Source organism: Asticcacaulis aquihabitans (genome assembly GCF_032490435.1).
GTDB lineage: Bacteria > Pseudomonadota > Alphaproteobacteria > Caulobacterales > Caulobacteraceae > Asticcacaulis.
Map to the genome: position 1 here is coordinate 172,010 of NZ_JAVGWM010000005.1, position 111,695 is coordinate 283,704.

Annotated in this window: 85 protein-coding genes, 4 tRNA genes and 1 riboswitch (1 of these 90 cut by a window edge); of the genes, 49 read left to right on the forward strand and 40 right to left on the reverse strand. The window is 56.9% G+C overall.

The window, feature by feature from the left end; all coding sequences use genetic code 11:
- On the forward strand, positions 1–1,574 hold the 3' portion of the coding sequence (locus tag RCJ00_RS18595; RefSeq protein ID WP_316223820.1) for a TonB-dependent receptor domain-containing protein. Its footprint begins 1,450 nt before the window's first position; the window shows 1,574 of its 3,024 coding nt (coding positions 1,451–3,024); the start codon falls outside the window, past its left edge; the stop codon is at positions 1,572–1,574.
- Positions 1,575–1,926: 352 nt separating this feature from the next.
- On the opposite strand, the gene sppA is transcribed toward RCJ00_RS18595, so the two are convergent.
- The 4 genes from sppA to RCJ00_RS18615 all read right to left on the reverse strand — a co-directional run bounded on the left by sppA (position 1,927) and on the right by RCJ00_RS18615 (position 5,949).
- The gene (gene sppA, locus RCJ00_RS18600) at positions 1,927–3,711 is read right to left on the reverse strand and encodes a signal peptide peptidase SppA (RefSeq protein ID WP_316223821.1); all 1,785 of its coding nucleotides are present in this window, start codon (positions 3,709–3,711) and stop codon (positions 1,927–1,929) included.
- Positions 3,712–3,847: 136 nt separating this feature from the next.
- Positions 3,848–4,759 carry an oxygen-dependent tRNA uridine(34) hydroxylase TrhO gene (gene trhO, locus RCJ00_RS18605; RefSeq protein WP_316223822.1) on the reverse strand — a complete coding sequence of 304 codons (912 nt, stop codon included), beginning with the start codon at positions 4,757–4,759 and terminating at the stop codon, positions 3,848–3,850.
- 19 nt (positions 4,760–4,778) lie between these two features.
- Entirely contained in the window at positions 4,779–5,252 is a 474-nt protein-coding gene (locus RCJ00_RS18610; protein ID WP_316223823.1) for an MEKHLA domain-containing protein, read from the reverse strand.
- Complete coding sequence (locus RCJ00_RS18615) at positions 5,215–5,949, reverse strand: alpha/beta fold hydrolase (RefSeq protein WP_316223824.1); 735 nt, start codon at positions 5,947–5,949, stop codon at positions 5,215–5,217. The genes RCJ00_RS18610 and RCJ00_RS18615 overlap by 38 nt, the downstream gene beginning before the upstream one ends.
- A gap of 125 nt (positions 5,950–6,074) precedes the next feature.
- On the opposite strand from RCJ00_RS18615, the gene RCJ00_RS18620 reads away from it, so the two are divergent.
- Positions 6,075–6,148 (forward strand) — tRNA-Gln (locus tag RCJ00_RS18620).
- A 400-nt stretch (positions 6,149–6,548) separates the two neighbouring features.
- Here RCJ00_RS18620 and alr read toward each other — a convergent pair.
- The 3 genes from alr to RCJ00_RS18635 are packed head-to-tail and all read right to left on the reverse strand — an operon-like array spanning position 6,549 to position 10,530.
- On the reverse strand, positions 6,549–7,856 hold the full coding sequence (gene alr, locus RCJ00_RS18625; protein ID WP_316223825.1) for an alanine racemase: 1,308 nt from the start codon (positions 7,854–7,856) through the stop codon (positions 6,549–6,551).
- A complete protein-coding gene (locus RCJ00_RS18630) occupies positions 7,856–9,502 on the reverse strand; it encodes an N-acyl-D-amino-acid deacylase family protein (RefSeq protein ID WP_316223826.1) in 1,647 nt (548 codons plus the stop codon). The genes alr and RCJ00_RS18630 overlap by 1 nt, the downstream gene beginning before the upstream one ends.
- Positions 9,499–10,530, reverse strand: a complete 1,032-nt coding sequence (locus tag RCJ00_RS18635; protein ID WP_316223827.1) for a cyanophycinase — start codon at positions 10,528–10,530, stop codon at positions 9,499–9,501. Before RCJ00_RS18635 ends, RCJ00_RS18630 begins: the two co-directional genes overlap by 4 nt.
- A 329-nt stretch (positions 10,531–10,859) precedes the next feature.
- Between RCJ00_RS18635 and RCJ00_RS18640 the strand changes: the two genes are divergently transcribed.
- Positions 10,860–11,372 carry a sigma-70 family RNA polymerase sigma factor gene (locus RCJ00_RS18640; RefSeq protein WP_316223828.1) on the forward strand — a complete coding sequence of 171 codons (513 nt, stop codon included), beginning with the start codon at positions 10,860–10,862 and terminating at the stop codon, positions 11,370–11,372.
- The gene (locus tag RCJ00_RS18645; protein ID WP_316223829.1) at positions 11,365–12,027 is read left to right on the forward strand and encodes an NrsF family protein; all 663 of its coding nucleotides are present in this window, start codon (positions 11,365–11,367) and stop codon (positions 12,025–12,027) included. The genes RCJ00_RS18640 and RCJ00_RS18645 overlap by 8 nt, the downstream gene beginning before the upstream one ends.
- A 23-nt stretch (positions 12,028–12,050) precedes the next feature.
- On the opposite strand, the gene RCJ00_RS18650 is transcribed toward RCJ00_RS18645, so the two are convergent.
- From RCJ00_RS18650 to bufA2, 3 genes are all read right to left on the reverse strand, one after another.
- Entirely contained in the window at positions 12,051–12,776 is a 726-nt protein-coding gene (locus tag RCJ00_RS18650; RefSeq protein ID WP_316223831.1) for an HvfC/BufC family peptide modification chaperone, read from the reverse strand.
- A complete protein-coding gene (gene bufB, locus RCJ00_RS18655) occupies positions 12,773–13,633 on the reverse strand; it encodes an MNIO family bufferin maturase (RefSeq protein WP_316223833.1) in 861 nt (286 codons plus the stop codon). Before bufB (RCJ00_RS18655) ends, RCJ00_RS18650 begins: the two co-directional genes overlap by 4 nt.
- Positions 13,634–13,699: 66 nt before the next feature.
- On the reverse strand, positions 13,700–13,984 hold the full coding sequence (gene bufA2 / locus RCJ00_RS18660) for a BufA2 family periplasmic bufferin-type metallophore (RefSeq protein ID WP_316223834.1): 285 nt from the start codon (positions 13,982–13,984) through the stop codon (positions 13,700–13,702).
- 273 nt (positions 13,985–14,257) lie between these two features.
- Here bufA2 and RCJ00_RS18665 point away from each other — a divergent pair, with 273 nt between their 5' ends.
- The 5 genes from RCJ00_RS18665 (at position 14,258) to RCJ00_RS18685 (ending at position 16,976) form a co-directional block, all read left to right on the forward strand.
- Complete coding sequence (locus tag RCJ00_RS18665) at positions 14,258–14,530, forward strand: BufA1 family periplasmic bufferin-type metallophore (protein WP_316223835.1); 273 nt, start codon at positions 14,258–14,260, stop codon at positions 14,528–14,530.
- A 23-nt stretch (positions 14,531–14,553) separates the two neighbouring features.
- A complete protein-coding gene (bufB, locus tag RCJ00_RS18670; RefSeq protein WP_316223836.1) occupies positions 14,554–15,402 on the forward strand; it encodes an MNIO family bufferin maturase in 849 nt (282 codons plus the stop codon).
- The gene (locus RCJ00_RS18675; RefSeq protein ID WP_316223837.1) at positions 15,395–16,186 is read left to right on the forward strand and encodes an HvfC/BufC family peptide modification chaperone; all 792 of its coding nucleotides are present in this window, start codon (positions 15,395–15,397) and stop codon (positions 16,184–16,186) included. Before bufB (RCJ00_RS18670) ends, RCJ00_RS18675 begins: the two co-directional genes overlap by 8 nt.
- A gap of 47 nt (positions 16,187–16,233) precedes the next feature.
- A complete protein-coding gene (locus RCJ00_RS18680) occupies positions 16,234–16,644 on the forward strand; it encodes a DoxX family protein (RefSeq protein ID WP_316223919.1) in 411 nt (136 codons plus the stop codon).
- A 62-nt stretch (positions 16,645–16,706) separates the two neighbouring features.
- The gene (locus tag RCJ00_RS18685) at positions 16,707–16,976 is read left to right on the forward strand and encodes a hypothetical protein (protein WP_316223838.1); all 270 of its coding nucleotides are present in this window, start codon (positions 16,707–16,709) and stop codon (positions 16,974–16,976) included.
- A gap of 129 nt (positions 16,977–17,105) precedes the next feature.
- Here RCJ00_RS18685 and RCJ00_RS18690 read toward each other — a convergent pair whose 3' ends face one another.
- Positions 17,106–18,452 carry an ATP-binding protein gene (locus RCJ00_RS18690; RefSeq protein WP_316223839.1) on the reverse strand — a complete coding sequence of 449 codons (1,347 nt, stop codon included), beginning with the start codon at positions 18,450–18,452 and terminating at the stop codon, positions 17,106–17,108.
- Positions 18,449–19,159: a response regulator gene (locus RCJ00_RS18695; RefSeq protein WP_316223840.1), complete on the reverse strand. Its 711-nt coding sequence runs from the start codon at positions 19,157–19,159 to the stop codon at positions 18,449–18,451. Before RCJ00_RS18695 ends, RCJ00_RS18690 begins: the two co-directional genes overlap by 4 nt.
- 196 nt (positions 19,160–19,355) lie before the next feature.
- On the opposite strand from RCJ00_RS18695, the gene RCJ00_RS18700 reads away from it, so the two are divergent.
- The 6 genes from RCJ00_RS18700 (at position 19,356) to RCJ00_RS18725 (ending at position 23,900) form a co-directional block, all read left to right on the forward strand.
- Complete coding sequence (locus RCJ00_RS18700; RefSeq protein WP_316223841.1) at positions 19,356–19,865, forward strand: hypothetical protein; 510 nt, start codon at positions 19,356–19,358, stop codon at positions 19,863–19,865.
- Between the two features lie 66 nt (positions 19,866–19,931).
- On the forward strand, positions 19,932–20,345 hold the full coding sequence (locus RCJ00_RS18705) for an EF-hand domain-containing protein (protein ID WP_316223842.1): 414 nt from the start codon (positions 19,932–19,934) through the stop codon (positions 20,343–20,345).
- Positions 20,346–20,347: 2 nt separating this feature from the next.
- The gene (locus RCJ00_RS18710) at positions 20,348–21,166 is read left to right on the forward strand and encodes a sterol desaturase family protein (protein WP_316223843.1); all 819 of its coding nucleotides are present in this window, start codon (positions 20,348–20,350) and stop codon (positions 21,164–21,166) included.
- A 29-nt stretch (positions 21,167–21,195) separates the two neighbouring features.
- Positions 21,196–22,107 (forward strand): alpha/beta hydrolase, encoded by a 912-nt coding sequence (locus tag RCJ00_RS18715; RefSeq protein WP_316223844.1) that lies wholly within the window; start codon positions 21,196–21,198, stop codon positions 22,105–22,107.
- A gap of 168 nt (positions 22,108–22,275) precedes the next feature.
- The gene (locus RCJ00_RS18720) at positions 22,276–23,001 is read left to right on the forward strand and encodes a hypothetical protein (RefSeq protein WP_316223845.1); all 726 of its coding nucleotides are present in this window, start codon (positions 22,276–22,278) and stop codon (positions 22,999–23,001) included.
- Positions 23,001–23,900: a M23 family metallopeptidase gene (locus RCJ00_RS18725; RefSeq protein ID WP_316223846.1), complete on the forward strand. Its 900-nt coding sequence runs from the start codon at positions 23,001–23,003 to the stop codon at positions 23,898–23,900. Before RCJ00_RS18720 ends, RCJ00_RS18725 begins: the two co-directional genes overlap by 1 nt.
- A 53-nt stretch (positions 23,901–23,953) precedes the next feature.
- Here RCJ00_RS18725 and RCJ00_RS18730 read toward each other — a convergent pair whose 3' ends face one another.
- The 3 genes from RCJ00_RS18730 to RCJ00_RS18740 all read right to left on the reverse strand — a co-directional run bounded on the left by RCJ00_RS18730 (position 23,954) and on the right by RCJ00_RS18740 (position 27,827).
- The gene (locus RCJ00_RS18730) at positions 23,954–25,051 is read right to left on the reverse strand and encodes a carbohydrate porin (RefSeq protein WP_316223847.1); all 1,098 of its coding nucleotides are present in this window, start codon (positions 25,049–25,051) and stop codon (positions 23,954–23,956) included.
- Between the two features lie 126 nt (positions 25,052–25,177).
- Positions 25,178–25,744, reverse strand: coding sequence for a GNAT family N-acetyltransferase (locus RCJ00_RS18735; RefSeq protein ID WP_316223848.1), 567 nt, complete (start codon positions 25,742–25,744; stop codon positions 25,178–25,180).
- Positions 25,707–27,827 carry a S9 family peptidase gene (locus tag RCJ00_RS18740; RefSeq protein WP_316223849.1) on the reverse strand — a complete coding sequence of 707 codons (2,121 nt, stop codon included), beginning with the start codon at positions 27,825–27,827 and terminating at the stop codon, positions 25,707–25,709. The genes RCJ00_RS18735 and RCJ00_RS18740 overlap by 38 nt, the downstream gene beginning before the upstream one ends.
- A gap of 147 nt (positions 27,828–27,974) precedes the next feature.
- Here RCJ00_RS18740 and RCJ00_RS18745 point away from each other — a divergent pair, with 147 nt between their 5' ends.
- The gene (locus RCJ00_RS18745; RefSeq protein WP_316223920.1) at positions 27,975–28,853 is read left to right on the forward strand and encodes a S1 family peptidase; all 879 of its coding nucleotides are present in this window, start codon (positions 27,975–27,977) and stop codon (positions 28,851–28,853) included.
- A 9-nt stretch (positions 28,854–28,862) separates the two neighbouring features.
- Here RCJ00_RS18745 and RCJ00_RS18750 read toward each other — a convergent pair whose 3' ends face one another.
- Positions 28,863–30,623 carry an acyl-CoA dehydrogenase family protein gene (locus tag RCJ00_RS18750; RefSeq protein ID WP_316223851.1) on the reverse strand — a complete coding sequence of 587 codons (1,761 nt, stop codon included), beginning with the start codon at positions 30,621–30,623 and terminating at the stop codon, positions 28,863–28,865.
- Between the two features lie 197 nt (positions 30,624–30,820).
- Between RCJ00_RS18750 and RCJ00_RS18755 the strand changes: the two genes are divergently transcribed.
- Positions 30,821–32,092 (forward strand): bifunctional cytochrome b/YceI family protein, encoded by a 1,272-nt coding sequence (locus RCJ00_RS18755; protein ID WP_316223852.1) that lies wholly within the window; start codon positions 30,821–30,823, stop codon positions 32,090–32,092.
- Positions 32,089–33,006, forward strand: coding sequence for an L-threonylcarbamoyladenylate synthase (locus tag RCJ00_RS18760; protein WP_316223854.1), 918 nt, complete (start codon positions 32,089–32,091; stop codon positions 33,004–33,006). Before RCJ00_RS18755 ends, RCJ00_RS18760 begins: the two co-directional genes overlap by 4 nt.
- Here RCJ00_RS18760 and yaaA read toward each other — a convergent pair.
- The gene (gene yaaA, locus RCJ00_RS18765) at positions 33,003–33,788 is read right to left on the reverse strand and encodes a peroxide stress protein YaaA (RefSeq protein WP_316223855.1); all 786 of its coding nucleotides are present in this window, start codon (positions 33,786–33,788) and stop codon (positions 33,003–33,005) included. The genes RCJ00_RS18760 and yaaA overlap by 4 nt on opposite strands.
- Positions 33,789–34,124: 336 nt before the next feature.
- Between yaaA and RCJ00_RS18770 the strand changes: the two genes are divergently transcribed.
- Entirely contained in the window at positions 34,125–34,943 is an 819-nt protein-coding gene (locus tag RCJ00_RS18770; RefSeq protein ID WP_316223856.1) for a response regulator, read from the forward strand.
- Positions 34,944–34,958: 15 nt separating this feature from the next.
- On the opposite strand, the gene RCJ00_RS18775 is transcribed toward RCJ00_RS18770, so the two are convergent.
- On the reverse strand, positions 34,959–36,389 hold the full coding sequence (locus tag RCJ00_RS18775; protein WP_316223857.1) for an FAD-binding oxidoreductase: 1,431 nt from the start codon (positions 36,387–36,389) through the stop codon (positions 34,959–34,961).
- An 82-nt stretch (positions 36,390–36,471) separates the two neighbouring features.
- On the opposite strand from RCJ00_RS18775, the gene RCJ00_RS18780 reads away from it, so the two are divergent.
- From RCJ00_RS18780 to RCJ00_RS18800, 5 genes are all read left to right on the forward strand, one after another.
- The gene (locus RCJ00_RS18780) at positions 36,472–36,900 is read left to right on the forward strand and encodes an NUDIX hydrolase (RefSeq protein ID WP_316223858.1); all 429 of its coding nucleotides are present in this window, start codon (positions 36,472–36,474) and stop codon (positions 36,898–36,900) included.
- 541 nt (positions 36,901–37,441) lie between these two features.
- Positions 37,442–40,039 (forward strand): ATP-binding protein, encoded by a 2,598-nt coding sequence (locus tag RCJ00_RS18785; RefSeq protein WP_316223860.1) that lies wholly within the window; start codon positions 37,442–37,444, stop codon positions 40,037–40,039.
- A 116-nt stretch (positions 40,040–40,155) separates the two neighbouring features.
- Positions 40,156–41,094: an SPFH domain-containing protein gene (locus RCJ00_RS18790; protein ID WP_411267566.1), complete on the forward strand. Its 939-nt coding sequence runs from the start codon at positions 40,156–40,158 to the stop codon at positions 41,092–41,094.
- A gap of 4 nt (positions 41,095–41,098) precedes the next feature.
- Positions 41,099–41,587 (forward strand): NfeD family protein, encoded by a 489-nt coding sequence (locus RCJ00_RS18795; protein ID WP_316223861.1) that lies wholly within the window; start codon positions 41,099–41,101, stop codon positions 41,585–41,587.
- Positions 41,588–41,696: 109 nt separating this feature from the next.
- A complete protein-coding gene (locus RCJ00_RS18800; protein WP_316223863.1) occupies positions 41,697–42,506 on the forward strand; it encodes a class II aldolase/adducin family protein in 810 nt (269 codons plus the stop codon).
- Between the two features lie 3 nt (positions 42,507–42,509).
- On the opposite strand, the gene RCJ00_RS18805 is transcribed toward RCJ00_RS18800, so the two are convergent.
- Together RCJ00_RS18805 and RCJ00_RS18810 are read right to left on the reverse strand one after the other, a co-directional pair.
- Positions 42,510–43,040 carry a c-type cytochrome gene (locus tag RCJ00_RS18805; RefSeq protein WP_316223865.1) on the reverse strand — a complete coding sequence of 177 codons (531 nt, stop codon included), beginning with the start codon at positions 43,038–43,040 and terminating at the stop codon, positions 42,510–42,512.
- A gap of 150 nt (positions 43,041–43,190) precedes the next feature.
- Positions 43,191–43,682 (reverse strand): methylated-DNA--[protein]-cysteine S-methyltransferase, encoded by a 492-nt coding sequence (locus RCJ00_RS18810; RefSeq protein ID WP_316223866.1) that lies wholly within the window; start codon positions 43,680–43,682, stop codon positions 43,191–43,193.
- Positions 43,683–43,836: 154 nt separating this feature from the next.
- On the opposite strand from RCJ00_RS18810, the gene RCJ00_RS18815 reads away from it, so the two are divergent.
- The 3 genes from RCJ00_RS18815 to RCJ00_RS18820 all read left to right on the forward strand — a co-directional run bounded on the left by RCJ00_RS18815 (position 43,837) and on the right by RCJ00_RS18820 (position 47,386).
- Positions 43,837–45,597, forward strand: a complete 1,761-nt coding sequence (locus RCJ00_RS18815) for an ATP-binding protein (protein ID WP_316223868.1) — start codon at positions 43,837–43,839, stop codon at positions 45,595–45,597.
- A 101-nt stretch (positions 45,598–45,698) separates the two neighbouring features.
- Entirely contained in the window at positions 45,699–46,079 is a 381-nt protein-coding gene (locus RCJ00_RS20700; protein ID WP_524524941.1) for a four-helix bundle copper-binding protein, read from the forward strand.
- Positions 46,076–47,386, forward strand: coding sequence for a PQQ-dependent sugar dehydrogenase (locus tag RCJ00_RS18820; RefSeq protein WP_316223870.1), 1,311 nt, complete (start codon positions 46,076–46,078; stop codon positions 47,384–47,386). The genes RCJ00_RS20700 and RCJ00_RS18820 overlap by 4 nt, the downstream gene beginning before the upstream one ends.
- A 123-nt stretch (positions 47,387–47,509) precedes the next feature.
- Here the strand turns inward: RCJ00_RS18820 and RCJ00_RS18825 are convergent, their stop codons facing one another.
- Both RCJ00_RS18825 and RCJ00_RS18830 read right to left on the reverse strand, forming a co-directional pair.
- Positions 47,510–47,770, reverse strand: a complete 261-nt coding sequence (locus RCJ00_RS18825; RefSeq protein WP_316223871.1) for a hypothetical protein — start codon at positions 47,768–47,770, stop codon at positions 47,510–47,512.
- 156 nt (positions 47,771–47,926) lie between these two features.
- On the reverse strand, positions 47,927–49,177 hold the full coding sequence (locus RCJ00_RS18830) for a serine hydrolase domain-containing protein (protein ID WP_316223872.1): 1,251 nt from the start codon (positions 49,175–49,177) through the stop codon (positions 47,927–47,929).
- Positions 49,178–49,779: 602 nt separating this feature from the next.
- On the opposite strand from RCJ00_RS18830, the gene RCJ00_RS18835 reads away from it, so the two are divergent.
- A complete protein-coding gene (locus RCJ00_RS18835; protein ID WP_316223873.1) occupies positions 49,780–52,716 on the forward strand; it encodes a glycoside hydrolase family 31 protein in 2,937 nt (978 codons plus the stop codon).
- 206 nt (positions 52,717–52,922) lie between these two features.
- Positions 52,923–54,761 (forward strand): glycoside hydrolase family 97 protein, encoded by a 1,839-nt coding sequence (locus tag RCJ00_RS18840; RefSeq protein WP_316223875.1) that lies wholly within the window; start codon positions 52,923–52,925, stop codon positions 54,759–54,761.
- A 48-nt stretch (positions 54,762–54,809) separates the two neighbouring features.
- Here the strand turns inward: RCJ00_RS18840 and RCJ00_RS18845 are convergent, their stop codons facing one another.
- Positions 54,810–55,130 carry a hypothetical protein gene (locus tag RCJ00_RS18845; RefSeq protein ID WP_316223876.1) on the reverse strand — a complete coding sequence of 107 codons (321 nt, stop codon included), beginning with the start codon at positions 55,128–55,130 and terminating at the stop codon, positions 54,810–54,812.
- A 43-nt stretch (positions 55,131–55,173) separates the two neighbouring features.
- Positions 55,174–55,278, reverse strand: a riboswitch (SAM-I-IV-variant riboswitch).
- 247 nt (positions 55,279–55,525) lie between these two features.
- Between RCJ00_RS18845 and RCJ00_RS18850 the strand changes: the two genes are divergently transcribed.
- Positions 55,526–56,068: a DUF6438 domain-containing protein gene (locus RCJ00_RS18850; RefSeq protein ID WP_316223877.1), complete on the forward strand. Its 543-nt coding sequence runs from the start codon at positions 55,526–55,528 to the stop codon at positions 56,066–56,068.
- Between the two features lie 43 nt (positions 56,069–56,111).
- Here the strand turns inward: RCJ00_RS18850 and RCJ00_RS18855 are convergent, their stop codons facing one another.
- From RCJ00_RS18855 to RCJ00_RS18870, 4 genes are all read right to left on the reverse strand, one after another.
- Positions 56,112–58,511, reverse strand: coding sequence for an ABC transporter permease (locus tag RCJ00_RS18855; protein ID WP_316223878.1), 2,400 nt, complete (start codon positions 58,509–58,511; stop codon positions 56,112–56,114).
- Positions 58,508–59,137 (reverse strand): ABC transporter ATP-binding protein, encoded by a 630-nt coding sequence (locus tag RCJ00_RS18860; protein WP_316223880.1) that lies wholly within the window; start codon positions 59,135–59,137, stop codon positions 58,508–58,510. The genes RCJ00_RS18855 and RCJ00_RS18860 overlap by 4 nt, the downstream gene beginning before the upstream one ends.
- Before the next feature lie 65 nt (positions 59,138–59,202).
- On the reverse strand, positions 59,203–60,414 hold the full coding sequence (locus RCJ00_RS18865; protein WP_316223881.1) for a sensor histidine kinase: 1,212 nt from the start codon (positions 60,412–60,414) through the stop codon (positions 59,203–59,205).
- A complete protein-coding gene (locus tag RCJ00_RS18870) occupies positions 60,404–61,612 on the reverse strand; it encodes a sigma-54-dependent transcriptional regulator (RefSeq protein WP_316223882.1) in 1,209 nt (402 codons plus the stop codon). Before RCJ00_RS18870 ends, RCJ00_RS18865 begins: the two co-directional genes overlap by 11 nt.
- A gap of 297 nt (positions 61,613–61,909) precedes the next feature.
- On the opposite strand from RCJ00_RS18870, the gene RCJ00_RS18875 reads away from it, so the two are divergent.
- The 10 genes from RCJ00_RS18875 (at position 61,910) to RCJ00_RS18920 (ending at position 85,041) form a co-directional block, all read left to right on the forward strand.
- Entirely contained in the window at positions 61,910–64,948 is a 3,039-nt protein-coding gene (locus tag RCJ00_RS18875; protein ID WP_316223883.1) for a TonB-dependent receptor, read from the forward strand.
- 143 nt (positions 64,949–65,091) lie between these two features.
- Entirely contained in the window at positions 65,092–66,633 is a 1,542-nt protein-coding gene (locus RCJ00_RS18880) for a tryptophan halogenase family protein (protein ID WP_316223884.1), read from the forward strand.
- An 8-nt stretch (positions 66,634–66,641) separates the two neighbouring features.
- Positions 66,642–68,981, forward strand: a complete 2,340-nt coding sequence (locus tag RCJ00_RS18885; protein WP_316223885.1) for a glycoside hydrolase family 31 protein — start codon at positions 66,642–66,644, stop codon at positions 68,979–68,981.
- 157 nt (positions 68,982–69,138) lie between these two features.
- Entirely contained in the window at positions 69,139–70,728 is a 1,590-nt protein-coding gene (locus RCJ00_RS18890; RefSeq protein WP_316223887.1) for a GH39 family glycosyl hydrolase, read from the forward strand.
- Positions 70,729–70,807: 79 nt separating this feature from the next.
- Complete coding sequence (galA, locus tag RCJ00_RS18895) at positions 70,808–73,315, forward strand: beta-galactosidase GalA (RefSeq protein ID WP_316223888.1); 2,508 nt, start codon at positions 70,808–70,810, stop codon at positions 73,313–73,315.
- Positions 73,316–73,497: 182 nt separating this feature from the next.
- Positions 73,498–75,075: an alpha-L-fucosidase gene (locus RCJ00_RS18900; RefSeq protein WP_316223889.1), complete on the forward strand. Its 1,578-nt coding sequence runs from the start codon at positions 73,498–73,500 to the stop codon at positions 75,073–75,075.
- Between the two features lie 74 nt (positions 75,076–75,149).
- Positions 75,150–77,201, forward strand: coding sequence for a beta-galactosidase (locus RCJ00_RS18905; protein WP_316223890.1), 2,052 nt, complete (start codon positions 75,150–75,152; stop codon positions 77,199–77,201).
- 532 nt (positions 77,202–77,733) lie between these two features.
- Positions 77,734–80,676: a TonB-dependent receptor gene (locus RCJ00_RS18910; RefSeq protein WP_316223892.1), complete on the forward strand. Its 2,943-nt coding sequence runs from the start codon at positions 77,734–77,736 to the stop codon at positions 80,674–80,676.
- A gap of 296 nt (positions 80,677–80,972) precedes the next feature.
- Positions 80,973–81,716 (forward strand): FadR/GntR family transcriptional regulator, encoded by a 744-nt coding sequence (locus tag RCJ00_RS18915; protein ID WP_316223893.1) that lies wholly within the window; start codon positions 80,973–80,975, stop codon positions 81,714–81,716.
- A 454-nt stretch (positions 81,717–82,170) separates the two neighbouring features.
- Positions 82,171–85,041 (forward strand): glycosyl hydrolase 115 family protein, encoded by a 2,871-nt coding sequence (locus RCJ00_RS18920; RefSeq protein WP_316223894.1) that lies wholly within the window; start codon positions 82,171–82,173, stop codon positions 85,039–85,041.
- A gap of 513 nt (positions 85,042–85,554) precedes the next feature.
- Here RCJ00_RS18920 and RCJ00_RS18925 read toward each other — a convergent pair.
- From RCJ00_RS18925 to RCJ00_RS18960, 8 genes are all read right to left on the reverse strand, one after another.
- The gene (locus RCJ00_RS18925; protein ID WP_316223895.1) at positions 85,555–86,736 is read right to left on the reverse strand and encodes a pyridoxal phosphate-dependent aminotransferase; all 1,182 of its coding nucleotides are present in this window, start codon (positions 86,734–86,736) and stop codon (positions 85,555–85,557) included.
- 114 nt (positions 86,737–86,850) lie between these two features.
- Positions 86,851–88,182, reverse strand: a complete 1,332-nt coding sequence (locus RCJ00_RS18930; RefSeq protein WP_316223896.1) for an APC family permease — start codon at positions 88,180–88,182, stop codon at positions 86,851–86,853.
- A gap of 3 nt (positions 88,183–88,185) precedes the next feature.
- Entirely contained in the window at positions 88,186–89,670 is a 1,485-nt protein-coding gene (locus tag RCJ00_RS18935) for a S10 family peptidase (RefSeq protein ID WP_316223897.1), read from the reverse strand.
- 126 nt (positions 89,671–89,796) lie between these two features.
- Positions 89,797–91,812 (reverse strand): amidohydrolase family protein, encoded by a 2,016-nt coding sequence (locus RCJ00_RS18940; RefSeq protein WP_316223898.1) that lies wholly within the window; start codon positions 91,810–91,812, stop codon positions 89,797–89,799.
- A 65-nt stretch (positions 91,813–91,877) separates the two neighbouring features.
- Positions 91,878–92,846 carry an ornithine cyclodeaminase family protein gene (locus tag RCJ00_RS18945; RefSeq protein WP_316223899.1) on the reverse strand — a complete coding sequence of 323 codons (969 nt, stop codon included), beginning with the start codon at positions 92,844–92,846 and terminating at the stop codon, positions 91,878–91,880.
- On the reverse strand, positions 92,846–94,342 hold the full coding sequence (locus RCJ00_RS18950; RefSeq protein WP_316223900.1) for a S10 family peptidase: 1,497 nt from the start codon (positions 94,340–94,342) through the stop codon (positions 92,846–92,848). Before RCJ00_RS18950 ends, RCJ00_RS18945 begins: the two co-directional genes overlap by 1 nt.
- 165 nt (positions 94,343–94,507) lie before the next feature.
- On the reverse strand, positions 94,508–94,996 hold the full coding sequence (locus RCJ00_RS18955; RefSeq protein WP_316223901.1) for an Lrp/AsnC family transcriptional regulator: 489 nt from the start codon (positions 94,994–94,996) through the stop codon (positions 94,508–94,510).
- Between the two features lie 12 nt (positions 94,997–95,008).
- Positions 95,009–96,463, reverse strand: a complete 1,455-nt coding sequence (locus RCJ00_RS18960; protein ID WP_316223902.1) for a S10 family peptidase — start codon at positions 96,461–96,463, stop codon at positions 95,009–95,011.
- A gap of 296 nt (positions 96,464–96,759) precedes the next feature.
- Here RCJ00_RS18960 and RCJ00_RS18965 point away from each other — a divergent pair, with 296 nt between their 5' ends.
- The 4 genes from RCJ00_RS18965 to RCJ00_RS18980 all read left to right on the forward strand — a co-directional run bounded on the left by RCJ00_RS18965 (position 96,760) and on the right by RCJ00_RS18980 (position 104,184).
- Positions 96,760–98,022 (forward strand): aminotransferase class V-fold PLP-dependent enzyme, encoded by a 1,263-nt coding sequence (locus RCJ00_RS18965; protein ID WP_316223903.1) that lies wholly within the window; start codon positions 96,760–96,762, stop codon positions 98,020–98,022.
- A gap of 255 nt (positions 98,023–98,277) precedes the next feature.
- Positions 98,278–99,801 carry a M61 family metallopeptidase gene (locus tag RCJ00_RS18970; protein ID WP_316223904.1) on the forward strand — a complete coding sequence of 508 codons (1,524 nt, stop codon included), beginning with the start codon at positions 98,278–98,280 and terminating at the stop codon, positions 99,799–99,801.
- 307 nt (positions 99,802–100,108) lie between these two features.
- On the forward strand, positions 100,109–102,331 hold the full coding sequence (locus RCJ00_RS18975; protein ID WP_316223905.1) for a TonB-dependent receptor: 2,223 nt from the start codon (positions 100,109–100,111) through the stop codon (positions 102,329–102,331).
- Positions 102,332–102,468: 137 nt separating this feature from the next.
- Positions 102,469–104,184 carry a M61 family metallopeptidase gene (locus RCJ00_RS18980; RefSeq protein WP_316223906.1) on the forward strand — a complete coding sequence of 572 codons (1,716 nt, stop codon included), beginning with the start codon at positions 102,469–102,471 and terminating at the stop codon, positions 104,182–104,184.
- A gap of 239 nt (positions 104,185–104,423) precedes the next feature.
- Here the strand turns inward: RCJ00_RS18980 and RCJ00_RS18985 are convergent, their stop codons facing one another.
- Together RCJ00_RS18985 and RCJ00_RS18990 are read right to left on the reverse strand one after the other, a co-directional pair.
- A complete protein-coding gene (locus tag RCJ00_RS18985) occupies positions 104,424–104,828 on the reverse strand; it encodes a response regulator (protein ID WP_316223907.1) in 405 nt (134 codons plus the stop codon).
- 132 nt (positions 104,829–104,960) lie between these two features.
- Complete coding sequence (locus RCJ00_RS18990; RefSeq protein WP_316223908.1) at positions 104,961–106,103, reverse strand: sensor histidine kinase; 1,143 nt, start codon at positions 106,101–106,103, stop codon at positions 104,961–104,963.
- A 353-nt stretch (positions 106,104–106,456) separates the two neighbouring features.
- On the opposite strand from RCJ00_RS18990, the gene RCJ00_RS18995 reads away from it, so the two are divergent.
- Positions 106,457–106,666, forward strand: coding sequence for a cold-shock protein (locus RCJ00_RS18995; protein WP_316223909.1), 210 nt, complete (start codon positions 106,457–106,459; stop codon positions 106,664–106,666).
- 201 nt (positions 106,667–106,867) lie between these two features.
- Here the strand turns inward: RCJ00_RS18995 and RCJ00_RS19000 are convergent.
- A tRNA-Thr gene (locus tag RCJ00_RS19000) sits at positions 106,868–106,943 on the reverse strand.
- A 160-nt stretch (positions 106,944–107,103) separates the two neighbouring features.
- Between RCJ00_RS19000 and metG the strand changes: the two genes are divergently transcribed.
- Both metG and RCJ00_RS19010 read left to right on the forward strand, forming a co-directional pair.
- Positions 107,104–108,819 (forward strand): methionine--tRNA ligase, encoded by a 1,716-nt coding sequence (gene metG / locus RCJ00_RS19005; RefSeq protein WP_316223910.1) that lies wholly within the window; start codon positions 107,104–107,106, stop codon positions 108,817–108,819.
- 99 nt (positions 108,820–108,918) lie between these two features.
- Positions 108,919–109,341, forward strand: coding sequence for a DUF805 domain-containing protein (locus RCJ00_RS19010; protein ID WP_316223911.1), 423 nt, complete (start codon positions 108,919–108,921; stop codon positions 109,339–109,341).
- Here RCJ00_RS19010 and RCJ00_RS19015 read toward each other — a convergent pair.
- Both RCJ00_RS19015 and rlmB read right to left on the reverse strand, forming a co-directional pair.
- A complete protein-coding gene (locus tag RCJ00_RS19015) occupies positions 109,338–110,129 on the reverse strand; it encodes a YjbE family putative metal transport protein (RefSeq protein ID WP_316223912.1) in 792 nt (263 codons plus the stop codon). The two genes, RCJ00_RS19010 and RCJ00_RS19015, sit on opposite strands and share 4 nt — an antisense overlap.
- A gap of 84 nt (positions 110,130–110,213) precedes the next feature.
- Complete coding sequence (gene rlmB, locus RCJ00_RS19020; RefSeq protein WP_411267565.1) at positions 110,214–111,104, reverse strand: 23S rRNA (guanosine(2251)-2'-O)-methyltransferase RlmB; 891 nt, start codon at positions 111,102–111,104, stop codon at positions 110,214–110,216.
- 163 nt (positions 111,105–111,267) lie between these two features.
- Between rlmB and RCJ00_RS19025 the strand changes: the two genes are divergently transcribed.
- Positions 111,268–111,351: transfer RNA gene (locus RCJ00_RS19025), tRNA-Tyr, on the forward strand.
- Between the two features lie 87 nt (positions 111,352–111,438).
- Positions 111,439–111,512: transfer RNA gene (locus tag RCJ00_RS19030), tRNA-Gly, on the forward strand.
- Positions 111,513–111,695: the final 183 nt, after the last annotated feature.

Below are 111,695 nucleotides of genomic sequence, written 5' to 3' on the forward strand. Positions count from 1 at the left end.
GCTTCACGACCGGATTTAAGGGTACTGCGCTGGGATGGGATTACAATGTTGACCTGACCGCAATGCAGTCAGAACTGGAATATCAGCAACATGGTCGTCTTTATGCGAAACATCTGATCGATGTGGTTAAAGACGGGTCCTACAATTTTGTGAACCCTTCGCAAAATACTCAAGCTGTTCGCGACTATCTGGCGCCAACGGTTGTTCAGAATTCGAAATCTCAGTTGGCTCAACTTCAATTCACAGCGGCCCGTCCGCTGATGGATCTGGCGGGTGGTCCTCTGCAATTGGGCGTCGGTGCGTCCGTTCGTTATGAAATGGTTGACAACCCCTCCGCTAACCCAGATCCCGTCGGCGGCGATCCGCGCGAGCGTTATTTCACGGTCAATCCGTTCGGTGCCAAGGGGCAGCGCACTGTATCTGCCGCGTCTTTCGAACTTGATGCGCCGTTTACCGAGGCGTTGACCATGAACTTCAGTGGTCGGTATGACAGCTATTCCACCGGCTTCTCGTCTTTCTCGCCGAAAATTGCAGGAAGCTATAAGGCGACCGACAAGCTGACCTTCCGCGGTGCTATCTCGAAGGGCTTCCGTGCCCCGGCCATCGCAGAAACCAACGCTGATCCGTCGACGGGTTTCATCACGTTGACTGCTCCGGATTCTTTCTTGGCCGCTCATAATAACAACGGCTATGGCGAAGGGTATTCGGTCGGTCTGACCACGGTTTCTTCGTCTGATTTGAAGCCTGAAAAATCGGAAGGTCGCAGCTTGGGCTTCGTCTTCACGCCGACCCGTAACCTGGCCTTCACTCTGGATTATTACAAGATCCACAAGGACGGCATCATCCAGGGCGGCAACTACGCGCCCGCTCTGGACGCTTACTTCGCAGGTCAACCCATTCCGGCCGGTTTCAAAGTTGTCGCGGGCACGCCCGACCCGCAAAACCCGAACGCTTTGGCCACACCTGGCTTTATCCAGTATGGTTTGATCAACCTGTCGTCGCAAGACAACGAAGGGTTCGATGCTTCGGCGTCGGCACGCTTCAACCTGGGCCCGGTTCGCTGGACCTCGTCTGCCGAAGCGACCTACATCCAGTCGTTCACCCAAACCTATCCGGATGGCACCAAGCTCCGCTATGATGGCACGCTTGGCAACAACCAGATCACGTCTGGTTCGGGTACGCCGAAACTGCGTGGTAACTGGCAGAATACCTTCGACTACGGCAAGGCTTCGGTTTCGGCCACCGTCTATTACATCAGCGGTTACAAGTCGATTGCCGCCGATAACGGTGACGACTACTACGGCACCTGCGCTGACGGTAGCACTGCCGCCTTCTACCGCGACGGCGCCACTCCGGTTGTGTGTAACGTCGACTCCTTCACCTATGTCGACCTGCACGGTTCTTACCAGATCACGGATAACTACTCGATCCAGCTGGATATCCTGAATGCGTTCAACGCGAACGCGCCTCAGGACCCGAGCTCGACCTATGGCATTACCAACTACAACGTGGCTTTCCACAGCCCCGGCGTCATGGGCCGTTACTTCAAGCTGACCGGCAAGGTTAACTTCTAACCCTGTCCTGAGTACCTAAACGAAGAAGGCGGTGTCGAAAGGCACCGCCTTTTTTTGTGCGTAAAGTTCAGGGCAGTTTCGCATGTGCATTCGGCCGTAGTGGAGAACCGGCTTCCCAGCGGGGAGCGCAATAAGAGGGTCTGATTGGCAGGTAGCACGAGACGTGCAACGTGGCACTTAGACACGTGCCCTAAACGCGTACGAAATGACTTACCTCAGCGCTGTCAGGTTTCGATCTATTTGCGCGAGCGATATGGCGTCCCCTAGCGAGCCCCTGTACCCGCCTGCCTGTCGGTACAAAAAACGCCCGGATTGACCGGGCGTTTTCGAAGCTAAAAATTGTAAACCGCGATTAGCGCATAGACGGTTGATACGGCTCCGGGGCCAGAACATTGGCGCCACGTTCACGCAGGCGTTCATCGCTGGCCTGCTGTATCATCATTTCGGCCTTTGGGTCGCTCATGGCCCAACCTAGGAAGGAGAGGGCCTTCGCGCCGCTTATACCCATATGGACGCCCTGCTTGGCTGCGCCGAACAAGGTTGCGCGTTCGCCATAGTTGATGAGTCGCACGTCGGCCTTGGCATCGATCTTGGCCAAAGACTTAGCCACGTCAACAGCGTCATAAAAACCGCCGAGACGATCGACCAGATGGAGCCCCAGGGCCTGTTCACCCGTCCACACGCGTCCCTTGGCAATGTCCCGAACGGTCGCTTCCGGCAGCTTACGGCCGGTGGCGACGTGCTGGATGAAGCCATTGTAGATTTCATCGATCCAGCCAGACACCGCGGCGCGCTGCGCAGGCGTGAAGGCCTGGTTCTGGCTGAATGCCTGGGCATAGGTGCCGCCGACCGAGATATCGCGATCATCAATGCCGAAACGGCTTAGCGCGTCACCGATGGCGAACTTGCCACCGAACACGCCGATAGACCCTGTCAGGGTCGATGGATTAGCGACAATCGACGAAGCCCCCGAAGACACCCAATAGCCGCCCGACGCTGCATATTCGCCCATGGACACGACAACCGGCTTTCCGGCCGCTTTAGCCGCTTGCATGGCCTGAGCGATCTGTTCCGATGCGGTATCCGATCCACCCGGCGATGACACGCGGAAGACGACGGCCTTTACACTGCTATCCTTGGCGGCCTTGTAGAAGGCATTGGCGATCTCATCCGAAATCATGCCCTGGCTGCCGCCAAATGTACTGCGGCTGCCGGCGCGTCCTGTCATGATGGCGCCTTCGCCATCGATGACCGCGATAACATCGCCAGACATGCCGGGCGCCAAGGTGCGCTCATAGTCCCCGATATCCATGATCTTGGCGCCATCGCCCGCGCGTTGCAATGCGGCGTCTTCGGCTTCCTGAACCTGGCCCAGCTTGTCGACCAGGCCAAGCTTCAGCGCTTGCTCGGCGCCGTAAGGGCCGGCTTCCAGAGTGGATTTCAACTTGCCGGCGTCGGTGCGCCGGTCGGCGGCGGCGGCCTTTATCATGGAGCCGTAAATGCTGTTCATCCAGCCAAGCGTCGCCTCGCGGTGCGCTGGCGTGTAGTCGCTGTAGAGATATGGATTGACCGCGTTCTTGAACTCGTAGCGCTGCTCATATTCGGCCTTGATACCGTATTTGTCGAAAGCGCGCTTGAGGAACATGGTCGAGGTCGAAATGCCTGTTACCTGGAAAGACGCGTGCGGTTGCATCCACAGATTGCCCGACGACGCGCCCAGCATGTAGGAGGCCACGACCATGGTGTCGGGATAGAGGCCTTGGCTATGGGCCAGAACAGGTTTGTTGGCGCGCCGGACATAGACGATAGCGTTGCGGATTTCCTCGGCGGCGGCGGGCGACATGCCGCCTTCAGGCAGGCGAATGAAGACACCCTTGACCTTCGGATCGTCGGCGGCATGATGCAGGGTTGTTACCACGTCGATGGTCGACAGCTTTCCGCCCGTAAGGAAGTCGAGCGGTTGCTTGGAACTTTGATCCGTCATCGCTTGGCGCAGATCGAGCGACAGCACGACATTGCCAGCCACCTTGGGCTTCGATGCCGAAGCAATGCCAATGACCAATGCAATGGGGAGCACCACGAAGACGATCAGCAAGGCGGTGACAACCGCTGCCAGCGTAATAAAGAACTGTTTCATGCTTAACCCGGAGTCCCCGCGATATATTCAGCGGATACCATAACGTTTAATACTACAACGTCAAATGAAGTCGCTGTCATATAGGGGCATTACGGCGCGGCTGTGGCCCGAAAACAAACCCCGCGATGCAAGGCGATCAGAACTTGATTCGACCGGTGTGCTGGCGTGGTGTCTGCTTTTGTGTCGGTGGCCGATCATGGGCGTGGCGGGGTTGCCCCAGACAATGCGGACAGGAAGCGCCCTTGATATAGGTCGGCTGCGCCTGGTCTTCGGCGGTGAGGGCGTGATCGCAATGCAGGCATAAGACGGCGGTCTGTGACGGGTTGAGGTCGTGATCGACGGCTATGCGTTCATCGAACACGAAGCATTCGCCCGCCCATAATGATTCCTCGCGCGGCACATCTTCGAAATATTGCAGGATGCCACCCTTTAGGTGATAAACGTCCTCAATGCCTTGGTCGATCAGCCAGGAGGTATATTTTTCGCAACGGATGCCGCCGGTGCAGAAGGTCGCAACCTTCTTGCCTTTCAAGGCTTCGGCATTATCGCGCGTCCATTGCGGCAAATGCTTGAAGTTCGGAATATTCGGATCGATGGCGTTGCGGAAGGTGCCCAGATTCACTTCGTAATCGTTGCGCGTATCGATGATGACCACGTCGTTTCGGGAGATCAGAGCGTTCCAATCCTTCGGTTCGACATATTGGCCGAACCGCTTCATCGATACCGGCTCGCCCAAGCCGATGGTTTCCTTTTTCAACCGAACCCGTACCTTGCCGAAGGGCTGGTAGTCCGCATAGGACTCTTTCCATGTGATGGGGGCGCCGATCAATTCGCTTTGCAGATAGGCCAAAAAGTTGTCGATCGCCTCGCGTGTTCCCGCCATGGTCGAATTGACGCCCTCGGCCGTGATCAGCAGTGAGCCCTTGATGCCAAGGTGAGTCAGCCGCTCAAGCAGCGGCGCCTGCATTGCTTCGAAGTGGGGAAAGTCGAAGAAATGATAGAAGGCGGCGATGACGTAAGGGGGCGGGCTTTGTGGGCGATCAAACATGGCGCGCACCTATCACATTTTACAGAAAGCGCCAATCCCGGATAAAGGCGGCCTGACCGTAGCGGACACCCTGTGTGTCGACGACGTTCCACAGAACCGTGTCGCGTATCTCGAACCGCCGACCTTTGGCGGATATGCGTATGCCGGCATAATTGTCGATGCCGCCGGTTTCCAGGGCGGCTCTAAGCAGCGCGTCTCGATCCGACTGGATGCCGGGCGTCGCTTCGGCACTCAGGCGAGAGGGCAGGCGTGTAAAGGCCGCCCAATCCATTTCCCACAGATTCAAGGCCTGCGCATTGGCGTAGCGAAAGACGGGATCGGCCTCTATGCCGTGCGAGACTATGGCTTGCGGCGCGTCAAACAGCGCCTGCGCAAGCTCGTGATCCGGCAGGTCAGCCGCATCTGGCACTATGAATTGACCGGTAAAGCGATGAAAGCTTTGCGCCATCAACCGGTTATAGGCGGCGACCGCAGGGGTAAGAAAAGGTGGCATGGATAAAAGGCCAGATAACATCGGAGACGAGGTGGGAGGGATCGTCCTGCAAGACAAAGTGCGGCGCGTCAACCTCTACAACCGTTATGTGCCGATTGATGGCGGTCATGTCATCCGCGCATTTTTTGGGTATCAATCGGTCGCGCCTTCCACGAATGTACATTATGGGCATGTCCAGCGCCGCCAATTGTGGGCGAACATCACAATCAAGCACCGCGTTGAGGCGCGTTCTCAAGACATTGGGATCGATCGTTTGAAGAGATGAGAGAATGTCCTTGGCCATAAATTTCGTCTTCTGACTGAGCAGCATAATCGCGATTACCCAGGCTGGTACTTTCACGCGGCCCGTAAGGAACAGGCAAAGCCTGAGTAGAGGTGCCATTCGCGGCCAGGGCTTAACCGCGAACGTCGCCGTCAATATCAAAACATCTGGCGGATGGCTCGCCATCCCGGCCAGCAGAATTGCCAATGGTCCGGAAAAGGATTCGGCAATGAGGATATAATTGCGGTCTGCGGGTACGTCCGGAAGCAAATATTCGCACAATCTCGCATAATCCATTGCTTCGTTTGCCGGATAGCTCAGGATGCGAGTTTCCAGATGTGGGGACAAGGCCGCTGCGAAACGCGTTGAAAAATAGCCTGTCCCGTCCGTTCCGGGTAGCAGCAGACATACGGGTTTTCGATCGGAATGTGCCATATGCCTATGATAATAAAAAGATTGGGGAAAAATAACCTAAAGGGATTGCGTTCGTCAAAACCTTGCGCTATCTCCACGCCTCTCGCGGCGACAAGCTACTTGGTTACGCGGGACCGGCTATATGCTGGGGAATGGTGTAATGGTAACACTCCGGTTTTTGGTACCGTCATTCTAGGTTCGAGTCCTAGTTCCCCAGCCAGCTTTCTCCTCCTTCGTATTATACTGTTTCGCTCGTTTCCGACGCGCATTGGCTGAAACGTCTTTCAAACAAATTAGATGATTCACCTACGTCAGCGGACGGTACGCCTGCTTTGTCAGTGCTACTCGATAATACGAAGCTGAAAGCAGTCGGCGGCCAGGACCGTCATGCGCTTCCGACCTTTGTCGGAAGCAGCCAGAACCACGCGATGCCATCATCCATATAGATGTGACTGACGTCCTGAAAATGAATTGGCTCGGTGAGCGGGAGTCCGGCGCGCCAGGTGATCGGCTGTTATCCCATGACGTACAGATGCGTCACGACGTTCGAAATGACGAGTCACACGGCATAAACACTGCATCCCCAAGCCGAAATCTGTATGACGGTACGGTCGGGCCTGTCAGGAGACCGATCGTGTGCCATCTTTGGCAAACGCGCGCGGCTTAAGTACGCGGGGCAGGGCAGCGCCCAGCACACCCAGCATCTCCGGACCATAGGCGGAGCCGTTGGCTTCGAATTCGGCCTGGATGATGCGCTCGTTGCCCTGCGCGCCGAACAGAACGACTTCGTCATCCGGATGCACCAGGTTGGGACTATCGGTCACATCGACCATCAGGGTATTCATCGTCACCCGGCCAACGACGGGGAACCGCCGGCCGCGTATCAGCACTTCCGTATGGTTCTTACCCTCGGCAGGAAATTCGGGTCTGTTGGCATGGCTGAAGCCGCGCCGGTAGCCGTCCGAGTAACCGAGCGGAATATTGGCGAGCCAACTTTCCCGTTCCAGCCGATAGGTGCGGTCATAGTTGACCGTTTGGCCAGCCGGGTAATGATTGACCGCGGCGACCCTAGACTTGATCGTCTGGGTGGGAAGATAGGCGCTGGTGCTCACGGAACCGGGATCGCCATAGAGAAGGCCGCCCACGCGCACCATGTCCAGCCATGTGTCCTTGTGCCGCAAGGTCGCAAAGCTGTTCGCTGTGTGATGTGTCGGCGTGTCGGTATCAAACCCTTGAGCTTTTAGCCAGGCCAGATCTGACTGGTAATGGCGCAACTGGCCAAGAATGTCGGCGTCTTCTTCACTGGGATAGTGGGTCATCAGGCCTGTTATCCGGAGCCTGTCGAACGAGAGTATGGCGCGTGCATCCGCTTGACCATAGGCCGTGGAAAGCTCGACGCCGTTCCGCGACATGCCGCCGCTGTTGAGCGCGAGGTGTATGGGAAGGCTGGCTTGCCCGGCCTGCCGTTTCGCCAGGGACTGAAGGACAGCCGCCGAATCGGGATTGCCGACCAGCTCTTCTACGGCGAACGGCAGCGCATCTTCCATCTCCTCCGGTGTCGCTGTGCGCACCCGGATCAGGCGGCCGCGATAGCCAAGTTCGCGGGCGACCCGGGCCTCGTCATTGGAGGTGATGGCGACATCGCCGATCTGTTTGCTGATAATGGATGGCATCAATAGAGCGATACCGTTGCCATAGGCATCCGCCTTCATGACGGCGCAAAGGCGGACCGGTCCGAGCAGGGCACGGACCGTGTCGATATTGGCCTCGAATGCTTCGGCGTCAATTTCAATCCAGCCGTTGCGGCGTCTTGCCTGTTCCAAGGTCAGGCCAAAATTGTTGGCCGAGAGGACCGGGGCGGCAGCGGCGTGTATCGCTGTAAGCGCCGTAAGGCCTGTCGCCCCGGCAAGAAAGGTTCGTCTGCGCATTATTCCGTCTCCCGCGTCAGAAACGCGCCCGGATAGTTGCCCGTCGGCTGAGCCTTGCGGTAAACGAGCACGCCATTCACCATCACATCGGAAACACCGACGGCCAGCGCGCCTGGATTTTCCACTGTGGCCCGGTCTGCGATGCGATCGGGATCGAACAGCACCAGATCAGCCTTGTAGCCCACACGGATCAGGCCGCGTCCTTTTAGGCCTACATGCTCCGCCGCCAGCGATGTCATCTTGCGGATCGCCTCGGGCAGGGTGAGCCGGTGTTGCTCACGAACATAAACCCGCAGCATCTTGGCAAAGGCGCCGGCGCCGCGTGGATGGCGCGACCCGATCATCCCGTCCGAACAGAGATTGCTGTACGGCCAGGCGATGAAATCGGCGACGTCCTTTGGGTCCATCGCGGTGCCTATCACCGCTTCGACGGGTTCTATTCCCGGATGCGCCGATTTCCAGGCCTCAGCGGTCTGAATGAGCCAGAGGTAAGTGACAGCGGGCTCCTCGTGTCGCTGCGCGGCAATCTCGGCGATTGTATGCCCCACCAAAGACGGATCGGGTGCGTAGAGCCCCAGTCGCATGCCTTCAGGCGTTGTGAGGTGGGTCAGTGCAAAGCGCGCGGCTGAAAGATCAGTGAAATCGCGCTTGGGAAACAATACCGTCAATGTTGATTGCCAGTATTCGTAAGGGTAGACGTCGGCCGTTACCTTGATGCCACGCGCCCGAGCCGCGTCCAGCTTAGCCAGCACGGCCTTGGCGTCGCCCCAGCGATCGACGATGCCCAATTTGAGATGGGATATCTGGACCGGGATGCCCGTTTGCGCGCCTATGTCCAGCAACTCATCAAGGGCTGCGTCGAAACCCGTATCTTCGCTACGCATATGGCTGATGTAGCGTCCCCCGTCGGCCGCGGCCGTCCGGGCAAGTGCGACCACTTCGTCATGGTTGGAATAAATGCCGGGATCATATTCCAGACCTGTCGACAGGCCGAGCGACCCGGCCTTCATATCCACGTCCAGCAGGCGCTGCATGGCCTGTATTTCTGATAATGTCGCCACCCTTTTGAAATCCGCGCCCATCACCTGCGTGCGCAGATATCCATGGCCAGTATAGGCGGCTACGTTCACCGCTGCGGGGCGTGCCGTGAATTGCTTGGATATGTCGGCAAAAGTGCCCGAACTTTCACCATCTTGGCCGACGACGATCGTCGTGACACCTTCCGCCAACAATTGTGGCATGGCGCGATCCGCGTAAGCGCCGCGGTCATGGTGGCTGTGGCTATCGATGAAGCCGGGGGCCAGTGCCAGCCCATTCGCCTCAATCACGGTTTCCCCCTTATGGGGACGCAGCTTGCCGATGGCCGCAATCCGATCGTTCTCAACCCGCACAGATACCCGCTTGGCGGGGGCGCCGGAGCCATCATACACCACGGCGCCTGTAATCAAGGTAGACGCTGCCGCGCCGTTACTTGACAAGAGAAGGGTCGCTGCGGCGATGCTGGCGCCCATCAGCATGGCAAGACGCGAAAAGATGTGCGTGCGGAAAATGCCCGGCTCATTGGCGATGGGCGCGTTGATTTTCGGCGTATTGAACTGCGGCAGATGCCCAACACGACGGTTCAGGTTCAAAGTTAGGGCTTTCATGGCTTCACCGCCTCATCGCTGGCAATGGCCATTTTCCCGCCGCTGACAGAGTAGTAGCGATCAAAGGACGGGTTTTCCACTTTGCCATCGGGCAGATGGATTATTGACTGATGACCAATGCCGATAACGTGGATACGGGTCACTTCCAGCGGACCTGGTTTATTGGGGACGCGCAGGGATGACCCGTCAACCAGCCAGGCCCCGCCGTTGGCATCGGTTGCATAGATACGCCCCGATCCATCTGGTTCGACAGCGAGTGCTGCGCCTTCGTCGACGCCCAGGCCCAGGATTGGGGTGGCGTCGGCCGGACGACCAAGCTGCGCCTTCGCCACGAAGGCAAACAGCCGCCCCAGCCTGTCGCGTTCCTTGAAATGCGTGTCGGTCAGTATGCCCTTCAGCAGGGCGATGTGGAGGAAATCGCCTTCGATGGTGTTGCGAGGGCCAAAAGGATCGGCAAGGCCCTCATCTGAGGTCAGGCTTGTGCTATCCATGCAACCATAAAGGACTTCGCCCAGTATCGCGAGACCTGCGCTGGTGCCAGCAATAGGCTTTCCGCTCGCGACATGCGCGTCGATGAGCTCGGCGACCGGCGTGCCGCGCCAAAATTTGACGTAGTCCGACTGGTCACCGCCTGAGATAAAGATGCCGTCAGCGTGCTTCAGGGCCTCCAGAATCTTCGGATCGTAGGCGGCGGCGCGATCCGTGAACTCAAAGGTTTCGGCGGAGAGTATGCCACCAATTTTTTGTTTGAATTCCTTGCCGGCCGCCGAACCGTAGGCCGCGCTCAGGATAACGATGTGACCATGTCCGGCCTTGGCGAAAAACCATTTCATGGCATCGAGGTTTCGATCGCCACCGCCGATCAAAAGAAGACCGCCCGTTACCGGATCCGGCGTCTGCGCTCTCAAATCTCCCACGTCATAATGGTTATATCCCACCGGTCTTGCCTGTACCGCGAGCGTTCCGGCGAAACTGGCGGCGAAGCTGGCGACAATTGCGATTAATATCCGTGTGTGACGTTTTATCATGTCTCGGCGCCCTCAGATTTTATGAATGGTGCTATTTGCTTACACGTATCATTCCAACAGAAAACAAAATGTCGCAACAGAGAAGCATATTATTACGTTTTAGCGACAAAATGGATACAGAAATGTGCATTTTGATACTATCGACTTAAGGCTCTCCGCCTGTTGCGAATTGGCTCTGATTGATTGCGCTTGCTTTGAAAATTCACCTGTGAGAGTCAGTCAAGCGTGGGGCCGGAATGCCAGTCCAGAATACGTCCGCCCTTAGTTTAGGCCTTGGTGTAACTTTCGCGATCATGTCAACGTATAGATCAGATGAATGGCAGGCCTTGATGCTGAGTGCCCAAGGTGGAGATGCAAAGGCCTATCGTGCCTTGCTCCAGTCCTTGCGCCCGTGGCTCCTGTCCTATTTTAACCGTCGCCTGAGGGGCGGCGATGTCGAAGACCTGGTACAAATGACCCTGTTGAGTTTGCATGAAAAACGTCAAACCTATAATCCTCAGGCTGCTTTCCTGCCATGGATTGCCGCGGTCGCGCGGCATAAGTTGATCGACTATGTGCGTTGGTCAGGCCGGCGCGTGCATGTCGAATTGACCGAAGACCTCGGCCTTGAAGATGGCCTGTCGAACGATTTGGCCGAGCGCGATATCGCGGTGTTACTGGCGCAACTGCCTAAGGATCAAGCGCAATTGATTTCGCTGCATAAGCTTGAAGGTCTGACCTCCGAAGAAGTGGCGGCCAGGATCGGAAAGAACCCGTCCGCGGTGAAGGTGTCCATACATCGCGGCCTGAAGAAACTAAGGGCCCTGGTCGGCGTGAAAAGCGATGAGGTCTCCGATGACTGATCCTCGTGATGACCTCATTGATAGTCTGGCCGATAATTTAAAACCCGTCCGGCCGATGCGTGACAGCCTGCTATGGGCCGGCGCCGCAGGGGGGCTGCTATTGGCAGTCCTCTATATTTCGACCTTCTATGGTTTTCGCCCCGAAATCGTGAACCTGTCAAAAGGAACGATGCCGGCGCATTTCACGCCGGTTGGCAAGCCTCTGCTCTTTTTCGGCCTGGGCGTCACAGCCTTGTGGACAGTGTCCCGCTTGACCCGTCCGGAAGGTGAGATGAAGGCGATTTATCTTTTGCCGGTTCTCGCTGCTTTGGGCCTGACGCTGTTCAACATGGGTGTCGAACTGATAAGTGACGGCTGGGCCGCGTCGGCTGAGCGGTTGAATGGCGGGGTAGCGGTCTGTTTTACCACAATCCTGTGTGGCGGCATGGCGGGACTTCTTTTGCTTTGGCGCTTTTGGTTGCGCCGTTCGGCATCCTCGCATCCCACCGCGCTCGCGGCCATGAGCGGTCTGGCGACCGCCTCCTTGATGGCATCCGCCTATGCGCTCCACTGCAACATGGATGCGCCGGTTTACATGGTGTTGGTCTACGGCCTGGCCGTGGCCATATTCACCGGTCTTGCAACACTGCTTGGTCGCCGCCTTTTGAAATGGTGAAGTTATTTATATGCTTAGCCGTGTCAGTAAATGTCGCAAATGAGGCCGCCGGATATCCATTGCCCTAGCCATTTTGAGGCGGTGAGGGTGCTGTCCGTTTCGGGATAGGGTCCGTCTAGATCGGCGCAAACGCTGGCGAATGACGCGCCGTGCTCCAGCCTTACTATCGCCCCATACTCATCCGTCTCAAGGGTACGAAAGACAGGCTCAAGTCCGTTCCGCCAAACAATAAGCCCGGCAGCTTCGCGCAAGGTCTGAACCGGCGGTGGCGTCTCGCCACGAGACAGGGCCTGCCAGATGGCCACCGAATTGGTGGATAGCGGCCTATGGCGAAAACCTGACGCCAGCCGCAGCCGGGCGACCGACCAGTCCGCATTGGCGAGAGCGGCTGGGTCGATAACGGGTGTATCGGCGGCGGAGAAGGCCTGTCTAAGGGTCCAGTCAAGCCAGGCGAGTTCTGGCACTTCGGGGTCATCTGGATAGAGGGCCGCCAGAGTCGCATCGAAACCGAGACCAACCGCATCAAGTGTCCATGATGACGGTGGATGGGTGCGGATATATGTTCTTCCGGCGGCGTCAAAGGCGTCATCACCGAGCCAGGACCAGACACGGCCGTAGGTATCACGCAGGGCCTCCAGCAGGCGGCTGCGGTAAGCGAAATGATATACGGCTTCACCGGGTGTCAAAGGCGGCGGGGCGTCGTTGAGAATGAGGTCAAGGAACCGGGTTTGCGAGGTCGCTAAGGTCATTCGGCGGGCTCAGCTTGAGGGGCTAGGACGGCGCGGTTGACGATCGCGCGGGCATGATCGACTTCGGCGAGCAACTCGACCAGGGGCGGAATATTGTCGTCGCGCTCGATCATGATTGCGACCGTGTCCAGGCGCGGAGCCAGGCTTTCGAACAGATCCCACACACCGTCAGGAACAGGGTGATCGTGGGTGTCGATGAGCAGGTCATTATTCGTCGAATGTCCGGCCAGGTGTATCTGGCGAACGCGTTCAGCCGGAATGCCCCGAATATAGTCTGCGGCATTAAAGCCGTGGTTATGAGCGCTTACGTAAATATTATTAACGTCGAGCAGCAAGTCGCAACCGCTGCGTCTGCATACCTCCGACACGAAGTCCCATTCTGTGTAGCTATCGTCAGGAAAGGTCACATAGCTTGACGGGTTTTCAATCAACAGATTTCGGCCCAGCGCCGTTTGGGCCTGATCAATATTACGGCAGACGCGCTCAAGGGCTTCCTCGGTCATGGGCAGCGGCAGCAGGTCGTGACTGTTGGTGCCGCCGATACCTGTCCAGCATAAATGATCAGATACCCACAGGGGCTCAACCCTGTCGACCAGGATGCGTAGGCGTTGCAAATATTCGCTATTCAGACCGCCACTGGCGCCCAGAGACATGGATACCCCATGCATACAGACAGGATAGCTTTGCCGAATCTGGTCGAGAACCCACACAGGACGCCCGCCGGCGATCATAAAGTTCTCGGAAATGATCTCGACAAAATCGACCGGCTGAGGGGCGCTTAGGAAGTCCGAATAATGGGGCGTGCGTAGGCCGAGGCCGAAGCCGGAAAACGCAGGGATAGGTGACAAGGCGCGCATAGAGGAACCCAGTTTAGGAGAGGCGCCTGACGCAAACGCGGTCAGGCGCCAGAGTGGAGGGGTGGGTTACATGATGTCGCCGATGATGCCCTTCTTGGCCAGGCAGGCCTTGGCGGTGACAGCCTTGAAGCCTTGGCCCTTGCAGGCGTTCATGCCCTTGCAATCGTGAGCCGTGGTCTTGCAGTCTGACGTGCCTTTGCAGCTATTGATGCCGTAGCAGTGAACGGTGTCGGTCGCGGAAATAGCGGCGCCTGAGGCGCCTGCCGGGGCGGTGGCAGCCGTCGCGAAGGTTGACATCGCCAGGAAGGCCGAAGCGGAAGCAATGGCGGCGCCGGATTTCAAAGTGATCATGGGGGCAGTCCTCTCAGATGTGTGTTTTGCCGGAGTGGCAATGAGGATTACGCCGGTCTGTCGGTGAAAGTTACACGCCTCTGGAAATGTTTTGTAACCCTCGATGCGGGAGGAGGCAGCGTAATCACGTTCAGCCTTTCATTCTTAAAAGCTAGAATTTTTTTGTGACTGTAACCGGATGGTCCCTCGCGGCGTAATCCTCAGCATGGCCGACAACACGCCTGGCGAGTTCGAAACTTCAACCCGCCTTCAACACCTGCATGGAGCTTGATTATGACCTATATGAAGACCGGCATCGCCGCTGCCGCCATCCTCGCCCTCGTATCCGGCGCGGCACTCGCCGCTGACAAGAAGCCGGCAGAAACCGAAAAGTGCTACGGCGTCGCCAAGGCCGGCCAGAATGATTGCAAGGCCGGTGCAGGTACGACTTGTGCAGGCACGTCCAAGGTCAACTACGATGGCAAGGCCTTCAAGGAAGTACCCAAGGGCACCTGCGTGACCATCAAGACCCCCAAGGGCTACGGCTCCCTGACGCCTAAGGCCTAAGCGTTTACAGGGGGAGATAGGACATGAGCCACAGACCCACCGCCGGCGTTGGCTTGAAGCCCGAGCATTATGCTGAGGCCGCGGAAGACGTTCGCGATGGGCTGTGGTTCGAAGTCCACCCCGAAAACTATATGATTGATGGTGGACCCAGATTGGCCTGGCTTGAGAAGATAGCCGCCTCTCATCCGCTATCCCTGCATGGCGTCGGCATGTCGCTGGCTGCCGATGAACTGCCCGATGACCGTCATTTGCGGGCGTTGAAACAGTTGATCGACCGGTTTCGGCCGTTTGTTGTGTCGGAGCATCTGGCCTGGTCTAGGCGGCGAGGGGCCTATGCCCCAGATCTCCTGCCCTTTCCCCGAACCTCCCATGCCCTGGATCGTGTTGTCCGAAACATCGACCATGCTCAGTCGTATTTGGGCGTCAGGCTTCTGATCGAGAACCCGTCGCTCTATATGCCGCTGTCCGGACATGAGATGGACGAAAATGCGTTCCTTGGCGAACTTGTCCAAAGGACAGGCTGCGGGCTGTTGGTCGATATCAATAACGTCCACATCAGCGCGCACAATCTCGGCTACGACGCTGAGGCATATCTGGCCAGACTGCCTGCCGATGCCGTAGGCGAAATTCATCTGGCCGGGCATGAGCTCGATCCCGGGCCGCGCAGCCAGATGTTGATCGATACCCATGCGGCGCCCGTTTCCGAACAGGTCTGGCGCCTTTATGAACGCTTCGTCGCGCGCATAGGTCCGCGGCCAACCTTGATTGAACGCGACGATAATATCCCTACCTACAACGATTTGGTGCGGGAACGGGATCGCGCTCACAGGTGTCTCACAGCCTCAAACGTCAAGGATTTGGCGAATGTTTGAATATGGGGTTGAGCCGTTTTATGATGCCTTCTCCCGTGCGCTGGCAGGTGATGATGCCGCCCTGGCCCCGTGGTGGCCGGACGATGCGCACGGCATGGCGGGCCTGAGCATATACCGGAATACGGTTTATAAGGGGCTGGCGGATGCAATTGCCGCGTCCTATCCAACCGTTTTGAAAGTGGTCGGCGAGGATTGGCTGCGGGAGGCGGCCGTCCTGTTTGCACGCAGCTGTCCACCAGCGCATGCGACCCTAATTGACTATGGCGCGGGCTTTGCCGACTGGCTGGATGCGTTTGAGCCCGCCAGGGACATGCCTTTTTTGCCCGATTTGGCGCGCATGGATCATCTGTGGACCGAGGCGCATCTGGCAGCAGAGGCGGGCCCGTTTGACCCACAGTCCTTGGTGAGCTTGTTACCAGACGCATATGATCAGGTTACACTCCAACTCATCCCATCAGCGCGGCTGGCAAGCTTCGCGACGGGGATCCCAGCCCTATGGAAGACGTTGAGGTTGCCTGAGGGGGTTGACGCGCTTGATTTGGAAGACGAACCCCAGGCCGTATTGCTCTGGCGACCCTATGGCGAAGTCAATGCACGGTCCCTGACACCAGATGCCTATGCGTTCCTGGCCGCGTGCCGCGCGGGCAAAAGCCTGGCGTTCGCTGTCGCCGAGGCCTCCGCTCTGGCTGACATCACCGATTTGCCTGCGATGTTTGCCGATCTCATCTCAAGCGGCATTTTTGCCGCATTGGCCCCGTTTCCAATTGAAGGAGTTTCCCCATGAATGTGCCATCCACTGATAGCCCGGCGATCGTGCACCCCATTAACGCGATAGGTGACGCGTTGCAGAGATTGATCCCTGATGATTTGATCTTGCTCATTACTCGTCTGGGCGTCGCGGGCGTGTTTTTCCTGTCGGGGCGAAGCAAGGTCGATGGCGTCCTGCATATCACCGACGGCACCTATACGCTTTTCCGGGAAGACTATCATGTGCCACTGATTCCGCCTGACATTGCCGCTCACTTGGCGACCTACTCCGAACACCTCTTCTCGATACTGCTGGTGCTGGGATTGTTCACCCGCTTGTCGGCGCTGGCCTTCTTCGGTATGACGGCCGTTATTGAAATTTTCGTCTATCCAGACGCCTGGCCGACCCATTTGAGTTGGGCCGCCCTTCTGATCTTGCTCATTGCTCGCGGCAGCGGCGCATGGAGTCTGGATCGCGTGCTCAAAATCCGCTGACATATCAGGCAATGTCAGACCGTTCGCTGCGTAACATCTTCCAAACACAACAGGTGGACAGAATGTCAATCAATGGCGACTACCCGCATCCCGTTACGGTGAACGGCTTTAGCTGCAAGAATTGCACGGATGTTGATTATGCCAAAAAGCACATAGATCCGTCACATCCGAAGTCTGGCCCGTACAATATAAGTGCCGACAGCGATCCGTCACGGTCGCGGGCGGTGATCTTCGGCGGTGCGCTGGGTGACTTATCTGCAGCGCAATCGGGTGTATCGATGGCGGCAACAAAGACCTATGCTCCAGGGCAGGCCTTGAATATCCGCGTATAAGGCCTCAAAACTACACTTTCCTGCGGCGCCTGCCAGGCAACGCACTGAATGCGCCAGGTGTCCAGCAATCTAGGGGGCCGTGCAGGTCGACGGTCGGTATGGCTCGATTCACTCCGAAGCCCTAGGCGATCACATTCTGCCCATTGAAACGGCATCTTTCACGTTTTGAATTGCAAGCTCGACCTCAAAGCCATCCGTCAGGTTGCGCAAGGTGACGGCGCCGCCATGCAGCCGGGCGATCTGGTCGACCATTGCCAAGCCCAGGCCGGTACCGCTGGGAGCTAGGGCGGGTGCCGGTTGTCGGGCGCTATCCCCGCGTACAAATGGTTGGGTTAAGGCGGTGATCTGCATGTCGGGGACGCCATGACCGTGGTCACGCACACGGATTTGCCAACTCGATGTCCGCTGGCAGGTGAGCTCAACCGGCACAGCACCGTAATGCAGGGCGTTTTCGACGAGATTGATCAAGGCGCGTCTCAAGGCCTCTGGCCGGCCGTGCAAGGTTCCGTCCGGCACCGGCGCGGCCATCACCACGCCGGCCTTGCCATATTCGGCTAAAACTGATGCGAAAAGATCGGGCAAGCTGACTTTGACGATTGGTTCCGCTTCAAAGCCACGCGCGTACATCAAGAATTGCGACAGGATACTGTCGATGCGGTCGATCTGGCGCTGGGCGCTTGCTGTCAATGTCTCATCATCGCATGCCATCATCTCGAAGGCCAGTTTCAGCTTGGCCAGAGGTGTGCGGACATCATGCGAAATGCCGGCCAGAATTAGGTTGCGATCAGTCTCGGCTTTGCTTAGCCGGGCCGTCATATCATTGAAACTGCGCGCCAAATCTGCAATTTCCAGCGGTCCGTCTTCCCGTAAAGGCGCGACGGGCGCTGCCAGGCGATAGCCTTCAGTAGCATCGCGCAGCGCATTTAGCGGCCGCAGCAGTCGATTGCTGAGTAGCGCCGCCGCCAGCAGGGCCAGCCCGAAGGTCGATGCGGCTCCGGCCAGCAATAGGCCAGTCGGGCCGAGCAGAGGGGGGGATTTGACGCTGATCCAGTAGGGCGAACCACCCAGCCAAACATGTATCCACAGCTTGCGGCTATGGTCGGTTCGCCACGAAAGATCGGTTTTATCTCCCATGGCTTTCACAAGCGCTCGCATAAACACCCGCTCCACCAAGCGCGGTGGCGGACCGGTGTCGTCGGGCGGCCGTTCGCCGGTCCATAACTCGATATAAGAGGATTTTACCATGTGCGTCATCAGGCGCTGGCGGTCCGCTTCGGGCACCTCGGACAGGGTGTTCGACATAGAGGCCACGTTTTCGGCCATGACACCAGCCACGCGCTGCAACTCCGGCCGCAAAACCAACAAGGTGAAGAGCGCAATGCTGAGTATTTGCGCCATGGCAACGATTAGAGCGGTCAGCGCCACGGTCTGGCCCCACAGGCTATCGGGGCGAAGTTTTGACCACAGGTTTTTCATGCATTCGCCTTTGCAAACACATAGCCGTGGCCCCAGACGGTCTTAATCCATTCCGGATTGGCCGGATCGTTTTCGATCAGGCGTCGCAACCTCACGATCTGAACATCGACCGCGCGATCGGTCACGTCTGCGTCGCGGCCCATCGCCAGGTCAATAATCTGGGCGCGGGACAAGGGACGTCCGGCGTATTGCAGCAGCACCCTTAGCAATAGGAACTCACGTGTACTGAGCTCTATAACCTCACCGTTTCGGGTAAGTTGCATCCGGCCGAGATCCAGGACAAACGGTCCGAAAGTCACGCGGCCTTCGCCGGTGTCGAGATGCGCCATAGCCGGTCGCCGGCGCTGAATGGCGTTGATACGCGCCAGCAGTTCGCGCGGCACAAAAGGCTTGGGCAGATAGTCGTCGGCCCCCATCTCAAGTCCCAAAATACGGTCTATCGGATCGCCTTTCGCGGTTAGCATAATGATCGGTGTGTCAACGCCCGTCGCGCGCAAGCGGCGGCAAACGCTCAGTCCGTCCTCATCAGGCATCATCAGATCGAGGATCAGGACATCGGCCGGCTCACGGGCGAGCGCGCGATCAAGGCTTTTGCCGTCGGGAACAGTGCGGACATTGAAACCGTTCTCGCTCAGGTAACGCTGGAGCAATCCACGCATCTCCGCATCATCGTCAAGCACGATCAGGCGGGCAGGGGAGGTCGTCATGCTTAGGGTCCTTACGACGTGGCAGGCACAACTCTAGCTTAAGGGACAGCTTCGGACATTTGCGAAGATGTTACAAGACGTTACAGGTAGCCGATCTTGCACCATCCTGTAACACCTAAAGGATTTTACGTCGTTTTTGCGTAACTTGGGGACCCTAGCCTCCGTTGCGTCATCCATGACAAACAAGGAGAGAGTGATGAAAAAGACATTGATTGCCAGCGCTGCCGCCATTCTGGCCACGCTGATATTTGCCGACGCCGCTTCGGCGGCCACCGGTCACGTCCGTGCCCGAGGGGCCAATGGCGCCGTTGCCGCAGGTACGAAAAACGGTAACAGCTATGTCCGCGCCCGTGGTGCCACGACCAATGCTGACGGCAGCACAACGGCCGCCAGTGGCGGCGCCTTCAAGACTAACAGTGGCGCCTATGGGGCACGCGGCTCGACCACTACAGTCAATCCCGACGGCTCAGCCAGTCATTCCGAAAGCGCTTACGCTACAGGCGCCAGGGGCACGGCCAGCACGTCCGGTGGCTTCAACCGCAATGCCGACGGCACGGTTTCCGGCGCGCGCGGCACCCAAGTTACCAACGCCACCACCGGCAACAGCTATAGTGGCAACACCAGCTATGACAGCGCGAATGGCGTGAGCCATAGCGGCACCTGCACGGATGCCTCCGGCGCGACTATCGCCTGCCCGACGCGGTAGGCGCCTTGCCCCTTGCGTGTTGTCCCCTCACGCAAGGGGCTTACCTTTATTCTGGAGGTTTCCCCGATGAAGATCGTCATTTTCGCTCTTCCAGCCTTTTTTCTGGTTACAGGCGCCGTTGCCGCACCCGCCGCAACGCCTGCGCAGATCGAACAGGTGGTGAGCCGTGCCATGGAAGCGGACGCTAACCATGACGGCATGCTGACCCGCGCCGAGTGGCAAACCTGGCGCGCCACCCAATTCGCTCGCCTAGATCGCAACGGCGACGGCTATCTGACGGATGCCGATGTGCCGGCTATTGCCGCAGGACAGATGGTGCCCAAGATACAGGCGGCAAGAGCTGCGCTCGACGCCAATCATGACGGACGCATCAGCCGTGACGAGTTTGTCAACGGTCCGATGCTGGTGTTCGACCAGATTGACCTGGATCATAACGAGATCATAGACGGCCGCGAAATCGAACAGGCGAAGGGGCGTTGATTATGGAACACAATTTATATCACGGCGCCTTTATCTGGGTTGCTTTGGCCTTCGTTCTTCTGGAGGCGCTTTACATCGCCTTTGTACGCAAGGAAGCCTACGATGTGCGCCAGACCGCTGCGTCGCTGGGCGTTGCTGTTGGCAATACGCTGTTACGGCCGCTCACCGCGCTCATGGTCATGGCGGTGTTTCCTTTTGCCGCTCAGTTCGCCCCCTGGCATCTATCCATGACGGACCCGTGGGTTTGGATCTCGGGCTTTATCGTCTTCGAGTTCCTTTATTACTGGATGCACCGCGTCAGCCACACCATTCGCTGGTTGTGGGCCTCGCATGCCGTTCATCACTCGGCCAATAGTTTCAACCTGCCCGCGGCGGTGCGTCTTGGCTGGACCAACGCGCTCTCTGGCGAATGGATGATGTTCCTGCCTATGGTCCTGCTCGGCTTTTCGCCGCTGATGGTGGTCATTCTGCTGACAGGGAACCTCGTCTATCAGTTCTTCCTGCATACCGAGTTGTCGCCCAAATGGGGCGTGCTGGAGCATATTTTGAATACGCCGGCGCATCACCGTATCCACCACGCGTCCAATACGCGATATCTCGACCGCAATTTTGGTGGCGTGCTGATTGTCTTTGATAAGTGGTTCGGTACTTTTGCCGAGGATGACCATAGCGAGCCGGTCGTCTTTGGCCTGACGACACCGATTCACTCGTACAATCCATTCGTGATTTCTCTACGCGAATGGGGACGCATGTTTGGTGACGTCATGCGCTCGAAATCTTTGGGTGAAGCCGCAGGCAACTTGTTTGGCCGACCGAAATAAGTCTTAAAACCGAAGTAAAGGAAAATCCGATGAAACGTCTTTTCGTTGCCCTCGTCGTCGTGTCCTTGGCCGTCACATCCGGCGTCGCCACGGCGGGTCCGCTGCGTGATCGCTTGAAGGCGAAATTTCAGGATAGGCTAGAGGCCAAACAAGCAGAAGAAAGCCGGCCCGTCGATTTGCAGGCGATACTTCCGGGGGCGCGTAAACAGACCCTGTCCTATGGTCCGGATGCGCGTCAGGTGATCGATGTCTATACGCCGCCCAATACGCATGACGCGCCGGTTATCGTTATGGTGCACGGCGGGGCGTGGAAGGTGGGGGATAAGGCAAATTCCGGCGTCGTAGAAAACAAGCTCAAATACTGGCTCCCTAAGGGATATGTGCTTGTGAGCGTCAATTACCGAATGCTCCCGGATCTCATGGCCTATGAACAGGCCATGGATGTCGCTGCGGCCCTGCGCTATACGCAGTCCCACGCTGGCGGCTGGGGCGCCCGGTCGGACCGCCTCATTTTGATGGGGCACTCGGCCGGCGCTCATATCGTGGCGCTGCTGTCATCCAATCCCGCCCTGGTCGGGCAAAAATGGGCGGGCACGATTGTACTCGATTCCGCCGTAATGAGCGTGCCCGATCTGATGTCAAAACGTCATCTTGGCTTCTATGATGAGGCATTTGGTGCTGACAAGGCCTACTGGTTGAAGGCCTCACCCATGGATCAGTGGACGCCTGCGGCTGTGCCGATGCTGGTTGTGTGTTCGACGAAGCGCAAAGACAGACCCTGCGATCAGGCAAAGGCGTTTCAGACCAAGGTGACACAGGCGGGGCGGGCCATGCCGCTCCTGCCGCAGGACCTAACACATGAGGAAATCAATCGTACACTGGGCCTGCCTTCGGCCTATACATCGTCGGTCGATAGCTTCATCACGAGCCACGTCAGATAACAGCCTAGGGCAACCAGGGGTCCCAGGGGCACGGTGTGCGGCTTTTTCCGCATTCGCGTTTTATGGATTCTTACTGCGCGATATATTTTGACAGATAGCCCCTTCGATCCTTATAATTAACCATAATGCGGCTGGATTTTAGTCCTGACGTGGCGGGGGGCCATCTAAATGTTAAAGTGGAATCTTAGAGCCGTCGCGTTGAGCGTTTCGGTTGGTGTTGTCTTCCTGTTCGGTATTAACGCCGCGACGGAAACATATGCGCAAACCCAACCCGGCGCGACCGCCGCGAGAGGCGCTACAGCGCCGCGACTTTTACCGCCAGCACCTGTGCAATGGCAAAGCGTCCTTGACCAAATCGCCAGGGTGCGTGCCAGCCGCAAAGGGCCAGGCACCGTCGTGAGGCTGGTGGCATCTGAACTTGATAAAACCGAACTCCCGGTCATATTGCCGCGTGAAGGCATCGTCGACACGATCAAGGCGAAATTGATCAGCTTCGGAGATGCCTATGCGTTGGACCTTCCGCAAAAGAATGGCGTCCACATCACGATGTATGGCAACCGAAACTTTTTGCAGGTCGCCAAGGGCGCCATCTCCAATCGACCCGCGACGAAACTGAAGGGGTTAGCGGAGGACATCCGCGTCACACAGATGGAAGACGGCTGGACGGCCACATTCATGAGGTTTGGCGTCGTCTACAGTCTAGATGTGTCCTGCGATGATCCTGCGGCGCCGGAATGTAAATCCGACGGCTATTTAAAGAAGATACTGACCGAGTTTGACGATGTGGGTATCGGCTCAAAGGCGCGGGCGGCGGCGGCCCGTTTCAAACCGCCGGGTACTTTGATCAAAACGCCAACTGTTTTGACAGGTAATGACCAGAAGGGAGCCGGATAATGAGCCCCTTCATCTCGATCTCCCGTGTCTCGATTGTGGCTCTGCTTTTCGCGGTGGCCGCCTGCAGTCCACAGACGCAAACCGGCAGCCAGCCAAGCTCGCAAGCCGCGTCGGCTGTTTTAGAGGATGCGATTTCGAGCTTTGTTGACCCGTCTTCGGCCGAAGTGTTTGACAGCGCATCTGAGCCTGCGGCAGGCGCTTCAACCTCGGATTTCCCCCATGAGGCGCCCACTGCGCTTGTCGCCGGATCGGGCAGCGGCTACTCGGACCTCAGCAATTGGGCGCCGGGCATCTGCTTCCCGGTTCAGGGCGCTGCCTATGCAAATTCGCAGGTCTATAGCCCAGGCGGCGATCACTACCCCAGCCCATCGGCGACGAACCATGGCAGCCAGTGTGATAGCAAAAACTATGCTTTCCCATGGCACGATAACTTCTGTGAGGCCAGGAGTTGGACAAACCCGGTTTGTGCGAGCGGCAGTGGGCACCAGGGCCAGGATATTCGTCCGGCTAGTTGCAAGGCCAATCAATATTGGGCCGTCGCTGCCGAAGACGGTATTGTCACGCAGGTGGGCTCATATACGGTCGCGATCACTGGCAATGCCGTGCCGCACAGAATTTTCCGCTACCTGCATATGCAAAAGTCATCCGTTAAGGTCGCGGTTGGAGACAAGGTCCTGCGTGGTCAAAAGCTCGGCCTGATCTCGAACAATCTTGGCGTTTCGAACGGTGTGCAGCAATACACAACCATCCATTTGCATTTTGAGGTTCGTGTCGCGCAGGCCGAAACCATGAGTGATGGCAAAGCCTTGGCTGCAAACGCCTTTGTGCCGCCCTATACGGCGCTTGTGAATGCGTACCAACGCCGTATGGCGGGCGATTGCGATACGACGTCTAAATAGAGCGCGAATATCGGTGGTGATCGACTGACACGCCCGAACAGGCTCACGACCCTTCAGCGCAAGGCCGTCAGATCCGTTTTCAGGCGCAGATTGAATACGGTCGCGTCGTTGATATCGCTGCGGCCATAGGGATGCGATATATATTGCAGGTCAGGCTGGATCGATAGTCCGTCGCGAATATCCCAGCGGTAGGTCAGTTCATAGGTAATTTCGCCCTTTAACACGTCTCCTATCGCCGTTTGATAGGGCTTGCCGAAATGGGCAGCCGCGACGGCAAAACCCACCTGGTCGGTATCGCGTCCTTTGAACGGGGCGGTATAGACCAGGCCGCCGCCGGCATATTGGTCTATCGTCATCACCTGGGCATTGGCGATGCCGGTGCGGAGCCACCCCTTCAGTCCGCGGGTGTCATCGCCCGTCAATGTGACCGCGAGTTGAGCATAGGCGCCCGAATTACTGTCGGACCAGCCAGAGCCATCAAGGCGTTCCGCGGCGGCGCTATTGTGCCAAGCGGCCAGTTTCAGATAACCGCCGTCAAAATCGTACTGATATTCCCCGACGATATGGCTACCTTCGCGCCGCGACAGCCGGATATAGGCAAACGCCTTGTCATCGTTAGGATTGCCCGGCACGGCGTCGAAAATGCCCGCGCGAAAGCTGTTTCGGTCGTCGAAACGCCATTGGCCGACGATGCCCAGGCTGCTGGTCGGAAAAATCGACAGGCCGATCTGCGAATAGTCGACCCCAATACCATGCGAGGCATTCAAGAACAGCCCGCCGACCGTCTGAACGTCGAAGATGCCATTGAGATTGATCAGGCCCGCCATGACATAGCTGTCCTTGCGGAATGTTTTTTTGCCGTAGGCTTCGAACAATCGCCAACCTTCGACACTATCGATGTTGGACGTCGTCTGGATATCGCCGGCGTGCGCGCCTGAAAACGGCCCGCCGAAATCGCCCAGGATATACCCAAACGCTTCCCAGCCATTGTCACCTTGCCAATGCGCTGTGAGGTCAAGATTGCTGAGGCTGCGCGACCCGACGTCGAGGCCGCCGCTTAGCACGCTATCGACTTCCGTTGTCAGAACGGCGCCCGCCACCGCTTCAGCCTGACTGTGCGTGGCCACGGCTAAGCCGATGGCAAGCGTCACGATTGCGCCACAAATACTGAGACGGGAGGAAGGACGGTGGGTAACCAACGGAAACATGAATACTCTGGACTACAGGGAGGCAGACTATGTCAAAAATCGGCTACTATTTGATGAATGGATAGACTTCTAGTCTGCCCAGCCGTCCCCTTGTGGGACATCGTTGGGGGGTAAAAGGTCGCGGGTCATGAAAACCACGTCGAGCCAGCGGCCAAATTTGAAGCCTGCCCGTGGTAAATAGCCAGTGTGCGTGAAACCGCAGGCCGCGTGGACACCGATCGAGCCGCCGTTTTCTCGGTCGCCGATAACGGCGATCATGCTGTAAAGCCCACGCGCGGTGCACAGGTCTATCAATCGGTTGAGCAACTGTTTGCCTATCCCACGTCCTGTGGCGTCTTCGGCCAGATAAATGCTGTTCTCGACCACATAGCGATAGGCGGGACGTGTGCGGAAGGGCGCCGCATAGGCATAGCCGACGACACGGCCATTTTCGACCGCGACCAGATAAGGCAGGCGCAGATCGTGTACCGTCTGGAACCCTGACCGCATTTCCGCTTCGCCGGCCGGTTCCAGCGCGAAGGTGCCGGTGCCGTGCAAGACGTTATGGGCGTATATGGCCGTAATGGCAGCTAAGTCGCCGTCGACGGCGTCGCGGATATCAACCATGGCGATCGACCGCCCAGATGGCGAAAGCATAGTCAAAGGCGATTTCCTTCAGGAAGTCGAAGCGGCCCGACGCGCCGCCATGTCCGGCGTCCATGTTGATCTTGAGGAGCATGGGCGCATCCGATGTCGATTTTTCACGCAATTTCGCGATCCACTTCATCGGCTCCCAGTAGGTCACGCGCGTGTCCGACAGACCACCGGTTGCCAGCACCGGCGGATAAGCTTGCGGTGTGATGTTGTCGTAAGGCGAGTAGCTGGCTATGTAGTCATAGGCTTCCGTGTCTTCCAACGGGTTGCCCCATTCGGGCCATTCTGGCGGGGTGAGCGGCAGGGAGGTGTCGCTCATGGTGTTCAGCACATCGATAAATGGCACCGCACCGATGACCCCGGCCCACAGGTCCGGCCGCATATTGGCGACTGCCCCCATCAACATGCCGCCAGCCGATCCGCCATAGGCGACGATACGCCCGCGCGTGCCATAGCCGGCATCGCACAGACTTTCGGCACAGGCGATAAAGTCGGTGAAGGTGTTGACCTTCTTGAACTTGCGGCCATCCAGGAACCAGCCATAACCTTTTTCCGAGCCGCCGCGGATATGTGCGATGGCGTAGACCCAGCCGCGGTCAACCAGGCTGAGTGAGCGGATCGAAAACCCCGGGTCCATCGGTATGCCGTAAGAGCCATAGGCATAGAGCAGGAGCGGGGCCTTGCCATCGAGCGGCGTGCCGGCTTTCATGAGGACTGTAATCGGCACGTCCTGGCCGTCCGGGGCCGTGGCATAGAGGCGGCGTGCGACGTAGTCGGCCGGATTATGGCCCGAAGGGATAATCTGCGTCTTGCGCAGGACGCGGTCACGCGTCTCCATATTGTAGTCGAAGGTTTGGGCGGGCGTGGTCGGGGAGGTGTAGCTGTAACGAATGATGTCAGTATCATACTCATAGCCCCCCGACGCACCGAGGCTGTAGGCTTCCTCATCCACCGAGATGATGTGCTCGCTCATATCCGCCTTGCGGGTGATGACGATACGTGTATTGGCATTTTCACGCTCGACGCGAAGCATGTGGCGTTTATAGACGCCCGATCCGGTGATGTAGATACCGGGGCGATGGGGCACGAGGTCTCGCCACGTGTCGCGTGACGGACGTTCGGCCGTCGATACCATAAGCTTGAAATCGATGGCGCCGTCGGCATTGGTGCGAATGATGAAGCGGTCGTCCCAGTGATCGATATCATACTGGACGCCATCTTCACGCGGTTGCACGCAAAACGGCAGGTCCTCCGGCGTCGCGGCCGGAATTAGCCAGGTTTCGTTGGTTTCGTGATTGCCGCCGCCGATGCTGATAAAGGCGTCTGAACTCAGCGTGCCGACGTGCAGGAAAAAGCCTTCATCGGGTTCGTCATAGACCAGAACGTCTTCGCCGCCGCGCGCCGGACGGCGGTAGACCTTGGCTGGCCGCGAGTTTTCATCGCGCCATGTCCAGAAGATGTAGCGGGAGTCCGGCGAAAAGGTGAAGCCGCCATCGCAGCTTTTGATCGGGTCGGGCAGGACCTCGCCGGTCGTCAGATCCTTGACGTAGACGGTGTAGTACTCAGACCCTTGCGTATCTTCGCCCCAGGCGAACAGCCGGTGATCGGGGCTGTGCTGGGCGTCGGACGTTTCGTAGAATTCGGTGCCCTTGGCCCGCTCTTCCTCGTTGAGCAGTATCTCTTCGACGTCGCGAGTGGTGTCCGTCGCCGGGATGGCGGAATGGAAATCGCCACGCGTGCGCGGACGGCGCGCTACGATGGGGTGTTGAGCGCCGGTTTCGAAGCGCGAATAGTATTCCCACGCGCCATCGGGCGTAGGAACGCTGGCGTCATCTTCCTTTATGCGTCCCTTCATTTCGGCGAAAAGGGTGTCCTGTAAGAATTGCGTGCCGCCTAGGACAGCCGCGGAATACGCGTTTTCTTCGTCCAGCGCCGCCTTGATATCGGCGCGGATCGAACCTGGGGCGCGCAAAACCGCCTGCCAGTTGTCGTCCTTCATCCAATGGTAATTGTCTGTCCGTGTCCGGCCCAATTGCTCGATGGTAAAAGGCGTGCGGGCGGGAGAAGGGGCTTTGGGCAGGGTCACGGGCAATCAGACTTTCTAGTGTGGCGGTAAAACACCGAGGCCATTCAAAAGACAGCGAATGGTAAACAACGCTATGGGGTGCAGGATTGACCCAATCCGGAAATGCCGTCAAATGTCTATATCGTATTTGTGGGGGATAAGCGCGTGATGATGGACGTTGACTTGACCGTGGCCTTGATCAAGGCAACTGTCCAAATCGATCAGCCAATCAATGAAGCCAAACGCATGGTTGGCACGGGTTTTTTGATCTCCGTCCCCAAACCTGACGGCACCACCCAGATCGTGCTGGTCACCGCCGCCCACGTCTTCGAAAAGATGCCGGCGGCGGATGTGCGCATCGGCTGGCGCACGCAGGCCAAGGGGAACTGGAGTTACGTGCCGGCCAATATGACGATCCGTTCGGCTACGGGTCCGGTCTGGTATCAACACCCCAGCCAGGACATTGCGGTCATCCCCGTCAACGTACCCGATGCCCTCCGTGACTCCGCCATCCCGCAAAGCTGGCTGGCCGACGAAAACACCTTCGCCAATGAGAAGGTCAGCGCCGGCGACGAACTGATGACGCTTGGCTATCCGCACGGTCTGTCGGCGAACGTGTCCGGCTTCCCCATCCTGCGAGCCGGCCGCGTCGCTTCGTATCCAGTGTCGCCGCCGAGCGCCTATCCGACGTTCCTGATCGATCTGACGGCGGTGCCCGGTAATTCAGGCGGACCGGTATTTATGACGTCGCAGGCCGGCAAGGGCCACACCTTTATTGCCGGCGTCCTGATAAAGCAGGTTGAGGACGACAGTCAGCGTCTGGAATTGGGTGTCGTCACGGACGCGGTCTTTGTACGCCAGACCATAGACATCATGTTGAAGGCTGAGGCCAGCGGCGTTAATCCGTCTGCCAATCTGAAACCGGCGGCGCCGGCGCCGATGCGCACGCCCGGCGGACCGACGACCTCCAGTCCCGACATGACCCGCCGCACGACGGCGCGTCCGTCCGATAGCGTCGGTGGTGACCAGCAAACACCAAACCAGTAAGCCTTATGCCTAGTCCAGGCTGAGATGTAGCCCGTCCAGGGCGCCGTACCCCGAACGTATAGCGGCCAGGTGCGCCGGCGCGTGGCTTAAGGTATGGGCGTAGAAGAGGCGCATCAGTTTGATCCGGTCGTTTAACCACTCCGCGTCGCCGATTGCCAACAGGTCTTGTGCCGCCAGGGCGCCTTTCAGCAGAAGCCACCCGCCGATCAGGTCGCCGCACAGGGTCAGATAGGTGGTGGCCGCCGTGGCGACATCGAGCGGCGCGGTGGCTTTTTGCGCCAGCAGGTGATCGGTCGCGGCGGAAAACTGCGTCACCGCCGCCAGCAGATGTTCGGCCTCAGCGGCGAATTCATTCGCCAGCTCCAGCTTATTAACCTCCAGGAACGAGCGAATATCCGCCTCGATATCCCGCGCTGCGGCGCCATCATTACCCAGTTTTCGGCCGACCAGATCGGCAGCCTGAATACCATTGGTACCTTCGTAAATCGGGGCAATGCGGGCGTCGCGATAATATTGCGCCGCGCCGGTTTCTTCGATGAAGCCCATACCGCCATGGACTTGCACACCCAGGGAGGCCACCTCAACGGCGCGGTCGGTGGACCATGCCTTGGCGATTGGCACCAGAAAATCCTCGCGACGTTTGTGACGTGGATCCGGATCGCGCCGGCCGGCGTCGATCGCGGCGGCGGTGGCCATGCAGATGGCGCGTGCGGCTTCGGTCTTCGCTTTCATGAGGGCCAGCATCAGACGGACATCCGGGTGGTCGTAGATCGGGGCATAGTCCTGACCGGTAATGAGCGACTTGCCCTGACGGCGATCTCGCGCATAGGTCTGTGCCTTTTGCCAGGCGGCATCCGCCAGTCCTACGCCTTCGAAGCCTACAGCCAGGCGTGCGGCATTCATCATGGTGAACATGGCGGCCAGGCCGCCATTGGGCGGGCCAATCAGTTCGGCTTGCGCCCCTTCGAAGGACATGACGCAGGTCGGAGAGGCGTGGATGCCGAGCTTATGTTCCAGCCCGACGCAACTCACGCCGTTGTGCGCGCCAAGGTTTCCGTCGCTGTCGACCAGGAATTTCGGGCACAGGAACAGGGAAATGCCGCGGGTTCCCTTGGGCGCGTCGGGCAGCCGTGCCAGAACCAGGTGGATGATATTCTCCGCGCCGTCGTGTTCGCCCCAGGTGATGAAGATTTTCTGGCCGGTGATGCGGTAGGTGCCGTCGTCGGCAGGCTCGGCGCGGGTGGTCAGGGCCGCCAGATCCGAACCGGCGCCGGGTTCGGTCAGGTTCATGGTTCCACACCATTGCCCGGCTATAAGCTTGGGCAGGAAAAGATTCTTTTGTGCCTGAGAGCCATGGGCGTGGATTGCCTCTATGGCGCCCTGCGACAGAGTGGGCAGCAGGGTGAAGGCCATATTGGCCCCGTGGAACATGTCAAAACACGCCTGTTCCAGCATCTTGGGCATGCCCTGTCCGCCATAGGTCGGATCGGCCGCCAGACTATACCAGCCGCCGTCGGCATAGGCCTTAATGGCGTCGAGAAAGCCCGGCGCGACAATTACACGATCGCCTTCCAGCTTGGTCCCGCCCACGTCACCCGCCCGGTTGAGCGGCGCCAGTACATCACTGGCCAATTGCCCGGCGGCATCGAGTACGGCGTCGCGCAGGTCTGCATCAAAATCCGGGAAGGCCGAACTGTTGTAGCTGTCTGCCATGCCGATGACATGGTCGAGGCAGAAGGTAATATCTTTGACACTGGCGCGATAGGTCATTGGGAGTCCCTGTTTTTCTTTCAGTCTATGACGGAGCCTCGCCCCTCGCAAGTTCCTTTTACGTGAACGTCAACTTTTTAAATTCAGCTGTGATTTTCAACTGGCCGGTGCTTGAAATGAAATAGTATCTGTTACATATATTTTCGCATGACGCTCTTGGGCGTGTGGTGTATGCAAGCATATCCGAGGAGACGACTATGACTGAACCTGTGACCGGGCTGACGCCGACGAGCTATAACCGCTACAGCCGCTATCTTCACTGGCTGATGGCCTTTCTCATCCTGTTCATGGTTTTTCTCGGGTGGCGGTTCGATGACAAGGACAGCCTGATCTTCACACGCGCCAATCTGCATAAGTCGATCGGCATTCTAATAATCCTCCTGACACTTTTGCGTATAGCCTTGCGCCTGGCCTACAAGGCACCGCCGGAGCCTCCCATGCCGAAATGGCAGGCGTGGGCGGCCCAAGCCCTGCACGTCGGCTTTTACGTCGTGATGATTGGCTTGCCGCTGTCTGGCTGGCTGATGGTTTCGACCTCGACCCGTGAAATTCCGTTCTTTGGTCTGGCGTGGCCGCATTTGCCGGTGCCGCAGACCCACGATGCGCATGAGACGTTTGAAGCCGCGCACGGGCTGATCGCCAAGTTGTTGTTCTACGTCATGATCCCATTGCACGTCGTCGCCGCCCTGAAGCACCAGTTTATCGACAAGGATACGGTGGTGGAGCACATGGTGCCGGGCCTTAAGCCCAGGCCAATTCTGAATTATCGCTGGTTGCTGCCGATTGGCGTTGTTGGTCTGGCGGTGGTGCTGGGTTTCGGTGTGCTGCGCGGGAAGCCGCAGGCGCGTAACGATGCCCCGCCACCGGTGGCCTCAGTCGCCAGCAGTGAAGCGCCGGAGGTCTCCGCGTCGGTCAGCGAGGCTGCGTCGTCTGTGTCCGAAACCGCAAGTGCGTCGCAAGCCGCGGCGGTCACAAACTGGATCGTTGATAAGTCCGCAACCAAGATCGCGTTCAGCACCAGCTTGTCGGGGGAGGCGATCAATGGTGGATTCAGCAGCTATTCCGCCGCTATCGCCTTCGATCTGGAGCAACTGGACAAGTCGCATGTGAAGGTGACGATCGACCTGTCGTCGGTCAGCTCTGGCGACAATGATCGCGACGGTAGCCTGAAAAGCGATGCCTTCTTCAACGTCGCCGTGACGCCGAAAGCCGTGTTTGAAGCGACCAGCTTCACGAAAACGGACGCGACCCATTTTGTCGCCAAGGGGCGGTTGACCCTGCACGGTAAGAGTCAACCATTGACCTTGCCGTTCAGCCTGATCATCAAGAATGACACCGCCACCATGACGGGCAGCACCACAATCGACCGGACCGCTTTCGGGGTCGGGTCTGGCGAGTGGGCGGCAACCGACTCTCTCCCTGCCAAGGTAAAGGTTGATATCAACCTGAAAGCCAAAGCTGCGAAATGAGCCTGGTCGAGGCGGCTGTCGACGCCCTGAACGCCGGCAATCTGATCCATCTGCCCACTGAGACCGTCTACGGTTTGGGCGCTTCGGCGGCCAATCCCGAAGCGGTCATCAAGGTGTTCGAAGCCAAGGGGCGGCCGCGATTCAACCCGCTTATCGTCCATATCGGCGATCTGGCGCTGGCCGAGCGAATTGGCCTCTTCGATGATCGGGCGAGGGCGTTGGCCAAGGCGTTCTGGCCGGGCCCCCTGACCCTGGTCCTGCCGGTCCGCGATAGGGACCAAGCCTGCGATCTGGCGCGCGCTGGCCTGGACAGTGTTGCCTTGCGCATGCCGGCGCATCCCATGGCGCTGGACATCCTGAGGGCATTCGGTGGCGGCGTTGTGGCGCCGTCGGCCAACCGCTCTGGACGGCCGAGCCCGACCACGCAGGCTGATGCTTACGAAGAAACCGGGGCATCCGTCGCTGTATCGCCCGACGGTGGCGATTGCCCGGTCGGGGTGGAATCAACCGTGGTCAGTTTATTGGGAGAGGTCCGCTATTTGCGCGCAGGCGCCGTCACGCGCGCTCAGATCGAAGCCGTGGTCGGCCCCCTGGCCGCGGACACTGCGGAAGGGCACCGCTCTCCAGGCCGGCTCAGCACCCACTATGCGCCGGATGCGCCGGTGCGCATCAATATTGACACACCATCTGAAGGCGCGGTCTATTTGGCCTTTGGCGAAACGGATTATGCGGGGGTGGTCATTCAGCTCAGCGCCGGTCGCGACCTCCACGAAGCGGCGTCCAATCTCTTCCGCGCTCTACGCGACGCCGACCGCCTTATGCCAAAGGTTATCGAAATCGCCCCCATACCGGATCACGATATCGGCGAGGCGATCAATGACCGGATACGGCGCGCAGCCGGTTTTGTCGGTTAGGCGGCTTTTGCGTTTTTCAGTGCGGGTTGAGGGCGAGTGAAAACCCAGTCATCACCGGTCGTGAGGTCGGCGCGGAAGGTGTAGCCTTCGATGTTGAAATCCTTCAATCCGTCGACCCTGTCCACGCGATTGTCGATCATGAAGCGGGCCATCAGCCCGCGCGCCGTCTTGGCGAAAAAGGAGACGATCTTTGCCTGATTGCCCTTGATTTCAAGGAAGCGCGGATTGACGACCCTGGCTTTAAGCGCCTTGGTTAGCGCGGCGCGGGCGTATTCCTGGCTGGCCAGATTGACCACGATGCCCGGGTCATGATGCGTCAACTCTGTCGTGAGATAGCGGGCCAGGGTGTCGCCCCAGAATTCATACAGCGAATTGGCTCGGCCAGTTTTCAGATGCGACCCCATTTCCAGCCGATAGGGCCGGATCAGATCGAGCGGCCGCAGGATGCCGTAGAGGCCGGACAGTATGCGCAGGTGATCTTGCGCCCATTTAATGCCCGCCACGTCCAAAGTGCGCGCCTGCAACCCTGTATAGACATCGCCGTCGAACATGAAGGCGGCGGCACCCGGCATCTGATCCTCGAAGCCTTGGTAACGCGCATAGTTCAATTCACTGAGCGCTTGGGAGATGTCCATCAGCTCTGCGATCTGCTTTGGTTTGAGCCGCTTCGCGCTCTTTACCAGCTTCGCCGTTTCCTGCGGGAAAAGCGGCTCTGTCGGTGGAACGCCGGCGTCGAACGGTGAGAGATCGAGTGATTTGGCGGGAGATAACAGAGTGAGCATGAACCGATTTTTTTTAAGATTTGCGGGCTGAAGTGCTCTCGCAGCTTATAGGCAGGTTCGACATCGGTGACAATAGAACGGGCAACGCAGCGTTCTTTGCCGCCACACTGGGCAAAAATCTGTCAGCCTGACGAATTGAGGCAACCATAGTCTGTATTGTCGTTCTTATAGTAACGGCTCAAATATAAAAATCAGTTGGGATGCTTCCATTAAAATAATGCCGCATTCATTTTGAAAACTATCCTGGCGTGATATCTCAATTTGCGCGTTATGCAGTTTTTAAGGCTTTATTACTTATTTTCACTCGCTTGAGTAAGGCGTCTTGACGAGGGTCGAATGAGTTTAGGTAGCGTCCTTGTCATGGATCAGAACCGTGACCAGGCACAGCGTATTTCCTCTATGCTGCATGATCAGAAGTGGACGTCGGTTCTCAGCTTCGACCAAAAGATGGCCATGCGGCTGTTAAAGGGAAGTCGTTTTCATCTCCTGCTGTTTGATGCCTATGATGGCCAGGGCAGCACGATGCAGATCGTCGATCAAATCCGCGCGCATTCCCAGGAAGCCCCCCTCGCCATCATGTCCGATGCTTGGCGCGGACAGGCGCCCGGCGCAGGTAGCGGGGCAAGCACTGCGGGTGCGGATTTCGTCATTGCCAAACCGTTTGCGCCTGACAAGCTGAAGGCCCTTTTGGCCGACACCAATGCCTATCACCGCGCCCGATCAAAAGACCATCACGTTCTGGTCGTGGAAGACGACCAAGATATGCGTCTCGATATTTGCCGGGTCCTCAAGCAGGTCGGGTACAAGGTGTCCTTTGCCTCGAACATGGAAGACGTATTTTTCGATCACAATCTGGGCATGGTCGATGTCGTGCTTACGGCTGTGCTGATTCCGGGCATCGGCGGCATCGAAGGCACCTTCCAGATCAAGAAGGATTTTGCCCACTGCAAGGTCGTGGCCATGTCCCAGGGTGTCGACGACAAGATCACGGCCATCCACGTCCTGGCGGCGGCGAAGGCCGCCGGTGCCGATGCGCTGCTGCCCAAGCCCTTCAATATGCATGACCTTCTAAAATCGGTGCAGAGTGTTATTCGCGCCAAGGAGGGCCCGGAAGAATCGAATCAGGCGGCCATCGACGCCTTGTTTGACCCCTAATTTAAATCTGTCCGATCAGAATAAGACATGCGGATTCATGATCCGCTTCGGGTCCAGGGCTGATCTGAGGGCCTGCATGGTGGCGACGGCCACCGGGTCTTTGTACGCCAGCGCCTCGTTGGTTTTCATGCGGCCCAGGCCGTGTTCCGCCGAGATCGAACCTTCATAGGCATTGACCAGGTCGTGAACCACCTTGGCGCCTTCGTCGCGCAAAGCATTGAACTTGGCTGGGTCCATGCCTTCGGGCACGATGACGTTGAAGTGGACATTGCCGTCGCCGACGTGGCCGAACGCCACCAGCCGCGCGCCAGGAAGGAAGGCTTCAATCGCCGCCTTACCCTCTTCCATATATTCGGCCATGCGCGACAGCGGTACGGAAATGTCGTGCTTCCAGGCCGCCCCCTCGGCTTTTTCTGCGGCGGAGTGGTCCTCACGCAGGCGCCAGAATTCTGCGGCTTGTGTCTCGTTTTGGGCGATCACAGCGTCAAGCACCAACTCTTCTTCGAAGGCGGCCTCGAGCAGGCGTTCCATGGCGGCGGAAGCGCCCTGTGGATCCCCGGAAGCGACCTCTATTAGGGCATACCAGGGATACTCGCCCCCCAACGGTTCGCGCGTGTCCGGGATGTGTTTCAATACCAAAGACAGGCCATAACGCCCCATCAGTTCGAAGGCTTCGACCTGTCCCCCCGTTTCCTGCTTGGCGCGGACCAGAAGGTCTATGGCTTTCTGCGCGCTATCGAAGGCGACGATGGCCGTGGCGCGTGAGTTCATGATAGGGAAGAGTTTAAGCGAAGCGGCGGTGATGATGCCGAGCGTGCCTTCGGCGCCGATGAACATGTGTTTGATGTCGTAACCGGTATTGTCCTTGCGCAGGCGCTTGAGACCGTGAAAGACATCGCCGTTCGGCAGGACGACCTCAAGCCCGGACACGAGGTCGCGGGTGACGCCGTAACGCAGCACAGCCGTGCCGCCGGCATTGGTCGAGATGACACCGCCCACCGTTGCCGTACCTTCCGCCGCGAGCGACAAGGGAAAATAACGATCCGCCTTTTCCGCAATCTGCTGCGCGTCGAGGAGAGTAAGGCCGGCTTCCAGAACCATGGTGTCGTCGGTCGGCGCCACGTCACGGATTGCCTTCATGCGCTCAAGCGAAATCAGGACTTCACCGAAGGGAATTTGACCGCCAACCAGACCTGTATTGCCGCCCTGAGGGGTTATGGCCACGGCGTTGTCGAAACAGATTTTGACGACCTCGGAGACTTCCTGTGTCGATTTCGGCAAGACGAGGAGGGGGGTGTGACCTTTCCACTTCCCTCGCCATTCGGTCAGCTTTGGATCGACGCGCATCGGATCCTCGCTCCACCCGGCGTCGCCGACCACGGCCTTTATCTGGGCGATGACCTCTGGTGAAACGGACGGGGTTTCGGAGACGGCTGGCGTAGACATCGATCTGACCTTGATGGATATAGGATGAGCAGGGCGCGGCGAGCGCAATCTTACGCGCTGCGTTAAGGGAGAGAGGCCGGAAGTGCAAGACACAAAACCTAATGCTTCCGATGAGTTGCCCTTATATCCTGTTCCCGCCGTTGGGGTTGTGTGCTGGCGCGGCGATGACGTGCTGCTGATTCGCCGTGGGCGCGCGCCGCGTCAGGGCGAATGGTCGATTCCGGGTGGTAAAATAAATCGTGGCGAATCTCTTGCTGACGCGGCGTTAAGGGAACTGTTCGAAGAGACGCGTGTGACGGCTCAACTTAGTGAATTAATCAACGTTTACGAGATAATAGAGGCTGGTTTTCACTATATTCTTATCGACTATTCCGCGAACTGGGTGTCGGGAGAGCCGATTGCTGGCGATGACGCCGACCTGGCTGCTTTTATACCGTTAAGTGAAGCTATTGCATTGATAAAGCAGGAAGATATTCGCGACGTGATCTTGCGGTCGCGTAAAATCTATTAGTTTTTAAATACAACCTTGTGTGAGTGAAACTGTCTCGCATTTGCGACAACTGACGACGTTGCAATGAAAACTCTCTTTCTGGAGGGAATTGCATCTTGTGGTAATGATAAAAACATGGTTAAGTATTAATTAACGGCGGCAGAGTGTGACGCTCCTGTAATCCGTTACAGACAGGGATATTCTCCAAGCTTCTTCAGGGCAGGGACGAAATGCCTGGCTGGTCCATGGTTTTAGTTTGTTAGGAGTTTGCTATGAAGAAGTTTGCCGTTGCCCTTACCGTCCTGGCTATTGCCGCGGGCGCCACTTTCGTTGCCACTCAAGCCAGCGCCATCCCGCCGGTTTGCAATCCAGTCAAGGGCGATTGCTAAGACGGGCGACTGATCTGTTCTAAACAGACCTTTCGAATAATGTTAGGCGGGTAAAGCTCGGTGCTTTCCCCGCCTTTTTCATGCCTTGAATACTCATCAGGCGTCATTTTCCGGCTTAAGCGAATACTAAGGTCTTTGCGGTCTAATCGCCGGTAATGGTTACTGAAGCAGGCATGGGTTTCCCCCAAAGGGGCGCGATAAAAGCGGGACGTTGGCTGACAATTTGTCTGCTGAGCCTGTTCTGCTGCGCTTTACCGCCTATATCCAGGCAGGCGTCGGCGCGGGAAGTTGGCGCAAACAGTCCGCCATACCATGACAAACTGGCAAAGGTTTACGATACCGTTTCTGCCACGCCGTTTGTCTACACGCCCAATGAGATCGACAACTATGGCCAGGTGGCTATGGCGTTGTCCGGTGACGACCGCATATATGCGCTTTGGCGGGTCCTGTACGCTTACAAGACCAATCAGAATGAGGCCAAGCTTATGGCCTGGCATGATCGTATCATGCAACTGGCTCAAAGGGAGGACGATAGCAATCTCGACCTGCTCGCCCGTTTTATGCTTCAGGCCTATCAGAATGAAACCAACGGCTACGACACGCTGACTGAGCGGGAGTGGGCGACCTACATGGCGTCTCCCGATATCGCGCTACAAAATATCACAACTCTGGAACGCGTCAGGCAGTTGCAATACGGTTTCCAATGGGCCGAAGCCATCGATCTGGGCGAAAATCTGATCGTCCGCCTGCGCGCCCAGGGCAAGGCGGCCGAAGGGCTGCTTAGCGTGGCGCAGCAAAGCCTGGCCTATAACATGATGAAGGTTGGCGATTACAACGCCTATGCCGATCACATGCTTGCCTCGGCGCAGTTGTCGCAAACCAACGCCTTCTTTCTGCAAAAAATGGATATGCTGTATGATCTGGCGTATTTTGCTGCTCAGAATAACGATATCGACCTGGCGCAGAACCTCCAGAAGCTCTACGCGGGCTACGTCGCCAAGTATAATATTTCCGATTTGCGCACCTGGGATCGCGAACTGTGCGCCGTGGTCGGTGACAAGAGCGGCAATTATGCGTCGGTTATCCAATGTCTGGAGGGGTCTACGGCCATTCAGGGTGTGGTCAACGGTCCCCATGACGCCTACACGCTTCGCCTGATCACCAACGCCTATGCGCGGCTCTATAATGTCGATCGCACGCGTTTCTATTTAAGCAAACTTCAGGCTGTCCCTGAGACGATCTATCCACGTGATCGTCTGTTTGAAAAATACGTCGAAGCTTATCTCAAGGCGGGGGCAGGTCAGTACGAGCAGGCGTTCCGCAATCTGGGCGACTATGCGCTCGACGTGCATCGAGACGACCAGGACAAGCGGATTGCAGCCGTACAGGACATGTATAAGGCGCTCCGCAAGGAACTGGACAGCCAGACGGCCGAAAGTCGTCTTCTGGTCAAGCAGGTCCAGATGGGTAATCTTCTGCTTGGTGCCGCCGGGCTGATTGCCTTCCTTTTGCTGGTTATTGTGGTTGGCGGTGGTCTTTGGGTGTGGCGGATGCGGCGCATGCAATGGCATCTGCGCGATGCGCATGAACATGCCGAGGCGGCTAATGCCGCCAAGTCGCGCTTCCTGGCTGTCATGAGCCATGAACTGCGCACGCCACTCAACGGTGTTCTTGGCATGGCGCAAGCCTTGAAAAAGGATGAGCTCAACGACGTTCAGCGCGAACAAGTCGAAATACTGGTCGATTCCGGCCAAACCCTGCTCGTCCTTTTGAACGATGTACTGGACATGTCGCGCATCGAAGCCGGAAAGATCGAATTGGCGCCGACGCCGTCGACAATGAAGGACATGATCGAGCGCGTCATCAATACCTATAGCTCCTTGCTGGATGGCAAGGACATCATGCTGCGCTATGAAATCGCCGAAAATGCCTGCGGAGCAATGACGTTTGATGTTCTGCGTGTCTATCAGTGCCTCTCGAACCTGGTGTCCAATGCATTGAAATTCACTGAAAAGGGCACCGTGCGGATTTTGGCATCGGCCGAACATCACGAACAGGGTGGCTTCAAGGTCCGTGTCGAAGTGCGCGATACCGGCATCGGCATGTCCAAGGCGACGCTCGATAAGCTGTTTGAAGCCTACAGTCAGGCGGATGCCGGCACGACGCGGAAATACGGCGGCACCGGTCTCGGACTGAACATCAGTCGCCGCCTGGCGGAACTGATGGGTGGGTCACTCAGTGTCACGAGCGAAGAGGGAACCGGCTCCACATTCGTGATGACTTTCGAAGCCGGGGAGGTTGTCGCTTCGACCAAAAGCGCCGAAACGGAACCCGCTGCACCGGCCCACGACGAAAATGAGGACCTGCCTGGCATGAAAATCTTGCTTGTTGACGATCATCCGGTGAACCGCAAGGTGGCGCGCCTATTCCTGGAGCCGTTCGGCTTCGTTATTACAGAGGCTGTCGATGGCCAGGAAGCCCTGGATCTCGATATGTCGCGCTTTGACCTGATCCTTATGGATCTGAACATGCCGCGCCTAGGCGGGCTTGAAGCCACACGAACCTTCCGCGCGGGGGAAGCCGAGGGCAAGCACGTTCCGATCGTTGCCCTGACGGCCGATGCCATGCATGACCAGATCGAAGCCTGTATGGCCGCCGGTATGGACGCCCATATCTCCAAACCGATCATCATGGATACTCTGGTCGATACGGTGGCGCGTCTGTTGCGCCTGCAGGATGATACCGGCGCGGCGAAATCGGAAGTTGCCTGACCGTTCACGCCGATTTGGCTAGGGTTCGCATAAAACGGACTGTATACTTCCTGAAAGATCCCCATATCTGAGGGGCATCTGTTTTCGGGGAGGCCCAATTGCTGCAATCCATTTCCATTTTCGGACCGGTAACCCTGGTTATAGTCGTCCTCGGCATCATGCTGTTGTTCAGCATTATCAAGATCGTGCCGCAAGGGTATGAATTTACTATAGAGAACTTCGGTCGCTACACCCGTACCCTTAAGCCGGGTATTGCCTTTCTGACGCCGTTCGTTGAGGCTGTCGGTCGCCGGGTCAATATGATGGAACGTGTCTTCGATGTGCCTCAGCAAGATGTCATCACCAAGGACAATGTGAACGTTAAGGTAGATGGCATTGTCTTTACTCAGGTTATAGATGCAGCCCTGGCGGCCTATCGCGTCGATAATCTCGACAATGCCATTACGCAGCTTGCCATGACCAACCTGCGCACCGTGGTGGGCGCCATGGAACTGGATGAGGTTCTGTCTCAGCGCGATGCCATCAATTCCAGGCTGCTAAATGTTATCGACCATGCGACCTCGCCGTGGGGCGTGAAGGTCAACCGAATTGAAATCAAGGACCTCAAGCCGCCGCACGACATTACCGATTCGATGGCGCGCCAGATGAAGGCCGAGCGGGAGCGTCGTGCCCTGATCATCGAGGCAGACGGCGAGAAACAGGCGGCTGTGGCGCGCGCCGAAGGCCAGAAGCAGGCCGCGGTCCTTGAAGCCGAAGGCCGGAAAGAGGCTGCCTTCCGCGACGCTGAGGCGCGCGAGCGATCCGCTGAAGCCGAAGCCAGGGCTACCGACATGGTGTCCCAGGCCATTTCCAAGGGAGATGTGAACGCCATCAACTACTTCGTGGCGCAAAAATATGTCGAAGCGTTTGGCAAGTTCGCCGAGTCGAACAACACCAAAACTCTTATCCTCCCAGCCGACATGTCGTCGCTGGCCGGCACGATCGGCGGCATTTCCGAATTGATCAAATCCGTCGCCACCGATCCCGTCAAACCGGCGCCCGCCAGGAAGGCGTAAGGCTATGGATCTGAATAACATTTTGCTGATAGGGCCGGTAGGGATTAACGCCTTTTGGGTGTGGTTCGTCTTCGGTTTGCTGTTGCTTGGTGTCGAGGTGTTTCTTGGCACGCAATGGCTGCTATGGGCGGCGGCGTCGGCCGGTGTGGTGGCTGTCGTCTGTCTGACGGGGTTACCGTTCGGCTTTTTCTTCCAGGCGTTGACGTTTGCGCTTCTCAGCCTGGCCATGGGTATCCTGACGCCGAAATTCATGAAGGTCGCTTCGCACAGCGCCGATATCAACGACCCCCACCGTCGGATGGTGGGCAAACAGGCGCACGTCCTGAGCGGGTTTGAGTTGGTTGCCGGCGGCGAACGGACCGGTCGTGTCAGCTTCGATGGCGTCGAATGGCCCGCGGTGTTGGACGAAACAACGGACACGGCCCTGGCAGCGAACGATCGCGTCGTCATCGAACGCATTCACGAAGGTCGCGTGTTTGTTCGTCGCACATAATCGGGACAGACAGATTTCCCTTACGGCAATTGGGTTTGCGGATAAGAATTGATTTGCCAGAGCCAAAAATCGGGTTTCCTATGTCGCAAAAGATAAGAGGAAACCCGAAATGGCTCACGATGATCAAGGCCCGTTGCGCGCCCATATTTCCGACGCAGAATGGAAGACGCGTTGCGAGTTGGCGGCGCTATACCGTCTCGCCGCTCTGTTCGGTTGGGATGATCTGATTTTTACGCACATTTCAGCACGGGTTGCGGGCCGGGACTCGTTGGTAAGACAGGCGGACGGAACCTACGCGGCCTCTGATACCGATCACTTCCTGATCAATCCCTATGGCACCTTTTTCAGCGAGATGAAGGCCTCGGACCTGATCAAGGTCGATATCGAGGGGCGCATGGTCACGGAGGTGCCCGTCATGATCAATCCGGCCGGCTTCACCATCCACAGTGCTATTCACGGCGCCCTGGCCGATGCCCATTTCGTCATGCACCTGCATACGGATCACATGACCGCCGTATCGGCGCAGGCCGAGGGGCTGTTGCCCCTGACGCAAAATGCCCTGTTGTTGCGCCCCCAACTCGCCTATCACGATTACGAAGGCGTGGCGCTGGATCTAGAAGAGCGGGGCCGGCTGGTCGCCGATATAGGCCAGAAAAGCATTCTCATTCTGCGCAATCATGGCACCCTGACCTGGGGCACGACGGCGGCGGAAGCCTTTGTCATTATGTACTTCCTTGAACAGGCCTGTCGGCAACAGGTCATGGCGCTTAGCGCCGGGCGCGGTGGTGTTCTGGAAGTGGGACAGGCCGTACAGGATAAGGTTTCGCCCCTGTCGGGCGGTATCGGTTTTGTCGGCGGCCTGGTCTGGCCAGGCCTAATGCGCAAGCTGGCACGGGAAGCGCCAGGTTATGATTCATAGGATCTATTGGCTTGAAGCGGTTTCCGACGCCCCGGCGGAGGCTGCTGCTGGCGGAACATAGGGTGTTGTTTCCAGCTTGAGGTAGGCAATCAGGTTGTGCCGGTCTGTCTCATTCTTGACGCCGGCATAGCTCATCTTTGTGCCCTTCACGACGGCTTGCGGTGCGGCGAGATATGTATCCAGCGTGTCGAAGTCCCAGACGACATTGTGCTGGGTCATCGCCTCGCTGAAGGTGTAGCCAGGCTCGGTTCCCGATTTGCGGCCGAATACGCCGTACAGGTGTGGCCCCACCATATTCATCTTGTCAGCCGAAATCGTATGGCACGAGCGGCACTTTCCGAACTGAACCTGTCCCGCGTTTAGGTCGGCTGTGTTGTATGGGGCGGGGAATGTGGCTTGAATCGCGGTCTTTTCGGCGTCGGTGTAGATATGCGGGGGTGCCACAGCGATGTCTTGGCCGTTGTCATTGTCAGCCGTACGTTGGCAGGCGCTCAAGGCCATGGCCGCCAATATGAGAAATACCGCCTGTTTCATCGTCTTGCCCCAAACATCCGTACATAGATCGGAACTCTTACGTCAGTCCGTCTGTTTTGGCGATATGGGAATTGCATGTGATGCATGCGGGCGCAGCGATGAAAAGTCGCAGGTTGCTCCGTCACGCCAATTGGGCGCCGTCTTGGCGCGCTAGAACAGTAATGGAGTTTCGAAATCGAGTAGTTTCTGCTTTAGCGGCAGCCCGCCGCCATAGCCGGTGAGGGCGCCGCTCTTGCCGATGACGCGATGGCACGGAATTATCAATGCGATGGGGTTCTTGTTGTTGGCGCCGCCGACCGCCTGGGTCGCCTTGATATCGCCAACTGCCTTAGCAATTTGTTGATATGACCAGGTTTCGCCGAACGGTATATCGCACAGCGCTTGCCAGACCTTCTGCTGAAAGGGCGTGCCTTGCGGCCTCAGAACCAGGGTGAAGTCGGTTCGCTTTCGCTCAAAAAAATCATGGACTTGAGTGGTCACATGCCTGAGACGGTTGGGCGCATGTTCCGCCCTGTCCTTGTGAGCCAGGTGGGTGGCCATCTCACCGTTCAGAAAGGTAAATTCCAGAACGGCGCCGTCTTCGTCCACGGCGGCCGCAGCCATGCCAAACGGTGTTTCAATGTGCGAGAAATACTGGGCCATGGCCGACGGTCTCACGGAAAATGGCGATGTTCAAATCACCATTTGGCTATCCTCACGCGTGTTCATAGCTGAGCCCGCTCCCGAAGACGTGTCTTTAGTAAAACCGAAACACTTGTTACTGTACATTTAATTTCATTGAAATTTGAGTATTTGCATGGCCGAAATCCCAATTGAAAGCATGCCGGAAATTGACAGTCCATCACTTACCTATACCCGGGCAATGGAGCATCTGGTTGGTGTGGTTCAGGCACTGTCTCAAGCCCGTGACGTCGGCGAAGTTGCGGCCATCGTCCGAAATGCAGCGCGGAGTTTGACCGGTGCCGATGGGGCGACCTTTGTCCTGCGTGACGGAAATACCTGCTACTATGCCGATGAGAGTGCCATCGCCCCCTTGTGGAAGGGGAAGCGGTTTCCAATGGAAATGTGCGTCAGCGGATGGGTTATGCTCAACCAGCAGGCGGTGACGATTCCCGACATTTACCAGGATGCGCGCGTTCCAGCGGAAGCCTACCGGCCGACTTTCGTGAAAAGTCTGGCGATGGTACCCATCCGCCGTGCCGCGCCCATTGGCGCTATCGGCAATTACTGGGCGGTAAACCGAACGCCGACAGACGAGGAAATAGCTATCCTGCAGGCCTTGGCCGACACCACTTCGGTGGCTCTGGAAAATATACAGCTTTACGAAACGCTGCGCGAGAAGGTGAGAACCCTGGAGGCGCAGCAGGCCCGTATTCAAGCTCAGCATGAATCGCTTGAGGTATTCACCCGGGCTTTGGCACACGATCTGCGCGAGCCTGTACGGACGGTCCGTTCCTTTTCCGATCTGATTGTCGAAGGCGGGGGCACGCCCGAGACCCGCCCCGACTATTTCGACTTTATTCGAAAGGCCGCCGACCGGATGGCGATGCTGGTCGATACTGTTTTTCTCTATACGCAGCTTGACGATCCGTCGCGTCTGGTGCGCCAGCCGTGCGACATGAATGACATGGTTCAGGCGGCCAAGGAAAATTTGGCGCAGCTAATTATCGAACGCGGTGTCGCTGTGACGTCCGATCCTCTTCCAAAAGTGGCCGCGCATCCGACCCATATGATGCAGGTCTTGCAAAACCTGATTGCCAATGCCATTCACCACGGCCCTGAAGGGGTAGAGGTGCATATCTCCGCCAAGAAAGTTGACGGGGTTTGGCAATTCAGCGTTCGCGACAACGGTCCTGGTATCGCGGCTGACGACACAGCACGGATTTTCCAGCCCTTTAAGCGTTTGAACCAGAATGAGGAGGGGGCGGGTCTGGGCTTGCCGTTGTGCCGCAAGATCATCAGTCTGCATGGTGGGCGCATCTGGTGTGAATCGACGGTGGGTAAAGGCGCCAATTTCATATTCAGCCTGCCGCCGGTCGTTGATCGGGAAAAGCCTGACCGCAACACGGATAATTGGATGACCCAGGACACTTTAGCTATCGACAGTTCAGCTCATGAAAAGCTGGCCAATGTCCTTCTGGTTGACGACCGGAAGTCGGATGTGGAACTCACCCGGGTTTTCCTGCAGGTGCGTGACAAGATGAAGTTCAACCTGTCCGTGGCGAATGGCGCGCGCGAAGCGCTGGAAGCGCTGAAACAGGCACGTAGCCGCGACGAAAAGATCGACCTGCTGTTGCTGGACATCAACATGCCTGGAATGGATGGGTTTGAAATGCTGGAAAAGCTTCAGGCAGACGAGAGCCTGAAGCACGTCGCGGTCATCATGTGCACCGGATCCACCTACGATCAGGATCAGATGCGGGCGCGTGAATTGGGCGCATCGGGTTACATGGTCAAGCCGGCGTCCCTGGCGCAATTGAAGCCCATGCTGGAGGCTATCCCAGCGCTGAAGCTGCAAGGCGACGGTGAGTCGGTACAGCTAATGCGCGCGGCGTAGAGCCGCTTACGACAAACTTATCTTTGCCGGTAAAATAGGCCGTGCATCTTCACCGCGGCGCGATGCCTTATGTGGCGTCACGTTGTCAGGGAGTGCAGGCTATGCGAAATCATCCGGAACATATTAAGGTGTGCATTGAATTGTGCTGGCAATGCCGCGACACCTGCCAGGACACCTTTTATAACCATTGTCTCGATATGGGTGGCGCCCATGTTGGGCATGACCATGCGCTTATCATGAATGATTGTATTCAGGCCTGCCAGACAGCGGCCGATTTTATGACGCGTGGCTCTGAACATTACCTGGCGGAATGCGCGGCCTGCGCCGAGATATGCGATGCTTGCGCAGAGTCTTGCGACGCGTTCGACTGCGATGAGATGAAGCAGTGTGCGGCCGTGTGCCGCCGGTGCGCACAAGCCTGCCGTGATATCAACGGCATGCCTCAAATAGCGTCACACCGCGACCACATGGTCACGCAATGAGGGGCGCCCCATTCCTATTGGCTGTATCCGCTGCCTGTCTTCTGACCGCTTGCGGTGAAACGGCGAAATTGCCACTGGCCGATGGCTTTGGCCCAAATCCAAAACTCCCGTCGCCCAACAAAACGCTTCTTCCGACGGTAAAGGTTGCCGATGCAGTAGGCTGGCCTGACGGCGGCAAGCCCGTCGCTGCGCCGGGCCTGTCCGTTGACGCTTTTGCCCGCGGCCTTGATCACCCGCGATGGATATACGTCCTGCCGAATGGCGATGTACTCGTTGCCGAAACCAATGCGCCGCCAAAGCCCGATGATGCGAAAGGCATCAAGGGGTTTTTCATGAAGGCCATCATGAAGAAGGCGGGCGCAGGGCCGCAGAGTCCAAATAAGATTTTGCTGCTTCGCGATGCTGACGGGGATGGCAAGGCCGAATTGCAGACTGTTTTGCTGAACGGTTTGAATTCGCCGTTTGGCATGGCCCTCATTGGGGATCAGCTCTATATCGCCAATACCGATGCGGTCGTGAAGTTTCCTTACCACAGTGGCGATACTCAGATCACCGCGTCGGCCACCAAGGTTGTCGACCTGCCGGCCGGCACAATCAATCACCACTGGACCAAGAATATCATTGCCAGCCCAGATGGCCAGAAGCTGTATGTTACGGTCGGGTCGAATAGCAATGTCGCGGAAAACGGTATCCCCGCCGAGACAGAACGGGCGAATATTCTGGAAGTTGATCTAGCGACCGGCCAGAAGCGGATATTCGCCTCCGGTCTGCGCAATCCCAATGGTATGGCATGGCAGCCACAGTCCGGCGCCTTGTGGACTGTCGTCAACGAGCGCGATGAGATAGGTAGCGACCTCGTGCCCGACTACATGACCTCAGTAAAGGATGGCGCCTTTTATGGCTGGCCATACAGCTATTACGGCCAGACTGTTGATGTGCGTGTGAAGCCGCAGAACCCCCAAAAGGTCGCCAGCGCTATTAAGCCCGACTATGCTCTGGGGCCGCATACAGCTTCACTTGGCCTGACCTTCAACACCGGCAATCTGTTGCCGGCGAAGTATGCCGATGGGGCGTTTGTCGGTCAGCATGGATCGTGGAATCGCAATCCGCCGAGCGGATATTCGGTTATTTTCGTACCCTTTTCGGGGGGAATGCCGTCTGCCGCTCCGGAAGATATCCTCACCGGATTTTTGAAGGACGGAAAGGCGCAAGGCCGCCCTGTAGGTGTGGCGATTGATGGCAAGGGGGCTCTGTTGGTCGCCGATGACGTCGGCAATGTTATCTGGCGTGTGACTCTGTCGCGCTGACCAAAGTCCGCGTATCTCATAAAAGTGCATCAAAGACGTAGAGTGCCGATCTGACTGAGTCAGGTCGGCACTCTGGGATTTGCGGAGACGCGGGTGCCCGCATAGGCTCGCTGATATGTGCGGCTATGAGCGGCGGTAGGCCTGATCGCCGTCCTGATTGTCGCTGTTAACGCGTTCTTCGCTGCCGTCGACATACAGGTTTATCGAGCCATCGGCGGCAGTTTCAACACGATTTACGATGGCCGGACCACCGAAGCGATCGCGCATGTTTTCATCGTTGATATGGTGTTCAGGCTGAGGCGTATCCAGGAAACGGAAGTCGTTCGACAGGTAGATTTCCTCGCCGGTATTGTTGTCGAAAATATGGTAGGTGATGTCGGCCATGTCTGTGCTCCTTGAACAGCATCCAGTCTGCCATGGCGCCGTATAAAAAGAAGATACGGAACTTGCCGGCACCGAAGATGCATCGCCGTCATTTAAACTATGCAATTACGGCGTGTACAGCGGGCAAAATGCCGCGGAGATGCGGATTGGGCGAGCTTAGCCCTTGCTGAGACCCAGATATTCCAGGCCCAGGCGGCTGGCTTCGGTTTTCAGGCCTTTTTGAGCTGCGGCAAAACCGGGCGCGCCGCCACCGTCGCTATTATACAGGATGGCGACGGTAAGCTTTTGGTCGGTGAAGCTGCGCAGATGGCCCGTAAACCCGTTGATGCGGCCGCCATGTGAAGCCAGTTTGAGATTGTTCATCGAGCCGAGACCCTGGCCCAATCCGTATTCCATTGGGTCGTTGCCGCGCCGCTCATAGGCCGGCGTACCGTTTTTCAGCAGGGTCGGTGTCAGCATGGCGCGCAGGCTTTGCGGTTTAAGCACCTTGCCCTCCAGAAGGGCGTGGTGCCAGAGCGACAGATCTTCCGTCGTCGATCGGATTGCGCCCGCACCTCCGGCGAAGCTGGCCGACACGGGCAGGACGGTATCGAACTTGGTCGGCGCCTTATAGTTCGGGCGATAGCCATTGCAAACCGATGCGACGGTGCAGGTCTTGTCGATGCTGGTCTGCGTCAGCCCGGCCGGCGTAAACAAACGTTTGAAGGCAAAATCGGCGAACGCCATACCCGACAGCTTTTCAACGACGATGCCGAGTATGGTGAAGGCGCTGTTGCTGTACAGCCAGGTTGCGCCGGGCTGTGCGCGGTAAAGCGGTTGGCGGGCGCTGATGATCTTGACCAGTTCGTCGGTCGTGTAGTCGCGTGTCTGAGCCTGGGTCAGGACGTCCATCGACTGGCCGTTGATATAGTCGCCCATGCCGGAGGTATGGCTGAGGAGTTGGCGAAGGGTGATGTCGGCGGCGCGCGGGAATTCCGGCATGAATTTCAACAGCGGGTCATCGAGCGTCAGCAGGCCGTCCTCCGCCAGAAGCAGGATGGACGCGGCGGTGAACTGCTTGGTGATCGAGGCGATGCGGAATTCGGTTTGTGGCGTGACGGCGGTGCTGCTGTCGACATTGGCCAGGCCGAAACCCTTGGAATAGAGAAGGGCGCCCGCATGCATGACGCTCAGCGACAAGCCTGGCGTCAGCTTCTTGTCCACCATGGCTTGACCCAGGGCATCAAGCGACGGCCACGACTGCGTTGGCGCGGCCAGCTTTTTTATAGCGGGTGCCGCTGCGGTGGCGGCGACTTCGACCGTTTTGACGAGTTGCGGGGCAACCGCGTTGCCGGCCAGGCCGGCCAAGAGCAGCCCGAGGGTCGAACGGCGCGTCAAAAGCGCCGGATTTGCGTGCGATGCGGTCATAAGCTTACAAACCAAACCTAATTCCGTGAGTGCCGGCCGCCGTCCTGCACTAACCGAAGTAAAAAATCGATGGCGAATCCCCGCCGCGATGGGGGACAACTTAACCTAAAACCTGAATGGTTTCCAAATCGTTTTGGTAAATAACAAATTTACGACGCTCATATTCGTGTGACTGGGCATAACGGCGCTCGCCACTTTGATCGCCTCAACTATCGCATTCCTGGTGGCAGGTTGTCCGGGCTGAAAGTCCGTCGAACGCAAGCCTGCGGTGGCAGAGGCTTGCCCTAATAGAAATAACTTTCATCACAATTGACTTCTTTAGCGGGATAGATAGATTGACGTCGGTAATAGTTTACAAAGGCCAATGTAGCTTTTGCAAGACTTTGATAATTGATGCCGGCTTTTTATTGCGGTTTTTCAATAAAATGGTTTAGTTACGGGAAACAAACAGGATCTCGCCTAAAATAAAATGCATGTTTCTGGCTGCGCGTGCATCAACATCTGCGCACGTTAAATCTGTATATGCGTTTTATCGTGTCAGTAGCGCCCGCCTGGGGTGTGTATGATAGATGTAGGCGTGCCATAAAAAGGGGCAATGCCGGATGAAAAATCTGCAATTGAAAACACTTCTATTAACAACGTGCCTGTCCGTCATTGGGCTCGTGCCCGGCATCGCAGCGGCCGTGGCTCCCAATGGCCTGGATGCCAACGGTCACCTTATGCAGGTACAGGCGCCGCCAGAGACCACCGGCATGTCGTTTGTACGCCTGGAAGACGGTGTGCAGATTTCACACGATGGCATCACCAAGAACATCATTTTTTATGGCCCTGAGACGGTGCGCGTAAATGCGAACCTGGGTAAAAATTATTGGACAGCACCGAGTATCGTTATAGTCGATAAACCCCAGCCCGTTGCTTTTGATATTAAAGAAACGCCGCTTGAGCTGAGTATCGTCTCGGCAAAGCTTACCATCGTCGTCGATAAAAGCTCGGGCGCCCTGACCTTCAAGGATGCTGCGGGCAAGGTCTATACGCGCGAGCGCGCGAAGACACCGGAAACGCTGAAGCAGGTCGACATCTCTGGCGCGCCGACCTATGAGGCGCAAAATACCTTCACCCTGAAGCCCGATGAAGGCATATTCGGGTTCGGTTTCATTGATGAGGGCGAGCTCAACCGCCGCAACAAGGACATCCTGCTAGCCCAAACAAATACGGGTATTGTGATCCCAGTCATGGTCTCGTCAGAGACATACGGCATTCTCTGGGACACCTATTCCAAGATGACGTTCAAGGATGACGCCAACGGCGCGACCCTATGGGCCGAAAGCGCACCGGGCGGCGTCGACTATTACTTCATGGGCGGGCGAAGCATCGATGAGGTGGTGAAATCATATCGCCACCTGACGGGCGAGGCGCCGATGTACCCCAAACAGGCGTTTGGCTTGTTCATGAGCAAGGAACGCTACAAGACTCAGGCGCGCCTTCTTGAGGTCGCCCGCACGTTCCGCGAGAAGCAGTTTCCGCTCGATTACATCGTGCAGGATTGGCAATACTGGGGCAGCGACACCGACGGTACGTGGAGTGGCATGATCTGGAATAAGGCGCGGTATCCCGATCCGGAGGCCATGACCAAGACGCTGCACGACGAGCATTTGAAACTGATGATTTCAATCTGGCCGTCCGTCGGGAACGATACGGAGCTTGGCAAGGAACTCGACGCTCACAATCTGCGCTTTGAACCGCTGCACTGGATTTCAAAAAAGGCCCGGGTTTATGACGCCTACAGCCCGCTCGGCCGGCAAATCTATTTCAAATATATCAAGAAAGGTCTGCTTGATAAGGGCGTTGATGCGCTGTGGATGGATGGCACCGAAGTAGAAGTTGGCACCGCCGCTTGGGACCCCAATGACAATATTCGTGACATAAAGAGTCTTGGTACCAACGCGCTTGGTGATTTTTCCCGGTACCTCAATCCCTATACCCTGATGACGACGCAAGGCACTTATGACGGTCAGCGCGCCACCAGTGACAAGCGCGTGTTTACCCTGACGCGTTCGGCCTGGGCGGGGGCACAACGCACAGGCGCCGCGTCCTGGTCGGGTGATATTTTCGCGAATTGGAAGACGTTCGGCGAGCAAATCAACGGTGGCGTCAATGTGACAATTACCGGCAATCCCTATTGGTCACAGGATACAGGCGGGTTCTTCGTAACGGAATATCCTGGCGGCGAGCAAAACCCGGCCTATCGCGAACTCTTCGCCCGCTGGTTTCAGTTCGGCGCTTTCAATCCCATTTTCCGGGTCCATGGAACCAGCATTGAGCGTGAGCCCTATATTTTCAAAGATATAGACCCGGAAATGTACGGCTCTTTGGTGAAGAGCATCAACCTGCGCTACCGCCTGCTGCCGTATATCTACAGCCTAAGTTGGAAAATTACGTCTGACGGCTACACACTGATGCGTGCCATTCCCATGGATTTCCCGGCGGATAAGGCGACCTATGCCATCAATGACGCATTCATGTTCGGGTCGTCTATGCTGGTGCATCCGGTTACTCGGCCCATGTACCATGTTCAAAACCCGCCGGCCGAAACCATACCGGCTCAGTTCTTGACTAACGATGCCGGGCGGGCAGGGCTGGACGGCCAATATTTCGCAGGCGAAAACTTCGAAACCGCCAAAGGGAAAACGGTGGACGCGACCATCGACCTGAAATGGCCTGGGCCGCCGCTGGCGCAACCGCCGGCCGGGCTTGACGGTGTTGAGCACTTCTCCGCGCGTTGGGAGGGTGATCTCATTGCCCCTGAAGACGGGGAATATGAGCTTGGTCTGCAGGGCGACGACGGCTTTCGCCTGTTCGTCAAGGGGGAGAAGATCGTAGAAGACTGGAACAATGGTCCCAAACGGTACAAGAGTGCAAAGATCACGCTGAAAAAGGGTGAGAAGGTTTCGGTGAAGATCGAGTATTTCCAAGGAACGGCTGAACGCAGCTTGCGACTCGCCTGGCGCACGCCCAGCCAGCTCCACGCCTTGGCAGCCGCTTACAAGGGCATCGACCTCAAGGTTGCGACCTATCTCCCGAAAGGGGCGGGATGGTATGATTTTTACACCAATACCCGGCTGGACGGCGGACAGACTGTTGTCCGCGAAGCACCGCTGGATATCATCCCGCTATATGTACGGGCCGGATCGATTATTCCCATGGGACCTGTGCAGCAATACGCGACCGAAAAGCCCAACGCCCCATATGAAATACGCGTATATCCCGGGGCTGATGCCAAGTTCACCCTCTATGAGGATGATAACGAGACCTATAAGTACGAAAAGGGCCAGTATGCGACCTACGATCTTGTCTGGAATGACAAGGCGCAAACCTTGTCAATCGGTGCGCGTAAAGGCACCTATCCGGGGCTCGTGACCGCCCGCACACTGAATGTCGTGATCGCCAAACCTGGCCAGGCAACCGCGGGCGAAGTGGGCGTAGCTTCGAAGACCGTCGTCTATACGGGAAAGCCTGTAACCTTGAAATTTAAGCGATAGCCCGGCATGGCCAGCTTTAGTGAGCGCTCTCCGGCTGCAAGGCAGAGCGGTGATAGAACACGGCTGGCCATACACCCTGCGTCTTGGTTGCCAGTCGTTAAAATGCCGGGGTATCTCTAAAAGTGAAGAAATTTATCGCGCATCATATGTGCAATATGTATGATAATTTGAATCAAAAATATCCGTTCGAAAAAGTGTGATTGGTTATGAAAATTTCAGCCTCCTGTATCCTGCCCCTATGTGCGGGGTTGATCTCCTTGGTTCTGATGGCGTCTGCAGCGCAGGCGCGACAGGTCAAGGTCATGAGCCCAGACGGTAAGGTTGCAGCCACGGTTGATGACGATGGCGGTATCTTAACCTACCGTGTCACGGCCGATGGCAAGCCCGTTCTGGAACCTTCACCTATAGGCCTGCGTACGAACGGGCACGACTTGGGCAAGGCGGTGTCTATCAAGTCGTTTCGCCGCGGCAAAATAGATGACCGTTACCCCATCTTTGGTGGCAAGGCCTGGGCGAGTAACAAGGCGAATACGGCAACCATTTCTGTGGCATCGAATGGCGAGACGATAGAGGCAGATGTCCACGTGGCAAATGATGGTGTTGCCGTGCGGCTTAGACTCCCGGCCTTATCCGAACGCCGTATAGACGCCGACCAGTCGGGTTGGAAGCTGGCCGGTGGTAATCCACGGCTATGGGCGACAGAATTCTTTTCCGATTATGAGAATGTCTACGCTGAGACGACGTTGGACAAGATGGGGGACAAAAACTATGGCCTGCCCCTGACAGCCAAGGTCAATGGGCTTTGGGTCACGCTGAGTGAGGCCGCCGTTGTCGACTATGGCGACAGTTCCATCCATTTACATGACGGTATGCTCGTTACGCGTCTCTATGCCGATCCTGACGGTTGGCATACGAACGAGGCCGTCGTTCAGCCGTGGCGTGTCACCATCATTGCGCGCGACTTGACGCAGCTTGTGAATTCAACCCTGGTCCAGAACCTTAACCCGCCACCGTCAAAAGCGTTGGCAGAGGCAAAATGGATACGTCCAGGGCGTTCGTCGTGGCAGTGGCTGGCTATTGGTGACCCGCTGGAAAGCGATCAAAAGCAATGGGTTGATTGGACGCATCAACTTGGTTTCGAATATTACCTGATCGATGAGGGCTGGGCGAAATGGCAGCAGCCTTGGCAGTCTCTCGCCGATACAGCCACCTATGCCCGCGCGCACGGGGTTGGTATTTGGGTTTGGATTCACAGTAATGACGTGGCGACGCCTGCTGCGCGGCAAGCCTTGTTTCGTCGTTTTGCTGATATCGGTGTTGTGGGCGTCAAGGTCGATTTCCCACAAGGTGCCAACAGGGAATGGACCAACTGGTATATTGCCACTGCCAAAGAGGCTGCGGCTGATCATTTGATGGTAGATTTTCATGGTGCCGCCAAACCGTCTGGCACAGAGCGGACATGGCCCAATGTTTTGACCCGTGAGGGGGTGCGCGGGCATGAATGGCATATCACGCGCTATAACCGCAAGCTGCCGCCGGAACACGACACGATCCTGCCTTTTACGCGCTATGTCGTAGGCCCTGGTGACTATACGCCGACCGTGTTTGAGCCCAAGGAACTTCAAGGAAATAGCTGGGCGCATGAATTGGCCCAGATGGTCATTTTTACCTCGCCCTATCTGTCTATGGGCGGGCATCCCGCGACCTATTTGGCCAACCCGGGTCTGGACGTGTTAAAAGCTGTGCCCGCCATTTGGGATCAGACGCTAGTTTTGGAGGGCAGCGAGCCGGGCAAGGCCGTTGTGATGGCCCGCCGTCGCGGCAACGACTGGTACATTGCGGCCATCAATAATGGTGAAGCACGTGACCTGACGGTGAAACTGAGTTTCCTGCAAAAAGGCCCCTGGCAATTGGTTGGACTTGGCGATGATCAAGACAAGCCCGATGCCTATAATCGCCAGTCTAAGCCGGTGACGCCTGATCAATCAATCACCTTGAATATGCGCGCACGCGGCGGCTTTGTGGCGCATCTTCAAAAGAGATAGCCGGGGAGGCCCTTAGAATTAGGGAAGGCGCCCTTACACCTCATCCGACTAGGGAGGCGGGGCCGGAGATATCAGGTGCTCCACGGTGGCACACGCAACGCCAGGCACCATGGCGAGGCGTCCCACCAGCGATCGCGCCTCTTTAGGCTTGATACCCCTAACCCGTAGTTTGTGGTGTAGGGCGCCACCTGTGCGCGATAGGTTCATCCCGTCGAGCTTCGCGCCGATATGGCTGATTGCCATTAGAGCTTCTGCCGCAATATCCGCTTGGGTGTCTGTCGTCAGGTAAAAACAATGAGTCAGCACGCAGCCGGGAAATTCGCTGTCGAAATTATCATCAGCTGCGTGAAAGACGGTGGGCGCATTCATGCTTCAAGCCTTAAGCTTCAAGGTCTCGAAAGGGAGGCAATTGTAGATCCCATTTCGTTGCCGACGATCGGCCGCATCGCCAGAAGGCTGCCACCTTGCCTGGGAGGGCAGGTTGGCGTTGGGCTGAGCCCAACTCTTGATGCAAAAATCGGTATAGCCCAGCCCAGCAATTTGCTCAAGGCCAACAAGGTATAAGATATAAATTTTCTTACAGTGGATCGATGTGTAGGCCGGACGCAGTTAAGACCGTGCGCGCGCCAAGATAATGATAGCGCGTCGGACCATTCATGCGAGGTTCACTTTACGAACCCGATATAACCACAATGCGCAGGCACACTCACAGGCTGTTTAGATCGATCGGTCTGGACTAAGCCAAAATGTTTATGAGAGACGATATGCAAAATGTGACGAACCGGGTGGCCAATTTCACCTGTGCGGTGGGGATCGGCGTCGTTTTACTGACGCTTGGCGGATGCACGACCATGAACCCGCTGGCGCCCGGCGGAGCCGGGCCACAAAAGGAAACAATCTCATATTCAGTCGGCCCCTGTTTTGGCTTCTGCCCGGTATATTCGCTCGAAGTCACCCCCGCTGGACATGTCGCCTATATGGGAGAGCGCCACACCGCTGTCGTGGGGCCAAAAGAACGCGAGGCGGGTGGAAAGGCATATGATGCTGCGGCTAAAGCCCTTGCCACATTTCGGCCGGCGGATGGAATAACGGCCGACACGCAATGTGAGCAAAGACGTACAGATGCGCAACACTATGTGATTACCTGGACCAAGGCTGATGGCACAAAGACTGTCCTTCAGCATGATCGCGGCTGCATGTCGGCAAAGAACACAGAGCTCAATAAGGTGTTGGACGAAGTGCCGGTTCAGTTGGGTATCGGTGATTGGGTGAAGCAACAGACCGAACCCGGTGCGTCGCGCGGCTGATCCAGGCGATAATCAGGAGCAACATAATACCACCAAGCGCAGGTTATTTGTGTCTGAGCGCCGTTGTGCCGAAACGTTGCCGTGAGGAATAGAAGGAGTGCGCGGCGAGTGTGAGGACCGCAGACAGGGTCGCAACGGCGCTGGCAACAACAAAGCTTGTAAAGGTGAGGGGGACGTGATCGGCGAATGATCCTAGCCAGGTTCGCAGGACGAGCCATGCCACGGGCCAGGCAATAAGGTTTGATATCACCAGCGGTCGCCAAAAAGGCAGTAGTCTGCTTAAAAAGATGTCGGACGCGTTCGCCCCCAGCGCTCGATAGACCGCAATTTCTCGCACTTGATTACGTTTCAGGAAAATGGATACGCCCGTCAGTCCCAAGGCTGAGAGGACAATGGCGACTGCGGACACCAGATAGAACACACGCATTTGCTGGCGTAAGTCGTGGTATTGCTGGAGGAGATAATCCGTATATCGTCGGCGGTCGATGGGGCCGGCGCTTGGATCGCTCGCCAGCCAGGCTTGATCTATGAGCCCTTCCGTCCTGACGCTGTCAAATGCGCGAAGTCTTATATTCAACTGAATGAAATATTTGGCGAAATTATCGAACAGCATGGGCTCGATGGGTTCGTAAAGCGTCGAAAACCGAAGATCCGGGACGACCCCCACGATTGTCGAGCGCATTTTTGTTCTATCTGTCTCGTACTGGATGTCGTGACCCAGTGCGGCCTGAGGGTTTGCAAACCCTAACGCTCTCACCGCCGCCAGGTTGATCAGAACTTCCCGCGGCTCCTCGGGGGTCAGGTAGGTTCCAGACAGGTTTCGTCCCGCCACCAGGTTTACCCCGTACACCTTGAAAAAGTCCGGATGAACCGAATTGCGTGTCAAAGAGACAAGCGGACGTCCCGGCCGATTGATCCACCCCGGCCTTACAAAATCTGTCGTGGGAGTACCGAAGGATTCCGCAACGGCTTCAACGCCAGGCATTTGTAACAGCGCCGCCCGAAATTTGCGATCATCGACAGGCAACTCACCCAGCCTGACCATAATGACATTGTCGCCGGAAAAATTGAGGGCGCCCTCCGTCGCGAAGCTCCATTGGCGCGACATTGTTTGAGACGCAATTATCAGCACGATGACGAGCGCCATCTGCGCCGTGACCCAGCTCGTCCACTTGCTTGGGCTGTCGAACTCGGTATGGGCATTCGACGTAAGAGATCTCGACAATCCGTACGGCTTCGAGATGATCAAGGCGGGCACAATGGCGCTCGCGAGGGAGCTGACGATAACGCCGACGGTGACGATGCACAGCAGGCTGACAGGCCGGTGCCACAGCTCCAGGTTCAAATCTAGCGATCGGTTTAAAGTCGGCAGCACGCGTTCAAGCAAGGCGAGCGCGGCGATAACGGCCACGAAATAAACGAGGATAGCCTCTTTTAAGATCTGAACGATCAGATCGATCCTGCGGGCACCGAGAACGGTCTGGACCGCCATCTCCGATCTGCGTTCGCGCTTTTCCGCCAACACCAGACCGGCAAAGTTGATCGCGGCCAAAATGAGTGTCGCTAAGGCGACCAGGCTAAGGGCGGCGATTGAATCCGCGTGTCCCCTGGGTTTCATTTCGCCATCGCCGTGCGGTTGGAAGTGGAGGGACCGCAGAGGCAGAAAATGGTAGCCGACAGGCAGGTTGTTATCGCCTTGCCAGCGACGTTTTGTACTTTCAAGGAGTTTTGCCTGAAGGTTCGGTAGCGACGCACCGGATTTGAAACGCACGTATGTATAGGTGTTGGCCCACAGAAACGACGGATTGGTGTCGTACACGGACAGGAGATCAGTTTCAGGCGCCCCTCTGGCAAAGATTTCACGATCGAGGTGCGTATTGGCTGGGAAATCTTTCAAAATCCCCGTGACCCGGAACGTGAAATTGTCTTTCGAGATGAGCGTGCGCCCGATCACATCGGTTCGCCCAAAATAGGCACGGGCCATGCGTTCGGTCAGGACGATGCTTCCCGGCCGGGAGAGGGCGGAGCGAGGATGGCCAGACACGAAGGGAAGCTGAAGCACGTCAAAAATGTTCGGGTCAGCCCAGTAAAACCGTTCCTTAACCCAGCGGCGGGGTGTTCGCATCGGCCATTCCGCGGCACTCAATCTAGCGACGGCTTCAGTCTGCGGAATATCTGCACGCAGCCATCGGGCAACACCGGCAGGCGTTCTGTCGCTTGCGACCAAAGGGTGCTGCCGGGGGCCAAAGTCCGCAGATACGAAGTGAACGGTCTCGACGTTCGGAATAAACTGATCGTAGGTCAGCTCATCGTGGATATATAGTCCAATCAAAATGGCCGTGCCAAAACCGAGAACCAGGCCTCCCAACATAAGGAGGTAGACCGACCACCGCATGGCCAGCAAACGAAACGCGTTGGTAAAATCTGCTACGCCGGGGATCACGGCAGCCTGCGGCTGGACAGGTGGACAGCGCCATCATGCATTTCCACGATGCGTGAGGCACGGTCGGCCTGTCCCATGGCGTGCGTGACAATAATCACCGTTGTTCCGTGCCGATTTAAATCCTCCAGGATGTTGATGATCTGATTGGCGCTTTTCGAGTCAAGGTTGCCGGTCGGTTCATCGGCCAGAACAAGCGCCGGGTTGCCGACGATTGCACGTGCGATGGCGCACCGTTGTTGTTGTCCCCCGGACAGGTGTCGGGGTAAATGGTCAGCGCGATGCGCAATGCCGACCTTGTCCATCGCAGCGATGACCCGTTCGCGGGTATTGACCAGGCCATCGTGTCGGAAGCGCAGGCCCAGTTTGACATTCTCGAACACGCTGAGATGGTCGATCAGGTTGAAGTTCTGGAATACAAATCCGATCTGGGTGGCACGCAGTCGCGATAAATCCCGGTCGCGCAATGCCGCAACCTCTTGTCCACCCAGCCGGTACACTCCCCCTGTCGGTGCCTCCAGGGTTCCGATTATGTTCAGCAATGTCGATTTTCCGCTCCCAGATGGACCAATAATGGCGACAAATTCCCCTTGGTCGATCGCCAGCGTCACCCCTTTAATGGCGTGCACAGGTGGCTGCGTCTCAGTGTAACTGAACGAGATATCATCAAGTGCGATATAAGGGAGAGATGGCATTAGGTCTGCGTAGACTCGAGGAAGGGAGCCCCCTGAAACGGCACCGGAAATGAAAAGGTGAAGGTTGTCATTTGACCGTCTTCCTCTTCAAGGCGCAAATTCGCCCCATGAGCAAGAGCGATCTGTCGCGCAAGATTTAGGCCCGTGCCCGTACCCTTGCTTTTCGTGCTCATAAAACCGCTAAAGAGGTTTGGCTTCACACTGTCCGCAATGCCGCCGCCATTGTCTGAAATGCGGATGACCACATTCTGATGAACCTGCGCAAGCTCCATGACCACCTGTCTTGGTCCGGTCAGAGTTTCCGTCGCCTCGACGGCATTGGTCAACACATTTATGAGCGCCTGGCCAAGTTGCGTTTCATCAAGGTTCAGGCGGGGAATCGGACCTTCTGTGCGGAATTGAAAGTCTATGCCGCTCATGGACGGGGAGCGCTGAAACAACAGGAAAATATCTTCGACAAATGTCTTCGGATCGGCGGGTCTAAGGACCGGTTCGGGCAGACGGGCCACGGATCGGTACGCCTCGATGAAGAGGGTCAGGCTTTTTGCTCTGCGGGCCAGCATCTCCAGGGATTCCGTGGCCAGTGCGATGTCTGGCTTGTCATCAATGAGATAAGACCGGGCAATGTCCGCCAAGGACGCCACAGGCGTCAGTGAGTTCATAATCTCATGGCTCAATATCTGCAGGGTGTCGCGAAGGGCCGCCGCCTCGGCTTGGTTTACCTCGGTCTGGACATCGGTCAATGCGGCCAGAATAGAGTGCCCCTCCGTGTTCACCAGTTCACTCATACTGACGGAATACGAACGGCCCATTGCCGTGAGTCTGGGACGGACCCCCGGTGCGAAACTGAGGATGTCTGATAGCTCATCGCGATGCAGGGCTATCTTGTCATCGGTTCCGAAGACCTCCCGCGCCGCGCGATTTAGGGCAATCGGTCCGTTGTCTTCGTTATATTGAATGAGCGGGATGGGCACTTGGTCCAGGATAACGCGTAAATTGCTGTCAATCGGGCTGCGCTGTGTATCGCTGGAGGTCAGTTTGAAGGCCGGACCAGATGTCGCGAATAAGTAGGCGAGGAGGGCGATGAACAGCATGACTCCGATTGCAGCATTTGCCCATAGCGCATGCATGAGGGCGTCATAGGCAAAAACGCCAGCCCCTGCGAGCAGCAGGCAGGCCAATATGTGCAGTCCACGTGAGCTATAGACCATATTTCGTCATCCGACGGTAAAGGGCTGGCCGTGTCAGACCCAATTCTTGCGCAGCTGCGGAGACATTGAAGTTGCACCGTTCGAGCGCCGCTTCAATGATTGTCTTTTCGGTATCGGCCAGTTTCGGCGTAGGTGCCGGCGACGCCGTCGTTGCGTCAAAATCCAATCCCAACGCTACGTCAGATATTATATTTCCGCTTTCGCTGACGGCCGCGCGTTCGATCGCATGCCTAAGCGCGTGCAAATTATCGGACCAGGGGTTGCCTTTAAGTCGCGCCTGGACCTCGTCTGATAGCGTCTTTGGCGCCAAATTGTTTCTGTGGCACACGACCCTTACAAAGTACTCTGCAATGGGGACGATATCGTCTCGTCTCTCGCGAAGCGGAGGAATTTCCATGTCCAATGTGCTCACCGCATAGGTAAGGCCTCGATCCAATCCAAGATCCGTGCCCAAGCGTTCCGTCGTAGAGACGAGCCGGCTGTTTATAAGCGGCGCGCGGTTGAGCCAGTGGTGCAGGGCCGACGCAGACGCAGGTGTCAGGTTGTGAATATTTTCGACGATAACGGTCGTGTTGGGCTGGTCCGTCAAAGACTCCAGCGTCATTCCGCCAGCATCCAGGTGAACAAGGTGGGTCCGACCCGACAACCGGTGTAAAGTGGTCGCCGCTAGCGTCTTGCCAACGCCAACTTCGCCCCGGATAAGGACGGAAACGGTCAGGGAGGCATATCGGTCAAGAGTGTCTTTCAGGCGTCTGGTCAGTTGAGACGGACCTATCATTGCAGCGGGTTCCGGCGGGAGGGCGTCTGATTTACGGGATGCCACCGCTTGTTCGACCGCTTCGATCAGCCGTTCGTTGTTCCACGGCTTCATAATGAAATCGCGCGCACCGTTTCGCAAAGCCTGAACTGCGATGCCCAGACCGCTGTGGCCTGTGATGACGATCACCTGTGCATCGGGATCGTGGCGAAGGATATCGCGCAGGCACGCTAGTCCTTCGGCGCCCGATGTCTGTGCCCTCGTAAAATTCAGGTCGAGCAGAACCGCGTCGAATTTCGTCGACACAATACGGCTGAGCGCATCCTCAGGGGTCGGCGCCCCCTGAAAGCCGAATCCAGCCTTCGTAAGCAGCAATTCGGCCGTCCGTCTGATGTCGTCATCATCGTCGACCAAGAGGATATTGTTTAGTGAACGAGGCATGTACGGTTCCGGACAAAGCGGTCAGTGTGCCGGACACTTTAGTCCTACATATTGGAAAATGTCAAACGAAATTAGTGGGTTAGGTGTTGTTTGATTCCTTTGATATTATAATACAAACAAGAAATATTGGGGAGAGGCAGACACAATTACACATTCGCGTTCCATTGCGCCCGGATCGCATAAGACGGTCCGGCTCTGCAGTGGCAAATGAAGATCGGTGCATGGCAAAAGCACCGTCCAAAATGGCAAAAATTCAAAAATCAAAAGACCCGCTTTTTGACGGGGATGTAGGGAAGAATGATGAAAACCCAATTGAAAAAACTCGGCCTCATGAGCAGCGCATCACTCTTTGTGATTGGCGCCCTCTCGGTCACCGCGTCTGCGTTCGCGCAAGATGCTCCGGCGCCTGCCGACAACACCGTCGTTGTCGTCACCGGCCAGCGCGCCGCTTTGAAGTCGGCCCAAAAAATAAAGCAAACCTCCGGTGAAATCGTCGATTCGATCGTCGCGGATGATATCGGCAAGCTGCCTGATAGATCAGTCACGGAAGCTCTGCAGCGTGTGGTCGGTGTTACCATCGACCATAACTTCTCGAAGGGGGACCCGGAACACTATTCGGTCGAAGGCTCCGGTGTGAACATCCGCGGTCTCACCTATGTCCGTTCCGAGTTGAACGGCCGCGACAGCTTCTCGGCCAACGGTGGCCGTTCATTGAATTTTGAAGACGTTCCGCCCGAACTGATGGCCGGTGTCGACATCTACAAGAACCCATCGGCAGAGCAGATCGAAGGCGCCGTCGGTGGCTTGGTGAACCTGCGGACCGCATTGCCTTTCGACTACAAGGGACAAAAGGCGGCCGTGTCCATTCAGGGCACCTATAGCACGCTGAAAAAAGGCGATGTCGATCCGTCGGCTTCCGCGCTCTATTCCAACCGCTGGAGCACCGGCGCCGGTGATTTCGGCGCGTTGTTCGACATAGCCTATTCGCGCAGCGGTACACGCACGGACGCCTTCCAGGTTGAGCCCTATTATCCGCGTACAAATATTGTACCGGGCAAAACCGTCTGGATTCCCAAGGGTGCGCAATGGCGTACGCTTGAGTTCGACCGCAAGCGTTTCGGCGCCTACGGCGCCCTGCAATGGCGTCCGAACGAGGACCTTCTGACGACCTTGACCTTCTTCAACTCGCACTATGAAATGCAGTGGAATGAGCAGGCCATCTTCGCCCAGTCCTCACCCTACAATATCCAGGTGTCCAGCGACGCCACCTATGACGCCAATGGCGCGCTGTTGACCGGCACGCTGACGGACCCGACCGATGGCGGTATCAATTTCGGCGACGATACCCGCACGTCGACCCGTAAATCCGATACGACGGACGTTGCGTGGAACCTGAAGTGGACGCCGTCCGACAAGTGGACCCTCACTACAGACCTGCAATATATCCGCGCCAATACCCGGAGCTTCGACTCGACCGTAGCCACCGGGGTGACCATCCCGTCTGAAACGCTCGACCTGCGTGGCGATGTGCCTCGGATCACCGTTGATGAAGCCTATCTCGCGAACGCCAATAATTATTATTGGGCATTCACCATGGAGCACATGGATAAGAGCATCGCTCACGAGTGGGCCTGGCGCGCTGATGCCAAGTACGACATCGACAAGGGTTTCCTGAAAGATGTTCGTTTCGGTGTCCGCACCACGGATCGTGACGCTACAACGCAAAACTCTAACCCTAGCTACAATTGGGCTGCCATCACGCAGCCGTGGCAAATCGGTTGGGATATTTCGGGGCTTGCCTATTTGGGCGATCCGCGCTTCGCTGGCAACACGAGCCTGCACAGCTTCGATAACTTCTTCAATGGCAAGCTGTCGGCGCCGTCCCTTGTCTTCCCGAACGTCTCTCTCGCCACCGGTTATCCGGACAGCTACACCGCGTTGCACAAGTACCACGACATCCTGTGCGCCGAAGCGCACGGTGGTGACGCCAGCGCTTGCTCGCCTTGGACACCAGCCACCTTCGGAACCGATCCCGCAGGCACCAACAAGCAAACGGAGACTACCCAGGCGGTCTACACACAACTGCGGTTCGGTTGGGACAATCTGAAGTATCCGGTCGACGGCAATATCGGTATTCGTTACGTCCAGACCGATATGACGGCCTTCGGCTATACTGTTTTCAGCCCCACTGCGCCGAACATTCCGGCGGGTAACACGGTCGGTGGTGTGACGATTCCGAACATCCCAGCCTACGCGAAGGCGGAAGAGTTCCACAACAAGTTCAACAATGTCTTGCCGAGCTTGAACCTGCGTATGAAGGTATCGCCTGAGTTCCAGGTGCGGTTCGCCATCGCCAGCGCTTTGTCACGTCCGGACTTTACCCAGCTGCAAGGCTACACCAGTCTGTCGCAAGGGTTTGACATTACCACGACGGGGACGAGTTCGACGATCAATTCGGTCAATCTGACCGGCACAAGCGCCGGGAACCCTTACCTGAAGCCCACGACCTCGACACAAACCGATTTGACGGCAGAGTGGTATTTCTCCCCGGTCGGCTCCTTGACGTTTGCTGTGTTCAACAAGGACCTGCATGACATCGTCATCAGTCAATTGCGTACGTTCCAGTTGCCGGACGTCAACGGACAGCTGCAAAACTTCACTACGACCGGACCGATTAATGGTGCTGACGGTACGGCACGCGGTATGGAAATCGCGTACCAACAATATTACGACTTCCTGCCAGGTTGGCTTTCGGGCTTCGGCGTGCAAGCGAACTTCACCTATGTGGACAGCTCGCAACACCTCTACACGCCTGTGACGTCTCAATACTGCACGGTCGCATCTACAGCGACGCCCGCACAAATCGCGGCCTCGCTCAATCTGAACCTGAACGGATGCGACACCGACGCACGGACCTTTGGCAACCTGCCTCTCGCCTATCTGTCGCGGTACGCCTACAACTTGGCCATCATGTATGACAAGGGCCCGATCTCGGCACGCCTGGCTTACAATTGGCGGTCCAAGTACCTTCAGGCGGTCAATGTCAACGGAACGCAGGGTGGCGACGCTTACGATTCCAATCCTGCCAGCGCCACCTATGGCACGGTGCCCAATCCGGGGATCAACTGGGGGCTTCCGACCTGGGCGGATGATTACGGTCAACTCGATGCGTCATTCTTCTACAAGATCAACGAGAAGCTGACCTTCGGTGTCGAAGCCCAAAACATCAACGACGCGCAATTCCGTCAATTGATGCAACAGCACATAGGAACGAAGGGGCGCGCCTGGTTTGTGTCAGGCCCGCGTTACACCGCGCAGCTCCGTTACACGTTCTAGAAAGGGTTGGCCGGTCCGTCTCCCTGATGACCGGCCTACACGCTCGCCTGCTGGTCCGACAGGTAAGCTGTTATGTGAGGACTTCCCAACTTGTCCCTTCCGGTTTCTCGACTGGAAGGGACTTTTGAAAATGGATACGCCCCGTGTCAGGCCCGCCTATTCGTAAAATCGTAATCGTCGGCGGCGGTACAGCTGGATGGATGACGGCAGCGCCATTGGCGCAAAGACTACCCAAGAGCACGACAATTGAATTGGTCGAGTCTGCCGATATTGGAACGATTGGGGTAGGGGAGGCGACACTACCGACCGTCCGCTTCTTTAATCGCAGTCTTGGCATCGACGAGGATGATTTTATTCAAAAGACCAAGGCAACGTTTAAACTTGGTATTGAATTCCGCGACTGGGGCCACATCGGAAACCGGTTCTTCCATGGCTTTGGTGACTTCGGACCGCGCATTGAAAACCGGTCTCCGCATCATCACTGGCTTCGTCTCAAGGCGATCGAAGACATCCCAGCCTTCGAAAACTGGTCCATGTCCACCGTTATCGCCCGCCACAATCGCTTTCAACCGCCCTCAGGGCAACAGGTCAGTGCCCACAACGCCTATTCCTATGCGTATCATTTTGACGCCGGCCTCTACGCCGCTTACTTGCGCGACTATGCAATGGCGCGTGGCGTCACGCGTACCGAAGGCAAGATTGTTAATGTCAATCTGAACGACGAAACCGGCTTTATTGATCATCTTATCTTGCAGGATGGGCGCCTCATTGAAGGTGACCTCTTTATAGACTGCTCCGGCTTCCGCGGGCTCCTTATCGAGGACAGCCTCAAGACGGGCTTCGAAGAGTGGTCTGACTGGCTACCCTGTAATTCGGCGCAGGCCGTGCCGTGTGCGTCCGTAGATCCGCTCACCCCTTATACCCGCTCGACGGCACGTGCGGCTGGCTGGCAATGGCGCATTCCTCTTCAGCACCGGATCGGCAATGGTCACGTCTATTGCGATGGCTTTACAACCGATGACGCGGCGGGGCGACTGCTGATGGAAAATCTCGATGGCGAGGCGTTGGACACGCCCCGGCAACTCCGGTTTACAACGGGGCGGCGGAAAGCCGCCTGGGTTAAGAATTGTGTCGCTATTGGTTTATCGTCAGGCTTTCTTGAACCTTTGGAATCGACCAGTATTCAAATGATTGAAAGTGGTGTCGGATCCCTCATCGAGTTGTTTCCGGACTTGACGTTTAAACCGCGATTGATCGCCGAATATAACCGGCGTGCCGCGATCTGGTATGAGAATGTTCGGGACTTTATCATCCTGCACTACAAGATCAGCCAAAGAGATGATTCAGAGTTCTGGCAATATTGTCGGAATATGGCTATCCCAGACAGACTTAGCCATCAAATTGAAACGTTCCGCGAAACCGGGCATGCTGTGGTCTATGATCAAAACGGGTTCACCGAACCCTCGTGGCTGTCGTTGTATTTTGGCTTAGGCGTAGTGCCAGAAGCCTACGATCCCTTTGTCGATCAAATTGATCAGGCACAGTTGCGCAGCCATTTTGCCCGTCTTCACGCGGTCGTCCATCAAACTGTTGCAAGCATGCCTACACACGCCGACTATATCTCGCAACTTCTGGCTAGCGCAGCCGGGCCCGCCAAAATTTCATCTTTCGCTACCCGAAATTGAGAGTTTCCATGACCTTTAAAGCCGCCCTAATGGGCCTGGCCTCCGCTTTTGCGCTGGCAACCGCCGCACACGCCGCCCCAATCTCCACGCTGGACCGCAACGGGGCCTGGGTCAGCGTCGAGGCCTATGGACCCAATGTCATCCACGTCACCATCGCCGTCGATAAGGCCGAGGTTCTGAACCCGGCCGGATACGGCATCCTGCCCGAAGGCGCTGATAATGGCGCCTTCAAGCAGACAACGGATAGCACAGGCGATTCCTTTACGTCGGGCGCCCTGTCACTGCATGTCAATGCCGCGCCACCGGCTCGCACGCCCAGCCAGGGCGAAAAATACTTTGCCCCCTCTCTCGCCCCGGTCGGCCTTCAGGTGAAGAATGCCAAGGGTGAAACGGTTTTGACCATGAATGGCTGGGAAATGTCGCCGCATGAGGTCAATGGCGAACAGACGTTCCAGGTTGGTGCGGCCTTTGCCGCTCCGGACGGCGAGCACTATTACGGCATGGGCCAGAACCAGGAGAGCCTGGGCGCGCTGGATCTGCGCGGTCGTGTTCTCGATTGTCAGCACTGGTACGATGCTCCGGCCGGTGAGACTGTCTGCGTGCCGTTCATGGTCTCCAGCAAAGGCTATGGCATCGTCTGGGACAACCCGTCGCAAACCCGCTTCGTCGCCGGCGTCAATGGCCGCCTTGGCTTCCAGTCCAAGGTTGGTGAGCGCGTGTCTTTCTTCGTGATCACCGGCAATACGCCCGAGGAAATCTATTCTGGCTATGCCCGCCTGACCGGCAAGACACCGATCCCACCCAAGGCCGCCTTTGGCCTGATCCAGTCTAAGGCACGTTATGACAGCCAGGCGGAAATTTTGCGTGTCGCTAACACGTATCGCGACAAGAAGTACCCGCTCGACGTCATGGTGCTGGACTGGTTCTACTGGACGCGCATGGGCCAGATGGACATCAATCCGGCCGAGTTCCCTGATCCGGATGCGATGAACAAGCAACTGCACGATATGGGTATGCAGTCGATCGTCTCGATCTGGCCGCGCTACGAGACCGCGGGCAGATATTTCAATGAACTCGACCGAAAGGGTTTTCTGCTCAAGGACAAGGACGGCAAGACGGTTGATGGCCTGCCGTTCCGTTCCGACCGGACGGGGGGGCTGATCGACTCGACCAATCCCGAAGCGCGCAAATGGTTCTGGGAGCACGCCCGTGACAATATTCTCAGTCACGGTTTCGACTATCCGTGGCTGGACGAGACTGAGCCGGACCTGGTGCCGGATGGCTTCTTCTATTCGATTGGCTCAGGCGACCGTTATCACAACGTCTTCCCGCTGGTGCACGTTGAGGGCGTTCAACAAGGCATGAAAGCCTGGAAACCCAATAAGCGGGCACTTATTTTGAGCCGCGCCGCCTATTTGGGTTCGCAACGTACCGGCGCCCTGTTCTGGTCTTCGGATATCAACCCCACTTGGGAAGCCCTGGCCCGCCAAATCCCGACCGGCCTTAACATGACGGCTTCCGGCATCGCTTACTGGGGCAATGATATCGGTGGTTGGCAGTGGCTGCCGCAGACCACCAGCTTCACCGGCACACCGCTGCTTGATCCGTCCGATGCGCGCGAAACGGTTGGCCAGAATAATGACTATCCGGAACTTTTCACCCGCTGGTTCCAGTACGGCACCTTCCTGCCGACCCTGCGCCTGCACGGCGACAAGAAGCACACCGAAATCTGGGCTTTCGGCAAGCAGGCGGAAGCGATTGTCAGCGAGTATGACAAGCTACGCTATCGCCTGATCCCTTACCTCTATTCGTCTGCAAAGACGACCTATGACACCGGAACGCCATTCATGCGCGCCCTGTGGATGGACTTCCCCAACGACCCGAACGTTGCCGATATCGGCACGCAATACATGTTCGGTCCGGCATTCCTGGTGGCGCCGATTACTAAGCAGGGCCAGACGGAGAAGGACGTCTATCTTCCGGCCGGCACCGACTGGTATAATTATTGGACCAACGAAAAGCTGACCGGCGGTCGCTGGGTCAAGGTGGCTGCGCCGATCAATAAGATCCCTGTCTTTGTGAAAGCTGGTTCGATCGTGCCTTTGGGCTCGGACATTCAATCAACCGCAACAAAGCAGACCATCATTGCCCTCAAGGTCTATCCGGGCAAGGACGGCGACTTCAGCCTCTATGACGACGATGGTACCAGCTACGACTATGAAAAGGGCAAGGGGGCTGTCACGACTACCCTGCACTGGAACGACGCGTCTGGCACGCTAACGGCCACGGGTAGCGACAAGGCGTTTGTCAAGTCCGCGCCGAGCCTCGTCCAGGTGGTCGGCAGATAACAGCGTGAAGCGGAAACACCGCAGAACTGCCATTGTCCAACGCGGCTAATGTCAGAGTCCAGCGGTGTTTCCACCTCACCCAACAGCATTTCTTTGAAAGCCGCGCCCCGACGCTGGCGTCATGACTATAAAACACGACACCTATCCAAAGGTTCCAATGACCCACAAGCATCCCGTTTCACGCCGCATCCTCGGCACCGTCCTTGCCGCTGCATTGCTATTGCCTGCGATGCCTGCCTTGGCCAAGGCCCCGACAGTCCGCCAGGTCAATCTAGATGTTCGTCAAGCGCAGAAGCCCATTGATCGGGCCTTCGATCTGTCGGTCGGCGCGGACTATTCTGGTGTTACGATACGCGACGCCAATCAGGCGCAGCTGAAACTGGCCGCCGCCGAACTCGGCTTTCGCTATATCCGCTTCCACGATATCTTTCACGATGATCTAGGCACCGTCAAATCGGTCGATGGCAAGATTGTCTACGATTGGACCAAGATCGACTACCTCTACGACAACATGCTGAAAATGGGCATTAAGCCCTTCATTGAGCTGGGCTTTACTCCGAATGCCCTGAAGACATCTGATCAGACCATCTTTTATTGGAAGGGCAATACCTCCCATCCGCGATTGGATCTCTGGAAAGGTTTGATTGACGCCTTTGCCCGCCATTTGATTTCCCGTTATGGCGCTGAAGAGGTGCGAAGCTGGTACTTCGAAGTCTGGAACGAACCGAACCTCGACGGGTTCTGGCAGTACGCCGACCAGGAGGCCTATTTTGCGCTCTACGGCGTTACTGCCCGGACGCTTAAGGCCGTCGATCCCGCCTTGCGTGTCGGCGGTCCGTCTTCGGCAGGCGCGGCATGGGTGCCGGAATTACTCAACTATAGCAAAGTCACCCATACGCCGATCGATTTCATCACGACCCACACCTATGGCGTGGACTACGGCTACCTCGACGAAGAGGGCAAGATGGACTTGCAACTGTCTAAAAAGCCCGATGCCATTATCGCCGATGTCAAAAAGGTCCGTGGTGAAATCGAAGCCTCCCAGGCCCCCGGTCTCCCGCTGTTTTTCAGTGAATGGAGCACAAGCTACAATCCGCGCGACCTCAGCCACGACTCCTATGTCGCGGCCCCCTATATCGCAGATAAGCTTAAGCAGACCCAAGGCATTGCCCAAGGCATGAGTTATTGGACCTATTCCGACCTGTTCGAAGAGCCAGGCCCTCCGGGCAATACTTTCCACGGCGGCTTTGGCTTGATGACGAAAGACGGCGTTCGTAAGCCGTCCTGGTTTGCTTACAAATACCTGAATGCGCTGAAGGGTAACGAAGTTCCAACCAATGACTCCCAGACCTGGGTCGCCTATGATGGCAAGACCATGAACGCGGTAGTCTGGGATTTTCAACTGCCGGATCAGGGGGGAAGCAGCAACAAAACATTCTTTAGTAAGCTGGTACCAAATAAGCCGTCAAAACCGGCGCATCTTAATCTCTCAGGTCTTAAACCGGGCGATTATGCCCTGAGCGTGTATCGCACGGGCTATAAGGTGAATGACGCCTATAGCGCTTACATCGATATGGGTTCGCCGGCCAATGTCAGCGCCGCTCAGCTCAAACAATTGCAGACCCTGACAAAGGATGTGCCGGAACGCACGCGGGTTATAAGGGTTGGCAAAACGGGCGCGACTGAGATCGAATTCCCAATGAATTCCAATGATATCGTGCTCGTGAGCCTGACGCCGAAATCTTAACTTCACGCGGCTTAACCGCCGTATACATTGCGCGACTGATCCCGGCGTAACGGCCGGAAAGCAAATTGAGAGGTACTAAATGGCCGAACTTGATCGCAGGCAGATGCTGCTATCGACCTGCGCTGTCGTCGCGGCGGGCATTTCCCCGCTGACTGCGCAAGCCGCCGCGCAAAGCGCCACAGGTGCACAGTCGGTCGCGCCGCGCGAGCGTCTGCTCTTCGATTTTGACTGGAAGTTCACCTTCGGTCACGGCACCGATCCGACCAAAGACCTCGGTTTTGGTTTTGGACAGGCTGACTTCTCGAAGACGGGAAAGTTTGAGTTCGCTAAACTCGGCTTCAAAGACGAGAATTGGACGTCGGTCAATCTCCCGCATGACTGGGCGGTCGAGTTGCCGTTTGTGCACGATGATGCCGGTGAGGGGGATGCCCAGCTGCGGTCCCACGGTTACAAGCCACTGGGCCGCCGCTATCCTGAAACCAGTGTTGGCTGGTATCGCCGGGAGTTCGCTATTCCCGCCAGCGATCAAGGACGGCGCATCTGGGTAGAATTCGACGGTGCGTTCCGGGATGTCCTGGTATTTGTCAACGGTTGCTTTATCGGCCGGAACACAAATGGCTATACGCCATTCCGCTTTGATGTGACGGATTTCCTGGCCTATGGCGCTCAGAATGTAATTGCCGTCCGGGTTGACGCGACCTATGGCGACGGATGGTTCTACGAAGGCGCGGGCCTGTATCGTCACGTTTGGCTCACCAAGATGGATGCTCTGCATGTCGGGCAGTGGGAAAGCGTTGTTAACACGGAACTGGCCGGCGATACCGCCGTCCTTGCTTTACGTACGACCGTCGTCAACAGCGGCGCCAGCGGAGCCGATGCGCGCGTGAAGTGGACGATTATCGACCCGGCCGGGACCGTCGTTGCATCGGCCGAGGCACCGCGCCAGGCTATCGCCGTCGACGGCATGGCAGTTTTTACGGCGCGTACGGAACTGACACGTGCGGCACTTTGGGCGCCCGGTACCCCCAACCTCTATTCCGCCGTTGTCAGCGTCGAACGGGGTGACACAATCGTCGATGCAGATCAGGTATCGTTTGGCATTCGCCATACTCGCTTTGACCCCGATCGTGGCTTTTTCCTCAATGGCCAGCATGTGAAGCTCCAGGGGGTTTGCAATCACCAAGATCACGCCGGCGTTGGTGTCGCCCTGCCGGATCGTTTGCAGCGGTTCCGGGTGGGCGTTATGCAGGACATGGGCTGCAATGCCATCCGGACCTCGCACAACATGCCGACGCCCGAGCTCGTAGAGGCCTGCGACCGGATGGGTATGATGATGCTGTGTGAAACGCGTCAGATGAGCTCAAATCCGGAGGGCATGGCGCAACTCGACGAGATGATAAAAAGATACCGCAATTCGCCAGCCATCATCGGTTGGTCGATCGGTAATGAAGAATTTCTGCTTCAAAAAGATATGGCTGAACAAGGCGCGAAGATATCGGCGACCATGGTGCGCCGCTGCCACGAGCTTGACCCGACCCGTCTCGTGACCGTGGCGGTGAATAGCGACAATAAGCAGGGGGTGTCCGATCCCGTCGATTTGATTGGTTTCAACTATGTGCAGTGGTTCCCCGACGGGTTCCACAAGGATAATCCCGGGCGGCCGGTGTTTGGATCCGAAACATCCAGCGCCGTATCGACCCGCGGCGAGTACCGGACGGATCCCAGCCGCAATGTGATGAGCAGCTATGACGGTGTTGTGCCCTGGGGCCAAACACCGGAAGACTGGTGGAAATTCCAAATGGAACGTGAGTGGGAAGCCGGCGGCTTTGCCTGGACGGGCTTCGATTACCGAGGTGAGCCCACACCCTATAACTGGCCCTCGATCAGCTCTCAGTTCGGTATCGTCGACATGTGCGGCTTCCCGAAGGACTACTTCTATTATTATAAAGCCTGGTGGGCGAAGGCGCCGGCCCTTCACCTTTTCCCCCATTGGAACTGGGAGGGACGCGAAGGTACAGAGGTCCCGGTCTGGGTGTACAGCAATGCAGACGAGGTCGAACTCCTGGTGAACGGTAAGAGCTTGGGACGCAAAGCCGTACCGCGCTTTGGCCATGTTGAGTGGAAGGCGACCTATGCCCCAGGCTTTATCGAGGCGCGGGCTTTTACGAAAGGCAAGCGTATACTCACCCAGCGACGAGATACGACCGGCAAACCCGCAGCGATCAAGTTGAGCGTCGATCGATCCACAATTTATGCCGATGGCGAAGATGTCGCCATTTTCACCGTTGAGGCGTTGGACAAGAAGGGACGAGCGGTTCCGGTCGCCGGTAATAAGATCGCCTTCAAAGTGTCCGGACCAGGAAAGCTGATCGGTGTCGGGAACGGCGATCCTAACTGTCTCGAAAGCGATAAGAGCATGGAGCGCTCGCTCTTCAATGGCCTTGCGCAAGTGATCGTTCAGGGCGTGCGGCAGGCTGGGAAAATCACCCTCGAAGCTGTGTCTGCGGATGGCTCGCCGGACGCCCTGATTCCGGCGCGCCTATCCGTAACGGCTCAGGCCGTACCGCTTAGGCCGTCCGTAACTTAATGCCTGTCAGGAGCGTACCCAAACCTTCGCTTTGCTCGATACGCCGGAAATACATGCAAAGCGCAGGTTTTTCTATTGAATGTTACTTTCATATACGGCAGTTTGAGTAAGCGCGACGGGGGCGCTGTCTTTAATATAAACGGGCGCGCGCAGGCGGGCGCCCATAAAAGGTGAGGAATGAGATGGTAGAGATTAGTAAGCGATCGCTTTTCGGCGCACCTCTGTTGGCGGCGTTAGCTGTTGCCGGCAAGGTTGAGGCGCGTGATACCGCAAAGCCAGTGGCGGATAAGTCCGCCGCCCCGTCTACTTATACCCTGCCAATCAAGGCTGGCCCCTTCGAACCGACGGTCGACTCGCTGAAAACCTACGAAGCCCCGGAGTGGTTTCGCGACGCTAAGTTTGGCATTTGGGCGCACTGGGGACCGCAAGCCGTGCCACGCGCCGGTGATTGGTATGCCCGCTGGATGTATGTGCCGGGGCATCCTCACTATGAAAAGCATTTGAAGCAGTATGGTCACCCGTCCGAATTTGGCTTCAAGGATATTATCCCTTTGTGGACGGCGGAGAAATTCGATCCCGAAGCCCTGATGGATAAATATGTTGCCGCGGGTGCCAAGTACTTCGTCAGCATGGGTGTACACCATGACAACTTCGATCTGTGGGACTCCAAACTGCACCGGTGGAATGCCAAGGCGATGGGGCCGAAGCGCGATATCGTAGGGGAGTGGCACGCGGCCGCGAAGAAGCGCGGCTTGCGCTTTGGCGTTTCGGAGCACCTGGGTGCCAGTCATAACTGGTATTATCCCAGCCACGGGTACGATCAGTTCTGGCCGAAAATGGGCGTCAATTATGACGGCGCGGATCCGAAATATGCGGACCTATACCATGAGACCAATGGCGAGGCCTTCAAGGGTGATACCGACACCTGGTACACCACCGATCCCAAATATCATCAGATGTGGTTTGAGCGCATTCGTGAGCTTGTCGACTCCTACAAGCCGGACCTGCTGTATTCCGACGGTGGCATGCCGTTTGGCGTCGTGGGTAGGTCGCTTGTTGCCCATCTCTATAATAGCCAGCTCAACGGCCAGGGGGCGACGCAGTCCGTATACAACTGTAAAGCCCTTGGTTCCGGCGAGTTCTACGCGGAAGCGTGCGTTCAAGATGTTGAACGTGGCGTTCTGAAAGGGATCAATCCGAGAGCTTGGCAAACCGATACGTCAAACGGCGATTGGTTTTATTCCGATGATTACACCTATAAGACCGCGACCCAGGTTCTGCATATGCTGGCCGACATTGTTAGCAAGAATGGCAACCTTCTATTGAATGTGGTGCTGTACCCGGATGGCAGCCTGCCTCCGGAGTCGCAGGTGCTGCTGGATGAACTGGCGGCTTGGATGAAGGTGAACGCAGAAGCGATCCATGGCACACGGCCATGGACCGTCTATGGGGAAGGCCCCACCGAGACGGCAGACGGCGCCTTCCGTGAGAACGCAGATTACACACCGAAGGACATGCGCTTCACCACGAAGGGTGACGCTCTCTATGCGATTACTCTGGGAGAGCCGTCCGGCAAGCTCAGCATTAATACGCTGGGGCTCAGCGGCGCATCGGGAAAACGAAAGGTTGGTCGTGTAACCCTTCTTGGAGTGAAAAAGCCATTGACGTTCCGTCAAACGGCGACTGCCCTTGAGGTTGACCTACCCTCAAGCCTGCCAACTCGTCATGGCAGCGCCTTCAAGATCACCTTCAAAGGTTAAGTTTGCCCCTCTGCGCTTAGCCTCCATTTTATATCCGGCCGGACGCCACGTCCGGCGTGCCTCGCGAGACAGCCATGAAACTCAAGTCCCTTCTGTTTGCAACCGCCGCCTTGTTTTCGGTCGCCACGTGCCCAACATTGGCTGCCACGGCGACGGCGCACCCAAATTGGCCGGGCGCAGGCGAGCTCTTTGTGGGTACGTGCTATCAGCCGGTCGACAGGACGCCTGAACAGATTCATAAGGACATCGCCCTTATGAAGACAGCCGGGTTTACGGTTGTCCGAATGGGCGATCTATCCTGGGATTATTTTGAGCCGGCGGAAGGCGTCTATGATTTCAAGGCCTTTGACGCGGTAATGGACGAGATGCACGCCAACGGCATCAAGGTCATTCTTGATATCTCAGGCCTGCCGGCGCCGATCTGGTTGCATTACAAATATCCGGGCGTCGACCTCGTGGCGCAGAACGGTACCAAGCTCAATCCCGCTGAACGGTATATGGATAATATCAGCGACCCGGACTACCAGCGTCTAGTCAAGGATTTTGCCGACACCTTGACCAAGCATTATGCCAAGCATCCGGCCCTCTATGCGATCGGCTTTGACAATGAAATCGGTAACGGTTTCATGTCCTATTCCGAGGCCGATCGGCAGCGCTTCATTGGCTGGTTGAAGGCTCGCTATGGCGATTTGCCGACTTTGAACAAGGCGTGGGCAACCCAGCGCTGGTCACGTCGCATTAGCGACTGGGACCAGGTACAGATCCCTTACGGCGAAGGCCCCGGGCCGTTTGAGCGCTTCCTCGATCTGCACCGCTACTGGTCGGATGTGACCGTGAAGGTTCTAAACGATCTGGACGACATTCGTGAGAAAAATGTCCCAGACAAGCCCGCGATTTCGAACCTGTGGGACAGCAGTGAGCGCAAGGGATTTGATTATCTTGCAACTTACAAGCAGTACGTAAATTATGGTGCCTTCGGCTATTATGCCGGCGAGCCGATCGGCGGTGCATTTGAGACCCTTATGATGAAGGGGGCATTGCCGACTCCCGTCTGGTTCAATGAATTCCAGGCCGGTGGTGGTGGCTATTATGGCGCCAAGGGCCGTTCGCGCATGTGGGCCTATTTCGGCCTCCTCAATGGCGGGCAGGCGGCGCTGGCCTGGACGTTCAACAGCCATCAAGGCGGCGAGGAACAGGCCCTCTTTGGTTTGCTCGACCATGACAACACGCCATCCTGGAAACTGGGCGAATGGGGACGCATCGCGACGGAATTCAAGAAGATTCAAACTCTGGGTTTCCCCAGAGATCTCAAACCCGACGTGGCATTTGCCTATTCGTTCGAGAGCCGGGTCGCGTCAAATCCCATCAGCTGGTCCAACACCGTCAAGCAGTACTTTACGACACCCTATCTGACGCAGGCGCACAACGCATTCTCGCCGATCTACAAAGACAATATCGATGCGGCCGTTATAAATATCGGGCACGAAGATTTGAGCCGTTATAAGCTCGTCGTCGTGCCTGGCGACTACCTCATGGATCAGGCATCGGCGGACAATATTCGTAATTATGTGAAAAACGGCGGCACTGTCATCATGACGGCCTTCTCGGCCAAGGTGAATGAAAACAATCAGTGGTTTGACACGCCGCTGCCGGGCCGATTGTCAGATGTCTTCGGCTTGAAGACGAATGAATTCTACAGAACCGACACACCGCTCACCGGGACGGTGGGCGATGCAAACTTCAGCACAACTATCAATTTCTACGAGGTTCTGGAGCCTTCCACCGCCCAGGTCCTGGGGCGGTTTTCGAATGTCGAAGGTTCGCCGCCGGTCGTGACTGTCAATCGATTTGGCAAGGGGCAAGCCATCTATGTGGCGACGCCCGCCCAACCTGCCGTTATGCAGCCGCTATATCGCCGCCTCTATGCGCAACTCGGCATCAAGCCCGGGCCCGTGACGCCTGAGGGTGTTTATGCGCGCGTGGTCGATGGCCGGACGCTCTACGTTAATACGACGGGCGAAGCGAAAGACGTCACAATCGCAGGCCGGAAAACGGGTGTTCTTTCTGGCAAGACCTGGAATGATACGCTTCATCTTGAAGCCAATGACGCCGAGCTCCTACAGTAATCGAGCGGGACGGGGAGGGCGCGTTCGCAACGCAATACGTCCTCTAGCAAGCCCTGCTTTAGGTGCAAATTATTAGCCCTCTCCATACCGCCTAATTTATGTAGCGCGTCTCGTTCGATTGCGTGCAAGCGTCGACTTGCGCAGACGAAACAAACCGGCCTGCGCCCGCCAACCCGTCATCTAAAAATTACCATCGTGAAAGACGGCTTCACGAAAATCGATTTCATAAAATGAAAATATATATTCTATCCACGCATGCAACGAGCGTGATTTGAGCAAAATGGCCTTACCAATTTCGCTCAGAGATCTACTTTATTTGTAAAAAAATATAAATTAATCAATAAGAAGCGAGCGAATGTTACGTCTCTGTTGTAAATCTGCTACGCTCTGCCCCATTTTGGCCTGACCACATTGACGTTCTTCGAATTCGGGCATACGACAGAAATGTGAGCGGTAACAGACTCACCGTTTCGCTCCGTCGAAACGAATAAAACGGCACTGCAATGGTGCCATGTAGCCAGGAGGAGACATTATGAATTCGGGACATCGGCGTAGCTTCGCCATCCGTTCGGCGCTTTTGTGCGCCACAATGCTAGGTGGAATGGGCACTGCCGCCGTTCACGCCCAGACGACACCCGCGCCCGCAGCAGATGACAATACAGTCGTCGTTGTTACGGGATATCGCGCCTCTCTACACAGTGCCACCAAAGCCAAAAAAGATTCTACCAACTTCGGTGAAACCATCTTCTCGGAAGATCTCGGCAAGTTTCCCGATCTGAACCTCGCAGAATCCATGCAGCGTGTACCGGGCATGGTCGTGCAACGCGACGCATTCACCGGCGATGGCGCTCAGATTTCCGTTCGCGCCCTGCCATCGGCCTTCACAATGGTCACCATGGATGGCAACCGCGTTGCCGTCGCATCGGATTTCGGCTTCACAGGTTCCTCTTCGCCCAATCGCCAGGTCGATCTCGACATGTTCCCGACCGGGCTGTTCAACCGTGTTGATGTTGCGAAAACACCAAGCGCTGACGCCTTGGAAGGCGGGATCGCGGGGACTGTCAATATTCAGAATGCGCGCCCATTCGATCGCAAGGGCGAGCATCTCGTCTTGGCCGCGCAAGGCAGCTACAGCGTCAATGCCCGTGCGGTTTCGCCACGTATTACGGCCGTGTATTCCAAAACCTGGGACAAATTTGGCGTCCTTGTCGGATACACCCAATCCGACAAACATATCTTCTCGGATGGCTTTGAAACCCTCGGATGGGGCGATCCAAACCTGAGCAACTTCTGCACGGGCTGTGACCCCAACGCCCAATTTCCAGGTAACGGCACCGTCATCAATCCGCAAGGGTCGAACCAATTCCGCTTCGGCAACACGATCTATGGCTATACAGGCAACGGCCTGACGCCAGGCACTCTAAACGAAGCCGGCCTTATGGCGCTAAACCCTGGCTTGACCGAGACGCAAATCAAAGGGGCGGTCATCCCGCGCCTTGGCCGCGATTACTTCCTCGACGGAACCGGCAAGAACAAGGTGGGCTCGATCGCCCTCGAATACAGGCCATCTGACAGCCTGCGTTTCAACCTGGATATCCTGGGCGGCGGCGCGGAGCGGACGGCGGAACGTTCGGACATGATGTGGGCCGTCCGGAATACGGGGCCGGGGGACGACTATAATGGCGGTATGATTCCCATTGGAATGAAGGTGGATTCCAATAATGTTGTGACCGCCGGCACCTTTGCCAATTCGACATTCTTTGAAGAAACCAACTTCTATCGCGATAAAACGGCCTTCTACAGCATTAATGGCGGTATGGTCTGGCAAATTGCAGACGGCTTCAAGCTCGATGGCAACATTGCCTACATGCGCTCGACTTATGAACGCGGCGTGACCTTCCTCAAGTTCCGTACGCCGTTCCAGTCGAACGTTACGGCGACTTACGCCAACGTGTCCGGCAATGACATGCCGACGATCACCCCGAGTGTCGATCTGAATAATCCAAACCTTGGCTGGCGCACCTTTGTCGGCCAGATCAACATGCAGCTTGATAAGCGAAATGTCGAAACCAAGTCCGCTCACCTGAACCTGACGAAGGACTGGGGCGACTGGACCTTCAAGACGGGCGCCGCGTACGATACCTATACCCGTCACATCAATATTCAGGATAAGTCCTCCGCCCTGGCAACCGCCTTCACAACGGCCATCCCGGATTCGGCTTTGCCTAACTACCTGAAAACGATGAAGTCGCCCTTATATCGCGACGGCGTTTCGGGAGCGGGCTTCAACAAGTTCGTCACGCCGGACTTTGACAAGATCGCCGCAGCCATAGACTATGATAAGCTGATCAACTCACCCGGCAATGTGGCCGTCGGCAATTCCTACAATGGCGCCGGCGCCAGCAATATCGACGAAAAGATTGGCGGCGCCTACGTGATGGCCTCGAACCGGACAACCGTAGCCGGCATCACGATCAAATCGAACTTCGGTCTGCGTTACCAAACGACCGACCAGACGATTACTTCGCCATCGAATATCAACAATCAGATCGTCAGCATCACCACGGAGCGCAAGTATCAGGACTATCTGCCGTCCTTCAACGCGGTGGCTGCGGTTACGGATCATCTGAACCTACGTATTGCCGCGTCGAAGACAATGACCCGCGCCAACCCGTCGCAAATGAGCTCGCAACTGGGCTTTAGTGATCCGGGCGCCCAAAACGCCAGCCAGGGCAATCCGGCATTGAAACCCTATTACTCCAACAACTTCGATATTGGCGGGGAATACTACACAGGCGCCACAGGCTATGTCGGTCTGACCTTCTACAAGAAGGACATAACCAACTTCACCGTGAACAAGACGGTCGTCGTCCCATTCAGCTCAATCGGCATTCCGTATTCATCTCTCGGGACAACGCAGCAAAACGCGATGGCCGTCGCAATTGGTAAAACGTCGGCGGACGTCCTGGCAAATCCGACACTGGTGGACAATAATCCCATCAATCTGTCGACGACTGTCAACTTGTCGACGACATCGAAGCTGACGGGGCAGGAGTTCATGTGGGTTCAACCGCTCGACAATCTGGTCGAGGGCTTGGGCTACACGTTCAACTACACGCACTTTGGCAAGTCGACCCTGCTGAGCATCCCGAACGCCACGTATAACTTCACCGGTTACTACGAGCATGGCGGGTTCTCGGCCCATATCAGCTATGTCAACGTCGGTAAGATGAAGATTGGCTTCCTGCCATCCGCCAATAGCATCCCTTACGATATGTACCAGACCGCGCGTCACCAGATAGACCTGTCGGCAGCCTATAAGTTCAAGGCCTTTGGTCTCGAGCAGAGCATTACGCTCGATGCCACGAACTTGGACAACCAAGGCTTCCGAAGCTATCTGGGCTACGACAATCTGCCATATGGCTTTAACAATCCCGGTCAAACCGTGATCCTGGGCTGGCGTGCCCAGTACTAATGCACATCCGGAGTAGTGCGTTAGTTTCACTATAGTGCACACCCCCTTGGCCCGAGACCTCGGTCTCGGGCCATTTGCGTCCTGCGTCTGTGATTGCGCGGCTGTGACGACCCCTGTTTCCGATAGGTTGGAGTTTGAAGCGCAGGCGTCACTTCTGAGAGGCTAAGATGGCGCTCTTGACTAAAAAGCTGGACTGACCAATTTACAAATATATGGTACAGCACTTCTTCAGCGCTTCAAACGACACTGCCGGCCAGGTTAAGGGTGAGATGATAAATTCGAGTAACTCCTCACGCTTGTATCGCCGCGTCGCCGATGAATTGGCAAACGCCATTCGGGCAGGGAAATATCTGCCCGGAGAAAAATTTCCTGGAGAGCGGGAGCTTGCCGAAAAATTTGGTGTGAGCCGGCCGACCATTCGCGAGGCCATGATAGCCTTGGAAATCTACGGCGTGGTCGAAATTCGCCATGGATCGGGCATCTATGTCGCGCAACCGCAGACTCAACCGGAACCGACGGAAAGTATCGGCGGGCCGCAGGACCTGAACGTTGGCGCATTCGAACTCATTGAAGCGCGCATCATCATCGAAAGTGGCACCGCCGCTGTGGCTGCTGCTGTCATTACGCCTGAGGATATTGCCTATCTTGAGGACTGCGTGAAGCGGATGGCCGTGGAAGACGAAGACGAGGCGGAGGAGGCCGATTACCAGTTCCATGCGCGCATCGCTGCCGTAACGAATAACGGGCCCCTCATAGATGTCGTAGAAAGCCTGTGGCAGTTGCGTACGAGCTCGCTTTTGGCGTCAAATATTATGCAACAGGCCCGCGGGGGCGGGATTCCGGCGCGCCTGGCCGAACATGGTGACATTCTGGATGCTCTAAGTCGTAATGATCCGATTGGAGCCAAGGCGGCTATGCAAAAACACCTTGAAAATGTTCGCCAATACCTGCTGGACGCGACCGAAATCGAAGAGATGGAATCGTTGCGCAATCGCCAAATGGCGGCGCGAGCGGCAATGACGGTGCGCAGCGTGTACTAGCATCGCTTGCTTATGTTGACCCGTCGGGACAGACCTTCCGAAGGCAGCGCGGCGTGGTGTGGTAAAGTTTCCTGCTCGCTTTGAGCTTCCGGGCGGACCTGACGCGTTCGCCAGAGCCTCATAAAGATGAAATTGTGCGTCGGACAAAATATCGCAAGTGGCGCACACCGGTGATCCAACGGTTCACGCATATACATCCGGAAAATTGGTCTTACCAGTTAAATCGATGGTAAGGCCGGATGGGGTGTGATATCACAAGGCTGCAACGGGTACACTGACCTAAGCCCTAAGTCGTTGCTTTTAATCACTATCAATAAAGTACCCGGATCTGAACGGGTCGTTTACAGTGAGGCTCTCCATGACGCATACGCGACGGCTATTTCTCCTTTCAACGGTAGCCGCTAGTGCGGCGGCTGTCGTGCCTGTGCATGGATCTGCGTCACCGAGGCGGGCAGTGGTTGATACAGCGACCGGCGTGTTGGGGATTGCGATTGTTGACAGCGCCGCGTCCCATGGCGCGTTTCCATTGGTGGCAAAGAGTACGGCCGTCGCCCTATGGTGTGACACTGCTGACTTTCCCGGGGTCCGTCGGGCAGTCGCCGACCTGCAAACAGATATCGCCAGCGTAACAGGTGTAACGCCAGTCATGGCGATGGCACCTGTCGGGAAGCGTGTTGTTTTTATTGGGACGATTGGTAAGAGCCAGGTCATCGACCACCTTATCGCCGCAAAGAAACTGGACGCGGCCGATCTAAAGGGCAAATGGGAAAGCTTTGTCATCACAGTGGTACGCAACCCGATGCCCGGCGTAGATCAAGCGCTCGTCATCGCAGGTAGCGATAAGCGCGGCACGATCTACGGCATCTATGAACTATCAGAACAACTCGGAGTGTCGCCCTGGCATTGGTGGGCGGATGTACCAGCCAAGACCAGGCCTGCGGCTTACGTCAAGGTGGGACGGTACGCCTCTGGTGAGCCTGTTGTGAAATATCGCGGTATCTTCATCAATGATGAAGCCCCATGCATGACGCGCTGGACGATCGAGAAATACGGCGGCTTCAACAGCAAAATGTACACCCACATGTTCGAGCTGTTACTTCGCCTCAGAGCCAACTACCTTTGGCCTGCCATGTGGGATTCCGCCTTCAACGAAGACGATCCCGAAAATCCGCGTCTGGCCGACGAATACGGGATCGTTATGGGCACGTCGCACCACGAACCCATGGTCCGATCTCAGAAGGAGTGGACGCGCAAACACGAAAAATACGGCAATGGAGAATGGGACTACGCCACCAATGCAGAAGGCCTCAAGACATTCTGGGCGGAAGGCATTCGTCGAAACAAGGCCTATGAAAGCCTGGTCACGATAGGCATGCGCGGGGATGGCGATGTCGCCAAGCCATCAGCTGGGGGCGTGCAGGCGGACGTGCGGCAGCTTGAAACCATTATGGCGGCGCAGCGCGAGATACTGAGGACGCAGCTGAACGTCGACCCCGCCCAGGTGCCACAGCTTTGGGCACTCTTTACCGAGGTTCAAAAGCTCTACGATGCTGGCGTCAAAGTGCCTGATGACGTCACCTTACTTTTCACGGATGACAACGTCGGCAACCTGCGTCGATTGCCGACAGACGCCGAACGTAAGCGTAAGGGCGGGTCCGGTATCTATTACCACCTCGATATGCACGGGGGGCCTTATGCCTATCAATGGATCAACACCAATCCGTTTCCCAAGATTTGGGAACAGATGACAGCGGCAAATGAGCACGGGGCCAACCATATATGGATCGCGAATGTCGGCGATCTCAAGCCCTTGGAATTGCCGATAGAATTTTTTATCCGCCTGGCCTGGAATCCGCGGGCGATCGGTCGCGACGCGGTCAGCGACTACACTCGACGATGGGCGGCACGCGATTTTGGCGCCGCGCGCGCCACTGAAATTGCCGACATCGTCACGCTTTACACGAAATATAACGGCTGGCGTAAACCGGAAATGGTCGCGCCGGATACCTATAGCCTTTCCCATTATCAGGAGGCCGATCGCGTCGAGAAAGCTTGGGATGATGTGACGGCCCGGGCGGAAGCCGTCTATAAGGCGCTTCCAGACAATCAAAAGAATGCCTTCTTCCAGTTGGTTCTGCATCCGACGAAGGCTTCGGCCATCGTCACCAAGATGAATATCGCCGCCGGTCGGAGTCAGTTTTACGCTCGCCAAGGGCGGGCAAGTGCCAATGCCGAGGCCGCACGCACGCGCGATCTGTTCCGCCAGGATCGGGAATTGAGCGACTATTACAATCATGTTCTGGCCGGCGGCAAATGGAACCATATGATGGACCAGACACATCTCGGCCAATACACGTGGCAGCCGCCGCGCGTGGATATGCTGCCACCCGCCTCGGAAGTCCTCATCCACGATACGGCCGATTTCGGGGTGGCTATTGAGGGAGATCCTAGCGCCTGGCCGGATCATTATGGTGACGCGATCTTGCCGGTGTTCGATTCCCTCAACCCCGGGCGGTCGTACATCGACGTTTTTGCCCAGGGCAGTCGAAAACCGGATTTCAAGATATCCGCAGACGCGCCGTGGGTACGTCTTACAGAAGACAAAACGCCCCGTGCCGATCGCCGCTTCTGGGTGGAGGTCGACTGGTCGCAGGTGCCGCAGGGCGAGAGCAAAGCCGTTGTCTTGATCGCGGGCGACCGTCCTGTGTCGGATGCGAAGCCGGCGCACGTCGAGGTGCATGTTCGCGCCCTCAAGGCCTCTGATCAGATTCGCAGCGACGCTAAAGGCCGGTACGCCAGCTTGTCTGGTCCGATTGCGATTGCCGGATCCGCCGCCACGAAGTTGACGCCCACGAGGGATGCGGCTTGGGTGGCTATTCCAAATTACGGACGCGGGGATGCTGCTATGGGCATCGTGCCGATAACTGCGCGGAGTATCTTGCCGCCGGCGAACGGACCCAAAATGCAGTATGCCGTCTACCTCTCGCAGCCTGGCACCTATCATGTGCAGCTCATCCTTGGGCCAATCATGGATTCGTCGCCCGATCATGGTGTGCGGATCGGAGCGGCGTTTGATAACGCGCCGGTACAGATCCTCGATCTATTCGAAGATCGCCAGGCTCAAACCTTCTTGGGAGACGGCTGGGTTCAGGCTGCCAAAGACAATGTCCGTATCGTTACATCAACCCACGTCATTGAAACGGCTGGCAAACATGACTTCACGATCACCATGGTGGACGCCAATGTCATCGTGCAAAAGCTGATTATCTACCAGGATAAACTCCCTGCCAGTTACTTCGGCCCACCGGAAAATAGCTTGGTGTAGATTCGCCGGGGATTAGCATCTTATGACTGTGCTCGATACGCGCTGGTAAGGTCGATCCATAGCGAAGTTCAATGCGGCCCTCGCGCGGCTAGACAGTGCTAAGCGCGTAGTTTCTCGCGCGGTCGAGAATGACGTGCAGATGTTCCGCACCCCGTTCCTTCAGGGCCTTTTCAATACAGGTTTGGCAAACGGCGAGGGGGACGTCCTCGTCATAAATCAAGGTTTCGAAATACTCCTCGATTGAATCAATAGTTGGTTCCGCTGAACGTCCCATTAGCTTAAAATGTTTTTGAACTAGCGCGGCTACCCATGGGCGGTGCTCAGCACGTCGATATTCTAACAACGGTCAACCTCAAAAATCGGATACGGTGCCCTGATTATATAGCCGGTGAAATTGCGATCAAACGGGAATTGGGCGGGCATATCCTCCTAGTAGATTTACAGATTGACTGACAATCGTAGCTTACTTGTTGGGAAAGTGCGTATTCCAACGAGGCTGACGTTAGGACCGTTCTACAGCGAGCAAGCGGGCGTTGCTGAATACTGGTGCAGCCCCAAAGCAAAACGTTCAAAAGCAGCGGTCATGCCCGTAAGATCCTTCGCAAAGCCAATACGGACATGACCGGGAGCGCCAAAATATTCACCCGGCGCAACGCGGACATTGTGGGTTTGCGCCATCCAGTCGGAAAAGTGACAGGTATCACAGACACCGATCAGTTTTGGAAAGAGGATGCAACCATGATCGGGCATAGGCCCTTCGACCAGCCCGTCTGCTACCCAGTTCTCAAAAGCCCGAGCCATGACGGGGTGAGTTTCGGCCATAACCTCACGACGGTAGGCGTCGAACTGACTGTCTTCTTCCAGAACGAGAGCAGCCACGGCATGTGACAGGTTGGAAGAGGTAAAGTCGAAGCGGCCGGCAGTGTCGCGAATGGGCGACAGGGTATCCGGTGAGGCCAGAACCCAACCGAAGCGCAACGTACTTAGGCCGTAGATCTTAGTCAGGCTGTTGATCGCGATGAAGTGAGGTGAATAGTGCACGGCCGAATGCGGGCGGGCGGTGTCGGCGTAGTCGCCATAGACTTCATCGATCACGACCTTCACGCCGTGCATCGCGGCCAGATCCGCCAGCGCTTTCATGGTCGATTCCGGCAACAGAGCGCCGGAAGGGTTATGCAGGTCGGACAAGACGATAAGTTTGGTATTCGGGCGAATATGCGCGCGCAAGGCGTCGACATCAATAGCGTAACCTGGAGCCTTGCGCTGGAAGTCCTCGACCTCAACATTCATGGCCTGTGCTGTTGTGGCCAGCAGATCAAACCGTGGCGTCTCGACGAGGATATGGTCGCCAGCGGCCAGATAGGCGTGGTAGACGATTGAAATCGCCGTCGTGGCCGCGGAGGTCGTGAGGACGTGATCCTCCGGCACATTGTAGCGCCGCGATAAAGCCTTGACGGCAAAAGGATTACCTTTGACGAAAGACGAGGTATAGCGATCGCTCACGGGTGCGGCAAAGGCCTTCTTGATTATGGCCTGCAGAAGGTCACGCGGCTCATCAACCGAACTGTCGAACAGCACAAAGGCATCGCGGCTTTGCGCTAAGGCCTTGCGCACCCATTGGGCGTAAGACAGTGGGGCGTCTGCAGCCGTTAGGGTAGCGGGAGACAGGGACGCGAGACGCGACGGTTTATTCATACTTAAGTTCCTTGTCGCGGATCGGTAGCAATCCTTTGACGCAGGTGAATTTAGTAGAATCGAGCGGCAATTCTTATGTGAAGTGCGGGGTGTTCCCGCCTATCGGCGCATAAATTAGTTCGCGCCCGTGTCAGCGCGGGTCTTTTTTACCCGCTGGCGGACGAACCAGTAAACGATGCCGATGACGGCCCAGCCACACAGAAGTCCGTAGGGGCGCGCGTCGGCCTCGATACCGGCAAGAATGATGCCCACTGCGCACAGGGCGCCGGCATAGCCGAGCAGGTAGATCGTTGGTTTCGACCATTTCAATCCCGCCTGTGCATAGATTTTTGGGTGGTAACGAACCAGATTGGTGGCTGAGATCGAACAGGCCATGTATTTCAACATGGTTGGGATATTGACGGCCAACAGCAGGAAGACCAGGTCATCGGGCAGGAAGATACCCGCTATGCCCAGGCCCCAGCATATGGCTACGGCAAGATAAGGCGTGCCGAATTTCGGATGCACCGCAGTGAAAAACGACGGGAGCGCGCCTTCGCGGCCCATGGCGTAAAGCGAGCGTGAAAAGCCCAGCGCAATACCGTTGAGCGATTTCATGATAGAGACACAGGCGGCGCTGATAATCACCGGACCGGCCAGGGGACCAAGCGGTACCCGGGCGGCATCGAGAAGGGGCGTTTTGCTCAGGGCCAGTTTTTCCGGTCCGATCAACCCCAGAGCGGTAAACGCTACAATACCGTAAACGATGAGGGTCAATAAGACTGCCAGAACAATCCCCTGAGGCAGGGTCTTCTGCGGATTCTTGACTTCTTCACCGATTTCAACGGCGGACTCGATGCCGAGAAACAGCGAGATCATCAGGGTGACGCAGGCAAAAATAGCCACCCAACCATGACCGATGATCGGCTGGATCAGGTCCAGGCTGGTCATCGGCAAGCCGGTAAAAGCGAAGGCGGCCAGAACCAACAACAACAGGCCCATCAGAACCGTCTGCACGCCAGAAGCGATCGACACGCCAAAATAGTTCATGACGAAGGCAATCGTAATGGCGACCGCCATGGTCAGTTTGCGCGGCAGATCGAATGCCATGCCGAGATAGCTGACAAGCACAGACGACAGGACGATGATCGCGCCGACATTGGCGATGATCCGCAGCCAGGCGATGATGAAGCCGACAAATGGGTGTATAAAACGTCTTGGCCATTCGTAGGATGCGCCTGAGGTCGGCAGGGCTGAGCCCATGAAAGCGTAACTGGAAGCGAACAGAACCATAGGGATGGTGGCTATGACCATGGCGATCAAAAGGCCCGACCCCGCCACCTTCGCCGCGGGTTGCAGAACGGAAAAAATGGAAACGCCGATCGCCGACCCAGCCCCGAACATAACCACCCCGATCAATCCGACCGTTTGCTTCAGCTTCCGTTCTGGCTCAAGGGGGTGGGTCATGATCTATTCGCTGATGAAGTGGCGGATATCGGCGGCAACGGCCTTGCGGCTTTCGGTGCCGAGATAGGGCATATGCCCGGAATCATAGAGTTTCACCGTAACCTGAGAAGGGCTTATTCCGGCGTGGGCGATGGTGTAATCGGCCTCGCCCATGGTGGTGACGAGGTCGTAGGCGCCTTCTCCAACCATCAGCCTAAGCGATGGATTGCGACGCATGGCGACAGCGAGATCCTCGGCATAGTTCGTTGTCGGCTGGATGCCGGGACCCTGACCCCAATTCCAACGCCCATTTACGGTGCGAAACTCGATGGCGCGATAGGGTGCAGGGGTGGTGATACCGAGATCCTTACGGGCGTAATCGCTCCAGACAGCCAGAAAACCCGGGACATATTGGCCCATTGCGGGGTCATCGGCCACGGGGTCGCCGCCAGAACCGCGCAGGGGCAGAGTGTAGCGGCCATCATAGAGACCGAGTTGCTCGTTCTTCGAGGCAAGGATTTCAGACGCAAAAGCATGTGTCGAGACGCGCAGATTGCGGCGTAGGACGAAATCCTCGGAGAGGCCCGTCAGATCGGCGAGTTTTTTTGCCACCGCGTTCTTTTCAGCAGGGCTTGCCGCATCACCGAGATAAAGAACGCGCAGATAATCACCGGCAGCGAAGGCCCGGGCGTCAGCGATCTGCCTGGCGAGGGTCGTGGTGTTCTTGTCGATAGCGCCGTGATACCAGGCTGTAGCAGCAAGGCTTGGCAAGGCGGTAAGATAGTCGGTGTCGCCGCCGGCGCTCATATCCATAGCCTGCCCAAGCATGATAATGCCGTTGAGCGTCATGCCGGTCATGCTGCCGGTTTCCATCGGACCACCGGCCAGCAGTTTGGCAAGGCGCGCGGCGCGGATTGTGCCATAGGATTCGCCGAGTAGGAATTTCGGCGCATTGGCGCGGCCGTTCTTTATCGTCCAGGCCTGCATGAAGGCTGCGATGGCATGGACATCTTCATCGACACCATAGACTTCGCTTTCGTGGCCTGGGACTACGGTCGAATAACCTGTGCCAGGCGGATCGATCAGCACGATATCAGCGACGTCGAGCGGGCTTTCGGTGTTGTCTGTCAAGCGGAAAGGCGGTGTCGTTTCCGGTTTGACGTCATCCTTGAAAGCGATGCGCTTCGGCCCCACCAACCCCATATGCAGCCACACCGATGACGATCCTGGACCGCCATTGAAGACGAACAGGACCGGGCGCGTGCTGTCCTTTGGTGCGTCGGTGCGGATATAGCTTGTCGAAACGATGGTTGCGATGGTGTTGCCGCCCGGATCGGTGACCGAGCTTTCATCGACCACCGCTTTGTAGCGGATAGATTTACCGCCGAACGTGCCGGCATGATCGCTCTCGACATGCATCATGATAGGAGGGGCAAAGGCCCATACGGGTGCAGATGCCAACATCAGCGCGGCTGCCAGGCCCATGGCCGGAATATGCTTTACGTTCATTTCGTCTCTCCGGAATATGCGATACATTCGATCTTAACCATTGCGACCATAGCCAGGGCCGCCACGCCAAAGGGGGCACGCACCGGCATTCGGTCGGGTGTAAAATGGCTGGCGTGGAATTGCGGATCAGTCGAACGCGTCAAAGAAACCCCCGGAATGAGCGGACGCGGCCGGGGTGCGCGGCTGGGCAGGCAGGATTATTTTAGGCGCGGTCGTGAATGGCTTTATGCCAAGCGATTCATAGATTTCGTCGGGGAAATAGACGAAACCGCCCTTCAGCACCATGCGCGTGTCGTGCAGGGCGGTGATATCCTGTGTCGGGTCACTCTTGACCAGAAAGAAATCGGCCAGCTTGCCTCGTTCTATGGTGCCCAGTTCCTGATCGCGATGCAGGTAGGTTTCCATATCGAGTGTGCCCACTTTTAATGCTTCGGCAGGCGTCATCCCGGCCTTGACGTAAAGTTCGAGTTCGCGACGTAACGAGAAGCCGAGCGTATCGTCGGTACCCGGCAGGAACTGAATACCATTGGTGTGCAGCAGGCGCATCACATCCACCAGCTTGTCGAAGGCCTTGAAATAACTGGCGTCATCTTCAGGAGACTTCAGCGGCAGATAGGTGCGCTTGCGGTAACGCTGATAAGCGATGGGCATATGATCCAGGTAATATTGATCAGCCGGCAGCGCCGTGCCGGCACGGCTCAACATCAGGCGTTCAACGATCACCGCCGTGGTGTCGAGCGAGGTGTGATGCGTAGTCATCAGGCCGAGTGTGTGCTGCACAGGTGGGCTTTCAAGATCGAGCGTAGCGGCGCGCGCGAGTCCCGTCAGCCTCAGTGGCGTGCGTGTATCTTCGGTGGGCTTAAGCAGCCAGCCAAGCACAAGCTGGTTGATGTGGGTGATCTCATCATAGCCGTCATTTATTGCTTGATCGGGCGTGTAGAAGGCCGGGATATGGCCGACCACGTTCATACCGAGACGATGCGCTTCGGCGGCGGTCGGCTTGATCCAGGCTGGGTTGAAGCTGTTGTAGATCTTGAGTTGAAAATAGCCATTGTCGGCATACCAGCGTACAGCCTTGTCGGCTTCAGCCTGAGACGCCACCACGATGCCAGTATTAGCCGAATAAGGCGACTTGCCCTCGATAAACCCGTTGGCGATGATGCGCGGGCCGGCGATCTCACCTGTGTCTAGCAGAGCTATCTGTTGATCGAGAAAGTCGTTGTAGTTGCCCATATCGCGCACGGCGGTGATGCCCGCCGCCAGCAGGAACAGGCCAGACGAGTCGGTTGTGTGCGAGTGCATGTCGTGCAGGCCTGGCACAAGCGTACCGCCGTCACCGTCAATAAGGGTTTCATCAAGCGGAGCATTTTCGTCGGCCAGGTCTTCGGGCAGAATAGTGGCGATGCGATCCTTAATGACATAGACGCTGGAGAGGGGGCTTAAGCCGCCTGTGCGCGGATCGAAGATGCGAACGTTTTTGATACGGACCGGCCCGATGAAAGTGTGTCCGAGTTTGGCCTGCAAATCTCTCTGGCGCGCGGCTTCAAGGTCGCCGGCAAGCTGACCAAGCTTATCAGCCTCGGCCTCATAGCCCTTACGCACGATAAGGTCGCCGCCCCCCATAGAGGCGAACAGTTCCCGTGTGTCGTCCAGCAGGACGTAGCTCGGCTCCAGATTAAGGCCATCGAGCCGATAGGCTGTGACCGTGGCGCCTGCGAAGCTATAGGCTTTAAGTGTGACCAGGCGTAGATGGCCCTCGGGCAGAACATCAGCTTCCTGCCCCGGTTGTTTGAGCAGATAGCGGGCGTATAGGGCGAGATCGTAGGGGTTGGAATCGTTGACAATATAGAGACCAGCCTCTTTCCGCTTAAGATCGCCGTGGTCAGCTTGCGAGGTCCAGGTGAAACGCGATTTGGCGAAGACGAAGCTTTCATCGACCTTGCCGCCCATCAGAGAGGTGCCTGTGATCTGGCCCGAAAGGGGCAAGCCATTGGCGTCTAACGTCAGGGCTTGTTTGTGTTTTGGGCCGCGGCCATTGTCATCGACAAAATAATCGATAGTCACGGCGGTAGCGGTTGAGTGGACATCAAGCCGGCCGATGGTTTGCTTGTTCTGGATCTGGACAAAGCTGGCATCGGCCATGGCCGCACCAGATAGAGTAAGGCCGAAAACTGAGGATAAAAGGCAGATTCGGAAGTGCGAACGCGTCATTTTCTGGCCTGTGCTTTGTGGTGGACATAGGCGGCAGAACACAGATCCTGCACGACGTGACCGAGCGATTTGTAGAGGGTGATCTCGCTGTCATCGCGGCGACCCGCGATATGGCCATTCAGCACTTCGCCGATTTCAGCGACAATATGCTCGTCGCCAATCAGACCAGCATCTTTCGCCGCAAGAAATTCCGCGCCGGCCGCCAGCACCGAACGGCGGCTATCGGCGATGTAGCGGGATGCGACGACAAGGTCGCTATCGACTTCCACGGGGCCAGGACCTGAGGAGCCAACAATATTGAGGTGGGTGCCGGGCTTTACCCATCGGCGGAACAGGATCGGCTCGGACGATCCCGTGGCAGTACAAATGATATCGGCGTCTTGGCATGCCTCTTCGGCGGAGTCGACGGCGAAAATCTCGAGGCCGGTTTGCGCGGCCATCTCAGCGGCAAAAGCGCTAGCCTTGACAAAATCACGTCCCCAGATGCGGATGTCGTCAAGGTCGCGGACATAGCGGATAGCCTCGACGTGCGAACGTGCCTGCGCGCCGGCGCCGAAGACGGTCAGGCGTTTTGCATCCTTTCGGGCCAGCACATCCGTCGCGACGGCGGAGGCTGACGCGGTACGGATCTCGGTGATCTCGCCGGCATCGGCTGTGCAGATAAGCTCGCCGGTGTCCGGATCGAAAACGACGACAAGCCCATGATGCCTCGAGCGGCCGGGGTTTTGCGGATTGCGCACCACGCTGATGATCTTGCCGCCAAAGGGGCCAAGACCGCCCTCGGGCGTCAGAAAACCTGGCATCAGGGCCAGAACCTTCAGCGGCGCCAGCGGGATAATGGTGCGCAGGGGCTGAGGGATCTCAGACGCGGAAAAGGCGGCCATGGCGTCACGCACAGCCGATATGCAGCCCGGATAGTCTAGCCATGCAACCACCTCTTCCGGACCGTAGTGTACGCAGGCCATCAGTTATCGCCCTTGACGAAGGCGCGCACGTCGGCCGAGATTTTTGCCAAGGCTTGCGGGTTCGAATAGGCCATGTGACCGCCCTCATAGAGCTTCAGGCGGGTATTGGCGCGTGGCCAGCCCGATTGCTTGAGCAAGAGTTCGGCCGCGCCGACGGTCGTCTGGGTATCGAAATAGCCGTTACCGACAAAAATCTTCATATTCGGCTGCTTTTTCAGAGCGTCGCCGATCATGGCATAGAAGGGGTAATCGACGAACGGCGAATCCGCGCCGCCATAGCTCCAGCCGGCGCCGATTTCGTCATCGACCGGACTGGCCGTCAGATAGGTAGGCTTGCCATCGAGTTTCAGGACATCGCGGCGGTAAACGGCAAAGCTGGCTTCATAAACGCGCGGCACAACGGATGACGGATCACCCGACGCCGCGGGTCCGACATAACGGGTATCCGATTGACCAAGGATCAGGTTCCGATCCTTGAAGAGCAGGCGGCGATAGCCTTCCTTAGACAGACGCAGGCGATTGTCGAGGTAATATTGCGCTGGTACGCCGGTATATTCCGCGAGTTTGGCGGCAACGGCAGCCTTGTCGGCGGGCGTGATCAGGTCGCCCTTATAGAGCGCCGGCAGATATTCATTATCGGCGAAGGCGCGTGCCTCATCCACGAAAGCGCCGAGACTCAAACCCTTGCGATCGACCGCCCGATGATACCAGGCGGTGGCCGCGAGCGTGGGCAGGGATACGACATAGCTGATGATGTTGGTGGGGTGCTGCACATAGTCGACGATATTCGCGGCCTGACCGAACAGGATAACGCCGCCAAGTGTCAGTGGCTTTTCAGCTTCGGCCAAGTCCTTCATGATTTGTGGCGCACGAATGGTGCCGTAGGATTCCCCGAAGACATAAACCGGCGACATTTCCCGGCCGTTGGCCTTCATCCAGGCTGTGATGGTTTGCGCGAATTCATCGCCATCGGCCTTGACCGAAAACCAGTCTTTCAGATCGGTGCCGGGCAGGGGGCGGCTATAGCCGGTGCCGGCCGGATCGATAAAGACAATGTCGGTGGCATCGAGCGGGCTATCGGGATTGTCGATCAGGGGCGCGGTCTTCGGATCGGCAGTGATATCTGGACTGATGGCCACGCGTTGGGGGGCGAAGGCGCCCATTTGCAGGTAGAGCGCGGGCGTAATCGGACCACCGTTAAAGACGAACATTACCGGACGTTTTGAAGCGTCTTTCACCTTGGCAACATAGGCGAACGTGACAACGGATAGGGCGTCGCGGCCGGTCTTGTCCTTGACGATATAGGGAGCGACGGTTGCCGTATAGTCGAGTTTCTGTCCGCCGAAAATGCCCTTGTGCTGCGTCACTACGGCGGCGCCGAACTCAGCCGGTGTAAAGGCTTCCTTAGGCGCGTACTTGGCTTCCTGCGCTATGACCGGTGCGACCGCGAGACTGAGCGCCAACATCGAAGCCGTGATTGTGGAGCGAAAAGTCAACGAAAACCTCATGGTGCGACACCTGAAAAATCGGGAAGTGAGCAAGGGGAACGCTACGCCGGATTTCGTGGATAAAAATACTTATTCGTACGTGGCGATGCGGATGTTTGACATAGGGATGCGCGAACCAGGCCGAACGCAGCATAAACTATGCTCCGGCACAGATCAGATGGCCCGAACGCCACGCAAGGGAATGGCTGTTGTCGATTTCAGCTCGGTAAGGGTGACCGTGGACTGGATATCGACAACGCCCGGCAGCTTGAGGATGACGTTGAAGATAAACTTTTGATACCAGTCCATGCTGGGCGCGATAACCTTAAGCATGATGTCCTTTTCCCCGAAGAGGGTATGGCATTCGAGGATTTCAGGTGTTGTTTCTATGCGGCGCAGGAATTCGGCACGTTTGTCATCGGTCAAGGTGGTCATTTTAAGATAGGCGAACAGCATCAGGCTGCCCCCGAACTTATGGCGATCGAGCAAGGCCACCTGACCCTTGATGTAGCCGTCCTCTTTCAGGCGTTGCAGACGTCGCCAGCACGGTGACTGCGACAGGCCCACACGGTCGGCTAGGTCGCTGGTCGACAGCGAGCTGTCATTCTGGATCTGTTCAAGGATGCGGATATCGATGCTGGAAAGCGGTTCCTGGGCCGACATGGGGTACTCCGTTTACGGCTGGGGCGTGAGAAAGGTGCGGATCTGATCAGCTTTTGCGCTCAGATCGTCGGCGGGATTGAAGACCGAATGGCCGGTCGGGTAGGCCTCGAAGCGGACACGGTCAAGCGGCGCATCGCTGTGCTCGATGGCGTAGCGCGCGCTCCATAACGGCGTGGCGAGATCGTAATAGCCGCCGACCACCATCATCCGCACCCCGGGTCGGTCCTTCATCAGGCGCGCCAATTCAGGGGTGACGTTGAGCGCAAATTTTTGTTCATCCCTTACGTCCGACCAGTTCCACCGGAAATTCAGGTCAAGCGACAGGCTGACATAGTCGCTGGTTACCGGCACCTTCAGTTCGTCGTGTAGATAGGCGGTGATAAGGGGGGAGGTGATAACATTGCTCTTACCTAGGCCCAGTGACGGATCATTGGCGGCGGCGGAGCGATCGGCATTGAGTGGCGGCGCCTTAATGGCGGTGACACGCATATCGAGACGGCCAGTATCCAGGTTTTGAGCGGCATTGAGGTTTGACAGGAAAACGTCGCTGTCGATGCGCAGATTGGCATTGGCAATCAGGTCAGCAGAAATACCGGTGAAATCCGCCAGTTCTTTCGCCACGAAAGCGCGCTCGTTTTCACTCAGGGCGGCGCCTTTGATCAGGGCCGGCGCATAGGTGTTGATAGAAAAGTTCTGCGCGGATGCGACAACGTCGGCGAGCGAGCGCTGCTTCCGGTCCACTTTCCGGTGATACCAGGCCCCGGCGGCCAGCGTCGGCAATTGTAGCACCTGCGTCATGTCGGCGCTTGTTGAGAAATCAAGCGCCGGAGAGATCAACAACAGCCCTTTGAGGTGGATCGGGGTCTTTTGATCGACCATTTGGCCGGCAATGACCGCCAGTCGTGCGCCACCGTAGCTTTCGCCGGCGATAAAGATGGGCGAGGCTTCGCGGTTGTTGGATTTGAGCCAGTTCGTTATCACCGTCAGGACAGCGGCGGCATCATGGTTGACACCTAGGAACTGGCCAACCTCATCGGGTCGGAAGGTGCGGCTAAGGCCGGTGCCGACCGGGTCAATAAAGACGAGATCGGCGCTGTCGAGCAGGGTGTTGGGGTTATCGATAATGTGGGCGTTTTTGCCCTCGCTGCGAATGCGCGGACCAAAGGCCGACATATGCAGAGGTGAAGATGATGCACCGGGACCGCCGTTGAAAAAAAACATCACGGGGCGCTTGGTATCGTCTTTTACGCCGTCAAGCACATAGGAGATAGCCGACAAGGTGACAACAGGCTGGCCACTGGCGTTTTTCAGCTCAGTCTCGGTGAAAGCGGCGTCATAAGCCAGAGGCGTTTTGCCAGTTTTAAGCACATGATGGGTGACAATTGGTGCCGTCTCAGCCAGGGCGGGCGCAACTGCAGTCATCAGTGTCATGCAGGCAATGAGCGGAACGAGAGAGCCGGATTTCATAAGCATGCCGTGCTATTCCAAACGAGGTCTACTGATGGACTAGATTAGCAGGCGTGGGCGGGATTTTAAGGTTAAATAGGCTAGCGCGTTGCGATATTTTGCATAATATATGCAAATATATCGCATTTTCGCATCATTTTACCGAAGTCTTTTAAAGGTCGTGCGCATAGATCATGTTGGATATGCCCGTCTTTATGCATCAGAATTGCGCGAAACGTGTGAACCGGGCTAGTTGAGGCAAGATTATTCTGCGCCAGCAGATATGCTGGATAGCTGAAATAAGGAGTGTCCACGCCATGACCGTTACCCGTCGCCATTGGTTGAAATCGGCTGGTGCCGTATCTGTGGGCGCCGCGGCTTCCACTGTAACGGCGCACGCGTCCGCTGCCCCCTCAGATCCGTATGCAGGTCCATCCATGCCCACTGTCTTCCCCGATAAGGCCGGGTTTGGCCACATGGACGTCACCTATCTTAATGCCGGCACCTACCATCCGTTCAGCCGGGGGGCACGTGCAGCGCTCGATGCCTATAATTCTCATCGCTCTCTTGATCCGGCCTACGCCGATCTCCAGGTCGATGAAGCGCGCGTGCTGGACAAATTCGCCAGACTGATCAATGCTGACAAGGGGGAGGTTGCCTTTGTGCAGTCGACCACTATGGGCGAGAACATGATCGTGTCCGGGCTTGGGCTGGCCGAAAGCCAGGCGCGCATCGTCACCGATAGTCTCCATTTCTTCGGCTCAATTCCCCTCTATGAAGAGCTGCAAAAGCAGGGCTGCGATGTCGTCTGGGTCAGAGACCGGGACGGCCGCATCGATCTCGACGACATGAAGAAGGCCATCACGCCGGGCACCAAATTCGTTGCGTTGTCACTGGTCTCGACCATCAATGGTTTCCAACATGATCTCAAGGCGGTATGCGAGTTGGCACATGCGCAAGGCGCGCTGGTCTATGCCGATATCGTTCATGCAGCAGGCTGCATCCCGGTTGATGTCAAGGCCACCGGTGTCGATTTTGCTGCCTGCGCCAGTTACAAATGGCTGATGGGAGACTTCGGCCTGGGCTTCGTCTATGCCCGTAAGGATGTCCAGCACCTGATCAGGCGCCCGCTCGTCGGCTACTACGCCCTGGGCGCCTTCAAAAGCCACTTGTATCCTTTCGACACGCCGGGCGACATGCCTGCCGATTATACCTTTGAGGACAGTGCCAAAGGTCTATTCGCTGTCGGTACCAGTTCTGAATCCTTGCTGGCCCAGCTCGATTATTCCCTCGGTTATCTGCTGACCAATGGGCCTGATCGCATCCAGGCGCACGCCAAGCCCCTGACGGATCGTCTTAAGGCCGAATTGCCAAAGCTCGGCTACACGCTGATGACGCCGCTTGACTGTCCCACGCCGATGGTGGCCTGCGTCTACCAGAACGCACGAGCGCTCGATGCCCGTCTGACGGCAGGTAAGGTCAGTATAAGCCTGTCCGCGAATCGTTTCCGCTTCTCGGTGTCGGTCTTCAACGATGATGCCGACATCGCGCGGGCGCTGAGCGTGCTCGGCAGAGCATAGATTATGCGGGCTGACCTTCGCCGTGTCGTGTCTTCGCAAGGAAAAACCGCGACCTACCGGCTAACATACGCGTTGCGCGTCGAACCGTAGGCGCGTGTGTAAGCGTGCGGGCAGGGCCGCGTCTCTCCGGGCGCGGCCCTGCCGACGATCGCGCATAAATCATGCTGATATTCGGCCTTTCCGGTTTGAACTGGCAAAGATTTCTCTCTGCATTGGTGTAGATTGTCCTCACGGTTTATGATGAGGAGCAGCGGTATGTCCGGACACAAGCGCCTTTTGCGAGCAGGCTTTGCCGCCGCAAGCGTTGCCACTGTTATAACGGGTTCTGTCAAGGCTGAACCGACACTTGATATGACGTGGAAACCGGTCAGCGACGTCGAGGGCGAGGTCTTTGCCATCGCTGTGAAGCAGGTAGTCAATGGCGTGGCGGTGGCAGATGGCAAGCCTCTGAGCTTCAGCGCGCCCGTTGTCTACGCCGCCGTCACCGGCGTGGCTGACCGCATTCAGAATTTGCAGGTCAGTGACGCGCAAGGCGTCGTTGCGCTGACCGTCGATGAGGATAAGCCCGTCCCCGGCGGGATGCCTTACTATAGGCACTGGCGGGCGGCGAGAGCCGTCACCTATCCGGTGACGGTCAGCTATACAGCAGGCGTCCAACCACCGGGCAGCCCGAGCGGGCCAGCCTTCGGTATCCGACCGGCGGAGGGCGGAATCAGCGGGTCTGGCGGCGGTTTCCTGCTCCTGCCGGAAAATGCCGGCACGACCGTGACCCGCGTGGCATGGGATCTGAGTGCATTGCCCCCAGGCTCGATGGGCGTCACCACCTTTGGTGAAGGTGCGTTCGAGGTGAATGGGGACCCGGATGCGGTTACAGAGGGCTGGATAATGGCGGGGCCATTGCACCATCTCGCCTCAAAGGACAACCGCCATTTTCATGCTTACTGGCTGGGCAAACCCACCTTTGACGCCGAGGCCGAAATGGCATGGGCCGCCAAAGGTTATGATGTGCTGAGCAGGTCTTACAAGTATCTCGACCCGGCGCCGGATTATCGTGTCTTCCTGCGTGTGCTCGATACGCCGCCCTATGGCGGTGGCACGGCGCTTGGCAACTCCTTCATGCTGTCCATGGCCAGCGGCAAGGCGCGCGATATTCATGACACGCGCATCACGATTTTCCACGAGATGGGACACCAGTGGGCGGGTGACTTCGATGGCGGTGTTGCAAGCGCCTGGTTTATCGAGGGGCTGAACGTCTACTACACCACCCTTCTGCCCCTGCGTGGTGGACTGGTCAGCGTCGAGGATTATGGCAAGCTGCTGAACGCGCAGGCGCGCGACTACTACACCAGTCCGGCCCTGCATTGGTCGGCGGCAAAGATAGTCGAAACCGGCTTTGGCGATGAAAAGATCCGGCATACGCCCTATATGCGCGGCCAACTCTATTTCGCTGATCTTGACGCGCAGATCCGTAAAAAATCACACGGCAAGCATACGCTCGACAGCTTCCTGGCCCCTATGTTCGTGGCGCGCCATAACGGCGCAAAAATCGACCAGCCCTATTGGGAGGCCATGCTGTTGAAAGAGCTTGGACCGCAGGCCGTGATGGACTTCCGCGCCATCAATATCGACGGCACCAAGGTTATCGATCCTGCGTCCGCATCCTGGGGGCCCTGCTTCAGGCGTCAGGCCACGTCCATGAAAAGCGGAGACGAGGCCGTGATCGGCTATCAATGGGTGCGGGTCAAGAACGTGCCTGATGACAGGTGCGCTAACTGGTAGGTTTTTGTGTCTTATTTCCGCCGCTCAATACGAAATTAAGCGCATACGGCAGGGCCTTTCTTTGCTGCCGGCAAACCGCAGCATAAATATGCCTCCAGGCCGGTTAAGCCGAATAAATCATGTTGCGCTGCCAGATTTCACTTGCGTCTTCGCAAAGACATTCCCGCCATTCCAGCTACCTTATTAAAATCGTCAAAAAAGTGACATAACGCCTTCGGCCCCGGCCGAGCCGCGTTCAATAAGATAGCTTTTGGCACCAACGGACCGGCGAGCACGCGGGTTCGTAACGAGTAAAGGGGATTACGAGATGAAACTGAATAAGAATGCAATTTCGCTTATGGCTCTGGCCATGTCCTGCACCGCTGCCATGACCTCCGGTGTTGCTTCTGCACAGGACGTCGCGCCAACTGCGGCACCGGCCAATAACAGCGGTATTGAAGTGGTCGTCACCGCCCGTAAGCGCAGCGAACGCCTTCTCGACGTCCCGGTGCCGGTAACCTCGATCACCTCGTCAAACCTGCTGAAGAACGATGATGTCAAGCTCAGTGAAATCTACACCAAGATCCCGGGCCTCAGCGTCGTTACAGTTGGCAACGGACGTGGCACAGTGGCTATTCGTGGCATCACAACCGCAGGCTCCAACCCGACCGTCGGCTTCACGGTCGATGACGTGCCGATTGGTTCGAGCACCGGCGCCGGTATTGGTTCGGATATCTTCCCCGAAATCAACCCTTCTGACCTGAAGGCGATCGAAGTGCTGCGTGGACCGCAAGGTGCACTTTATGGCGCCAGCAGCATGGGGGGGCTGATAAAATACGTCACCCTGTCGCCCAATACGCACAGCTACAGCAGCGACATTGCTATCTCCGGCTCAACTGTGGCGCACGGCGGCCAGGGCTACGGCATCCGTGGCGGCGCTAATTTCCCACTGGTTGAGGATAAACTGGCCTTGCGCGTGAGCGGCTTCATGCGCACCGATCCAGGCTTCATCGATGATATCGACGGCCGCAAAGACACCAACTCGGCTGACAGTCACGGTATGCATGCCGCCCTGGTGTGGAATATTACGCCGGATATCAACTACACGCTGAGCGGCACCTATGATCGCACCCGCTATGACGGCACGAGCGACATGGATATCCTGATCGATCACAGCATAGTTTATGGCAAGTATGAGCATTCACGCCTAATCGGCACCGGAACCAGCGACAAGCAGATACAGCTCTATACCGGTGTGCTCAATGCCGACCTGCACTGGGCCAATCTGGCGGTAATAACAGGCTATTCCGACACCAGCTTCGACGGACCGCAAGATGTTTCCAAGGTATTCAGCCACTATATCCCGCTGCCGTCCTGGGGTATCGATAATTACGGTCAGACCAAGAAATTTACGCAGGAAGTGCGCCTGACGTCGCCGGGCGGTACCAAGCTAGATTGGTTGATTGGCGCCTATTACGGCCTGGAAAATAATCTCAATAAACAAAATGTCTATGTTGCTGACACTGCCACAGGCGCGGATATTACCAATGATATTTTTGGCGAGCCCAGCGCCTACAATATCTATCTGCCGACACGCTATATCGAAACCGCCGTTTTCGGCGGTCTGACCTACCACTTCACCGAAGAATTCGACGTGCAGGTAGGCGCGCGCTACGCCCAAAGCAGCCAGAACATTTACGAACTGGATAGCGGCGTCCTCAATGGCGGGGTTTCGGACTCAACCATGAGCTCACATGATCAGGCGACCACTTTCAGCGTCACGCCAAGCTATCACATCAGCAAAAATTTGATGGTTTATGCCCGGGTCGCCAGTGGTTATCGTCCGGGTGGCCCGAACTCGGTGCCGGGCAATCCCTTGATTCCGAAGGCCTACGCCCCCGATTATACGCTCAACAGCGAAATCGGGTTCAAGGGCATGATGTTCGACCACAAGCTGTCGGTTGATGCCTCGCTGTTCAATATCGCCTGGCAAGACATCCAGCTTGAGCAACTCGATCCCGTGACCGCTTTTTCCTACACCGGCAACGGCGGAAAGGCGCACAGCCGCGGTCTCGAATTGGCCGTGGCCTATTCACCGCTGCCTGACCTGACTGTCTCCGGTAACTATGCCTATACCGATGCAGCGCTCGATGAAGACGTCATTGTATCGAGCCTCTATGGCCTGAAGGGCGATCAGTTGCCGTTCGTCGCCAAGAATGCAGGTTCCATCTCGGCCGATAAAGGCTTCACCTTGTTCGACAAGCCGGCGCACCTGAGCGCGACGATCGCCTATATCGATACTCGTCAAAGTTTGTTTGTCAGAAAGTCAACCACCGAACGCTACGAAATGCCATCCTACGCGACGCTCGGCATGAACTTCGATATAGATCTCGGCAAGGGCCTGACGCTTAATATCTATGGCAAAAACCTGACCGATAAACTGGCATACCTGTCAGGTTCACCGCGAGACACCGTGACGCGGAGCGGGGTCTATTCCGCTGGCGTGCTGACGCCGCGTACCATCGGCCTGAGCCTGGAGAAGAAGTTCTAGGCTTCCCCTCTTTAACCCCGTGAGAACCTGCTGTTCGCCAGAGGATCTGATGCACAAAGGGTTTAAGCCTCTGACGGCGGCGTAGGACACCACACTGCGCCGCCGGCGGGGCGTGTTACAGATTCGGAGATCGCATCATGCGCCCCTTCATGCTCGCCCTTATGATCTTCATGGCGGCGGGGGCATTTTCTGCCAAAGCCGTCTGCGCAGATCCCCTGCGCCTCGATATCCGCATGACCCCGCAAGTAGTGGGAGATGCAATCACTGGCCTGAAGGTCGAGGAACATTTCAGCGCCAATGCCGGAACGCCGGCTCAGCTGTCCATTCCCCATAGTATAGCGACCCTGTTACGTATCGATGAGCGTATCACGCATGTTATGGCGCATGACGATCAAGGCGCGCTTACCCTGACGCCTCATGAAGGCGAGGGGCAACTTGGCCCATCGACCGTCTACATACCGGCGCGACCGGTCAGTGGTGATCTCGTCCTGAGCTATGACGTGGCCGTGTCGCAGGAAAAGGCTTCAGGACCAAACTGGGAACTGCGCAGCGAAGGCTTAAGTATCAGCGGTAACGGCGCCACCTTCCTCCTGCTGCCAGATGCTGAAAAACCCTATATTGTCAGCCTGACGTGGGACCTAAGTCAATTGCCGGCCGGTGCGCGCGCGATCGATTCCTACGATCGCGATCCTGCTAAGGAAACGGCGCCCTTATATCGCCTGCGTCAAACCTATGTCATGGCCGGCCAGATGGTCACCCACCCGGATGATCTGTCTCAGGCGGGTGCGTTCCGTTCGGCCTCGGTCGCCATCAATAACATCCCGCAAAAGCCGCTGCTGGAATGGTCGCAAAAGGCCTATGAGCGCATGTCCGGCTTTTTTGGCTTTCCATCTGAGCCACCTTTCACCCTTTTGCTTCGCTCGAATAACTACAACAATATGAGCGGCACGGCAGGACCGGAGGGGCTGATCGCCACGATGTCGCCGAACACACCCATGTGGGAAGTGCGCAGCCTGATCGCGCACGAGAGTGTCCACGTCTATCTGAATGGCCTGATGAACAGCGATGACGGTCTGCGCAGCGACGACACAGCCTGGTTCGGCGAGGGCGTGGCGGTCTATTATCAGCGTCAGGCGCCATTTGCCACCGGCCTGATCACGCCCGATGAGTTCCTCGAAGATCTCAACGATACAACGCGCCGCTATTACTCGAACCTGAGCAGCAGCGTAGCCATGAAAGACGCCATCGCTAATTTCTGGACCGATGCGCGCGGTCGCGTTCAGCCCTATGACCGTGGAGCGCTTTACCTGGCGGTGCTCAATGGCGAGATAATGACCCGATCCGGGGGCAGGCGCTCGATCGATGACCTTGTACGCGCCTATCTGAAACGCAAACTCACTGGTCAGTCGGTCAGCTTGCACGATTGGCTCGATCTGGTATCCGCTGAACTGGGCCCGCAGGCGCTCAAGGATTATCAGGCCATGCTCGATGGCGCCTTGCAGGTGCCCGCATCTGATGCTTTCGGACCGTGTTTTGAGCGCTATGAAGAACAGATGCCGGTTTTTGAACTGGGTTTCGCGCAGAAAAGCCTGACGCAAAATCCACGTGTCATCAGCGCGCTCGATCCGGCGTCACCGGCGGCGATGGCCGGCGTGCGTGACGGTGACAAGGTGCTGACGCCAGTGATCCTCGATCCGGCGCAGGCCCACCCCGAACAACCGATCAGCCTGCATATTGATCGGAACGGCCAGATTCTAGATATCAGCTTCAAACCGGAGGGTGCGATGACGAAAGGCTATCTGTGGCGTCGTGCGAAAGAGGTTCCGGAGACAGCTTGCCTAGGTCGAAAGTGATGTATGGGGCAAACTGTTACAAAGACTGTGTCGGCCAATCAACGGCCATGAAGGTATCATTTCGTCGCCTCGGTAACGGGCCTATAAAGGCAACGCGGCTACGATCCAACATGAGCGGAACATGCTCTACGGCGGCTCATTTGCCCCGAAGTATCCACATGCGTATGTTGAACGCCGCCGGCCTATATCTGAAACTGGGCGATCAGCACCGGAAATCACAGTCCTGAAAATTCCAATTGTCAGTGCGGTATTCGTTCAACCGACTCGATCAGTAACAAGAGCGCATCGAGATTTATCGGCTTGGTAATATGCTGATCGAAACCGGCTTCGCGAGTTTGTTTTCGCATTTCTGCGTCCCCCCAGCCTGTCTGGGCATAAACAGCCGTACCATGAAGTAGGGGGTCGGCGCGAATGCGGCGGCACACCTCAAGCCCATCCATTACGGGCATGCCGATATCCAGGAGGATGACTTGCGGAAGAAAGTCGTCAGCCATTGACACGGCAGACGGCCCATCGAAACAGGTCATAACGTCATATCCCTGGGTTTCCATAGCCCAGGTCAAGCTCATAGCCGCTGGGCGATTGTCATCGACAACGAGGATTTTCCTCTTTGGAGAACTGACTACATTCGGCGATGTGGGCATCCTAAATCCTAAATTGGCTATTTCAATCGGTAGCGTGTGCTGGACCGGAACCGCCATCAGGACTGATCAACATAGATCATGGGTTATCTGACAATTAATAAGGATGCAGTTCTAATTTTAAACGGGCGGCCTTCAGGTTGGAATAACCGGTGCATGACGCGGCAAAATTGTTGTAAAGACCGTTCCAGTCTCATCAGATGTTACGGATATTGTTCCGCCATGAGCGACAATAATCTGCTTCGTAATGTAAAGGCCAAGACCTAGATTTTGGGTATCGGCGTTGTGTTCGCCTGTTTCACCTACCTGCACGCGGGTCAGGGCATCAAAAATCCGGCTGGCGGCCTCTTTGGGTATCGGCGCGCCTGAATTGTGGACAGACATTTCTATCCGGTCAGATAGTCCCGCAATCCCTACAGTTATCGGCGTCCCTGTGAAGCCGTACTGAACGGCATTACTCAGCAGGTTTGACAGGACCTGCTCGAGTCTTGGCTGGTCCCAATCTCCGGCCAGATCACCCTGGAGCTTAATGTCGAACTGTCGGTGCGGATGCATAGATCTCATCTCGTCAACAATCTTCTTGCCCATAGAGCCAACGTCAATTGATGTCCGAGAGATGGGGAGCCCTGTTCCCAATCGCGACCGCATTAGATCGAGCAGGTTGGTGACGATTTCATTTGCACGCTCGGTGCTATCGCGGATCTGGTTTAGCATCATCTTCTCGCGTTCGCCTGAAGGGCCCAATCGGAGCATGACCTGCGCCGACATAGAGATGGCGCCAAGCGGATTGCGTATATCGTGACCTAGAATGCCCAAAAAAAGATTGCGTGCCGCGTCAAGCTTTACCGTGTAGCCGCGAATAGACTCGGTCAGGCTTTGATCGATCGCCTCGTGAAAGCGTGTGAGGTCAGTAACATCGGTATCGGAAGGGCCGGTCTTTTGCGCCAGCCACAGTTTTACGATGCTTGCGCGCAAGGCTCGATATTCAGACACCATTTGATCCATATCGTACCCGTCGTCGTGGCGGGACGACGCGTGGACCTCAGCGGCGGTCGTGTTGAGGCTGTGCGGTTTTTCACCACGCGATTTTTCGACTTGCTCTGTCTTGGATTGGAAAGAGTCAATGTCATCCGCGATAAAAGCGAGGATGGCCATGATATGATCGCGTAACCTCAGCGATGTCAGAGGACTATTGTCAGTTGAAATGGTCCGAGCGAACGTTTCCCAATCCGCGATGATCCGATCGGTATTTTCGCGTATAAAAACCGGCAAACGCATTCTGTTTCACTCCGTCATATTTACAAGCGCCAGCGTCCTGACAACCGGCCATAGCCTATCTAGATTAAAGGGGATATCGACAGTTGATGCCCGTTTACAAAAAAATATCTAATTTATTAATTGTTTAGGCCTGATTTTCGTATTTATTCTGCTTTACGGTCATTACAATTATTTATTTAACATTTGACATCCAAAATAAATTAAGTAAAAGTACGACTTCGACCCATGATTGTCTGCTGTTTTTCTTTTGCGCTTAGCAGGCGCACCTAGCGAATCCCCATTCAAAATTTGTTCGAGAGGTGCCTATGCATTCGTATGGGCACGTATAATACTGTCATTGAAAAGGGTTCATTATGAGCGCAGGTACAGTTAAGTGGTTTAATTCCACAAAAGGTTTTGGTTTCATCGAGCCGTCGAATGGCGGCCCGGATGTATTCGTTCATATCAGCGCTGTCGAACGTGCTGGCATGAATGGCCTCAATGAAGGTCAACAAATTACGTACGAACTGTTACGTGACGCGAAGTCGGGCAAGATGTCGGCCGAGCAACTCGAAGCCGCTTAAATCTCTGGCTTTCACTAGCGCAGATTTACTTTAAAGGCCGAACCCTTGGGGTTCGGCCTTTTTGATTCCTGCGCGAGGCCGCCGCGTTCACGGCGACAGACCGACAGCGACAGTAGCCGGATTTTGGCGGAATAGCTTCCGCTCAAGTGTCAGAATTTAAGGGAAATTCAATTTCTCCCCGGCGGTTACCGGAAGAGGCGCTGGTGCCGGCTACAGGAATCGAACCCGTGACCTGATGTTTACAAAACAACTGCTCTACCATCTGAGCTAAGCCGGCACATAGCGGAAGGGCCTTATGCCGAGGCTATGACGGCTTGTCCATATCTGTAACGTACGGAATGCGTATTTTTTTGCCCTTTTGCACATCATGCCTATATTTCGCGAGGCAAATTGGTTTAAGACCACGGCCTTCTCACCATTAGAGAGCGAAAATATCCATGTCCCGCATCCTGATTACCTCCGCGCTTCCCTATATCAACGGCATTAAGCACCTCGGCAACCTGGCCGGGTCGATGTTGCCGGCCGACGTCTTTGCGCGGTTCCAGAGGGCGCGGGGCCATGAGGTGCTCTATATCTGCGCCACCGACGAACATGGCACGCCGGCCGAATTGGCCGCGGCCAAGGCCGGTCAGGACGTGCGGACCTACTGCGATGAGCAACACCAGATCCAGAAGGATGCCGGGGAAAAGTTCGGCCTGTCCTATGACTGGTTCGGCAGGTCGTCTTCGCCGGAAAACCGTGAACTGACGCAGATGTTCTGCGAAGCGCTCGATCGCAATGGGCTGATCGAGGAGCGGGTCGACAAGATGGTCTTTTCCATCGATGACGGCCGCTTCCTGCCAGACCGCTATGTCGAAGGCACCTGTCCGCATTGTGGTTATGAAAAGGCGCGTGGTGATCAGTGCGACAACTGCGGGCGTCTGCTTGACCCGACCGACCTGATCAATCCTTATTCGGCCGTCTCCGGCTCGCGTAATCTTGAGGTGCGCGACACGCGCCACCTGTATCTATTGCAGACCAAGGTCGAAGGTCAGCTTCGCGACTGGATCAGCACCAAATCAGAATGGCCTCAACTGGCGCTTTCGATCGCCAACAAGCATCTGGAAGAAGGCCTGATCGATCGCGGCATCACGCGCGATCTCAAATGGGGCATCCCCGTTACCAAGGATGGCAAGCCGCGTCCTGGGTTCGAAGATAAGGTCTTCTATGTCTGGTTCGATGCGCCCATCGAATATATCGGTTCGACGCGCGAAATGTATAACGCGAAGAACGATCCGGACGGTTGGCAAAAATGGTGGCGCCTCGACAAGGGCGCCGATGATGTCCGCTATGTCGAATTCATGGGCAAGGACAATGTCGCCTTCCATACGGTGAGCTTCCCGGCCACCATCCTAGGGTCCGGTGAGCCGTGGAAGATGGTCGATACCCTGAAGGCCTTCAACTGGCTGAACTGGTACGGCGGAAAATTTTCGACATCGATGAACCGCGGTGTGTTCATGGATCAGGCCCTGGACCTGCTGCCGGCCGACTACTGGCGCTGGTATCTGATCGCCAATGCGCCTGAAAGCTCCGATTCGTCTTTCACCTGGGAACAGTTCCAGGCGACGATCAACAAGGATCTGGCCGACGTTCTGGGCAATTTCGTCAATCGTATCCTTAAGTTCACCGAGTCGAAATTTGGCGGCGTCGTGCCGTCGGGTGGAGAAGCTGGGCCGCTCGAGGGCAAACTCTATGCCGATGTTTCGGCCTTGTTGACCGAAGCCACTGAGGCGCTTGAGGCGATGGAAATGCGCAAGGCTGCACAGGCGGTTCGTCGCATCTGGGTGCTCGGAAACGAATATCTTCAGGAAGCGGCGCCGTGGACCGCTTTCAAGACGGATGTGGAGCGTGCCGGCGTCATCGTACGACATGGCCTGAATCTCGTGCGCTTGTACGCGGTTCTGGCCCAGCCGATCATCCCCTTCGCTGCGCAATCGATCGCGGACTGCGTCGGCGTGAGCCTGCCGCTTGCCTGGCCGTCGGCCGATGCGCGCGCCGAGCTGTCCAAACTTGAAGCCGGGCAGGGCGTCCAGTCGGGCGAGGTCCTGTTCAAGAAGATTGACGATGACATGGTGGCGGATTGGGCCGCGCGTTTCGGTGGCAGCGAAGCCTAACCTTACCGAAGCTTCATAAAGTTACGAAGAATTCAGTAGGCGAGAGGACGGTCAGCGCTATAATCGTTGCAATATCAACGATTGTGCGGAGCTTTTCCGATGTCACTGGCCCAATTTCTGTTTAGCTTTCAAGGCCGCGTTCGCCGCTTGCACCTATGGCTGTTTCTGTTAGCCCTGTCGGTCGCCTATGGCGGTCTGTTCTGGCAGTTCGGGCATTTCCATGTCGACCACGGTGGCGGCTGGATGAACGGTAGCCACTATGCTTGGTATGGTCCAGGCTTCTATTTCGTTTCCCACAATCCGGCGTTCGGCCTTTTTGCCCTGGTCGCCGTGTGGATGAAATTGGCGGTTCTGGTGAAGCGTTGGCACGATCACGACAAGTCCGGATGGTGGATGCTGATCGGCCTGATCCCCTTTATCGGCGGGTTGTGGATCTTGATCGAGTGCGGCTTCCTTGACGGCACGCAGGGCCCGAACCGGTTTGGGCCATCCCCGAAGGGCTTGATGCGCGAAGCCTATTAAGCCTTGGTGAGGCCGGCGAAGAACTGTTGCCACCAGGTTCCCATGTCGCGCGCCATGACGGGTATGCATTTCAGCGTGGTGTCGCAGTGGCCGAATTCCCAAATCTGGTGGCCGCCCTCCCAGATCATCTTGAGCGCCACGAACAGAACGACGGCGACGCCCGCATAGGCAATCCAGCGATATTTGTGCAGAATGTTGGCGATGAAGTTGGCGGCGACGCCCATGGCAGCAATCGACAGCAGAAGCCCGAAGACCAGAATAGGCACGTGATGCTGGGCAGCGCCGGCCACGGCCAGCACGTTGTCCAAGGACATGGAAATGTCCGCCGCCAGGATTTGCAGCGTCGCCGACAACAAGGTCTTGGTCTTGCCTGATTGGGCCTTTGCTCTGGCTTCGGCCTCGGCGGCTGCCACCTTGGCTGCCATGTCCGGGTCGTCGAGTCCGATATTGGCTTTCGCCGCGTTGACGACAGCCGCCTCGGCGGCCTGGGTTTCGTGGTGTTCGATCAGTTCGCGCCACATCTTCCAGCACACCCATAGCAGCAATACACCACCGGCCAGCAGCAGGCCGACGATGTTCAGCAGTTCTACGGTGAGCAGTACGAAACCGATGCGCAGGACGACTGCGCCGATCAGCCCGTACACGATGGCCAGCCGCCGTTTGTCCGGCGCGAGGCCGGCCGCAGCGATGCCCACGGCAACCGCATTGTCGCCGGCCATCACGACGTCGATGAAGATGACCTGCACGAGGGCGAGGCCCTGCGACAGCAGGGTGGGGTCGATAGTCATGAATGAGGTCTCGATCGCCACTGCACACCTTGGGATTTCATGCTGGTTCTTCTAGATAAGGCATGGACCCGTGGTGTCAACGCCTTATACCCGCGCACACGCCTCATATAAGGATATGGAGGCGGCGTGACTGACATTGAGGCTCTCGAAGCCGCCCGGCATGGGAATGCGCGCCAGATGGTCGCAATGTTCAGCCACCAGGCGGCGGATGCCTTCGCCTTCGGCGCCCAGCACCAAAACGAGTTTTTTCAGAGTGTCGCCCCAGCCCTGCTGGGCGAGTAGTTCGTGAAGGTTGAACTCACCTTCTCCCGCCAATCCGATGCTGACATAGCCGTTTTCGGTCAGCGTTTCGAGCGCGCGCGACAGGTTGGTCACGCGCGCGAACGGAACCACATCCACCGCGCCGACGGCTGTCTTGGCCAGGACGCCTTGCAAGGGGGGAGAGTGTCGATCCTGGAGAATCAGACCCCGGGCGCCGAAAGCAGCGGCGGAGCGGAAGATGGCGCCAATATTCTGTGGATCAGTGACCTGATCCAGCATCAGGATAACGCCGTCGCCCCGTTCCATGAGGTCGTCAAGCGATTCGCCCTCCAGCACAGGGGCATGCATCGCCATGCCCTGATGCACGGCATCCGGGGGCAAAAGACGCGATATTTCGACCGGCGGCAGAACGCTGATCTTGATTTCCGTCCGCTTGAAAAGGGCTGGCGGGGCCGATTTCGCGCGCTCTTCGCTCAAAAACAGGCGAATTTGGCTGGTCCGCGCAGAATTTTTCAAGGCGGCTTCGACGGCGTGCACGCCCCACAACCAGCCATCATAATTTGCTTTAGATTTATGATTTTGTTGAGGTTTTATGCGTCGTTCTTCTTCACGTGGCGGCTTTGGTCCCGCAGGTTTGCTCCTGTCCACAAAATTTTGTGACCTGTTTTTCGCTGAATGCGATTTACGGTCGTTGCGTTCACGAAAAGAGGACACTATAAGACGCGCTCCGATTTGAGGCCTTGGGAAAGGCTTTTTGATAACTCCGGACGGTCTTTACGACCAAAGCCTGTGAATCAAAAAGTTTTTTTTCACTTTAGGGCTTGAGCTTTTTCGGAAGCTCGGGTTTAAGGCGTCCGGCTAGACTTTGTGAGTGTTTGGGGGAATGTCCCGAGCGGCAAAGGGGGGGGACTGTAAATCCCCTGCGTAAGCTTCGCAGGTTCGAGTCCTGCTTCCCCCACCATCACTCAAGTCAGCTAGACAGGTTCTCCAGTCAAACACACGCAGAAACGGCGCCCCTCCCCGGGGCGGCGGTTCACGGCCCTTTCGGGCGGGTATAGCACAATGGTAGTGCAGCAGCCTTCCAAGCTGAGGATGTCGGTTCGATCCCGTCTACCCGCTCCAGAAATCATCTCGTGAAAAGGTTTTGGCCTTCGGGCCACTGCCGCTTTTCGCGGTCCGATGTTGAAAGTCTGAAGCCGGGACGGTCCTCGCTTCGACTTGCCCCTATAGTTAGCTGTTTTGGCTGGCCAAAACGGTGTCACATTTCAACCTGAGCCCGCTTGGGCAAACTGGAGCCTTACGAGT

Bases quoted from the DNA above. Each gene is read 5' to 3' on its own strand.
- sppA (WP_316223821.1), bottom strand. From the start codon at position 3,711: ATGAAACAGTTCTTTATTACGCTGGCAGCGGTTGTCACCGCCTTGCTG.
- trhO (WP_316223822.1), bottom strand. From the start codon at position 4,759: ATGTTTGATCGCCCACAAAGCCCGCCCCCTTACGTCATCGCCGCCTTC.
- RCJ00_RS18610 (WP_316223823.1), bottom strand. From the start codon at position 5,252: ATGCCACCTTTTCTTACCCCTGCGGTCGCCGCCTATAACCGGTTGATG.
- RCJ00_RS18615 (WP_316223824.1), bottom strand. From the start codon at position 5,949: ATGGCACATTCCGATCGAAAACCCGTATGTCTGCTGCTACCCGGAACG.
- alr (WP_316223825.1), bottom strand. From the start codon at position 7,856: ATGCGCAGACGAACCTTTCTTGCCGGGGCGACAGGCCTTACGGCGCTT.
- RCJ00_RS18630 (WP_316223826.1), bottom strand. From the start codon at position 9,502: ATGAAAGCCCTAACTTTGAACCTGAACCGTCGTGTTGGGCATCTGCCG.
- RCJ00_RS18635 (WP_316223827.1), bottom strand. From the start codon at position 10,530: ATGATAAAACGTCACACACGGATATTAATCGCAATTGTCGCCAGCTTC.
- RCJ00_RS18640 (WP_316223828.1), top strand. From the start codon at position 10,860: ATGCTGAGTGCCCAAGGTGGAGATGCAAAGGCCTATCGTGCCTTGCTC.
- RCJ00_RS18645 (WP_316223829.1), top strand. From the start codon at position 11,365: ATGACTGATCCTCGTGATGACCTCATTGATAGTCTGGCCGATAATTTA.
- RCJ00_RS18650 (WP_316223831.1), bottom strand. From the start codon at position 12,776: ATGACCTTAGCGACCTCGCAAACCCGGTTCCTTGACCTCATTCTCAAC.
- bufB (WP_316223833.1), bottom strand. From the start codon at position 13,633: ATGCGCGCCTTGTCACCTATCCCTGCGTTTTCCGGCTTCGGCCTCGGC.
- bufA2 (WP_316223834.1), bottom strand. From the start codon at position 13,984: ATGATCACTTTGAAATCCGGCGCCGCCATTGCTTCCGCTTCGGCCTTC.
- RCJ00_RS18665 (WP_316223835.1), top strand. From the start codon at position 14,258: ATGACCTATATGAAGACCGGCATCGCCGCTGCCGCCATCCTCGCCCTC.
- bufB (WP_316223836.1), top strand. From the start codon at position 14,554: ATGAGCCACAGACCCACCGCCGGCGTTGGCTTGAAGCCCGAGCATTAT.
- RCJ00_RS18675 (WP_316223837.1), top strand. From the start codon at position 15,395: ATGTTTGAATATGGGGTTGAGCCGTTTTATGATGCCTTCTCCCGTGCG.
- RCJ00_RS18685 (WP_316223838.1), top strand. From the start codon at position 16,707: ATGTCAATCAATGGCGACTACCCGCATCCCGTTACGGTGAACGGCTTT.
- RCJ00_RS18690 (WP_316223839.1), bottom strand. From the start codon at position 18,452: ATGAAAAACCTGTGGTCAAAACTTCGCCCCGATAGCCTGTGGGGCCAG.
- RCJ00_RS18695 (WP_316223840.1), bottom strand. From the start codon at position 19,159: ATGACGACCTCCCCTGCCCGCCTGATCGTGCTTGACGATGATGCGGAG.
- RCJ00_RS18700 (WP_316223841.1), top strand. From the start codon at position 19,356: ATGAAAAAGACATTGATTGCCAGCGCTGCCGCCATTCTGGCCACGCTG.
- RCJ00_RS18705 (WP_316223842.1), top strand. From the start codon at position 19,932: ATGAAGATCGTCATTTTCGCTCTTCCAGCCTTTTTTCTGGTTACAGGC.
- RCJ00_RS18710 (WP_316223843.1), top strand. From the start codon at position 20,348: ATGGAACACAATTTATATCACGGCGCCTTTATCTGGGTTGCTTTGGCC.
- RCJ00_RS18715 (WP_316223844.1), top strand. From the start codon at position 21,196: ATGAAACGTCTTTTCGTTGCCCTCGTCGTCGTGTCCTTGGCCGTCACA.
- RCJ00_RS18720 (WP_316223845.1), top strand. From the start codon at position 22,276: ATGTTAAAGTGGAATCTTAGAGCCGTCGCGTTGAGCGTTTCGGTTGGT.
- RCJ00_RS18725 (WP_316223846.1), top strand. From the start codon at position 23,001: ATGAGCCCCTTCATCTCGATCTCCCGTGTCTCGATTGTGGCTCTGCTT.
- RCJ00_RS18735 (WP_316223848.1), bottom strand. From the start codon at position 25,744: ATGCTTTCGCCATCTGGGCGGTCGATCGCCATGGTTGATATCCGCGAC.
- RCJ00_RS18745 (WP_316223920.1), top strand. From the start codon at position 27,975: ATGATGGACGTTGACTTGACCGTGGCCTTGATCAAGGCAACTGTCCAA.
- RCJ00_RS18750 (WP_316223851.1), bottom strand. From the start codon at position 30,623: ATGACCTATCGCGCCAGTGTCAAAGATATTACCTTCTGCCTCGACCAT.
- RCJ00_RS18755 (WP_316223852.1), top strand. From the start codon at position 30,821: ATGACTGAACCTGTGACCGGGCTGACGCCGACGAGCTATAACCGCTAC.
- RCJ00_RS18760 (WP_316223854.1), top strand. From the start codon at position 32,089: ATGAGCCTGGTCGAGGCGGCTGTCGACGCCCTGAACGCCGGCAATCTG.
- yaaA (WP_316223855.1), bottom strand. From the start codon at position 33,788: ATGCTCACTCTGTTATCTCCCGCCAAATCACTCGATCTCTCACCGTTC.
- RCJ00_RS18770 (WP_316223856.1), top strand. From the start codon at position 34,125: ATGAGTTTAGGTAGCGTCCTTGTCATGGATCAGAACCGTGACCAGGCA.
- RCJ00_RS18775 (WP_316223857.1), bottom strand. From the start codon at position 36,389: ATGTCTACGCCAGCCGTCTCCGAAACCCCGTCCGTTTCACCAGAGGTC.
- RCJ00_RS18785 (WP_316223860.1), top strand. From the start codon at position 37,442: ATGGGTTTCCCCCAAAGGGGCGCGATAAAAGCGGGACGTTGGCTGACA.
- RCJ00_RS18795 (WP_316223861.1), top strand. From the start codon at position 41,099: ATGGATCTGAATAACATTTTGCTGATAGGGCCGGTAGGGATTAACGCC.
- RCJ00_RS18800 (WP_316223863.1), top strand. From the start codon at position 41,697: ATGGCTCACGATGATCAAGGCCCGTTGCGCGCCCATATTTCCGACGCA.
- RCJ00_RS18805 (WP_316223865.1), bottom strand. From the start codon at position 43,040: ATGAAACAGGCGGTATTTCTCATATTGGCGGCCATGGCCTTGAGCGCC.
- RCJ00_RS18810 (WP_316223866.1), bottom strand. From the start codon at position 43,682: ATGGCCCAGTATTTCTCGCACATTGAAACACCGTTTGGCATGGCTGCG.
- RCJ00_RS18815 (WP_316223868.1), top strand. From the start codon at position 43,837: ATGGCCGAAATCCCAATTGAAAGCATGCCGGAAATTGACAGTCCATCA.
- RCJ00_RS20700 (WP_524524941.1), top strand. From the start codon at position 45,699: ATGCGAAATCATCCGGAACATATTAAGGTGTGCATTGAATTGTGCTGG.
- RCJ00_RS18820 (WP_316223870.1), top strand. From the start codon at position 46,076: ATGAGGGGCGCCCCATTCCTATTGGCTGTATCCGCTGCCTGTCTTCTG.
- RCJ00_RS18825 (WP_316223871.1), bottom strand. From the start codon at position 47,770: ATGGCCGACATCACCTACCATATTTTCGACAACAATACCGGCGAGGAA.
- RCJ00_RS18830 (WP_316223872.1), bottom strand. From the start codon at position 49,177: ATGACCGCATCGCACGCAAATCCGGCGCTTTTGACGCGCCGTTCGACC.
- RCJ00_RS18835 (WP_316223873.1), top strand. From the start codon at position 49,780: ATGAAAAATCTGCAATTGAAAACACTTCTATTAACAACGTGCCTGTCC.
- RCJ00_RS18840 (WP_316223875.1), top strand. From the start codon at position 52,923: ATGAAAATTTCAGCCTCCTGTATCCTGCCCCTATGTGCGGGGTTGATC.
- RCJ00_RS18845 (WP_316223876.1), bottom strand. From the start codon at position 55,130: ATGAATGCGCCCACCGTCTTTCACGCAGCTGATGATAATTTCGACAGC.
- RCJ00_RS18850 (WP_316223877.1), top strand. From the start codon at position 55,526: ATGCAAAATGTGACGAACCGGGTGGCCAATTTCACCTGTGCGGTGGGG.
- RCJ00_RS18865 (WP_316223881.1), bottom strand. From the start codon at position 60,414: ATGGTCTATAGCTCACGTGGACTGCACATATTGGCCTGCCTGCTGCTC.
- RCJ00_RS18870 (WP_316223882.1), bottom strand. From the start codon at position 61,612: ATGCCTCGTTCACTAAACAATATCCTCTTGGTCGACGATGATGACGAC.
- RCJ00_RS18875 (WP_316223883.1), top strand. From the start codon at position 61,910: ATGATGAAAACCCAATTGAAAAAACTCGGCCTCATGAGCAGCGCATCA.
- RCJ00_RS18885 (WP_316223885.1), top strand. From the start codon at position 66,642: ATGACCTTTAAAGCCGCCCTAATGGGCCTGGCCTCCGCTTTTGCGCTG.
- RCJ00_RS18890 (WP_316223887.1), top strand. From the start codon at position 69,139: ATGACCCACAAGCATCCCGTTTCACGCCGCATCCTCGGCACCGTCCTT.
- galA (WP_316223888.1), top strand. From the start codon at position 70,808: ATGGCCGAACTTGATCGCAGGCAGATGCTGCTATCGACCTGCGCTGTC.
- RCJ00_RS18900 (WP_316223889.1), top strand. From the start codon at position 73,498: ATGGTAGAGATTAGTAAGCGATCGCTTTTCGGCGCACCTCTGTTGGCG.
- RCJ00_RS18905 (WP_316223890.1), top strand. From the start codon at position 75,150: ATGAAACTCAAGTCCCTTCTGTTTGCAACCGCCGCCTTGTTTTCGGTC.
- RCJ00_RS18910 (WP_316223892.1), top strand. From the start codon at position 77,734: ATGAATTCGGGACATCGGCGTAGCTTCGCCATCCGTTCGGCGCTTTTG.
- RCJ00_RS18925 (WP_316223895.1), bottom strand. From the start codon at position 86,736: ATGAATAAACCGTCGCGTCTCGCGTCCCTGTCTCCCGCTACCCTAACG.
- RCJ00_RS18930 (WP_316223896.1), bottom strand. From the start codon at position 88,182: ATGACCCACCCCCTTGAGCCAGAACGGAAGCTGAAGCAAACGGTCGGA.
- RCJ00_RS18935 (WP_316223897.1), bottom strand. From the start codon at position 89,670: ATGAACGTAAAGCATATTCCGGCCATGGGCCTGGCAGCCGCGCTGATG.
- RCJ00_RS18940 (WP_316223898.1), bottom strand. From the start codon at position 91,812: ATGGCCGATGCCAGCTTTGTCCAGATCCAGAACAAGCAAACCATCGGC.
- RCJ00_RS18945 (WP_316223899.1), bottom strand. From the start codon at position 92,846: ATGGCCTGCGTACACTACGGTCCGGAAGAGGTGGTTGCATGGCTAGAC.
- RCJ00_RS18955 (WP_316223901.1), bottom strand. From the start codon at position 94,996: ATGTCGGCCCAGGAACCGCTTTCCAGCATCGATATCCGCATCCTTGAA.
- RCJ00_RS18960 (WP_316223902.1), bottom strand. From the start codon at position 96,463: ATGAAATCCGGCTCTCTCGTTCCGCTCATTGCCTGCATGACACTGATG.
- RCJ00_RS18965 (WP_316223903.1), top strand. From the start codon at position 96,760: ATGACCGTTACCCGTCGCCATTGGTTGAAATCGGCTGGTGCCGTATCT.
- RCJ00_RS18970 (WP_316223904.1), top strand. From the start codon at position 98,278: ATGTCCGGACACAAGCGCCTTTTGCGAGCAGGCTTTGCCGCCGCAAGC.
- RCJ00_RS18975 (WP_316223905.1), top strand. From the start codon at position 100,109: ATGAAACTGAATAAGAATGCAATTTCGCTTATGGCTCTGGCCATGTCC.
- RCJ00_RS18980 (WP_316223906.1), top strand. From the start codon at position 102,469: ATGCGCCCCTTCATGCTCGCCCTTATGATCTTCATGGCGGCGGGGGCA.
- RCJ00_RS18985 (WP_316223907.1), bottom strand. From the start codon at position 104,828: ATGCCCACATCGCCGAATGTAGTCAGTTCTCCAAAGAGGAAAATCCTC.
- RCJ00_RS18990 (WP_316223908.1), bottom strand. From the start codon at position 106,103: ATGCGTTTGCCGGTTTTTATACGCGAAAATACCGATCGGATCATCGCG.
- RCJ00_RS18995 (WP_316223909.1), top strand. From the start codon at position 106,457: ATGAGCGCAGGTACAGTTAAGTGGTTTAATTCCACAAAAGGTTTTGGT.
- metG (WP_316223910.1), top strand. From the start codon at position 107,104: ATGTCCCGCATCCTGATTACCTCCGCGCTTCCCTATATCAACGGCATT.
- RCJ00_RS19010 (WP_316223911.1), top strand. From the start codon at position 108,919: ATGTCACTGGCCCAATTTCTGTTTAGCTTTCAAGGCCGCGTTCGCCGC.
- RCJ00_RS19015 (WP_316223912.1), bottom strand. From the start codon at position 110,129: ATGACTATCGACCCCACCCTGCTGTCGCAGGGCCTCGCCCTCGTGCAG.